This is a genomic window from Streptomyces indicus, from assembly GCF_900100315.1.
Lineage (GTDB): Bacteria > Actinomycetota > Actinomycetes > Streptomycetales > Streptomycetaceae > Streptomyces > Streptomyces indicus.
On sequence record NZ_FNFF01000014.1, the window covers coordinates 115,344 to 220,802 of the forward strand.

The 105,459-nt window shown below is 71.2% G+C and carries 94 protein-coding genes and 1 pseudogene (1 of these 95 cut by a window edge); 27 read left to right on the top strand and 68 right to left on the bottom strand.

The features are described from left to right. Positions 1-234 carry the beginning of an NYN domain-containing protein gene (locus tag BLT97_RS28075; RefSeq protein WP_093615065.1) on the bottom strand. Its footprint begins 663 nt before the window's first position, so only the first 234 of its 897 coding nucleotides appear in the window; its start codon is at positions 232-234; the stop codon falls past the left edge of the window. 175 nt (positions 235-409) lie between these two features. On the opposite strand from BLT97_RS28075, the gene BLT97_RS38045 reads away from it, so the two are divergent. Beyond that, positions 410-562, top strand: coding sequence for a hypothetical protein (locus tag BLT97_RS38045; RefSeq protein WP_093615067.1), 153 nt, complete (start codon positions 410-412; stop codon positions 560-562). A gap of 127 nt (positions 563-689) precedes the next feature. On the opposite strand, the gene BLT97_RS28085 is transcribed toward BLT97_RS38045, so the two are convergent. The 4 genes from BLT97_RS28085 to BLT97_RS28100 form a co-directional block, all read right to left on the bottom strand. Beyond that, on the bottom strand, positions 690-1,295 hold the full coding sequence (locus tag BLT97_RS28085) for a MarC family protein (protein ID WP_093615069.1): 606 nt from the start codon (positions 1,293-1,295) through the stop codon (positions 690-692). A gap of 98 nt (positions 1,296-1,393) precedes the next feature. Further along, complete coding sequence (locus tag BLT97_RS28090; RefSeq protein WP_093615071.1) at positions 1,394-2,257, bottom strand: PHP domain-containing protein; 864 nt, start codon at positions 2,255-2,257, stop codon at positions 1,394-1,396. 152 nt (positions 2,258-2,409) lie between these two features. Then, on the bottom strand, positions 2,410-3,051 hold the full coding sequence (locus BLT97_RS28095) for a DUF6758 family protein (protein ID WP_093615073.1): 642 nt from the start codon (positions 3,049-3,051) through the stop codon (positions 2,410-2,412). A gap of 129 nt (positions 3,052-3,180) precedes the next feature. Further along, positions 3,181-3,777, bottom strand: a complete 597-nt coding sequence (locus BLT97_RS28100; RefSeq protein ID WP_093615075.1) for a suppressor of fused domain protein — start codon at positions 3,775-3,777, stop codon at positions 3,181-3,183. A 553-nt stretch (positions 3,778-4,330) separates the two neighbouring features. Here BLT97_RS28100 and BLT97_RS28105 point away from each other — a divergent pair. Beyond that, positions 4,331-5,449: a magnesium and cobalt transport protein CorA gene (locus BLT97_RS28105; RefSeq protein ID WP_093615077.1), complete on the top strand. Its 1,119-nt coding sequence runs from the start codon at positions 4,331-4,333 to the stop codon at positions 5,447-5,449. Between the two features lie 92 nt (positions 5,450-5,541). Next, a complete protein-coding gene (locus BLT97_RS28110; protein ID WP_093615079.1) occupies positions 5,542-6,054 on the top strand; it encodes a hypothetical protein in 513 nt (170 codons plus the stop codon). Between the two features lie 58 nt (positions 6,055-6,112). Here BLT97_RS28110 and BLT97_RS28115 read toward each other — a convergent pair whose 3' ends face one another. Further along, positions 6,113-6,856, bottom strand: a complete 744-nt coding sequence (locus BLT97_RS28115; RefSeq protein ID WP_093615081.1) for a hypothetical protein — start codon at positions 6,854-6,856, stop codon at positions 6,113-6,115. A gap of 197 nt (positions 6,857-7,053) precedes the next feature. Between BLT97_RS28115 and BLT97_RS28120 the strand changes: the two genes are divergently transcribed. Genes BLT97_RS28120 through BLT97_RS28130 form a run of 3 tightly spaced genes read left to right on the top strand, consistent with a single transcriptional unit; the run spans position 7,054 to position 10,102 of the window. Continuing rightward, positions 7,054-8,331 carry a magnesium transporter MgtE N-terminal domain-containing protein gene (locus tag BLT97_RS28120; RefSeq protein ID WP_093615083.1) on the top strand — a complete coding sequence of 426 codons (1,278 nt, stop codon included), beginning with the start codon at positions 7,054-7,056 and terminating at the stop codon, positions 8,329-8,331. Next, a complete protein-coding gene (locus BLT97_RS28125; protein ID WP_093615085.1) occupies positions 8,324-8,911 on the top strand; it encodes a DUF1003 domain-containing protein in 588 nt (195 codons plus the stop codon). The genes BLT97_RS28120 and BLT97_RS28125 overlap by 8 nt, the downstream gene beginning before the upstream one ends. Before the next feature lie 42 nt (positions 8,912-8,953). Further along, a complete protein-coding gene (locus BLT97_RS28130; RefSeq protein ID WP_093615087.1) occupies positions 8,954-10,102 on the top strand; it encodes an Mrp/NBP35 family ATP-binding protein in 1,149 nt (382 codons plus the stop codon). Between the two features lie 132 nt (positions 10,103-10,234). Here the strand turns inward: BLT97_RS28130 and BLT97_RS28135 are convergent, their stop codons facing one another. The 5 genes from BLT97_RS28135 to sigE all read right to left on the bottom strand — a co-directional run bounded on the left by BLT97_RS28135 (position 10,235) and on the right by sigE (position 15,544). Beyond that, a complete protein-coding gene (locus BLT97_RS28135) occupies positions 10,235-10,858 on the bottom strand; it encodes a hypothetical protein (protein WP_093615089.1) in 624 nt (207 codons plus the stop codon). Between the two features lie 197 nt (positions 10,859-11,055). Further along, positions 11,056-11,493 carry a sec-independent translocase gene (locus BLT97_RS28140; RefSeq protein WP_093615091.1) on the bottom strand — a complete coding sequence of 146 codons (438 nt, stop codon included), beginning with the start codon at positions 11,491-11,493 and terminating at the stop codon, positions 11,056-11,058. 223 nt (positions 11,494-11,716) lie between these two features. Next, positions 11,717-13,615 carry a S1C family serine protease gene (locus BLT97_RS28145; RefSeq protein WP_093615093.1) on the bottom strand — a complete coding sequence of 633 codons (1,899 nt, stop codon included), beginning with the start codon at positions 13,613-13,615 and terminating at the stop codon, positions 11,717-11,719. A gap of 229 nt (positions 13,616-13,844) precedes the next feature. Beyond that, positions 13,845-14,771 (bottom strand): zf-HC2 domain-containing protein, encoded by a 927-nt coding sequence (locus BLT97_RS28150; RefSeq protein ID WP_093615095.1) that lies wholly within the window; start codon positions 14,769-14,771, stop codon positions 13,845-13,847. Beyond that, a complete protein-coding gene (gene sigE, locus BLT97_RS28155; RefSeq protein WP_176953912.1) occupies positions 14,768-15,544 on the bottom strand; it encodes an RNA polymerase sigma factor SigE in 777 nt (258 codons plus the stop codon). Before sigE ends, BLT97_RS28150 begins: the two co-directional genes overlap by 4 nt. Positions 15,545-15,818: 274 nt before the next feature. Here sigE and BLT97_RS28160 point away from each other — a divergent pair, with 274 nt between their 5' ends. Next, entirely contained in the window at positions 15,819-16,463 is a 645-nt protein-coding gene (locus tag BLT97_RS28160; RefSeq protein WP_093615097.1) for an O-methyltransferase, read from the top strand. A 120-nt stretch (positions 16,464-16,583) separates the two neighbouring features. On the opposite strand, the gene BLT97_RS28165 is transcribed toward BLT97_RS28160, so the two are convergent. Then, positions 16,584-16,751, bottom strand: coding sequence for a DUF3117 domain-containing protein (locus tag BLT97_RS28165; protein WP_003966491.1), 168 nt, complete (start codon positions 16,749-16,751; stop codon positions 16,584-16,586). A 366-nt stretch (positions 16,752-17,117) separates the two neighbouring features. Here BLT97_RS28165 and chcB point away from each other — a divergent pair, with 366 nt between their 5' ends. Next, positions 17,118-17,918 (top strand): 2-cyclohexenylcarbonyl CoA isomerase, encoded by an 801-nt coding sequence (chcB, locus tag BLT97_RS28170; protein ID WP_093615099.1) that lies wholly within the window; start codon positions 17,118-17,120, stop codon positions 17,916-17,918. Positions 17,919-17,994: 76 nt separating this feature from the next. Here the strand turns inward: chcB and BLT97_RS28175 are convergent, their stop codons facing one another. Both BLT97_RS28175 and BLT97_RS38675 read right to left on the bottom strand, forming a co-directional pair. After that, positions 17,995-18,576: a DNA-3-methyladenine glycosylase I gene (locus BLT97_RS28175; protein WP_093615101.1), complete on the bottom strand. Its 582-nt coding sequence runs from the start codon at positions 18,574-18,576 to the stop codon at positions 17,995-17,997. 149 nt (positions 18,577-18,725) lie between these two features. Further along, positions 18,726-19,154 (bottom strand): annotated as a pseudogene (locus BLT97_RS38675) (DivIVA domain-containing protein); the annotation flags it as partial. Positions 19,155-19,254: 100 nt separating this feature from the next. Between BLT97_RS38675 and folP the strand changes: the two are divergent. After that, positions 19,255-20,124, top strand: coding sequence for a dihydropteroate synthase (gene folP / locus BLT97_RS28185; protein WP_093615103.1), 870 nt, complete (start codon positions 19,255-19,257; stop codon positions 20,122-20,124). Positions 20,125-20,134: 10 nt separating this feature from the next. Here the strand turns inward: folP and BLT97_RS28190 are convergent, their stop codons facing one another. Continuing rightward, the gene (locus tag BLT97_RS28190; RefSeq protein ID WP_093615105.1) at positions 20,135-20,884 is read right to left on the bottom strand and encodes an LOG family protein; all 750 of its coding nucleotides are present in this window, start codon (positions 20,882-20,884) and stop codon (positions 20,135-20,137) included. 142 nt (positions 20,885-21,026) lie between these two features. Further along, complete coding sequence (gene dapE, locus BLT97_RS28195) at positions 21,027-22,154, bottom strand: succinyl-diaminopimelate desuccinylase (RefSeq protein WP_093615107.1); 1,128 nt, start codon at positions 22,152-22,154, stop codon at positions 21,027-21,029. A gap of 74 nt (positions 22,155-22,228) precedes the next feature. Here dapE and BLT97_RS28200 point away from each other — a divergent pair, with 74 nt between their 5' ends. After that, positions 22,229-23,161, top strand: coding sequence for a heavy metal transporter (locus BLT97_RS28200; RefSeq protein ID WP_245769581.1), 933 nt, complete (start codon positions 22,229-22,231; stop codon positions 23,159-23,161). Between the two features lie 416 nt (positions 23,162-23,577). After that, positions 23,578-24,093 carry an ATP-binding protein gene (locus tag BLT97_RS28205; protein ID WP_093615109.1) on the top strand — a complete coding sequence of 172 codons (516 nt, stop codon included), beginning with the start codon at positions 23,578-23,580 and terminating at the stop codon, positions 24,091-24,093. An 85-nt stretch (positions 24,094-24,178) separates the two neighbouring features. Here BLT97_RS28205 and BLT97_RS28210 read toward each other — a convergent pair whose 3' ends face one another. Continuing rightward, the gene (locus tag BLT97_RS28210; RefSeq protein ID WP_093615111.1) at positions 24,179-25,279 is read right to left on the bottom strand and encodes a bifunctional succinyldiaminopimelate transaminase/glutamate-prephenate aminotransferase; all 1,101 of its coding nucleotides are present in this window, start codon (positions 25,277-25,279) and stop codon (positions 24,179-24,181) included. 139 nt (positions 25,280-25,418) lie between these two features. Beyond that, positions 25,419-25,739, bottom strand: a complete 321-nt coding sequence (gene fdxA, locus BLT97_RS28215; protein WP_018089397.1) for a ferredoxin — start codon at positions 25,737-25,739, stop codon at positions 25,419-25,421. 140 nt (positions 25,740-25,879) lie between these two features. Between fdxA and BLT97_RS28220 the strand changes: the two genes are divergently transcribed. Together BLT97_RS28220 and BLT97_RS28225 are read left to right on the top strand one after the other, a co-directional pair. Continuing rightward, entirely contained in the window at positions 25,880-26,887 is a 1,008-nt protein-coding gene (locus BLT97_RS28220; RefSeq protein WP_093615113.1) for a GNAT family N-acetyltransferase, read from the top strand. Between the two features lie 3 nt (positions 26,888-26,890). Further along, a complete protein-coding gene (locus BLT97_RS28225; protein WP_093615115.1) occupies positions 26,891-27,718 on the top strand; it encodes a transglutaminase-like and tetratricopeptide repeat-containing protein in 828 nt (275 codons plus the stop codon). Positions 27,719-27,790: 72 nt separating this feature from the next. Here the strand turns inward: BLT97_RS28225 and BLT97_RS28230 are convergent, their stop codons facing one another. The 6 genes from BLT97_RS28230 to BLT97_RS28260 all read right to left on the bottom strand — a co-directional run bounded on the left by BLT97_RS28230 (position 27,791) and on the right by BLT97_RS28260 (position 33,871). Further along, positions 27,791-28,435, bottom strand: coding sequence for a response regulator transcription factor (locus BLT97_RS28230; RefSeq protein WP_093615117.1), 645 nt, complete (start codon positions 28,433-28,435; stop codon positions 27,791-27,793). A 13-nt stretch (positions 28,436-28,448) separates the two neighbouring features. Continuing rightward, complete coding sequence (locus tag BLT97_RS28235) at positions 28,449-29,738, bottom strand: sensor histidine kinase (RefSeq protein ID WP_093615119.1); 1,290 nt, start codon at positions 29,736-29,738, stop codon at positions 28,449-28,451. A 136-nt stretch (positions 29,739-29,874) separates the two neighbouring features. Further along, a complete protein-coding gene (locus tag BLT97_RS38050; RefSeq protein WP_176953913.1) occupies positions 29,875-32,007 on the bottom strand; it encodes a hypothetical protein in 2,133 nt (710 codons plus the stop codon). Between the two features lie 217 nt (positions 32,008-32,224). Next, positions 32,225-32,689, bottom strand: coding sequence for a DUF6113 family protein (locus BLT97_RS28250; protein ID WP_245769582.1), 465 nt, complete (start codon positions 32,687-32,689; stop codon positions 32,225-32,227). Continuing rightward, complete coding sequence (gene mshB / locus BLT97_RS28255) at positions 32,686-33,624, bottom strand: N-acetyl-1-D-myo-inositol-2-amino-2-deoxy-alpha-D-glucopyranoside deacetylase (protein ID WP_093615123.1); 939 nt, start codon at positions 33,622-33,624, stop codon at positions 32,686-32,688. Before mshB ends, BLT97_RS28250 begins: the two co-directional genes overlap by 4 nt. 52 nt (positions 33,625-33,676) lie before the next feature. Then, complete coding sequence (locus BLT97_RS28260) at positions 33,677-33,871, bottom strand: hypothetical protein (RefSeq protein WP_093615251.1); 195 nt, start codon at positions 33,869-33,871, stop codon at positions 33,677-33,679. Between the two features lie 213 nt (positions 33,872-34,084). Between BLT97_RS28260 and BLT97_RS28265 the strand changes: the two genes are divergently transcribed. Continuing rightward, positions 34,085-36,208: a S9 family peptidase gene (locus BLT97_RS28265; RefSeq protein WP_093615125.1), complete on the top strand. Its 2,124-nt coding sequence runs from the start codon at positions 34,085-34,087 to the stop codon at positions 36,206-36,208. Between the two features lie 39 nt (positions 36,209-36,247). Here the strand turns inward: BLT97_RS28265 and BLT97_RS28270 are convergent, their stop codons facing one another. The 14 genes from BLT97_RS28270 to BLT97_RS28335 form a co-directional block, all read right to left on the bottom strand. Continuing rightward, positions 36,248-37,267: a hypothetical protein gene (locus tag BLT97_RS28270; RefSeq protein ID WP_093615127.1), complete on the bottom strand. Its 1,020-nt coding sequence runs from the start codon at positions 37,265-37,267 to the stop codon at positions 36,248-36,250. Positions 37,268-37,475: 208 nt separating this feature from the next. After that, positions 37,476-38,558, bottom strand: coding sequence for an ABC transporter ATP-binding protein (locus BLT97_RS28275; RefSeq protein WP_093615129.1), 1,083 nt, complete (start codon positions 38,556-38,558; stop codon positions 37,476-37,478). A 149-nt stretch (positions 38,559-38,707) separates the two neighbouring features. Then, a complete protein-coding gene (locus BLT97_RS28280; RefSeq protein ID WP_093615131.1) occupies positions 38,708-39,766 on the bottom strand; it encodes an ABC transporter ATP-binding protein in 1,059 nt (352 codons plus the stop codon). 7 nt (positions 39,767-39,773) lie between these two features. Then, on the bottom strand, positions 39,774-40,763 hold the full coding sequence (locus tag BLT97_RS28285; RefSeq protein ID WP_093615133.1) for an ABC transporter permease: 990 nt from the start codon (positions 40,761-40,763) through the stop codon (positions 39,774-39,776). Next, complete coding sequence (locus tag BLT97_RS28290; RefSeq protein ID WP_093615135.1) at positions 40,756-41,679, bottom strand: ABC transporter permease; 924 nt, start codon at positions 41,677-41,679, stop codon at positions 40,756-40,758. Before BLT97_RS28290 ends, BLT97_RS28285 begins: the two co-directional genes overlap by 8 nt. A 63-nt stretch (positions 41,680-41,742) precedes the next feature. Next, a complete protein-coding gene (locus BLT97_RS28295; protein ID WP_093615137.1) occupies positions 41,743-43,365 on the bottom strand; it encodes a peptide ABC transporter substrate-binding protein in 1,623 nt (540 codons plus the stop codon). Positions 43,366-43,532: 167 nt separating this feature from the next. Next, positions 43,533-44,681, bottom strand: coding sequence for an ABC transporter ATP-binding protein (locus BLT97_RS28300; RefSeq protein WP_093615139.1), 1,149 nt, complete (start codon positions 44,679-44,681; stop codon positions 43,533-43,535). Beyond that, the gene (locus BLT97_RS28305; RefSeq protein ID WP_093615141.1) at positions 44,674-45,732 is read right to left on the bottom strand and encodes an ABC transporter ATP-binding protein; all 1,059 of its coding nucleotides are present in this window, start codon (positions 45,730-45,732) and stop codon (positions 44,674-44,676) included. The genes BLT97_RS28300 and BLT97_RS28305 overlap by 8 nt, the downstream gene beginning before the upstream one ends. 11 nt (positions 45,733-45,743) lie before the next feature. Continuing rightward, a complete protein-coding gene (locus BLT97_RS28310; protein ID WP_093615143.1) occupies positions 45,744-46,700 on the bottom strand; it encodes an ABC transporter permease in 957 nt (318 codons plus the stop codon). Continuing rightward, positions 46,693-47,622, bottom strand: a complete 930-nt coding sequence (locus BLT97_RS28315) for an ABC transporter permease (protein WP_093615145.1) — start codon at positions 47,620-47,622, stop codon at positions 46,693-46,695. Before BLT97_RS28315 ends, BLT97_RS28310 begins: the two co-directional genes overlap by 8 nt. Before the next feature lie 141 nt (positions 47,623-47,763). Further along, on the bottom strand, positions 47,764-49,389 hold the full coding sequence (locus BLT97_RS28320; RefSeq protein WP_093615147.1) for a peptide ABC transporter substrate-binding protein: 1,626 nt from the start codon (positions 49,387-49,389) through the stop codon (positions 47,764-47,766). 486 nt (positions 49,390-49,875) lie between these two features. Then, positions 49,876-51,783, bottom strand: a complete 1,908-nt coding sequence (gene typA, locus BLT97_RS28325; RefSeq protein WP_093615149.1) for a translational GTPase TypA — start codon at positions 51,781-51,783, stop codon at positions 49,876-49,878. A 194-nt stretch (positions 51,784-51,977) separates the two neighbouring features. Continuing rightward, entirely contained in the window at positions 51,978-52,637 is a 660-nt protein-coding gene (locus BLT97_RS28330) for a hypothetical protein (RefSeq protein WP_093615151.1), read from the bottom strand. A 254-nt stretch (positions 52,638-52,891) separates the two neighbouring features. Beyond that, a complete protein-coding gene (locus BLT97_RS28335; protein WP_093615153.1) occupies positions 52,892-55,069 on the bottom strand; it encodes an ABC transporter family substrate-binding protein in 2,178 nt (725 codons plus the stop codon). A 330-nt stretch (positions 55,070-55,399) separates the two neighbouring features. Here BLT97_RS28335 and BLT97_RS28340 point away from each other — a divergent pair, with 330 nt between their 5' ends. The 4 genes from BLT97_RS28340 to BLT97_RS28355 are packed head-to-tail and all read left to right on the top strand — an operon-like array spanning position 55,400 to position 59,330. Further along, positions 55,400-55,687, top strand: coding sequence for a hypothetical protein (locus BLT97_RS28340; RefSeq protein ID WP_093615155.1), 288 nt, complete (start codon positions 55,400-55,402; stop codon positions 55,685-55,687). Between the two features lie 46 nt (positions 55,688-55,733). After that, positions 55,734-56,558, top strand: a complete 825-nt coding sequence (locus tag BLT97_RS28345) for a hypothetical protein (RefSeq protein ID WP_093615157.1) — start codon at positions 55,734-55,736, stop codon at positions 56,556-56,558. A 16-nt stretch (positions 56,559-56,574) separates the two neighbouring features. Further along, complete coding sequence (locus tag BLT97_RS28350; protein ID WP_093615159.1) at positions 56,575-58,545, top strand: fumarate reductase/succinate dehydrogenase flavoprotein subunit; 1,971 nt, start codon at positions 56,575-56,577, stop codon at positions 58,543-58,545. Then, positions 58,542-59,330 (top strand): succinate dehydrogenase/fumarate reductase iron-sulfur subunit, encoded by a 789-nt coding sequence (locus BLT97_RS28355; RefSeq protein ID WP_093615161.1) that lies wholly within the window; start codon positions 58,542-58,544, stop codon positions 59,328-59,330. The genes BLT97_RS28350 and BLT97_RS28355 overlap by 4 nt, the downstream gene beginning before the upstream one ends. Positions 59,331-59,382: 52 nt before the next feature. Here the strand turns inward: BLT97_RS28355 and BLT97_RS28360 are convergent, their stop codons facing one another. Then, positions 59,383-59,886, bottom strand: coding sequence for a hypothetical protein (locus BLT97_RS28360; RefSeq protein ID WP_093615163.1), 504 nt, complete (start codon positions 59,884-59,886; stop codon positions 59,383-59,385). A gap of 240 nt (positions 59,887-60,126) precedes the next feature. Here BLT97_RS28360 and BLT97_RS28365 point away from each other — a divergent pair, with 240 nt between their 5' ends. Both BLT97_RS28365 and BLT97_RS28370 read left to right on the top strand, forming a co-directional pair. Next, a complete protein-coding gene (locus BLT97_RS28365; protein ID WP_425442773.1) occupies positions 60,127-62,238 on the top strand; it encodes a TPM domain-containing protein in 2,112 nt (703 codons plus the stop codon). 82 nt (positions 62,239-62,320) lie between these two features. Further along, the gene (locus BLT97_RS28370; RefSeq protein ID WP_093615165.1) at positions 62,321-63,034 is read left to right on the top strand and encodes a PspA/IM30 family protein; all 714 of its coding nucleotides are present in this window, start codon (positions 62,321-62,323) and stop codon (positions 63,032-63,034) included. 56 nt (positions 63,035-63,090) lie between these two features. Here the strand turns inward: BLT97_RS28370 and BLT97_RS28375 are convergent, their stop codons facing one another. The 10 genes from BLT97_RS28375 to BLT97_RS38055 form a co-directional block, all read right to left on the bottom strand. Next, complete coding sequence (locus BLT97_RS28375) at positions 63,091-63,507, bottom strand: hypothetical protein (protein WP_093615255.1); 417 nt, start codon at positions 63,505-63,507, stop codon at positions 63,091-63,093. Between the two features lie 123 nt (positions 63,508-63,630). After that, on the bottom strand, positions 63,631-66,231 hold the full coding sequence (locus BLT97_RS28380; protein ID WP_093615167.1) for a SpoIIE family protein phosphatase: 2,601 nt from the start codon (positions 66,229-66,231) through the stop codon (positions 63,631-63,633). 200 nt (positions 66,232-66,431) lie between these two features. Next, positions 66,432-66,839, bottom strand: a complete 408-nt coding sequence (locus BLT97_RS28385) for an ATP-binding protein (protein ID WP_245769589.1) — start codon at positions 66,837-66,839, stop codon at positions 66,432-66,434. A 200-nt stretch (positions 66,840-67,039) separates the two neighbouring features. Then, positions 67,040-67,438 carry a (deoxy)nucleoside triphosphate pyrophosphohydrolase gene (locus tag BLT97_RS28390; protein ID WP_093615171.1) on the bottom strand — a complete coding sequence of 133 codons (399 nt, stop codon included), beginning with the start codon at positions 67,436-67,438 and terminating at the stop codon, positions 67,040-67,042. Between the two features lie 40 nt (positions 67,439-67,478). After that, positions 67,479-67,658, bottom strand: coding sequence for a hypothetical protein (locus tag BLT97_RS28395; RefSeq protein ID WP_093615173.1), 180 nt, complete (start codon positions 67,656-67,658; stop codon positions 67,479-67,481). Between the two features lie 229 nt (positions 67,659-67,887). Then, positions 67,888-69,591, bottom strand: coding sequence for a purine-cytosine permease family protein (locus BLT97_RS28400; protein ID WP_093615175.1), 1,704 nt, complete (start codon positions 69,589-69,591; stop codon positions 67,888-67,890). 225 nt (positions 69,592-69,816) lie between these two features. Continuing rightward, positions 69,817-70,569, bottom strand: a complete 753-nt coding sequence (locus BLT97_RS28405) for a GntR family transcriptional regulator (protein ID WP_093615177.1) — start codon at positions 70,567-70,569, stop codon at positions 69,817-69,819. 243 nt (positions 70,570-70,812) lie between these two features. Next, a complete protein-coding gene (locus BLT97_RS28410; RefSeq protein ID WP_093615179.1) occupies positions 70,813-71,415 on the bottom strand; it encodes a DUF4822 domain-containing protein in 603 nt (200 codons plus the stop codon). 146 nt (positions 71,416-71,561) lie between these two features. Continuing rightward, on the bottom strand, positions 71,562-71,849 hold the full coding sequence (locus BLT97_RS38680) for a hypothetical protein (protein WP_245769583.1): 288 nt from the start codon (positions 71,847-71,849) through the stop codon (positions 71,562-71,564). 225 nt (positions 71,850-72,074) lie between these two features. Continuing rightward, positions 72,075-73,112: a DUF4190 domain-containing protein gene (locus BLT97_RS38055; RefSeq protein ID WP_176953915.1), complete on the bottom strand. Its 1,038-nt coding sequence runs from the start codon at positions 73,110-73,112 to the stop codon at positions 72,075-72,077. A gap of 379 nt (positions 73,113-73,491) precedes the next feature. Between BLT97_RS38055 and BLT97_RS28425 the strand changes: the two genes are divergently transcribed. Further along, on the top strand, positions 73,492-76,269 hold the full coding sequence (locus BLT97_RS28425) for a glycosyl hydrolase family 65 domain-containing protein (protein ID WP_245769584.1): 2,778 nt from the start codon (positions 73,492-73,494) through the stop codon (positions 76,267-76,269). A 178-nt stretch (positions 76,270-76,447) separates the two neighbouring features. On the opposite strand, the gene BLT97_RS28430 is transcribed toward BLT97_RS28425, so the two are convergent. After that, a complete protein-coding gene (locus BLT97_RS28430) occupies positions 76,448-76,912 on the bottom strand; it encodes a hypothetical protein (RefSeq protein ID WP_093615181.1) in 465 nt (154 codons plus the stop codon). Positions 76,913-77,109: 197 nt separating this feature from the next. Here BLT97_RS28430 and BLT97_RS28435 point away from each other — a divergent pair, with 197 nt between their 5' ends. Next, positions 77,110-78,615, top strand: a complete 1,506-nt coding sequence (locus BLT97_RS28435; protein ID WP_093615259.1) for a VWA domain-containing protein — start codon at positions 77,110-77,112, stop codon at positions 78,613-78,615. A gap of 75 nt (positions 78,616-78,690) precedes the next feature. Here BLT97_RS28435 and BLT97_RS28440 read toward each other — a convergent pair whose 3' ends face one another. Further along, the gene (locus BLT97_RS28440) at positions 78,691-79,269 is read right to left on the bottom strand and encodes an ATP-binding protein (protein ID WP_143041396.1); all 579 of its coding nucleotides are present in this window, start codon (positions 79,267-79,269) and stop codon (positions 78,691-78,693) included. A 189-nt stretch (positions 79,270-79,458) separates the two neighbouring features. On the opposite strand from BLT97_RS28440, the gene BLT97_RS28445 reads away from it, so the two are divergent. The 3 genes from BLT97_RS28445 to BLT97_RS28455 all read left to right on the top strand — a co-directional run bounded on the left by BLT97_RS28445 (position 79,459) and on the right by BLT97_RS28455 (position 81,817). Next, positions 79,459-79,713, top strand: a complete 255-nt coding sequence (locus tag BLT97_RS28445; protein WP_093615185.1) for a DUF397 domain-containing protein — start codon at positions 79,459-79,461, stop codon at positions 79,711-79,713. 245 nt (positions 79,714-79,958) lie between these two features. Continuing rightward, positions 79,959-80,885 carry a helix-turn-helix domain-containing protein gene (locus tag BLT97_RS28450; protein ID WP_093615187.1) on the top strand — a complete coding sequence of 309 codons (927 nt, stop codon included), beginning with the start codon at positions 79,959-79,961 and terminating at the stop codon, positions 80,883-80,885. Between the two features lie 107 nt (positions 80,886-80,992). Then, complete coding sequence (locus BLT97_RS28455; RefSeq protein WP_093615189.1) at positions 80,993-81,817, top strand: SAM-dependent methyltransferase; 825 nt, start codon at positions 80,993-80,995, stop codon at positions 81,815-81,817. Between the two features lie 21 nt (positions 81,818-81,838). Here BLT97_RS28455 and BLT97_RS28460 read toward each other — a convergent pair whose 3' ends face one another. From BLT97_RS28460 to BLT97_RS28510, 11 genes are all read right to left on the bottom strand, one after another. Beyond that, on the bottom strand, positions 81,839-82,258 hold the full coding sequence (locus BLT97_RS28460; protein ID WP_093615191.1) for a VOC family protein: 420 nt from the start codon (positions 82,256-82,258) through the stop codon (positions 81,839-81,841). 128 nt (positions 82,259-82,386) lie between these two features. Continuing rightward, entirely contained in the window at positions 82,387-82,761 is a 375-nt protein-coding gene (locus tag BLT97_RS28465; RefSeq protein WP_093615193.1) for a helix-turn-helix transcriptional regulator, read from the bottom strand. Between the two features lie 145 nt (positions 82,762-82,906). After that, the gene (locus BLT97_RS28470) at positions 82,907-85,852 is read right to left on the bottom strand and encodes a hypothetical protein (protein ID WP_093615195.1); all 2,946 of its coding nucleotides are present in this window, start codon (positions 85,850-85,852) and stop codon (positions 82,907-82,909) included. A gap of 2 nt (positions 85,853-85,854) precedes the next feature. Continuing rightward, positions 85,855-87,678 carry an HSP90 family protein gene (locus tag BLT97_RS28475; protein ID WP_093615197.1) on the bottom strand — a complete coding sequence of 608 codons (1,824 nt, stop codon included), beginning with the start codon at positions 87,676-87,678 and terminating at the stop codon, positions 85,855-85,857. A 127-nt stretch (positions 87,679-87,805) separates the two neighbouring features. Continuing rightward, entirely contained in the window at positions 87,806-88,786 is a 981-nt protein-coding gene (locus tag BLT97_RS28480; RefSeq protein WP_093615199.1) for a hypothetical protein, read from the bottom strand. Positions 88,787-88,996: 210 nt separating this feature from the next. Beyond that, positions 88,997-89,818, bottom strand: coding sequence for a siderophore-interacting protein (locus tag BLT97_RS28485; RefSeq protein WP_218137329.1), 822 nt, complete (start codon positions 89,816-89,818; stop codon positions 88,997-88,999). 118 nt (positions 89,819-89,936) lie between these two features. Then, positions 89,937-94,175, bottom strand: coding sequence for a S8 family serine peptidase (locus BLT97_RS28490; protein ID WP_176953916.1), 4,239 nt, complete (start codon positions 94,173-94,175; stop codon positions 89,937-89,939). Between the two features lie 109 nt (positions 94,176-94,284). Beyond that, complete coding sequence (locus tag BLT97_RS28495; protein ID WP_093615205.1) at positions 94,285-94,764, bottom strand: S26 family signal peptidase; 480 nt, start codon at positions 94,762-94,764, stop codon at positions 94,285-94,287. Then, positions 94,761-96,632, bottom strand: coding sequence for an ABC transporter ATP-binding protein (locus BLT97_RS28500; protein WP_093615207.1), 1,872 nt, complete (start codon positions 96,630-96,632; stop codon positions 94,761-94,763). The genes BLT97_RS28495 and BLT97_RS28500 overlap by 4 nt, the downstream gene beginning before the upstream one ends. Continuing rightward, a complete protein-coding gene (locus BLT97_RS28505; RefSeq protein ID WP_107407047.1) occupies positions 96,629-97,189 on the bottom strand; it encodes a TlpA family protein disulfide reductase in 561 nt (186 codons plus the stop codon). Before BLT97_RS28505 ends, BLT97_RS28500 begins: the two co-directional genes overlap by 4 nt. Continuing rightward, entirely contained in the window at positions 97,186-97,791 is a 606-nt protein-coding gene (locus BLT97_RS28510) for a MauE/DoxX family redox-associated membrane protein (RefSeq protein WP_093615209.1), read from the bottom strand. The genes BLT97_RS28505 and BLT97_RS28510 overlap by 4 nt, the downstream gene beginning before the upstream one ends. A gap of 11 nt (positions 97,792-97,802) precedes the next feature. Here BLT97_RS28510 and BLT97_RS38060 point away from each other — a divergent pair, with 11 nt between their 5' ends. Further along, on the top strand, positions 97,803-97,940 hold the full coding sequence (locus BLT97_RS38060; protein WP_176953917.1) for a hypothetical protein: 138 nt from the start codon (positions 97,803-97,805) through the stop codon (positions 97,938-97,940). Here the strand turns inward: BLT97_RS38060 and BLT97_RS28515 are convergent. Further along, positions 97,931-98,110: a hypothetical protein gene (locus BLT97_RS28515; RefSeq protein ID WP_093615211.1), complete on the bottom strand. Its 180-nt coding sequence runs from the start codon at positions 98,108-98,110 to the stop codon at positions 97,931-97,933. The genes BLT97_RS38060 and BLT97_RS28515 overlap by 10 nt on opposite strands. A 79-nt stretch (positions 98,111-98,189) precedes the next feature. Then, the gene (locus BLT97_RS28520) at positions 98,190-98,741 is read right to left on the bottom strand and encodes a redoxin domain-containing protein (RefSeq protein WP_176953918.1); all 552 of its coding nucleotides are present in this window, start codon (positions 98,739-98,741) and stop codon (positions 98,190-98,192) included. 119 nt (positions 98,742-98,860) lie between these two features. On the opposite strand from BLT97_RS28520, the gene BLT97_RS28525 reads away from it, so the two are divergent. Further along, positions 98,861-99,658 (top strand): AfsR/SARP family transcriptional regulator, encoded by a 798-nt coding sequence (locus BLT97_RS28525; protein ID WP_093615215.1) that lies wholly within the window; start codon positions 98,861-98,863, stop codon positions 99,656-99,658. 83 nt (positions 99,659-99,741) lie between these two features. Here BLT97_RS28525 and BLT97_RS28530 read toward each other — a convergent pair whose 3' ends face one another. From BLT97_RS28530 to BLT97_RS28545, 4 genes are all read right to left on the bottom strand, one after another. Beyond that, the gene (locus BLT97_RS28530; RefSeq protein ID WP_093615217.1) at positions 99,742-100,926 is read right to left on the bottom strand and encodes a CehA/McbA family metallohydrolase; all 1,185 of its coding nucleotides are present in this window, start codon (positions 100,924-100,926) and stop codon (positions 99,742-99,744) included. 246 nt (positions 100,927-101,172) lie between these two features. After that, positions 101,173-102,036 (bottom strand): immunity 49 family protein, encoded by an 864-nt coding sequence (locus tag BLT97_RS28535; RefSeq protein ID WP_093615219.1) that lies wholly within the window; start codon positions 102,034-102,036, stop codon positions 101,173-101,175. Next, the gene (locus BLT97_RS28540; RefSeq protein WP_093615221.1) at positions 102,033-104,843 is read right to left on the bottom strand and encodes a hypothetical protein; all 2,811 of its coding nucleotides are present in this window, start codon (positions 104,841-104,843) and stop codon (positions 102,033-102,035) included. Before BLT97_RS28540 ends, BLT97_RS28535 begins: the two co-directional genes overlap by 4 nt. A gap of 51 nt (positions 104,844-104,894) precedes the next feature. Continuing rightward, the gene (locus BLT97_RS28545; protein WP_093615223.1) at positions 104,895-105,305 is read right to left on the bottom strand and encodes a DUF6507 family protein; all 411 of its coding nucleotides are present in this window, start codon (positions 105,303-105,305) and stop codon (positions 104,895-104,897) included. Positions 105,306-105,459 lie beyond the last annotated feature (154 nt).

Sequence of the window (105,459 nt, forward strand, 5' to 3'; positions counted from 1 at the left end):
GATCGTGCGGGCCTTGTCGATCAGCGCGTCGATCAGGCCCTCGGCGTCGAGGTCGAAGGCCCGGCGGTCCTCCGTACCGGCGACGAGGCGGCCGGCCGCGGCGTAGAGATAGCCGGCGTCGACGAAGATCGCGTGGGTCGACGGGGTCTTGGCCACCTCGGCGAGCATGCGGTGCAGCAGCTCGTTGGTGCGGTCGATACGGGTCGACAGGCCGGCCAGCTCTTCTTCGTTCATAGGGCAGCCATTCTCCGCACGGTCACGCTCCGAACACAAGCGCTCCCGCTACTCGCAGGTAATTAGAGTAGGAAAAAATTTCCTTAGCGTAGGGAATGTTTGTACGGTGCAAGTCGTTGCACCCGTATGTAACCCAGTTCTCCTCAGGAGGATCACCAGACGAAGGGAGAAGCCTGTGCGCTTCGAGATCATGCGCCTGGACGATGTCGACGGAACCGCCGTGGACAGCACCGTCGTGGACGCCGCCTCCGTCAATCGGATCGTGCAGCAGGCCGCCGCAACCGGCCAGCGCATCTACATCCGCCCGGCCACCGGCACGGCTTCATAACACCGCCACCGCCCGTTTGATGACGTTCGCCGTCGCCGTATGACATTTGACGTTTGACGTACGAGGCCCCCGCGCAAGGAAGCGCGGGGGCCTTTCGCGTGCCTGTCGTGTGCCGTACGGCCGCGGGTCAGGAACCCTGGATGACCTGGGTGACCCCGTTGATGATCTGCTGCACGGCGATCGCCGAGAGCATCATGCCCGCCAGGCGGGTGACCAGGACGACGCCGCCGTCCTTGATCACACGGATGATCACCAGCGAGTAGCGCATGACGAGCCACAGCACGATGTGCATCGCGAGGATCGCGGTCCACACGGAGAACTGGCCCTTGAACCCCTCGGCGTCCTGCACCGCGAGGATCACGGAGACGATCGCGCCGGGGCCCGCGAGCAGCGGCATGCCGAGCGGTACGAGCGCGACGTTGACGTCCTTGGTCTGCTTGGGCTCGTCGGTCTTGCCGGTGAGCAGGTCGAGCGCGATGAGGAGCAGCAGCAGACCGCCGGCGATCATCAGCGCCGGAACGGACACATGCAGATAGTCGAGGATCTGGTGACCCACCAGACCGAACACGGTGATCACGCCGAAGGCCACGCAGACGGCCTGGAAGGCCATACGGCGCTGCACCTTGGCGGGGCGGCCCGCGGTCAGGGCGAGGAAGATCGGCGTGACCCCGGGCGGGTCCATGATCACGAACAGGGTGAGGAAGAGGGAGCCGAAGACGGCGACGTCGAACACAGGGGAGCCTTGCAGGTGTGGAGGGTGGAGCGGGTGGGCGCGCGCGGGTCGGGCCCGTCCGGCGGACGGGCCCGGGTGCCTGGCGGTTCAGGACACCTCTAGGCGCGGACTCCCCCGGTGCCGGGCACGGGGAACGCGCCCGTCGCACGGCGGATGATCTCCCCGTAGACCTCGGGGTCGGTGGTGTACTCGCCGAGCGAGCAGGTCTTGCGGCTGCCGTGGTAGTCGCTCGACCCGGTGGCCAGCAGCCCCAGGTCCGCGGCAAGCCCCTTGAGCCGGGCGCGGGTCTCCGGCTCATGATCCATGTGGTCGGCCTCGATACCGTCGAGCCCGGCCTCGGCGAGCTCGGCGATGGCCGACTCCGGCACGACCCTGCCGCGCTTGACCGCGAGCGGATGCGCGAACACGGTGACGCCGCCGGCCGCCTTGACCAGGCGGATCGCCTCGAACGGATCGAGCTCGTGCTTCGGCACGTAGGCCCGGCCTCCGTCGGCCAGCCAGTCGGGGGTGAAGGCGTCGGAGACAGTGGGCACGACGCCCAGCTCGACGAGCGCCTCGGCGATGTGCGGCCGCCCGATCGAGCCGTCCCCGGCGATACGGGCCACCTGCTCCCACTCCACCGGCACGCCCAGCTCCCGCAGCTTCCCGACCATAGCGCGGGCGCGCGGAACCCGGTCGTCACGGACCAGTTCGCGCTCGGCGAGGAGGGCGGGCTCCTGCGGGTCGAAGAGGTAGGCGAGGAGATGCAGCCCGGTCCCGTTCAGCCGGCAGGACAACTCCGCCCCGGGCACGAGGGTGAGCCCCTCGGGCACGGCACGCGCCGCCTCGGCATGCCCGCGCGTGGTGTCGTGATCGGTCAACGCCACCACGTCGAGCCCCTGCGCCCGCGCCTTGCGCACGAGTTCGGCCGGACTGTCGGTGCCGTCGGAAGCCGTGGAATGAGCGTGCAGATCGATACGCACGGGCACTCCTCTCGGCTTCTGCGGTGACATGACCCTTGCGGGACGGCGACGCTCCAGGATAGCGGGTTGTTTGGGGTGCTCGGGCGGCTTGCCCCTTACCGTTGCCGTGCTCGTGGGCAAGGGAAGCAAGGGGCGAAGCCCCCAAGCCCCCCTCAAGCCATAAGAATCCGAGGCGAAAGCGCCCCACAGGGGAGCAGCTCCACCTCCGCCCCCGCATCCCGAAGATCCGTCAGCACGAGCTCGTCGTACATCAACAGCCCCGACTGCTCGGGCCACACCACGGCCCACAACCACAGCCCCCGCGCCTCACCGGCGAACACCGCACGATCCGCAGGCGTCCCCTTCACATGCCACAGCGGCGTCGGCCGCCCCGCCGCATGCACCTTGGCCTGCGGCGGCCCGGACACATCCAGATTCGCGCCCGGATCCGGGCCGGGAATCCCCGCGTACCGCGCACCGAGCCCGATCCCGAGCTCCTCCGCCACCAGGATCAGCTCACCGCTGCCGCCGAGCGGCCCGGGCCCCGAGCACGCGACCGCCGTGGCACGCCCGCCGCTGCGGTCGTCCCCCGCGCACGCGACCCCGGTGAACAGCCAGCCGACCGGCAGCGGCCACGGCATCCACACCGGTACGTGGGAGCGGTGCACGACCACCGAGAGCGCCTCGACGCTCGGCGGCACCACGGGCTGCAGCGGGTGCACGGTGCCGTGCACATCGCACTGCCAGGCGTCGGCGAAGAGACCGGGAGCCCGCACCCGGCCACCGCACTTCGGGCAACTGGGTTCGCCCCTCATAGCGCTCCACAGTCCTACCCGCCCGCCCTCGCGTCAAGGACGATCACCCGTCCGGATGCCGTACGGCGACGGGGAGTTTCAGCCCGCCCCTCGGCCCGGCGCCACCACGGCCGCACCCGCACCCGCCCCTCAGTCCAGCGCCACACCCGCCCGCAGCGGATCCCGCAGATCCGTCCCGCGCGCCAGCCACCGCTCCTCCAGCGCCCCCGCGCCGTGCACCCGCTTCCACGCCGCCTCGTTGGGCGTCATCGGCAGCAGGGGCAGGAACCTGACCGGGTCCATCGGCTCGTCGAGCTCCAAGTCCTCGACCAGACCGCCCGGTTCACCGACCAGGACGGAGGTGAACGGGGCCCCGGGCCACAGCGGCTCCCCCGTGTCCAGCGAGGCGCCGGGCGCCACCACGACACCCTCGACCTGCGGCGAGGCCGCGAGGACGGCGAGCGGCCTGAGCACCTTGTCGGTGTCGGCACGCCCGCCCCGTACCGAAAGAACGAGCTCCGCGCGCGGGCCGCGCACCGGGTCCGCGAGGGCCGCCGTCGGATCCGTCATCGGCGCGGCCGACATGCCGAGCGTCGCGTAGCGGACCACCGGCCCGTCGCCGGAGGCGTCGGTGAAGCGCAGCACCTCGATGCGGTCCGTGCCGAGGAAGGTCACCGCCGCGCGCGCGTCCGGTTCGCCCAGCGTCATACGGAGCCGGGCTTCGACGAGAGCCAGTACATCTGCCATTCCGCGAGCATAGATCGGCCCCGTCCGGCAGCCGGAGGGAGCACCGCCGCAGCCCCCGGCACACCCCCACCCGTACGGAACCCGCCAAGAAAAAGCAAAGCAGGGCAAGGGACTTCAGTCGGCTGATAGGGTTGGCGGCTGGTCAGGGCAGCAGGTTGACGTCCACACTGGACGCAGCAGGAAATGGCCCCGGCAGACGGCTTTCCCCCACGGGGGCCCGGCGCGAGGAGGTGGGACTCATGGATCGAAGTCGACCGTGCAGTACCACCCGTTCTTCCGCCAGTTAGCACCTGCCTTTCACTCGGGGCTTTCCGTACCCCGCCCGCAGTCGGGCAAACTCCGGATCTCAGGCATGCGCACGACGGAAGAGCGTCTCGGCCCCGCACCATCCCGTGCTTGATCTGTCCCCGTGGTGAGAGTGCCGGCAGCGATGCACGGTGCCGCCCGCTTTGCGGATGTCCCGCCGTAGGACGAAGTCCGATCGGCGAAGAACGTCCCCATTCCGGGCTGTGCCACCGCCCGCACCGGCAGTCGCGCCTCCAAGGAGCCTGCCATGTCGATGATCCGTGACCTGCGTGCCGCCGTCCGCCCCCAGCTGCGCAAGAGCGCGAGCGGCCCGGCGTACGACACCACCCGCGACCCCTCGGCGGCCAGCGCCGTGGTCGACTGCGCCGTGTACCGCGACGGCCGCCGCATCAAGAGCGACGACGTCGAATGCCTGACGCCGCACGAGGCGATGCTCCAGGTCCGCCGGGACGGCGGCTTCGCCTGGATCGGCCTGCACGAGCCCACCGAGACCGAATTCGCCGGTATCGCCGCCGAGTTCGGCCTGCACCCGCTCGCCGTCGAGGACGCCGTGCACGCGCACCAGCGGCCGAAGCTGGAGCGCTACGACGACACGCTGTTCACGGTGTTCAAGACCATCCACTACGTGGAGCACGCCGAACTCACCGCCACCAGCGAGGTCGTGGAGACCGGCGAGGTCATGTGCTTCACCGGCAAGGACTTCTTCATCACCGTGCGGCACGGCGGCCAGGGCTCGCTGCGCGGCCTCAGGCACCGGCTGCAGGACGACCCGGAGCTGCTCGCCAAGGGGCCCTCGGCGGTGCTGCACTCCATCGCCGACCACGTGGTGGACGGCTACATCGCGGTCGCCGACGCCGTGCAGAACGACATCGACGAGGTCGAGAGCGAGGTCTTCTCGACGGACAGCAGGGGCCAGGCGCGCGGCAGCGACGCCGGGCGGATCTACCAGCTCAAGCGCGAGGTCCTGGAGTTCAAGCGGGCGGTCTCGCCGCTGCTGCGGCCGATGCAGCTGCTCAGCGAGCGGCCGATGCGGCTGATCGACCCGGACATCCAGAACTACTTCCGCGACGTGGCCGACCACCTCGCCCGCGTCCAGGAGCAGGTCGTCGGCTTCGACGAGCTGCTCAACTCGATCCTCCAGGCCAACCTCGCGCAGGCGACCGTCGCGCAGAACGAGGACATGCGCAAGATCACTTCGTGGGCGGCCATCATCGCCGTGCCGACGATGATCTGCGGGGTGTACGGGATGAACTTCGAGCACATGCCCGAGCTGGAGTGGCGGTACGGCTACCCGATGGTGATGGCCGGGATCGCGGGCATCTGCTTCGTGATCCACCGCACCCTGAAGCGGAACGGGTGGCTGTAGGACCACGGCTGCCCGCCGCACGCACGACTGCGTCCGCCGCCGAACGTACGGCTGCGGTACGGCCCTTCGCAGAGGTCCCCTACGCTGCACCCATGACTGATGCGCTGCTCGACGCCGCCCTCGCCGAGGAGGCCACGAAGAAGTCCGGCCTGATCTGGGTGCAGGGCACCGGGCCCGCCCGCGCGCTCTGGCACGTGTGGACGGAGGGCGCCGCCCATGTCGTGGGCGACGGGCCCGGCGAGCAGCCGCTGCCCGGACTCGCCGACGGGGGCAGCGCCCAGGTCACCGTGCGCAGCAAGGACAAGGGTGGCCGGATCGTCGCCTGGAACGCCGAGGTGGTGGAGCTCGCGCCGCGTTCGGAGGCCTGGGAGGCCGCCGTCGCCGAGCTCAAGGGCAAGCGGCTCAATGCGCCGGACAGCGAGCAGATGACGGAGCGGTGGGCGCGCGAGTGCCGGGTGCTGCGGCTGGAGTTCCGGGGCGCGGACCGCGCGCTGCCGGACGGGTCGCTCGCCGCCGCCCCGCTGCCGACCCCGCTCACGACGCGGCGGGAGATCCCGGCGGCGCTGCCCCGGCTGCTGTTCAAGAAGCGCAAGCGGGCCTCGTAGACCGGCCGCGCCCGCAGCCGGGCGAGCCTCGTAGACCGGCCGCTCACGACGCGGCGGGTCAGCCCTCCGACTTCGGCAGCTGCGAGCCGAAGTCCACGATCTCGTCCTTCGCCGGGGCCTCGATGCTGACGCTCCGGCCCCAGTCGCTGAGCCGCAGCGTGCCGGCGTCGCCCGCCCGCACCAGCCGCAGCGGATACGGCTCGCCTTCGAGGGCGACATCGATCGTGCCGCCCTCGCCGTTGTTGGAGGCGAGCTGGATGGTGCGCACCGAGCCGATCTCGGAGCGGTCGCCCTTGCTCAGCTTCCCGGGCAGGTCGAGCAGCAGGTCGAGCAGCTTGCCCTTGTCGGTGTAGGTGCGCAGCTGCTTGTACTTGGGGTCGTCCTCGGGGACCTTCACGTACTTCTGGGAGAGCTTCGAGGCCTTCGAGGGCTTGTCGCCCTCCTCCAGGAGCGCGGCGTCGGCCTGCATGTAGACGTCGTCGCCGACGCGCAGCAGCCGGAAGCTCACGCCGTCGTCGGTGATCTCGCCGGTGCCGCCGTCCGAGTTCAGCTTCATGTCGATCTTGTACGGCTGTCCCTTGACGACCAGATCGGCGTTGACGGTCACCGAGGCGACACTGTCGGCGGCCGCGCGGGACTGGCTGTGGATCTTCTCGGCGGAGAGCTTGCCCATCCCGTTGGTGCCCGCGTCCGGGTCCTCCGCGGAGCAGCCCACCAGGCCGGCGGTTCCGGCGAACAACCCCATGCTCAGAGCGCCGGCGACGGCGGTACGGCGGGCCCGAGCCAGGTGGTTCGCGGTCACGTGCGCAGCTGCCTCTCGTCGAAGGTTAATCGCCAGTACGGCAGGGTACCGGGGACGTCCCCGCTGCTTGCAGACAGCCTTGCGGACGCCCCACCAGGGCGTTTCCAAACCGGGCGTACTAGCCTGAAGGCCGTATCGCCCAAGAAGCGTCTTATCCGTGACAGACAGCCGCCGACCGGCCCCGAGGAGGAGACCGCATGGCGTCCGGCACCCCTCGGATCTTCGTCTCGCATCTGTCCGACACGGCCGTCTTCGATCCCAACGGCGACCAGGTCGGACGCGTGCGCGACCTGGTCGCGAACCTGCGCGTGGGCAACCGGCCGCCGACCCTGCTCGGCCTCGTCGTGGAGCTGTCCACGCGCCGCCGGATCTTCCTGCCCATGACCCGCGTCACCGGCATCCAGGCCGGCCAGGTCATCACGACGGGCGTGCTGAACGTACGGCGCTTCGAGCAGCGGCCCACCGAACGCCTGGTCCTCGGCGAGCTGCTCGACCGCCGCGTACGCCTGGTCGAATCCGGCGAGGAGGTCACCGTCCTCGACGTGTCGGTGCAGCAGCTGCCGGCCCGCCGCGACTGGGAGATCGACCGGGTCTACGTACGCAAGGGCAAGGCCGGAACGTTCCGGCGGGCCAAGGGCGAGACCCTGACCGTGGAGTGGTCGGCCGTCACCGGCTTCACCCTGGAGGAGCAGGGGCAGGGCGCGGAGTCGCTGCTCGCCACCTTCGAGCAGCTGCGCGCCGCCGACCTCGCCAACGTGCTGCACCACCTGTCCGCGAAGCGCCGTATCGAAGTGGCCGCCGCTCTCGACGACGACCGGCTCGCGGACGTGCTCGAGGAGCTGCCCGAGGACGACCAGATCGAGATCCTCGGCAAGCTCAAGGAGGAGCGCGCGGCCGACGTCCTGGAGGCGATGGACCCCGACGACGCGGCCGACCTGCTCGCCGAGCTGCCCGAGGAGGAGCAGGAGAAGCTGCTCGAACTGATGCAGCCCGAGGAGGCCGCGGATGTACGGCGGCTGATGGCGTACGAGGAGCGCACGGCCGGCGGTCTGATGACCACCGAGCCGATCGTGCTCCAGCCGGACGCGACCGTGGCGGACGCGCTGGCCCGGGTCCGCAACCCCGACCTCTCCCCCGCGCTCGCCGCGCAGGTCTACGTCTGCCGGCCGCCCGACCAGACCCCGACCGGCAAGTACCTGGGCACGATCCACTTCCAGCGGCTGCTGCGCGACCCTCCGTTCACGCTCGTCGGCACGATGCTCGACAAGGATCTGCAGACGCTCTCGCCGGACACCTCGCTGCCCGAGGTGACCAGCTTCTTCGCCACGTACGACATGGTGGCCGCACCCGTCGTGGACGACAGCGGCTCGCTGCTCGGCGCGGTCACGGTGGACGACGTGCTCGACCATCTGCTGCCGGACGACTGGCGCGAGACCGAGTTCCACGCGGCGGAGGTGAACCCCGTCCATGAGTGAGTACGGACTGACCGAGCGCGGCGAGGGCGCCACCAAGGACCGGGCGCTCGCGCGCGCCCGCGTCCGCCTCGACCAGCCGCGCGCGCCGCGGCGGCGGATGCTGCCCGAGGTGGATCCGGACGCCTTCGGCAGGCTCTCGGAGAAGATCGCGCGCTTCCTCGGCACCGGCACGTTCCTGGTGTGGATGACCGTCCTGATCCTCGCGTGGGTGATCTGGAACATCGTGGTCCCCAAGGACCTGCGCTTCGACGAGTACCCGTTCATCTTCTTGACCCTGATGCTCTCGCTGCAGGCCTCGTACGCCGCGCCTCTGATCCTGCTCGCGCAGAACCGGCAGGACGACCGCGACCGCGTCAACCTCGAACAGGACCGCAAGCAGAACGAGCGCTCCATCGCGGACACCGAGTACCTGACCCGCGAGATCGCCGCCCTGCGGATCGGCCTCGGCGAGGTGGCAACCCGCGACTGGATCCGGTCCGAACTCCAGGACCTGGTCAAGGAGATGGAGGAGCGCCGCGCGCTGGAGCGGGATGTATTCCCGGCCGCGGGCGAGGCGCGACGTGACGAAGACGACCGCTGAGGAGGCGTACGGACCGTCACCCGGTCGCCGTACCATTCCGTTATGGCTACCGACACGTATCCGACCGAGGAAGCCCTCCGCGAGGCGCTCTCGACGGTCAACGACCCCGAGATCAACCGGCCGATCACCGAGCTCGGCATGGTCAAATCGGTCGAGGTCTCCGACGGCGGTGCGGTGGCCGTCACGATCTACCTCACGGTCTCCGGCTGCCCGATGCGCGAGACCATCACATCCAATGTCACGGCCGCGCTGGAGCGCGTCGAGGGCGTGACCTCCGTCGAGGTCTCGCTCGACGTGATGAGCGACGAGCAGCGCAAGGAGCTGGCCGCCGCGCTGCGCGGCGGCACCGCCGAGCGCGAGGTCCCCTTCGCCAAGCCCGGCTCGCTGACCCGCGTGTACGCGGTGGCCTCCGGCAAGGGCGGCGTCGGCAAGTCCTCGGTGACGGTCAACCTCGCGGCCGCGATGGCCGCCGACGGCCTCAAGGTCGGTGTCGTGGACGCCGACATCTACGGCCACTCGGTGCCGCGCATGCTGGGCGCGGACGGCCGCCCCACCCAGGTCGAGAACATGATCATGCCGCCGTCGGCGAACGGCGTGAAGGTCATCTCCATCGGCATGTTCACGCCGGGCAACGCGCCGGTGGTGTGGCGCGGCCCGATGCTGCACCGCGCGCTCCAGCAGTTCCTCGCGGACGTCTTCTGGGGCGACCTCGACGTGCTGCTCCTGGACCTGCCGCCCGGCACCGGCGACATCGCGATCTCCGTGGCGCAGCTCGTGCCCAACGCCGAGATCCTCGTCGTCACCACCCCGCAGCAGGCCGCCGCCGAGGTGGCCGAGCGGGCCGGCTCGATCGCGGTGCAGACGCACCAGAAGATCGTCGGCGTGGTCGAGAACATGTCGGGCCTGCCCTGCCCGCACTGCGACGAGATGATCGACGTGTTCGGCACGGGCGGCGGCCAGCTGGTCGCCGACGGTCTGACGAAGACCACGGGCGCCACGGTGCCGGTGCTCGGCGCCATCCCGATCGACGTCCGCCTGCGCGAGGGCGGGGACGACGGCAAGCCGGTGGTCCTGTCGGACCCCGACTCCCCCGCCGGTGCGGCCCTGCGCGCCATCGCGGGCAAACTGGGCGGCCGCCAGCGCGGCCTGTCGGGCATGTCGCTCGGGATCACTCCGCGCAACAAGTTCTGACCGCTGTCGTACGCGGATGGGGCGCCCTTCACGGTGAAGGGCGCCCCATCCGCGTATCTGCGTGATGTGCGCGGCTGCCGGACGCGGCTCTCGTACGAGGCGATGCCTCAGCTCCCGTACGAGGTGCCGTCCTCAGCTCTCGTACGAGGCGATGTCCTTGACCATCGAGAAGCCGAGGCCGTACGCGCTCATGCCGCGGCCGTACGCGCCCAGGTGGACGCCCTGCTCGGTGGAGCCGGCGAGCACCCAGCCGAACTCGGACTCGCGGTAGTGGAAGGACTGCGGGACCCCGTCCACCGGCAGCGAGAGCGTGGACCAGTCGCTGCCGCCGAGGTCGTCGGCGAGCACCCACGCGGTCTCGGTCTGCTGGTCGAGCCAATCGTCGCGCAGGGTGTGGTCCATCTGCTGGGGCCAGGTGAAGCTCAGGAGCCCGACGCCGGCCAGCCAGGCCGCGGAGGAGACCGAGGTGGCCTCAAGGACACCCGTGCCGTCGGCGCTGCGGCGCACGGGGTTGGCCGCGACGGTCACCACGACCGCGAAGCGCTCGCGGTCGGCGCTCATGTCGGCGCGGACGGCGGGCTCGTCGCCGTGCCCGAGCGAGCCGTGCTCCACCGCGCCGTCCGCGGAGGTGCCGACCTGCATCAGCCAGCGCGGGCCCGTGAAGGCCTCGTCGAGCGCGTACCACGGGAACGGTGCGAGCAGATAGCCGTCGACCGTGCGCACCCCAGCCCGATTGGGCTGACTCGTCGTCTCCATCTACCGGCCGCCTCCTTGCTCCAGTTCGGTCCGGAGCGGCCCACCCCCCTCGGGCGTCCTGAGTCCGGACAACACCTGAGGAGAATAGCCATAGGGCTCGGTGAGGGCGGTTTTCGGCAGGGCAGTTCGGGGCGATTCCGGACGATTCTCCCGTAACGGGCATACGGGAGAATCGCGATGAAACCCTGCGCGTACCCCTACGTGGCGTCCGCGTCGAACGGCGGGCGGTCGTCCGGGGCCGGCTTCTTCTCCAGGTCCGGCCCCTTGGTGAGGCTGGGCTTGGCGGCGGGGGCGTCCGAGGAGCTCTCGCGGCCGTTCACCGCGTCCGCGACCTCGGCCATCTCCTTCTTCAGGTCGAAGCCGTTGCGGATCTCGTCGATGCCGAGGTCGTCGCCGTGCTGGTCGAGCTGCTTGCGGATGAACTTCTTCGGATTCAGGTCCTCGAATTCGAAGTCCTTGAACTCCGGACCCAGTTCGTCCCGGATGTCCTGCTTCGCGCTGTCGGAGAACGCGCGGATCTTCCGGATGAAGGCGGACACGTCCTGGATGAGCTTGGGCAGCTTGTCCGGGCCGAAGATGAGCACGGCGAGCACCACGAGCGCGATCAGCTCCATGCCGCCTATGTCGTTGAACACCTGTCGCTCCTTGCCCTGTCCGCATCCCGTTGGCACGTGGTCCGAAGACCGTCTTCCGGGCAGGTCTACGGTACCCGGCGATCCCGGCGACCGGTACGGTCCGGTCACCGGGATCGGCGCCCATCATCGGACGTTTCGGTGAACAGCTGCCGACGGCTCGTCGCGCCGGGCGTCCGGATGGGCTGTGGGGCGCGCCGGACGGACTGTGGGGCGCGCCGGCCGGTCAGTCGCCGGCCTCGCCCAGGGTCACGGAGATCGTGCGCTCCTTGCCGTCGCGCTCCACGGTCAACTCCAGGCGGTCGCCGGGCTCATGGGAGCGGATCTTCACGATCAGCTCCTCGCCCGCGTGGATCCGCTGTCCGTCCACCTCGGTGATCACGTCCCCGGGCTTGATGCCCGCGTCGGCGCCGGGGCCGCCGGGCTTGACCGCGGGCCCGCCCGTGGCGGTCTTCTCCGCGACCCGGGCACCGTCGCCGAGGTACTCGGTGTCGAGCGTGACCTCGATCACGGGGTGCGTGGCGCGGCCGTCGTTGATCAGCTGCTCGGCCACCCGCTTGCCCTGGTTGATGGGGATCGCGAAGCCGAGGCCGATGGAACCGGCCTGGCCGCCGTCCTCGCCGCCGCCGTCACCGGCCGAGCGGATCGCGCTGTTGATGCCGATCACGCGGGCCTTGGAGTCGACGAGCGGTCCGCCGGAGTTGCCGGGGTTGATGGGGGCGTCGGTCTGCAACGCGTTCACATACGAGACATCGCTGCCGTCGGCGTCACCGCCGGCAGTGATCGGGCGCTCCTTGGCGCTGATGATCCCGGACGTCACGGTGTTGGAGAGGTCGAAGGGGGCGCCGATCGCCACGACCGGGTCGCCGACCTGGACGTTGTCGGAGTTGCCGAGTGGCAGCGGCTTGAGGCCCTTGACCCCGCTGACCTTGACCACGGCGAGATCGTAACCGGCGTCGCTGCCCACGATCTTGGCGGTGGCGGTCTCGCCCCCGCTGAACGTCACGGAGATCTTCCCGTCCGAGCCGCCCGGGTCCACCACGTGGTTGTTGGTGAGGATGTGGCCCTTGCGGTCGAGGACGAACCCGGTGCCGGTGCCGGCTCCCCCGGCGCCGCTGACGTGCAGGGTGACCACGCTGGGGAGCGCACTCGCGGCGATGCCCGCCACGCTGTCGGGGGCGCGGTCCTTGGACTCCACGCCGGACTGGCCCAACTCGACGTCGGTCACGCCGCCGTTGCGCTCGATGTACGCGCCGATGCCGCCGCCGATCCCGCCGGTGACGAGGGAGAGCGCGATCGCCCCGAAGACGAGCAGCCCCTTGCGCGACTTCCGCTTCGGCGCCGCTACGGCTCCGTCGGTCTGGAGCAGCGGCTGCTGCGGCTGCGAGTGCGGCTGCTGGGTGCGCCAAGGGTCGTATGTGGCCCAGGGGTTGGGGGCGGCGGGGGCAGCGGGGGTACCTGGAGCGCCGGGGGCGGCTTGCTGCTGGCTGTGCGCGTGCGGCTGCGGTTGCGGTTGTGCCGGAGCCTGCGGCTGCGGCTGCGGCTGCGGCTGCGGCTGCGGCTGCGGCGGGATCGTCACGCCGTGCGGCTGCGTGGTGTGCGGGGCGGGCGCGGTCTGCGCCGGGGGTATCGGTGCACCGGGCTGCTGCCCCTGCGGCCCGTGCTGTCCCTGCGGATACGTCGCTCCCTGAGGCAGCGCGGTGCCCTGCGCCGGAGTGGCCACGGGGTGCTGCACCGGCGGCGCGGGCGCCCAAGGGCCCGGGCCACCGTAAGGCGGCGTGCTGTAGGGGTCCGGCTCGTGCAGCGGACTCGGCCGCTCGGCGGGGGCAGCATCGGCAGGTCCGGGCGCGTCCGGAGCTTCCGTCGCCTCCGGGCCGGCTGCCGCATCCCGTACGACATCGACGCGCTCATCACGTACGACATCGGCATGCTGATCCGAGCCGACCGTCTCCCCCGACACCTCGGCTGGGACACCACTCACCGCACCAGCAGGAGCCGGCGCGCTCAGTGGGTAGTCACCGTCCGCGGAGGGCGTCCTGTCCGTACCCCCCGGCGCAGGTTCGTCGGAACTCCGGGGCCGGCTCCACCACTTCGGCTTCGACCCGGTGGACTTCCCCTCGTCCATGCCTCTCCCCACGCAGCACTCGGCGTCTCGAACCCGTGCCCGCGGACACGGTCTTCCGTGAGGTCACGGCCGGGCGGTGCGACTCCGGCACGGGTGCGCACGCCATGGCGCGGCCCTCGGCCGGGATCCGCCCCGCCAGACGCAACCCTCTGAGGGGGATACCCACCTCCGGGAGGCGGCCCCCACCCGGGATTCAACCAGGTACCCCGGCAGGCGGGGAGCAGCAGGGTCAGCGGGCGGGCAGCGAGAGCCCCGCGGGGGGCGACGGGCTGGGCGTGCCGCTCGGACCAGGAGTCTCGGGACTCCGGGCGGCCGGTGGCAGGGGTGAGTACGGCAGGGTGGCGGCCACCGGACGTATCAGCGGGGTCAGCGTCACCGAGCGGTTCAGTATCGGTGAGGCGAGCGGGAGTCCGCGCTGCAGGCCCGGCGCGGACACCTCGGTCGCGGCCACCGGCGCAGGCAGCTTGCCGGGCGCCTGGGAGGCGGCGCTCTGCGCACCGCCGCGGCGCCGGTTGGAGTCGGCCGGGGTGGCCGCGCCCGCGCCCTGGGTGCGCATCGGCGAGGCATTGGCACCGCCGCGCGCTTCGGCACTGTCGGCGGGCACCCCGGTCGAGACGCCGCCGAGCGCGATCGCGGCCAGCGAGACGGCGCCGGCCGCGGCGAAAGCGAAGCGCCGGCTGCGCGAGGCCGCCGCACGCTCGGCACCGGAGCGGCCGACTTCATGGATACGGAAGCCGCCCGCGCGGTCGCCGCCGGGCAGCATGCCGCCGCGGCCGCCCGAGGGCGCGTAGGAGAACGTGTCGGCCCGCAGGCCGAAGCCCCGCTCGTCGCGCACCCCGAACACGCCCTCGGCGAGCGGGCGGCCGAAGGGGTCGCCCTTGTCCGCGGAACCGTCCGGTCCCCCTGACTCGGACAGGCCCTGGAGCCGCGCGAGGAAGCTCTCGGACGGCGGGGGCGGTGCGACCTCGGCGAAGAAGGTCTTCAGACGGCGCTGGGCATCGGCTTCGGCCTTGCACTTGGCGCACGTCGCGAGATGGGCGAGGACCCGCTCGCGGGAGTCATGGCCCAGCTCGCCGTCCACCAGGGCGGCGAGCCGGTCTCCCAGATGCTGCTCGGCGAGCTGCCTCTCGGCAGGGTTGAGCCGTGATCCACTCACGCGGTCGCGCCCCCTCCCCCCAGAGCCGGCGCACCGATCACCGCGAGCGAACGGCGCTCGGCGCGGGCCTCGGGAGACCGGTGTTGCAGGGCCTTGCGGAGCTGCGAGCGCCCGCGGTGGATCCGGCTGCGCACGGTGCCGAGCTTCACGCCGAGGGTCGCGGCGATCTCCTCGTACGACAGGCCTTCGATGTCGCACAGGACCACGGCGGCACGGAACTCGGGCGCGAGGGTATCGAGGGCCTGCTGGACGTCCGCGTCGAAGTGCGTGTCGTTGAAGATCTGCTGCGGGCCCGACTCGCGGCTGGGCAGCCGCTCGGCCGCGTCGTCCCCGAGCGCGTCGAAGCGGATGCGCTGGCGGCGGCGGACCATGTCCAGGAACAGGTTGGTGGTGATGCGGTGCAGCCAGCCCTCGAAGGTGCCGGGCGTGTACGTGGAGAGGGAGCGGAAGACGCGGACGAAGACCTCCTGGGTGAGGTCCTCGGCGTCGTGCTGGTTGCCCGTCAGACGGTAGGCGAGGCGGTAGACACGGCCACTGTGCGTGCTGACGATCTCCTCCCACGTGGGCGGAGTCCACGCCTGGGATTCCGCATCGGCGGCAAAGGTCGCGGTCTGTGCGGAAACGGCGGAGTGGTCAGCAGTGTCGGTCACGGATTTCGGCTCGCCCGCCGACCTGAGGAAGCGGCGCTTGATTCGCGCCATCGTTCCGGGGCCGCCGGTCGCAGCCGCACCTCCCCTGTCGGCTCTGGTGGTGTCCAGTGGAGCCCCTACCATAGCCACCTCGCCCGTTAGCTCAGGATAAGAGTCTTTACGAGAATTTGGGAATCGATCTGCGGCTCCGCCGCGTGGTCGCGGTCCGGCTGTCGACAGCCGTTCGCGCGCTTCGTCCCCCTGGTCCATTTCATTCCCCCCGTCCTGTGGCGCCGGAACGTCCCGAGGGGTCCCCTCGCCCCTGCACATCCCGTACAACGCCCGGTCCCATCAGCAGGTTCCCGGCCCAACGGATACAGTCACGCGCAGATAAGCACGGGGAGACAGGGAGAGGGTCATTACCGGCAACCGGCAGCCGAGTTCGGCATTCGCCGACGCCTTCGTCGCGGAGGACGAGGCGCTTCTCTGGGCGCGGCAGCGCGCCCGTGAGGCAGGGCTGCGCGCGGTGTCGCCCGCGACCGGGTCCGCGCTGCGGATGCTGGCCGCGACGGTGGCCGCCAAGGCCGTGGCCGAGATCGGCACGGGCACCGGGGTGTCCGGAATTCATCTCCTGGGCGGCATGCGGTCCGACGGCGTCCTGACGACGGTCGACCCGGAGCCGGAGCGCCAGCAGTTCGCGCGCACCGCGTTCCGCGCGGCCGGCTTCGCCAGCAACCGGGCCCGCTTCATTCCGGGCCGCGCCCTCGACGTGCTGCCCCGGCTCGCGGACGCCGGATACGACCTCGTCTTCTGTGACGGGGACCGCACGGAGTCCCTCGACTACCTAGCTGAATCGTTGCGCCTGCTCAGGCCGGGCGGCCTCGTCGTGTTCGAGGGTGTCTTCGCAGAGGGGCGCACGGTGGACTCGGGGCCCCAGCCCGTGGAGGTGCTGCGGCTGCGCGAGCTGCTGCGGACCGTGCGCGAGAGCGCGGAGCTGGTGCCGTCGGTGCTGCCGGTGGGCGACGGGCTGCTGTGCGCGGTCAAGCGGCCGCTCACCGTATGACCCCTCGGGTGTGACCTCGGATCGCAGGGGTACCCGGGCCCTCGGTGGAACCCCCGGAAAACACACTGCCCCGGCACTTGTTAGTGTGCCGGGGCAGTGGAAGAACGGGCGGACGATGCGTCAGCCGACGACCTTCTTCAGGGCGTCGCCGAGCGCATCGGCCTCATCGGGAGTCAGCTCGACGACAAGCCGACCGCCGCCTTCGAGCGGAACGCGCATGACGATGCCCCGCCCCTCCTTGGTCACCTCGAGCGGGCCGTCGCCCGTCCGCGGCTTCATGGCCGCCATGCTCGTTCCCCTTCCTGAAACCAGCTCACGCAGCCGGCGGCCCAGGCAGGGCACAGTGTCACCGGCATCGAACACATTGCTTCCCAGCCATTATCCCGCATCGCAGGACCCGATGACCAACATCAGTCGGCATCGCTTGCGCAACGCGCTTGAGCAAAACCACCCAATTCGGCGATGTGGCTGCGATACTGCTCGGCTTCGCGCCTCCCGGCAGACGTGAATTCTTTGACGCACGTCACACGCCGGTACCCATACCAGGGGTGATCCGTCTGAGCCATGCTGTCCCGTGACGCATGCGCTGTGACGATGCGTGCACGCATGCCTGTTCATACGTAACCGCAGACGGAACCGAGGGGACGGACCTCCATGGCCGACACCGTGCTGTACGAGGTGGGCGAGGGGCTCGCCACGATCACACTGAACCGTCCCGACGCCATGAACGCGATGAACACCGAGGCGAAGGTCGCCCTGCGGGACGCCGTGCAGGCGGCGGCCGCCGACCCCGCGGTGCGGGCGGTGCTCCTGACGGCGACCGGGCGCGCGTTCTGCGTGGGCCAGGACCTCAAGGAGCACGTCGGGTCCCTGACCGCCGACCGCGAGTCCGGCAGCGGGCAGACGATGAGCACGGTGCGCGAGCACTACAACCCGATCATGCGGGCGCTCACCGAGATGCCGAAGCCGGTGGTGGCGGGCGTGAACGGGGTGGCCGCGGGCGCCGGGTTCGGGTTCGCGCTGGCCGCGGACTACCGGGTGGTGGCGGAGACCGCCTCCTTCAACACCTCGTTCGCGGGGGTCGCGCTCACCGCCGACTCCGGCGTCTCGTGGACGCTGCCCCGCATCGTCGGACCCGGGCGCGCCGCCGACCTGCTGCTCTTCCCCCGTACGGTGAAGGCGCAGGAGGCGTACGAGCTCGGGATCGCGAACCGTCTCGTGCCGGCCGACCGGCTGGCCGAGGAGGCCGCCTCCGTGGCGCGCACCCTGGCGGCCGGGCCGACCGTGGCCTACGCGGCGCTCAAGGAGTCGCTGGCCTTCGCGGCCTCGCACTCGCTGGCCGAGACGCTGGAGAAGGAGGACGAGCTCCAGACCCGCGCCGGTGCCTCCGAGGACCACGCGATCGCGGTGCAGGCGTTCATCGCGAAGGAGAAGCCTCAGTACCTGGGGCGCTGAGACATAGAGAAGGGGCCGGGCGCGACCAGCGCGCCCGGCCCCTCTCCTCGCGTCCAGCGGCGGCGCGCCACCGCGTCTAGCTGCGGCGCGCCACGCAGTCCGCCAAGTGGTCGTCGACCAGCCCGCACGCCTGCATCAACGCGTACGCCGTGGTCGGTCCGACGAATCTCAGGCCCCGCTTCTTCAGGGCTTTGGACAGCGCCGTCGACTCGTCCGTGATCGCCGGGACGTCGGACAGGGCGCCGGGCGCCGGCCGTCCCGCGGGGTCCGGGGCGAAGGACCAGATGAACGCGTCCAGTTCGCCCGGGGACCAGTCCGCGAGCACCTTCGCGTTGGCCAGCGTGGCCTCGATCTTCGCGCGGTTGCGGATGATGCCCTGGTCCGCGAGCAGCCGCGCGGCGTCGGCTTCGGTGAAGGCCGCGACCTCGGCGATACGGAAGTCTGCGAAGGCCTTACGGAAGTTCTCCCGGCGGCGCAGGATCGTGATCCAGGACAGGCCCGACTGGAAGGCCTCCAGGCTGAGCCGCTCGTAGAGCGCGTCGTCGCCGTGGACCGGCCGGCCCCACTCCTCGTCGTGGTAGGCGATGTAGTCCTCGGTGGACAGGGCCCAGGGACAGCGCAGGGCGCCGTCGGGTCCCGCCAGGGCCGCGCCGCTCAATGCCTCGGTCCTTCCGGGGAGTCGGGCCCGCCGGCGCTCTCCGACGGCGGACGCCAGGGGTTGAACTCGTCGTCGGCCTCGTCGTTCTCGCCGTTCGTGTCGGACCTGACGCCGCCCGGCTCCTCGGGCGCGGTCCAGTCCGCGCCTGCGGGGTCATCGGGCGCGGTCCAGGACGCGTCGGCCGGCGCGGGTGCCTCGGGCTCCGCGGCGGGCTCGGCGACCACGGCCGCACTCTGCGTCGGATAACCCTTGTCGAACAGGCCGGGGCCCGAGGCGGCCGTGGCCTGGACGCCCGCGAGGGAGCGCTCCAGGTCGGCGATCCGGGCGTCGCGCTCGGCGAGTTCGGCGCCGAGGCGGGACAGCGCGTCGTCCACCTCGGCCATGCGGTAGCCCCGTACGGCCGTGGGCAGGCGCAGCGCCTCCACGTCGGCGCGGCCGAGCGGGCGGTCGGCGGGCAGCGGGTCGACGAGGTACTGCGGCGGGGCCTCGGACAGCACCCCGTCCTCGGAGCCGCCGAGCACGGCGAGCGTGACCGCGGCGACCACCACGACCAGCGCGATGAGCAGGAACCAGAACACGAGGACTCCCCGGCAGAAAACTTGTCCGGGTCCGATCGTGCCATGCGGGGCCGACAGTTAAGGTCGCAGGCGACTGAAGCGAGACCAAAGGAGACCGACGATGCCAAGCCCGCTGCGGCTCGGAGGGCGCGAGTTCGGCCTGTACGAACCGGTGATCATGGCGATCGTCAACCGGACGCCCGACTCCTTCTACGACCAGGGCGCCACCTTCCGCGACGAGCCCGCGCTCGCCCGCGTGGAGCAGGCCGTGGCCGACGGAGCCGAGATCATCGACATCGGCGGCGTGAAGGCCGGGCCCGGCGAGGAGGTCACCGCCGAGGAGGAGGCGCGGCGCACGGTCGGCTTCGTGGCCGAGGTCCGGCGCCGCTTCCCGGACGTGATCATCAGCGTGGACACCTGGCGGCACGAGGTCGGCGAGGCGGTCTGCGAGGCCGGCGCGGATCTGCTCAACGACGCCTGGGGTGGCGTGGATCCGAAGCTGGCCGAGGTCGCGGCCCGGTACAAGGTGGGCCTCGTCTGTACGCACGCGGGCGGAGCGCAGCCCCGGACCAGGCCGCACCGGATCGCGTACGAGGATGTGATGGCCGACATCCTGAAGGTGACCGTCGGGCTCGCGGAGCGGGCGGCCGAACTCGGGGTGCCGCGCGAGTCGATCCTCATCGACCCGGGGCACGACTTCGGCAAGAACACCCGGCACAGCCTGGAGGCCACGCGCCGGCTCGGCGAGATGACGGAGACCGGCTGGCCCGTGCTCGTCTCGCTGTCGAACAAGGACTTCGTCGGCGAGACCCTGGACAAGCCGGTCAAGGAGCGGGTGCTCGGCACGCTCGCCACGACCGCGGTGTCGGCGTGGCTGGGCGCGCAGGTGTACCGCGTGCACGAGGTGGCCGAGACCCGGCAGGTGCTCGACATGGTGGCGACGATCGCCGGCCACCGGGCCCCGGCGGTGGCCCGCCGGGGGCTGGCGTGAGGGCCGTCCGCTAGCGGGAGGTCTCCTTCGTCACGAGCGCGACGGCCTCTTCCACACTGTCCGTCACATGGAAGAGGAGCAGGTCCTTCTGCGAGGCCTTGCCCTGGGCGACCACCGTGTCGCGCAGCCAGTCGACCAGACCGCCCCAGTACTCCGTGCCGAAGAGCACGATGGGGAACCTGGTGACCTTCCGCGTCTGGACGAGGGTGAGCGCCTCGAAGAGTTCGTCGAGCGTGCCGAGTCCGCCCGGCAGCACCACGAAGCCCTGCGCGTACTTCACGAACATCATCTTGCGGACGAAGAAGTAGCGGAAGTTGACCCCGATGTCGACGTGCGGGTTGAGGCCCTGCTCGAACGGGAGCTCGATACCGAGGCCGACCGAGACGCCGCCCGCCTCGCGCGCGCCCTTGTTCGCGGCCTCCATCGCGCCCGGGCCGCCGCCGGTGATCACCGCGAAGCCGGCCTCGACGAGGGCGCGGCCGATCGCGACACCCGAGTCGTACTCCGGGGTGTCGGCCGGGGTTCTCGCCGAACCGAACACGCTGATGGCGCTGGGGAGTTCGGCGAGCGCGCCGAAGCCCTCGACGAACTCCGACTGGATCCGCATCACCCGCCAGGGATCGGTGTGCACCCACTCCGAGTCGCCCTCGGTGTCCAGCAGGCGCCGGTCGGTGGTGTCGGGCTTGATCTGATCCCGTCGCCGTACCACCGGACCGAGGTACTGCTCCTCCGGCGGACCCTGCGCTTCCGGACTGCCCATGACCTTCTCCTTCCGCTGTACGGCCGTGCGGTCGTGCCTGTTCAGCGTAGGTCGAAGGAGATGGCCGGGGGCGGAATTAACGGCGTGCTCGCGGTGTCAGAAAGGCACAGGAAGACGCAGGAAGGCACCGCGGTGGCGAGGGTCAGGACGTGAGCCAGGCGCGCAGCGCCTGCTCGCCCTCCAGGATCTTCGCCGTGTCCACGCGCTCGTCCACCTTGTGGGCGTAGATCGGGTTGCCCGGGCCGAAGTTGACCGCCGGGACGCCGAGGGCGCTGAAGCGGGCCACGTCCGTCCAGCCGAACTTGGGGCGCGGCTCACCGCCGACCACCTTCATGAAGGCCTCGGCCGTCGGGTGGGTGAGGCCGGGGCGGGCGCCGCCCGAGTGGTCGTCGACCACGAACTCGTCCACATCGCAGTCCGCGAAGAAGTCCCGTACGAACGCGAGCGCGTTCTCCATGTCGCGGTCCGGCGCATAGCGGAAGTTGACGACCAGGGTGGCCTCGTCCGGGATCACGTTGCCCGCGACGCCGCCCTCGACCCGGACCGCGTTGAGCCCCTCGTGGAACCGCAGCCCGTCGACCACCGGCTTGCGCGGCTCGTACGCGGCCAGCGCGGCCATGGCCTTGGAGGCGCGGTGGATGGCGTTGGAGCCCATCCAGGCGCGGGCCGAGTGCGCCCGCTCGCCCTTGAACTTCAGCAGGACGCGCAGGGTGCCCTGGCAGCCGCCCTCGACCAGGCCTTCCGTGCCTTCGAGCAGGATCGCGAAGTCGCCCGCGAGCCAGTCGGGGTGCGCCTCGGCGACCTTGCCCAGACCGTTCAGATGGGCGGCGACCTCTTCGTTGTCGTAGAAGACGAAGGTGAGGTCGCGGTTGGGCTCGGGGACGGTCCGCGCGATGCGCAGCTGGACCGCGACGCCGGCCTTCATGTCACTGGTGCCGCAGCCCCACAGGGTGCCGTCCGCGTCGAGCCGCGAGGGCACGTTGTCCGCGATCGGGACCGTGTCGATGTGGCCGGCCAGGATGACGCGCTCGCCGTGGCCGAGGTCGGTGCGCGCCACGATGTTGTTGCCGAAGCGGTCGACCGTGAGGTGCGGCAGGGCGCGCAGCGCCGTCTCGATCGCGTCCGCGAGCGGCTTCTCCTCGCCACTGGGCGAGGCGAAGTCGACGAGCTGCGCGGTGAGCTTCGCCGCGTCGAGGTCCAGGTCGAGCGAGCTCGGCTGGACATAGGTCTGAACGTTCTGCTGGGCGGGCGAGGTCTGCTGGTCGGCCATGGTGGCGAGCCTAACGCCCGCTTCGCAGCGCGACCGTGCCCGTCTGCCCCTCGGACTCCAGTACGGTGGTCGGCGTGCCTGGTCAGTCCCCCGCCGTCGCAGGCCGCGGCCGTCTCCTGAGGTTCGGCGCGGCCCTCGTCGTGCTGTGCGGGCTCGCGGGCTATCTGCTCGTCCAGTACGAGGGCGGCGGCAGGCCCGCGCCCCGCTGCACGGTGCTCGGAGCGGGCGGCGCCTCGTACGAGATGACGTACGAGCAGGCGCAGAACGCGGCGACGATCTCCGCCGTCGGCACCTCGCGCGGCATGCCCGAGCGCGCCGTCACCATCGCGCTCGCCACCGCGCTCCAGGAGTCGGGGCTGCGCAACATCGACTACGGCGACCGCGATTCGGTCGGGCTCTTCCAGCAGCGGCCCTCGCAGGGCTGGGGCACGGTCGAGCAGATCATGGACCCGGTGTACTCGGCCGGGAAGTTCTACGACGGCCTGAAGGATGTGCCCGGTTACTCGCGGCTGCCGCTGACGGTCGCCGCACAGAAGGTGCAGCGCAGCGGCTTCCCGCAGGCGTACGCGAAGCACGAGCCGGACGCCGCGCTCCTGTCGGCCACGCTCACCGGGCGGTCCGCCGCCACGCTGAAGTGCGAGGGTCCGGCGGCCGCGCAGGCCGGCGATCCGGCGAAGGTACGTGCCCTTCTGGAGCGGGACTTCGGGCGCGAGGTGCTTCCGCGCACCGAAACGGCGGGCGCGGAGGTCACCGACGACGCGAAGGCCGCCGAGCAGAAGCGGACCGTCAGCGTGCCGGTCGCCGCCCCCGCCTCCGGTGCCGACGCCGCGCGGCGCGGCTGGGAGCTGGCGCAGTGGGCGGTGGCACAGGCCTCGGAGCTGCGGCTCGAGCGGGTCGCCTACGACGGGCGCGAGTGGGTCGCGGGCGAGCACGACGGGGAGTGGCGCGAGACCGGCTCCGGCGAAGGCGCGGACGCGTCCCAGGTCCTGATCGTCACGGCTTCCTGACGCGGTCCGGCACCGCTTCCCGACGCCGTCCGGCACCGCACCCCGACCGCTCCTCCCTCACCTCGCGGCACCCTTCGCAGGCGCGAGACGTCAGCGGGCAGCCGTGCGGTCGTTCACCCGTCGGAGTTAGTCCGACGGCGTACGCGCGACCCGTAGGACCAGTTTTTCTACGTACTCTCCCTCAAGTCTCAAATCCCTTGGCAACAAAGGGAAGTGGCGCTTCCCTGACCCTGCGCGACGGGGCGATTTTGCCCGGATTTCGCCGCAGCCGATGATCGCACGCATTGCCAACTCTTTACGTTGCCGGACCGCAACCTTCCCGCGCTTCGAGCGGTAGTCACGGCGTCCGTACGCCGGAACCGCACCCCGGATCCGGCGGGGCACAACAGAGATCTTCCCCGTCCAAAAGGAGCATCATGTCCCTCCCCCTGACCCGTCGGATCGCCCGTGCCGCGCTGCTCACCGCAGCGGGAGCGGCCTCCGCGGTCGGTGCGGCCGGCTCCGCGAGCGCCGTCGACCTGCCGGCCACGCCCGACCTCGGCGGGCTGACCGCGCTGGACGGCGCCGGCCTCGGCGACACCATCGACAGTGCTGCTCAGAACGTCACGGGCCTCGCGGGCGATGCCGGTTCCAAGGCCGTCAAGAAGGCCGTGCCGACCGCGGGCAAGACCGTCGGCAAGGCCGGCAAGACGGCTACGCCCGCCGTGCAGAAGGCGGCCGGTGAGGTCGCGGGCAGCGCCGGCGAGGTGCTCGGCGAGAGCGCCAAGGCCGCGACCGAGGACGGTCTGCCGGTGGTCGGCAGCGGTCTGCCCACCGACGGTCTGACCAAGGGCGGTCTGCCGACGGACAGCCTGACCAAGGGCGGCCTGCCGGTGGCCGGCGGCGGTCTGCCCACCGACGGCCTGATGGGCGGCCTGCCGATCGGCGGCTGATCCCCCGGCGCACACGCGCGAAAGGGGCCCGGGATCAACTCCCGGGCCCCTTCGGCGTGTTCGGAGGGCGATCCTGTCGCCGGACTCAGCCCTTGGCGAGCCGCTCCACCGCCGCCGCGACCCGCTCGTCCGTGGCCGTGAACGCCACGCGGACGAAGCGGTCGCCGGCCGGACCGTAGAACTCACCGGGCGCGACGAGGATGCCGAGCGAGGCGAGGTACGCCACCGTCTCCCAGCAGTTCTCGTCGCGGGTCGCCCACAGGTAGAGGCTGGCCTCGCTGTGCTCGATACGGAAGCCGTGCGCGAGCAGCGCCTCCCGCAGGGCCTCGCGCCGTGCCGCGTACCGGGCGCGCTGCTCGGCCACGTGCGCGTCGTCGCCGAGCGCCACGGCGGCCGCAGCCTGCACGGGCGCGGCCGTCATCATCCCGCCGTGCTTGCGGATCTGGAGCAGGTCGTGGAGCAGGCCGCCGTCGCCCGCGAGGAACGCGAAGCGGTAACCGGCCAGGTTGGAGCGCTTGGAGAGCGAGTGCACGGCGATGAGGCCCTCGTACGAGCCGCCGCAGACCTCCGGGTGCAGCACGCTCACCGGCTCGGCCTCCCAGCCGAGTTCCAGGTAGCACTCGTCGGAGACCACGAGCACCCCGTGCTCGCGCGCCCAGGCCACGATCCGGATCAGCTCGTCCTTGGCGAGGACGCGACCGGTGGGGTTGGAGGGCGAGTTGAGCCACAGGAGCTTGAGGTGCGTGGGGTCGAGTTCCGTCGGGTCGTCGTACGCGACGTACTCCGCGCGGGCCAGGCGTGCGCCCACCTCGTACGTCGGGTACGCGAGCCGCGGGTACGCCACGACGTCGCCCGGGCCGAGGCCCAGCTGGGTGGGCAACCAGGCCACCAGCTCCTTGGAGCCGACGGTCGGCAGCACGTTGCGGTGGGTGAACCCGCGGGCGCCCAGGCGCCGTTCGCACCAGCCGACGAGCGCGTCGCGCAGCTCGGCCGTGCCCCAGACCGTCGGATAGCCCGGCGAGTCCGCCGCGGCCACGAGGGCTTTCTGGATCAGCTCGGGCACCGGGTCCACCGGGGTGCCGACCGACAGGTCGACGATGCCGTCCGCGTGCGCGGCGGCGGTGGCCTTGTACGGCTCGAGCTTGTCCCAGGGAAACACGGGCAGACGGTCGGAGACGGCGCTCACGGTGTGCTCACTTCCTCGTACGTACAGAAAACGCCTCGTACAGAAAACGCTTCGTACAAAAAACGCTTCGTACAGAAAACGCCTCGGTCCCGTACGGCGGTCGTGCAGCCGTACGGGACCGTGGAGCGTTGCCTGCCGACTACTGGTTCTGCGGCGGCAGCGCGGCGATGAACGGGTGGTCGCGCTCGATCAGGCCGAGCTTGCTGGCACCGCCCGGGGAGCCGAGCTCGTCGAAGAACTCGACGTTCGCCTTGTAGTAGTCCTTCCACTCCTCCGGAGTGTCGTCCTCGTAGAAGATCGCCTCGACCGGGCAGACCGGCTCGCAGGCGCCACAGTCGACGCACTCATCCGGGTGGATGTACAAGGACCGGGAGCCCTCGTAGATGCAGTCGACCGGGCACTCCTCGATGCACGCCTTGTCCTTGACGTCGACACAAGGCTGCGCGATGACGTAAGTCACGCTGTCGTTCCTCCTCGATAGGGCGCTGGCGGGCCTCTGTAGGCTCCGCCGCCTGGCGCGCGGGAGCGCGGCGTCGTCGATGCCCGCACCTAGTATCTCCGTTCCGGGGCATGATCCGAACAGGAGGGGCGGACTGAGCTGTGGAAATCATCGGTGGCGGACTTCTCGAAATCCGCATCAACCGCTCTGACGTGGGCAAACGGGTCTCCGTGCGCGCGCTGACCGAAGCCGGAACTGTCGGCGGGAAGTTCACCGACACGGTGGGGGTTCTCACATCCTGGAATGACGGTGTGCTGCTCGTCACACGCCGTGACGGCTCACCTGTCCGCATTCCGGAATCGCTGCTGGTCGCGGGCAAAGTCGTCCCCGCGGCTCCGGCCCGGCGGCGCGGACCCGCGGCCTCCTTCGAGGAGCTGGCGCGGGTGGCCGCGCGCAGCTGGCAGCCCGTCGAGAGCGGGACGCTCGGCGGCTGGGAGCTGCGGTTCGCGGACGGGTTCACGCGGCGGGCCAACTCGGTGCTCGCGCTCGGCGACCCCGGCATGCCGCTCGACGAGGCGCTGCCGCGCGTCCGGCAGTGGTACGCGGAGCGCGGGCTGCACGCGGACATCCAGACCGCCACCGGTGCCGAGGGCACGCAGGAGCTGCTGTGCGCGGCCCTGGAGGAGCACGGGTGGGCCCCGCACACCCCGGCGCAGGTGTGGACCGGGGCGCTCGCACCGGTGGGCGACCTCGACGCCGACGCCTCGCGCGTGCACCTCGCGCGCAGCTGCGACGAGGAGTGGCTGAGCCGCTATCAGCGGTTCGGGCAGGGGTCTCCGGCGGTGCTCAAGGTGCTGCACAACGGGCCTTCGGTGTGGTTCGCGTCGGTGCCCGCCGAGGGCGGCGGGGCGCCCGCGGCGATCGGGCGCTGCGTGGTGGACGGGCGGTGGGCCGGATTCATGGCGGTCGAGGTCGACCCCGCGTACCGGCGTCAGGGCCTGGCCACCGCCGTCATGACGGCGCTCGCGCGGCAGGCCCTGGACGAGGGGGCCTCGGCGGCCTGGCTCCAGGTGGAGTCGGGCAACACGGCCGCCCTGGCGATGTACGAGCGGATGGGCTTCGCGCCGCACCACCACTACCACTTCCACCGCGCCCCGGATCCGGCCTGAGCGATGAACACCCCCGACTGGCGTGCCCAGTTCGCCGAGGAGGCCAGGTCCGAGCGGCCGGACCTCGCGCTCCTGTGCCTGCTGATCGGCGCGGAGGCCGAGGGCGCGGCGGACTCCTCGGCGATCGACGCGGCGCAGGTCGAGCTGGACCGGCTCGCCGGCATGGTGCCGTACCGGCCGGGCGGGCCCGCCGCGTGGGCCCGTGCGGTCGGCGACCTGCTCGGTGAGCGCTGCGGGTTCCGCGGGGCGCCGGCGGACTACCAGCGCCTGGAGTCCTCGCTCCTGCACGAAGTGCTGCGCCGCAGGCGGGGGTTGCCGATCCTGCTTTCGGTGGTGTGGATGGAGGTGGCCCGCAGGGCCGGGGCGCCGGTGTACGGGGTCGCGCTGCCGGGGCACTTCACGGTCGGCTTCGGCGAGGTGGGCGAGGAGCCGCTGCTCGCCGACCCGTTCGACGGCGGACGGGTCCTGAGCACCACGGACGCCTCGCTGCTCGTGGCCGGGGCGACGGGAGCGCCGCTGGATCCGTCGATGCTGCGGCCCGCGTCCACGCTGGACATCGTGCTGCGGATCCTGAACAACATCCGCGCCTGGGCCGCGGCCCGCCCCGAGCAGTCCGGGGTGGCGCTGTGGGCGGTGGACCTGTCCCTGCTGCTGCCCTCGCACCCGGCACGGCTGCGCTACGAGCGGGCTCAACTGCTGGTGCAGCGCGGTGAGTTCGTACGGGGTGCGGAGGAGCTGGAGCAGTACGCGGAGATCCTGGACGGGGTCGAGCGGGGCGCCGCCGATCTCGTACGGGGCGAGGCGCGGGCGGCCCGGGCGCGGCTCAACTAGGCCGGACGGCTCCAGGAGTCGGGCCGCCGCACGCGTCGGGCCGGCACCGCACGTGCGCCCGCGGGGCTGCGGTCACAGCCAGCCCTTGTCGCGGGCGATCCGTACCGCCTCGGCGCGGTTGCGGGCCGCGAGCTTCTGGATGGCCGTGGACAGGTAGTTGCGGACCGTGCCCTGGGACAGGTGGAGGCGGGCGGCCAGTTCGGCGTTGGTGGCGCCGTCCGCCGCCTCGCGCAGCACGTCGCGCTCCCGGTCGGTGAGGGGGTCGGCGCCCTCCGCGAGTGCGGCTGCCGCGAGGGCCGGGTCGATGACCTTCTCGCCGGCGAGCACCTTGCGCACCGCCGCGGCGAGTTGGGCCGCGGGGGCGTCCTTGACCAGGAAGGCCGAGGCGCCCGACTCCATCGCGCGGCGCAGGTAGCCGGGGCGCCCGAAGGTCGTGAGGATCACCAGCTTCAGGTCCGGGAACTCGACGTGCAGCAGCGCCGCGGCCTCCAGGCCGGTGGCGCCCGGCATCTCGATGTCCAGGAGGGCCACGTCCGGCGTGTGCGCCCGCACCGCGTCCACGACCTCGTCGCCGCGCGCCACCTGGGCGACCACCTCGATGTCGGGCTCCAGACCGAGCAGCGCGGCGAGGGCCTCGCGGACCATCGACTGGTCCTCGGCGAGCAGGACCCGGATCGGTGCGGGGGCGGAGGGGGAGGTGGGGTTGGAGGTGGTCATGGGCGGGATCCTGTCATGTCCCGCCGTGCGTGGCCTGGTTCTCTTCCGCGGGTGGTGGTTCCCGGTCGTCCAGCGGTACGCGGGCCAGCAGGCGGAAGCCCTTGCGGACAGGCCCCGCGTCCAGCGTGCCGCCGACCGCGCGCAGGCGTTCCGCGAGGCCGGTCAGGCCGTTGCCCCGGGTTCCGTTCTCCCGGGTTCCGTTCTCCCGGGTTCCGTTGGCCGGGGTTCCATTGCCCAGGGTGCCGCCACTCGGCGTTCCGCCACCCCGGGTTCCGCTGGCGCCGCCCGTGCCGTCGTTCTCCACGACGAGCTCGCAGGACCTGCCGTCCAGGCCCTGGCGGACGACGAGGTCCACGGTGCAGCGGGACGCGTCCGCGTGGCGTACGACATTGGTGACCGCCTCGCGCAGCGCCCAGGCGAGGGCCTCCTCCGCGGCGGCCGGCAGGTCGGGCGCGGCGGCGGGCACCGTCGCCGTGATGCCGGCCGCGGTCAACGCCGTGCGCGCGCCCGCCAGTTCGCCCGGGAGCGTGGCGCGGCGGTAGCCCGTGACGGCCTCGCGCACGTCGGCCAGGGCCTGGCGGCTGACGCGCTCGATGTCGGCGACCTGCTCGGCGGCCTTCTCGGGGTGGCCGGGCAGCATCCGGCCCGCCAGCTCGCTCTTGAGCGTGATCAGCGACAGGGAGTGCCCGAGGAGGTCGTGCAGGTCCCGGGCCAGGCGCAGCCGTTCCTGGGTGGCGGCGAGTTCCGCGACCGTGGCGCGGGCCTCGCGCAGCTCGATCGTGGTGCGTACGAGCTGCCGTACGCCACACATCGCGAAGCCGATCATCAGCGTCAACAGGCCGAGGGACGCGACCACTTCGCCGACCGGCTCGGTGCGCCTGCCGACGAGGACCATCGTGACCGTGACCAGCGGGATCGCCCAGCGCGCGTGCCGGAAGGGCAGGACCGCGCCCGCCGCCACGGAGACGTAGACGAACAGACCGAGCCAGCTGTCCCCGAGGCCGTACGCGAGCGTCGCGCCGAGCCCGTACAGGAAGAGCAGCGAGAGGCCGGGGACGAGCCAGGAGCCGATACGGGAGGTGAAGCGGAAGACCAGGGAGAGGTACACACCGACGAAGGCGGCCAGACCCAGCCAGCCCAGGGCCGTGGCGGCGGCGGTGTGGCGGCCGTCGGCCAGGTCCTTGACCGGGGCGGCCAGGAAGACCAGCCAGATGCCGATCCACACCATCTTGGACAGGGCCACGCGGCGGCTCGTGGGCGGGCGGCCGATCGGGAGCTCGATGTCCTCGGTTCTCTCGCTCATGGAAAGGAATCATCGCCCGGCCCGCGCACGCCCCGGGCGACGGGTCCCGCGCACCTCAAGCAAACGCCGTGGACGCCCGGCACGACGGGTCGTGCCGGGCGTCCGGAGTCGGTTCGGGAACGTGAACCGGAAGGGATCAGCTGGGGTTCGTCTCGATGGTCACGATCCGCTCCGCCGCCGTCTTGCCGCGCAGCGCCTGACGCACCGCGCCGATCACGTCCTGCTCGGTGACGGCGGTCTTCTCTCCGGTGCCGCGCGTGATCATGACCCCGTCGAAGGTCGAGCCGTAGAGCTCCTTGAGCGCCGCGGGGTCGTACTTCTCGGTGAGCTGGCCGTCCGGCGTGGAGACCACCCGGACGAACTTGTAGATCGACTTCTCCGGCGAGAACTGGACGAACTCCCCGGACTCCGCCCGTACCGTGATCATCCCGGACATCGCCGGAGTGGCGAACTCCTTCATCATCCGGTCGACTTCGGCCTTGGTCACCTTGGGCTCGGCCGTGACCACCGGCAGTTCGACGGCCTCGCTCCGGCCCGTCTCGAGCTGTCGGCGGTACGCCGCCTCTATGGCCGCGACCGAGCCCTGCGGGTTGATCCGCTTGCCTTCCTTGCCGTACACCGGCGTGGCCTTGCCCGGGGACAGCGTGATCCCGCCCTCGCCCGAGGAGGTGGCACCCGAGATGCGCTCCAGGGCGTCCGTGAGCTTCTCCTCGTCGACCGGCAGCTCGGCCTCGACCACACGCTCGCCGCCGAACAGCGAACCGATCACGGACACCGGGTTGTAGTCGCTGCCGGCCGCCTCGCGCACCGTGGCCTGGGTGTCGAGCGAGAGGCCCGCCTGCTCGGGTTCGAGCGCGGCCTTCTTGCCGTCCACGGTGAGCTGCAACGGCTCGGTGGTGCGCTTGCCGAGTGCGGCGTCCAGCTTCTTGACGGCCTCGTCACGCGTGCCGCCGCCGATGTCCACGCCGAGCACCGTGGTGCCCTTGGGGACGTCGGAGTGGTTCATGAGCAGGCCCGCGCCGTACGCGATGCCGAACAGGCCGATGACTCCACCGGCCGCGAGGACCAGTTTGTTGCGGCCCTTCTTCGCGGGACGCGCGGTGGTAGCGGGCCGGGCCGGCTGCGGCGAGATCTGCACCGGCGCCGCGCCGTCACCGGCGGGCGGTCCCTGCGGTGCGAACGGGCTCGGAGGGGCGCCCTGCCCCGGCGGCACCACGGGGATGCCGCTGGTCAGAGTGTCGCCGGAGACCTGTCCGGGCGCGGGCGAAGGCGTCGGGCCGGGGGCCGGTGCGGGCTTCTGCGGGGTGAGGACGGCGGTGTCGTCGCTCATCCGCGGCGGCTCGGGGCCCTCCTGGAGGAAGGAGGGGCCGGGCTGCTGCACCGGGTCCGGCGTACGGCCGGCGGGGGCTGCGGGAGCGCCCTGCTGGCGGAAGGCGGCCGGCGGCGGCGCGCCCGCGCCGGTCGCGGGGCCGGTGGTGGGTCCGGCCGGTCCGGAAGGAGCCGGCGGCGGGGTCATCGGACCCGTGCCGTTCGGCCCGCCGAGCGGCCCGCTGCCGCCCGGACGCCCCGCGGGCCCGCGGCCGGGCGCGCCGGCCGGGCCCGAAGGCGAACTCGTGGGCGCGGTGGGGCCGGTGGCGCCGCCGCCGAGGTCGCTCAGCGCGCTCTTCGGCGGAGCGGGCCGCTGTCCGGGCTCCTGCTTGGCGCCGCCACGGTACGGAAGGTCGCCGCGCGGCGGCGTACCGCCCGCGGGCGTCCGGCCGCCGCCCGGCGCGGAGGCTCCGCCCTGGCCGGCCGAAGCACCCGAGGCGCCGGAAGCACCCGCAGCGGAGGACGCCGCCGCGGGCTTGCGCGGGGCGAACCAGTCGCTCGTCTTCTCCTCGCCCGCGCCCTTGCCGTCACCGGACGCGGCCGGCTCCTGCGGGGCGGGCTCGGGTGCGGGCGCCGCGTGCGCCTTGGGCACGCCGGGGATGTCCTGGCCCGCGGAGCCGCCCGCGCCGCCCCCGGAACCGCCCGCGTCCTCACCGACGGGCTTGCGCACGACGACGGGCGGGATGGGGCGCGAACCGGGGATGTTGATCCGGATGCGGGTGGTCAGCGTGGTCTGCGTCTCGGGCTCGTCGGCCGGCGGCTCGACCGGCTCCATGCGGTCGGCGTCCAGACCCGCGTCCGGTCCGCCGGCCGGGGTCCCGTACGGCGGCGTGCCCGAGGGGTAGGCGGCACCTCCGCGCCCCTGGGGCCCGGAGGACGGACTGTCAGTTTCTCGACTCAAGGCAGGTTCTCCCGATCGGCTTCACCGCTCGGCCTTCGTCTCGCAGAGCCTCTGTACGACGTGCTGAGACTGTGATGGGGCCCGGTTTTCCCGAGTCCCGTTCTGCAAACGACCGTGTGTGGACGGCCCGGCGGCGCGCACCACCATACTGGCCGCGCCCGGCACGCATCCTGTGACCGTCTTCAAACGCGGACGGCCAGGCGGTGTAAGTGGTACGTCACTTGGCAAGTCGGGCGGCAAGGCCGCCTGGTTGCGAGGGGGCGCCGAGCGTGGCACACATCACAGCAACTGCCATACCACCGAGGAGATAGAGGTACGAGCTCACCCCGGTGCCGAACACGAAGTCGCCCTCGGGCCGGGTGGTGGTGAGGAACAGGACGGTGAGCAGCCAGCCCGCGCAGGGCGCGTAGGCCCCGGCCCGTGCGCCGAGTGCCCGCGCACCGCCGTAGAACACCCCGGCCGCACCGAGCAGCGCGAGGAGCAACCCGGCCGGGAACCAGGCGGCTTGGAGCAGTGCGCCCGCGACCCCGGCCAGGACGCCGAGGATCACGAGGACCACGTAGACCAGGACGCGTACGCCCGTGGGGAGCGGCTTCACCGGCTCCTGCGCCGGCCGCTCCGGTCCGGAACGGTCCGCTTTGGGGCCACTTGTCGCCCGGGCCGGCTTCGGGGTGCTGCTCATGCCTGCTCCTCACGCTGTGCGCCGCTCATGCCCTGCTCCTCCTGCGGTGCGAGGCCGGCGAAGAGGTCGTCCTCGAGCTGCCCGGCGGCGGCCCCCGACTCCCCTCGCACCAACTCGTAGTACTCGTCGGCGAAGAGCGGCTGCGCCAGGTTGTTGGAGAGCGCGAACCAGGGCTCGACCACCTCGACCTGGGTGGCGTGGGCGCGCATCGCGGCGGCCTTGGCGGCGGCGTACGGCCCGGCCGCGATCTTCGTCGTGACGGCCGCGTCGTCCACCACGCCCGGTACGTCGCCGATCACCGCGGCCTCGGCCCAGGGCAGCCGGCCCAGCTCCCCGCGCAGCGCCGCGAAGCGCTCCTCGGCCACCGAGCGCGGCACCCGGTTGTAGTAGATCTTCGCGATGGTGTGCGCCTCGCCGAGGTCGCGGCGGAAGGCCCGCTCGGCCGCGAGGTCGGCGGCGCGCAGGGCGACGCGGTGGGCCTTGATGTGGTCGGGGTGGCCGTAGCCGCCGTTCTCGTCGTAGGTGACGAGCACCTGCGGGCGCACCTCGCGGATCACGGCGACCAGCTCGGCCGCGGCCTCGTCGAGGTCCGCCGACCAGAAGCCCGCCTCGTTGGTGGCCAGGCCCATCATCCCGGAGTCGCGGTAGCGGCCGGGGCCGCCGAGGAAGCGGTGGTCGGTGACGCCCAGCTCCTTCATGGCCCGGTCGAGCTCCCCGATGCGGTGCGGGCCCAGGGTGTTCTCGCGGTCGGGGGTCAGATGGGCGAGCTCGGCCGGGATGACCTCGCCCTCCTCGCCGAGCGTGCAGGTCACGAGCGTGACGTGGGCGCCCTCGGCCGCGTACCTGGCCATGGTGGTGCCGTTGTTGATCGACTCGTCGTCGGGGTGCGCGTGCACGAGGAGCAGGCGCCGACGGCGGGCGGGCTGTTCGGTCATGGGGCAAGCGTACGAGGCGCCCCGCGCGGGAGCCGAGACCCGGCCGCTCGGCTCAGAACTTGATGTCGCCCAGCATCGACGCGATGTTGGTGGTCACGTCGCTGATGGTGGGAGCCACCGACGAACTGGCGAGGTAGAAGCCGAGCAGCACGCAGACGATCGCGTGCATCGCGTTCAGACCGGACTTCTTGATGAAGATGACGACGAGGATCGCAAACAGCACCACCGCCGAGATCGAGAGTGCCACGCGGCCGGCCTCCAAGCATCAAGTCCTTTGACCCGTAAGGCTGTACGGGCTCCGCCAGGTTCCTACCACCCAGCGCTACGGATCATAACTTTCCGTACGAACGCATGGTTGGTGCATGGCAGCAAAGGGGGCGCACGCATTCCGGACGGCGGGCTGCACAAGAGGTCCGATCTCAAGGAGGCGCGGCGGCGTCGGGATCAGTAGCCTCGGGGGATGACCACCGGACAGCAGTCTTTCCCCCGACGGCATGCGCGTACACAGAGGTTCTCGCTGGGCACTCCGCGGGCGTTCACCGTGTCACCCGATGGAGAGCGCGTGATCTTCCTGAGGTCCCGTTCGGGTACGGATCGCGGAAATCTGCTGTGGGTCCTCGACGTCGAGGAGGGCGTGGAGCGGATCGCCGCGGATCCGGAGGTGCTGCTCGGGGGCGCCGAGGAGGAGTTGTCGCCCGCGGAGCGCGCGCGGCGCGAGCGCAGCCGGGAGTTCTCCTCGGGTGTGGTGGCGTATGCGACCGACGCCGCCGCCGAGTTGGCCTCGTTCGCCCTGTCCGGGCGTCTTTTCACCTGCGAGCTGCGCGCCGGGACCGCGCGTGAACTGCGGGTTCCCGGTGCGGTGATCGACCCGCGGCCCTCCCCGGACGGCCGGCTCGTCGCGTACGTCGCGCAGGGCGCGCTGCGCGTGGTGGGCGCCGAGGGCGAGGGCGACGTGGCGCTCGCCGAGCCCGAGGGCCCCGAAGTGACGTACGGACTCGCGGAGTTCATCGCCGCCGAGGAGATGCACCGCTACCGGGGCTTCTGGTGGTCGCCGGAGTCGGACCGGCTGCTCGTCGCCCGCGTGGACAACTCCCCGGTGCAGCGCTGGTGGATCGCCGACCCCGCGCACCCCGAGGCCGACCCGGTGCAGATCGGCTATCCGGCGGCCGGTACGCCCAACGCCGAGGTGCGGCTCTTCGTGCTCGGCCTCGACGGCTCGCGCACCGAGGTGAACTGGGACCACGACCGCTATCCGTATCTGGGCCGGGTGCACTGGTCGTCGGCCGGGGCGCCGCTGCTCCTCGTCCAGACCCGTGACCAGGGCGGACAGGTCTATCTCGCGGCGAACCCGGACGACGGCTCGACGCGGATGGTGCACGCGGACGAGGACGAGGCGTGGCTGGAGCTGTTCGCCGGTGCGCCCGCCTGGTCGCCGAGCGGACGGCTCGTGCGGATCGCGGACGAGGGGGGCGCACGGGTCCTCGCGGTGGGCGAACGGCCGCTGACCGGAGCGCAGTTGCAGGTCCGCTCGGTCCTGGACATCGGCGAGAGCGACGTCCTCGTCCAGGCGTCGGCGGGCGCCGAGGCCACCGCGCCCGAGACCGGTGAGGTGCATGTCTACCGGGTCAACGAGCTGGGCGTGGAACGGCTCTCGCAGGAGCCGGGCGTGCACTCCGCGGTCCGCTCGGGCCCGGTCACGGTGCTCGTCTCGGCCCGGCCCGGACACCCCGGCACGCAGGTGCAGGTGTTCAAGGACGGCAAGCAGAGGGCGGTCGTCGCGTCGTACGCGGAGCAGCCCGGCATCACCCCGCGCATGACCCTGACCGAAGCGGGCGAGCGGCGCATCCCGTGCGCCGTCCTGCTCCCCACCGGGTACGAGGAGGCGGACGGACCGCTGCCGGTGCTCCTCGATCCGTACGGCGGACCGCACCACGCGCGCGTGGTGGCCGCGCACGACGCGTATCTCACGTCCCAGTGGTTCGCCGACCAGGGCTTCGTCGTGGTGATCGCGGACAACCGGGGCACGCCGGGCCGCTCCCCCGCCTGGGAGAAGGCGGTCAAGGACAACCTGGCGGCCGTGGTCCTGGAGGACCAGGTGGACGCGCTGCACGCGCTGGCCGAGCGCTTCCCGCTCGACCTCGGCCGGGTCGCGATCCGCGGCTGGTCCTTCGGCGGCTATCTCGCGGGGCTCGCGGTGCTGCGGCGACCCGATGTCTTCCACGCGGGGATCGCGGGCGCCCCGGTCACCGACCAGCGCCTCTACGACACCCACTACACGGAGCGCTACCTCGGCGACCCGAACAAGCAGCCCGCCGTATACGCGGAGAATTCCCTGGTCACGGACGAGGGCCTGTCCGGCGCGGCGGAGCCCGCGCGGCCGCTGATGATCGTGCACGGCCTCGCGGACGACAACGTGGTGGTGGCGCACTCGCTGCGGCTCTCCTCGGCGCTGCTCGCGGCGGGCCGCCCGCACGAGGTGCTGCCGCTGTCGGGCGTCACGCACGCCACCCCGCAGGAGCAGGTCGCCGAGAATCTGCTGCTGCTCCAAGTGGACTTCCTGAAGCGGTCGTTGGGGCTGGACTGAGGGCTGCCGACACATTCCCGTCGTACGCCCCGGCGGCTGTCACCAGCCGGGCGGCGGCGAGGAGGGCGGCGGCGGCCCGTAGGTCCCGTCGGCGGGGTCCCAGCCGCCGTACGTCCCGTACGCCGGTTCGCCCCGGCCCTCGCGTCCGCGGAAGAGCACCAGCAGGGACACGGCGCCGGCCAGCGCGTAGAAGAGCTGGCTGAGCACGTCCAGCTGGACTTCCAGGGGCGCGTCGAACAGCCCGTCGAAGCGGTCGGTCTCCACGATCCAGCTGATCCCGGCCGCCCCGAACACGAGGTAGACGACAGCGGCCGTCATGCCCAACGCCCGGCTGAACGAGGCATGTTGCAGCGCCGAGACCGCCGCCACCAGGGCGAACAGCGCGGCCGCCCACACCAGCCAGCCCACCGGCGGATCGAGTGCGGAGGTCAACGAGGCGTCCCCGACGAGCAGTTCGCGGTACGGGCGCCAGCCGAGGTCGAGGGCGTGGTGCACCTGCCAGGCGCCGCTCACCGCGGCCGCCGCGCCGAGGAAGATGAAGGCCGTCGCGGCCGCGGCGTTCGTGGGCCGGGGCGGCTCGCGCTCGTCGTCGAAGGTGTAGGAGTACGTGGCGCTCTCCCCCACCGGGCGGCGGCCGAACGCGGCGAGCAGCAGCAGGATGAGGCCGAGCCCGACGGTGGCGGCGGCGCCCGCGAGCAGCCGGACGCGGATGTCGATGACGCGGAACCGTTCCTCCTCCATCAGGAGCCAGACGCTCGGCGCCCGCCCCGCGATCGCGAGCACACCCGCGGCCACGAGCGAGGAGGCGGCGGAGGGCGAGCGCACCGCGGTCACCGCGACGGCGGCGCCCACCAGGAAGAGGACGAGGTCCATCAGGCTGGAGTACAGGGCGAGTTGGACCTGGGGCGCCAGGCCCGTCCACAGCCGCCACAGGGGCTCCGCGCTCTCCGCCTCGTACAGGTCGCGCACGATCCATCCCGCGCTGATGAGTGCGATCAGCGCGGCGGTGAAGGATCCGGTGATCCGGGCTCCCCGGGTCAGCGTCTGCGGTTGCCCCATAAGCCGCGATACTCCCGCTGCGTGGGGAGTTGAACAAGAGGCCCGCCCTCACGGAAGCGGCCGGCCGGGACGACATGGCGCGTCCCGGCCGGCCTACGGCACCCGCACGGCCGTACACGGATCAGCGTGACCTGTTCGTGATTCGGCGTTGCGACAGTGAAGTTGCCTGCGTGTTAACGCAGTTGACGTCTCACTTGGTCCCGGAGCATCACGTTTCGTCCGTCTCCGGCACGACCTGCTTCTCCTCGGCGAAGTGGCAGGCCGAGGGGTGCGCGGCGGGACCGCCCTCCAGACGGAACACGGCCGGCACCGCCAGCTCCGGCACCTCCAGCTCGCACCGCTCCTGCGCCTTCCAGCAGCGGGTGCGGAAGCGGCAGCCGGAGGGCGGGTTGGCGGGCGAGGGCACGTCGCCGCTGAGGATGATGCGCTCGCGGTGCAGCCGCGCGTCGGGGTCGGGGACGGGCACGGCGGACAGCAGCGCCTGGGTGTAGGGGTGCGTGGGGTGCTCGTAGATCTGCCGGTCGCTGCCGATCTCGACGATCCGCCCGAGGTACATGACCCCGACGCGGTCGGAGATGTGCCGCACGATCGACAGGTCGTGCGCGATGAACACGTACGAGAGGCCGAACTCGTCCTGAAGCTTCTCCAGGAGGTTCACCACCTGCGCCTGCACGGAGACGTCGAGCGCGGAGACCGGCTCGTCGGCCACGATGATCTCGGGGCGCAGCGCCAGTCCGCGGGCGATGCCGATGCGCTGGCGCTGGCCGCCGGAGAACTGGTGCGGATAGCGGTTGATGTACTCGGGGTTGAGCCCGACCACGTCCAGCAGCTCCTGCACCTTCTGCCGCCGCGAACCCTTGGGCGCCACCTCGGGGTGGATCTCGTACGGCTCCCCGATGATGTCGCCGACCGTCATACGCGGGTTCAGCGACGTGTACGGGTCCTGGAACACCATCTGGATGTTGCGCCGCACCGCCTTGAGCGCCCGCGCGGACAGCTTGGTGATGTCCTCGCCCTTGTAGCGGATCTCCCCCGCGGTGGGCTGCTCCAGGTTCACGAGCAGCTTCGCCACGGTGGACTTGCCGCAGCCGGACTCGCCCACGATGCCGAGGGTCTCGCCCGCGCCGAGGTCGAAGTCCACGCCGTCCACGGCCTTGACCGCACCGATCTGCTTCTTGAAGAGAATCCCCTGAGTCAGCGGGAAGTGCTTGACCAGCCCGCGCACTTCGAGGATCGGCTCGGCGGTGGGCGTCGGATGCGCGTCGGCGATCTCCTTCGTGAGCTCAGGCATCGCGCAGCGTCTCCTTCCAGAAGTGGCAGGCACGGAGTCGCTCCGCGGGGGCAGGTGCCTGAGGGCGGGCGGCGCGGAAGCCGGGCGCGGTGACGGGCAGCCCAGCGAAAGGGCCCGCGGGCCGGGTGACGTGGGGAGAGGGCACGGCATCACGCATCGCGCAGCGTCTCCTTCCAGAAGTGGCAGGCACTTTGGCGGCCGGCGCCGTTGTCAGTGGGCGGCGATAGCCTGGAAAGGGCTTCGGCCCCCGGGCGGGAGGGGACTGTTCCCGGGCCCTCGTCGACCGTCACCTCCGCCAGCGGCGGCACCTCCGTGCGGCAGATGTCCTGAGCGCGCGGGCAGCGCGGGTTGAAGGCGCAGCCGGGCGGGATGGCCATGAGGTTGGGCGGCAGGCCCTTGATCGCGTAGAGCTCCTGGCCCTTCTGGTCAAGCCGCGGGATCGATTCGAGCAGGCCCTTGGTGTACGGGTGGGCCGGGGCCTTGTAGATGTCGTGGACGGGGGCGCGCTCGACGATGCGGCCCGCGTACATCACGGCGATCTTGTCGGCCACGTCCGCGACCACACCCAGGTCGTGCGTGATCAGGATCAGGCCCATGTTGAGCTCGCGCTGGAGCTCCGCGAGCAGGTCCATGACCTGGGCCTGGACCGTCACGTCCAGGGCGGTCGTGGGCTCGTCCGCGATGATCAGCGCCGGCTCCAGAGCCAGCGCCATCGCGATCATGATCCGCTGGCGCATACCGCCGGAGAACTGGTGCGGGTACTGCCCCACGCGCTCCTTCGCGGCGGGGATGCGGACCCGGTCCATCAGTTCGACGGCCTTGAGCTTCGCGTCCTTCTTGGACATCCCGCGGTGCACCACGAACATCTCGCCGAGCTGATCGCCCACGGTGAGCACGGGGTTGAGCGACGAGAGCGCGTCCTGGAAGATCATCGCCATCTCGGCGCCGCGCACCTTGCGCCGCTCGTCCTCCTTGAGCTTCAGGAGGTCCTTGCCCTGGAAGAGGATCTCGCCGCCGGTGATCTTCCCGGGCGGCATGTCGAGGATGCCCATGACGGCCTGCGCGGTGACCGACTTGCCGGACCCGGACTCGCCGAGCACGGCGAGGGTCTCGCCGGCGTCCACGGAGTACGTGACCCCGTTGACGGCCTTGGCCACCCCGTCGCGCGTACGGAACTCCACGTGCAGATCGCGTACTTCGAGCAGCATGCGACCATCACCTCAGCTTCGGGTCGAGGGCGTCGCGCACCGCGTCGCCGAGCATGATGAACGCGAGCACGGTGATGCTCAGGGCGCCGGCCGGCCACAGCAGCTGCGACGGGTAGTTGCGGATGACCTGCGAGGCGTTGGAGATGTCGATGCCCCAGGAGACGGTCGGCGGCCGCAGCCCCACGCCGAGGAACGACAGCGTGGCCTCCAGGGCGATGTACGTGCCGAGCGCGATGGTCGCGACCACGATCACGGGAGCGACGGCGTTGGGTGCGACGTGCCGAAGGAGCATCCGGGAGTTGGAGGCGCCGAGCGCCCGCGCCGCCTGCACGTAGTCGTTCTGCTTGGCGGTGATGACCGATCCCCGGGCGATACGGGAGATCTGTGGCCAGCCGAGCAGGACCATGAAGCCGACCACCGGCCAGATGGTGTCGGACACCACCACGGACAGGAAGACCAGACCGCCGAGGACCACCGGGATCGCGAAGAACACATCGGCCAGGCGCGAGAGCAGCCCGTCCCACCAGCCGCCGAAGAAGCCGGCGAGCCCGCCCATGAGCGAGCCGAGGATCGCGACGCCGAGGGTGGCGCAGATGCCCACGGCGATGGAGGCGCGGGCCCCGTACACCGTGCGCGTGTACACGTCGCATCCCTGCTGGTCGGTGCCGAACGGATGACCCGGTCCCGAGCCCTTGTTGGCCTGCGACAGCTGGCACGCGTTCGGGTCGCCGCTCGCGATCAGCGAGGGCCAGATCGCGATGAGCACCAGGAACACGATGAGCAGCGAGGAGATGATGAAGACCGGGTTGCGGCGCAGCTGCTGCCAGGCGTCGGTCCACAGGCTGCGGGCCTTCTCCTGCGGCCCGGTGCCGCCGGGACCGCCCGGGGTCTTCTCCAGCGTCTCGGCCTCGCTCATCGCGAGGTCCATCGCGCCGCCCGCTCCGGTCGGCGCGATCGCGTCCTTCGCGACTTGGTTGGGGTCGTAGGCCTCAGGCATAACGGATCCTCGGGTCCAGGACCGCATACAGCAGGTCGACAAGGAGGTTGGCCACCAGGAAGACGAGCACGAGGATCGTCACGAAGCCGACCACGGTCGGGGTGTTGCCGCGCAGGATGCCGTTGTAGAGCTGGTATCCCACGCCGTGGATGTTGAAGATGCGCTCGGTGACGATGGCGCCGCCCATGAGGGCGCCGATGTCCGCGCCGATGAAGGTGACCACGGGGATCAGCGAGTTGCGCAGCAGGTGCTTGGTGATCACCCGGCGCCTCGGCAGTCCCTTGGCCACGGCCGTGCGGACGTAGTCGGCGCGGGCGTTCTCGCCGATCGACGTACGCGTCAGGCGGGTCACGTACGCGAGGGAGACCAGCGCGAGGACGATGCCCGGCAGGATCAGTTCGTTGAGCGGGGCGTCGGAGGAGACCGTCGGACGCACCCAGCCGAGCTTCAGGCCGAACAGGAGCTGGAGCAGATAGCCGGAGACGAAGGTCGGGACCGAGATCACGATCAGCGTCAGGACGAGCAGCGAGGTGTCCAGGGGCCGGCCGCGCTTGAGGCCGCTGACCACACCGAGGGCGATGCCGACGATGATCTCGATGACGATCGCCACGAACGTGAGCTTCATCGTCACCGGGAACGCCGAGGCCATCAGCTCCGTGACCTTCTGCCCGTTGAACGCGGTGCCGAAGTCGCCCCGGAAGATGTTGCCCATGTAGTGCAGGTATTGCTGCCACAGGGGCTTGTCGAGGCCGAGGTCCTCGCGGATGCGCGCGGCCGTCGCCGGGTCGGGTGCCTTGTCGCCGAAGAGCGCGGCGACCGGATCGCCGAGCGCGTACACCATGACGAAGATCAGGAAGGTCGCTCCGATGAACACGGGGATCATCTGGAGCAGCCGCCGGATCACGTAGCGTCCCATGACAGCTCCGGGGGTCGGGGAAGGGGCCGCCCGTCAACGGGGCGGCCCCTGCGGGGAGTCGGGTCAGTTGACCTTGATCTGGTCGTAGACCGGGACGCTGAACTGGTTGAGGGTGACGTCGGAGACGTTCTCCGAGTAGCCGGCCGAGCCGTTCTGGTACCAGAGCGGGATCGCGGGCATCTGCTCGGCGAGGATCTTCTGGGCGTTCTGGAAGTCGGTGGTCGCCTTGGCCCGGTCGGTCTCGGCGTTCGCCTTGTCCACCAGGTCGTTGAAGGCCTTGTTGTCGAACTTGCCGTAGTTCGACGAGCCGTTCTTGTAGTACAGCGGCTCGAGGAAATTCTGGATCAGCGGGTAGTCCGCCTGCCAGCCCGAGCGGAAGGGGCCGGTGAACTTGTAGGCGCCGAGCTGGTTCTTGAAGTCCGCGAAGGTGCCGACCGGGTTGACCGTGCAGGTGCCCTTGCCGAGCGCGTTGTTGATGGAGTTGCAGACCGCGTCCATCCACACGCGGTGCGAGCCGGTGTCCACGTTCGAGGTGATCTGGACCTTGCCGCCGGGCAGTCCGCCGCCCTCGGCGACCAGCTTCTTCGCCTGCTCGGGGTCGTACGTGCAGGCGTCGCCGCACATGTCCTTGTAGCCGCCCTTCTCGCCCAGGGCGGGGGAGGTCCAGTCCACGGCGGGCGTGCGGGTCTCCTGGAAGATCTCCTTGGTGATCTCGTCCCGGTTGATCGCCATGGACAGGCCGCGGCGGACCTTCTCCATGCCGGCCTTCGACCAGTTCTTGTCGTACATCGGGAAGACGAGGGTCTGGATGATCAGCGCGGGCTGGTTGATGTAGCGGTCGCCCAGGTCGTTCTTGACGTTCTTGAGCTGCTGGGCCGGGACGTCGTCGACGAGGTCGAGGTTGCCGGCCATCAGGTCCGTGTAGGCGGTGTTGTTGTCCGTGTAGACCTTGAGGTCCACGCCGCCGTTCTGCGCCTTGTCCTCGCCCTTGTAGCCGTCCCAGGCGCGCAGCTTCATCTCGGAGCCCTTGGCGTAGGACTCGACGGTGTACGGGCCGTTGCCGATCGGCTTGGACAGCCAGCCGGCGTGGTCGTCGAAGAACACCTTGGGCAGCGGCGCGTAGGCCTGGTAGCCGAGGGTCTCGGGCCAGGTGGAGAACTTCTCCTTGAGCGCGACCGTGAAGGTCTTGTCGTCCTTCACGACCAGGCCGGACATCGTCTTGGCCTTGGCGGAACCCGACTCGGGGTGGACGTCCTCGTAGCCCTTGATGTCCGAGAAGAACGGCGCGTTGTTCTGCTTGTTGTCCACGTGCGCGCCGTAGTTCCAGGCGTCGACGAAGGACTTCGCGGTGACCTTCTCGCCGTTGCTGAAGGTCCAGCCGTCCTTGAGCGTGACCGTGAAGTTCTGCGAGTCGGTGGTCTCGATCTTCTCGGCGATCAGGTCCTTGGCCTCGCCGGTCTTCGGGTCGTACTTCTTCAGACCCCGGAAGAGCATGTCGAGGACCTTGCCGCCCTGGACCTCGTTGGTGTTGGCCGGCTCGACCGGGTTCTGCGGGTCACCCCACGAGGACCTGACGATCCCGGAGCCGTCACCGCTGCCGCCGCTGCCGCCGCCACCGCAGGCGGTCGCCGCGAGGGCTACGGTCACCGCGCACGCGGCCCACTTGGCGTGTGTGGCTCCACGCATGGAGTGCCTCCTTAACAGGCCTGAACTCAGTTACGGCCCAATACACCCCAAATGGGTACCTTTCGCACGTCGGAGGCGGCTTTCCGGGTGCACTCCCACCGGAACGCGGGAACCCCCGGACGCCCACTCAGGGCATCCGGGGGTTCCCGGTGTCGTACGAGAAGAACTCACGCCGCGTGCACGACGTCCTTCTCCTCGGCGAAGTGGCAGGCCGACTCGTGTGCGGCCGGGGTGTCCTTGCCGACGAACCGCTCGGGGATCGCCAGCAGCGGGACCTCCTCGGCGCAGCGGTCCTGCGCCTTCCAGCAGCGGGTGCGGAAGCGGCAGCCCGACGGCGGGTTGGCCGGCGAGGGCACGTCGCCGGTGAGGATGATGCGCTCGCGGCCCTCGCGGGACTCCGGGTCCGGCACCGGCACCGCGGAGAGCAGCGCCTGCGTGTACGGGTGGGTCGGGTGGTCGTAGATCTGCGTGTCCGTGCCGATCTCGGCCATCGCACCCAGGTACATCACGCCGACGCGGTCGGAGATGTGCCGCACGATGGACAGGTCGTGCGCGATGAAGATGTAGGAAAGGTTGAACTCGTCCTGCAGCTTCTCCATCAGGTTGATGACCTGCGCCTGCACCGACACGTCGAGCGCGGAGACCGGCTCGTCGCAGATGATGATCTCCGGGTTGAGCGCGAGGCCGCGGGCGATGCCGATGCGCTGGCGCTGGCCGCCGGAGAACTGGTGCGGGTAGCGGTTGATGTACTCGGGGTTGAGACCCACGACGTCCAGGAGCTCCTGGACCTTGCGCCGCCGGTCGCCCTTCGGGGCCACCTCGGGGTGGATGTCGAAGGGCTCGCCGATGATGTCGCCGACCGTCATACGCGGGTTCAGCGAGGTGTACGGGTCCTGGAACACCATCTGGATGTTGCGGCGCACCGCCTTGAGTGCGCGCCCCGAGAGCTTGGTGATGTCCTGGCCCTTGTAGAAGACCTCACCTGCGGTGGCGGTCTCCAGGGTCATGAGCAGCTTGGCGACGGTGGACTTGCCGCAGCCGGACTCGCCCACGATGCCGAGGGTCTCGCCCTGGTGCAGGTCGAAGCTGACACCGTCGACGGCCTTGACCGCGCCGATCTGCTTCTTGAAGAGGATGCCCTGGGTCAGCGGGAAGTGCTTGACCAGGTTGCGCACCTGCAGGATCGGCTCACCGCGCTCGACCGGCGCCTCGATGGCGGCGACCGCCTCCGACTCGGTGGCGGCGTCCACCGTCTCGACCTCGGAGACGTTCGGGGTGGCGTCCGCCGGCTCGTTGCTCTTGCTCAGCTCAGCCATGGATCGTCTCCTTCCAGAAGTGGCACGCGCTGCCGCGGCCGGGCAGCTCGCCGCCGTCCCGCTCGGTGACCGGGAACAGTGCCGGGATGTCCGTACGGCAGATGTCCTGGGCCATCGGGCAGCGCGGGTTGAAGGCGCAGCCGCTCGGGATGCGGGTCAGGTTGGGCGGCAGACCCTTGATCGCGTACAGCTCCTGGCCCTTCTGGTCCAGGCGCGGGATCGAGTCGAGCAGACCCTTGGTGTACGGGTGGGCCGGGCGCTTGTACAGCTCGTGCACGGGCGCGGTCTCGACGATGCGGCCCGCGTACATCACGGCGATCTTGTCCGCGACGTCGGCGACGACGCCGAGGTCGTGGGTGATCAGGATCAGACCCATGTTGTACTCGCGCTGCAGCTCCGCGAGCAGGTCCATGACCTGGGCCTGGACCGTCACGTCGAGCGCCGTGGTGGGCTCGTCCGCGATGATCAGGTCCGGCTCCAGAGCCAGGGCCATGGCGATCATGATGCGCTGGCGCATACCGCCGGAGAACTGGTGGGGGTAGTCGTCGACCCGCGCCTTGGCGGCGGGGATCTTGACCTTGTCCATCAGCTCGATGGCCTTGGCCTTGGCCTCCTTCTTGGAGAGGCCCTGGTGCACACGGAACATCTCGCCGAGCTGGTAGCCCACGGAGAGCACCGGGTTGAGCGAGGAGAGCGCGTCCTGGAAGATCATCGCGATCTTCCGGCCGCGGATCTTGCGCCGCTCGTCGGCGGACATCTTGAGCATGTCCTCGCCGCGGAAGAAGATCTCTCCCTTGGGGATACGGCCGGGCGGCATGTCGAGGATGCCCATGATCGCCTGGGCGGTCACGGACTTGCCGGAGCCCGATTCACCGAGGACCGCGAGGGTCTCGCCGGCGCTGACGGTGTAGTTCACACCGTTGACGGCCTTGGCGACGCCGTCGCGGGTGTGGAACTCCACGTGCAGGTCGCGGACTTCGAGCAGGGGGCCGCCGAAGTCGTCCGAGCCGCGGGGGGCCGGGACGCTTGACGTCTTGTCGATGGTGGTCACGTACGCCTCCCTCAGCGCAGCTTGGGGTCGAGGGCGTTGCGGACCGCATCGCCGAACATGAGGAACGAGAGCACCGTGACCGAGACCATGACGGACGGGACGATCAGGGTGAAGGGCGCGTTGCGCAGCTGCTCACGTCCGGCGGAGACGTCGCCACCCCAGGAGATCGTGGGTTCGGTCAGGCCGATGCCCAGGAAGGACAGGGTGGCCTCGGCGGCGATATAGCCACCGAGCGCGATGGTCGCGACGACGATGATGGGCGCGAGCGCGTTCGGCAGGATGTGCCGGAACAGGATCCGCGTCGTCGAGGCGCCCAGCGCCTTCGCCGCCATCACGTAGTCGGCCTGCTTGATCGTGATCACCGCACCGCGGGCGACACGGGCGATCTGGGTCCAGCCCAGGAACGCCAGAGCCAGGATCACGACCCACACCGAGCGCTTCTCGAAGGTGTTCAGGACGACCAGGGCGCCCAGCAGGAACGGGATACCGAGGAAGACGTCGGTCACGCGCGACAGGATCGAGTCGATCCAGCCGCCGAAGTAACCGGCGATCATGCCGATGAACGTGCCGAGCACGGTGACGCACAGGGTCACGCCGACACCGACGGTGATCGAGGCGCGGGCGCCGTAGATGACACGTGCGTAGATCGAGCGTCCCTGGCCGTCGTAGCCCAGCCACTCCGGGGAGAAGAAGTGTCCCCACTGCGGCTTCTGCAGGTAGTGCTTGGCCAGGTCGGCCTGGCGCGGCGAGGCGCTGGTGAAGAGCCCCGGCCAGATGGCTATGACCAGGAGCAGCAGGATCAGCACCGACGAGATGATGAACAGCGGCTGACGGCGCAGGTCGTGCCAGGCGTCGGACCACAGGCTGCGCGCCTTGGCCGGAGCGGGACCGGCGTCCGTGGCGACTGCGGCGGCCGGGATCGGCTCGCCCGTCGCGGTCGTGACCTTTTCGGCGGTCTTGTCAGGCATACCGGATCCTCGGGTCCAGGACCGCGTAAAGCAGGTCGACGATCAAGCTGGCGGCGAGGTAGATGAGCACCATCAGCGAGGCGATGCCCACGACCGTGGCGCCCTCGCGGCGGATGAGCGCCTGGTAGATCTCGTTACCGACGCCGCCCACGTTGAAGATGCCCTCGGTCACGATGGCACCGGTCATGAGGTTGCCGATCTCGATGCCGAGGAAGGTGACCACGGGGATCAGCGAGTTGCGCATGAGGTGCACACCGATGATGCGGCGGCGGGGCAGACCCTTGGCCACGGCGGTGCGCATGTAGTCCGCGCGCAGGTTCTCCGCGATCGACGTGCGGGTCAACCGGGCCACGTATGCGAGGGACAGGGATGCCAACACGATGGCCGGCAGCAGAAGTTGAGTGATGTCCGTGTCGTCCTGGACCGTCGGCTTGACGATCGGCCACTGGAACGCGAGCAGCCACTGCAGAAGGAAGCCCAGCACGAAGGAAGGCATGGACACGAGGATCAGGGTCAGCGTGAGCAGACCGCGGTCCCGGAGCGTGTCGGGGCGCAGACCGGCGATGATGCCGAGGCCGATACCGACGATCGAGACAAAGGCGAACGCGAAGATCGTCAGCCGGATCGTCACCGGGAAGACGCGTGCGATGACATCCGCGATGGGCTGCTGGCTGGCGATCTGGGTCCCGAAGTCGCCCTGCACCAGCCCGGAAAGGTAGTTCCAGTACTGCTGCAGGATCGGCAGGTCGAGGCCGAGCTCTTTTCTCTTGCTCGCGACCACCGACGGGTCGTACGCCTGGTCACCCATCATGGCCCGGACAGGGTCACCGGGCAGGGCGTACATCATGAGGAAGATGATCAGTGTTGACCCGATGAACACTGGGATCATCTGGAGCAGTCGTCGTGCGACATAGCGCCCCATTGGTGCCTCCGTGAGGGGTTACTGCAGCTGTGGGGGCCGCCTCCCCCGAATCGAATCGGGCGAAGCGGCCCCGCACAACCCCCACCGCCACCTGAGTTGCGGCGGGTTTACGGCCGAGTGGGAAGAGGCCCTAAGGCTCTGTTACTTGGTGGTGACGCCCCACACCTCGAGGTCACCGTGGAAGTCGACCTTGACGTTGTCGACAGCCTCGCTGTGACCACCGTTGATGCGGTAGTACCAGAGCGGGATGGCCGGCATGTGCTCGACCAGCTTCTTCTCGACCTCCTGGAAGGCCTTCACCGACTCGTCGAGGGACTTGGCCTGGTCGGCCTTGTTCATCGCCTCGTCGATCTCCTTGTTGGAGAAGCGGCCGTTGTTGGCCTCGGCGGTGGTGTGGTACAGCTCCTTCATGAAGTTGGCGTTGACCGGGTAGTCGGCGACCCAGCCACCGCGGTACATGCCCTTCACCTGGTCGTTGTCACGGGCCTCGAGGTCCGTGGCGAAGTCAGGCTTCGGGTCGCCGGTGCACTCGACGCCGGTCGCGTTGCGGATCGACTCGCAGACCGCGGTCACCCACTCCTTGTGTCCACCATCGGCGTTGTACTGGATGGTGAACTTGTTGCCCGGAACGCCGCCGCCCTCTTCGACGAGCTGCTTGGCCTTCTTCGGGTCGTACTTGAACACGTCCGTGCCCAGGTCCTGGTTGCCCTTGACGCCCGGCGGCACGAAGCCGACGGCCGGCGTACGGGTGTTGTTCAGGACGGTCTTGGTGATCGTCTCGCGGTCGATCGCCATGGACAGACCCTGGAGAACCTTGGGGTCGATGTCCTTGAACGTCTTCGAGTAGAACGCCGGGGTCAGCGTCTGGATGGCCGCGTAGGGCTGCTCGATGGCGCGGTCACCGAGGTCCTGCTTGTACTTCGGCAGGTCCGTCGGGCCGACCTGGCGGATCATGTCCAGGTTGCCGGAGAGGACCTCCTTGTAGGCGGCCTCGACGGTGTTGTAGTGCTTGAACTGGACGCCCTTGTTCTGCGCCTTGTTCGGACCCTGGTACTCGTCCCAGGCCTTGACCTGGATGAGCTTCTTGTGGGTCCACTTCTCGAAGGTGTACGGACCGTTGCCGATCGGCTTCTGGCCGAACGCCTTCGGGTCGTCGTAGAAGACCTTGGGCAGCGGGGCCCACGTGGCGTAACCGAGCTTGTAGTTGAAGTACGGCACGGCGTTCTTCAGCTCGATGGTGAAGGTGTGGTCGTCGACGACCTTGAGGCCGGACATGGCCTCGGCCTTCGGGTCACCCTTCTCCGGGTGGACATCGTCGTAGCCCTTGATGTCCTGGAACCAGAAGGCGTTCTGCTGGTTGTTCTTGATGTTGGCGTACCAGTTCCACGCGTCGACGTACGACTTCGCCGTGACGTCCTCGCCGTTGTGGAACTTCCAGCCCTTCTTGAGCTTGACCGTCCAGGTCTTCGAGTCCTTGGTGTCGACCGACTCGGCGTTCGTGTAGACGATGTTGCCGTCCGCGTCGAAGTCCAGCAGCTGCGTGAACAGGGACTGGATGACATACGAGCCGTTGGACTCGTTGGTGTCGGCCGGGATCAGCGGCTTCTGGGGCTCGCCGACGTCGATGGAGACGTAGCCCGCGGGCTTGCCGGCGGCGCTGCCCTTGTCCTTGCTGTCGCCTTCATCGCTGCCACCGCCACAGGCGGTCGCACCCAGCGCCACCGCGGTGGCTATCGCGACCCACTTGGCGCTCTTGGCACCACGCATGGGTTCCTCCTCATGAGTCCACTTGTTCACTACAAGAGGGGGTACGCGAGATCCCGCCGACACCCCTGACGGCGGAGACCAAGTACCCCAGTGTGCTCGTGAGTCGGCGCTCCCCACAGCGCGTGACCCATTGACCCGAGCTCTACGCGCTCAACTATTAGCCATGGGCTACGAGCCGACCACACTCTTTTGGTCTCGGTTCGATCACACCTGTCGCCTACTTCTTCCGAAATACGGACAAACCGATCCGAGATAGATGCTCGCGAAACGGACTCGTTACACATCTATCGGTCAGGAGCGTCCGGATTCCGGACAGGTCGGCCGGGAAAACCAGTTGCGGGTCGACACGCGTAGCGTCGGGTGCCGCACGGAGAGTGGCGAGCGTGCCCGGGGACGCGAACGGCCCGACTCTACGCCCAACAGGGCGCGGAGCCGGGCCGGTTCGGCCAGCCTTGGATCAGCCTTGGATCAGCTGTGGCGGACGCCTCAGGCGTGCTTGGCGCGCGAGGCCGTGCGGGCGCGTGCCGTCTTGTCCAGGACCACCTTGCGGATGCGGACGGCCTCCGGGGTGACCTCGACGCACTCGTCGTCGCGGCAGAACTCCAGGGACTGCTCCAGGGAGAGCTTGCGCGGCGGGACGATCGCCTCGAAGGAGTCGGCCGAGGCCGAGCGCATGTTGGTGAGCTTCTTCTCCTTGGTGATGTTCACGTCCATGTCGTCGGCGCGCGAGTTCTCGCCCACGATCATGCCCTCGTACACCTCGGTGCCGGGCTCGGTGAACAGGACGCCGCGCTCCTGGAGGTTGGTCATCGCGAACGCGGTCACGGCGCCGGCGCGGTCGGCCACGAGCGAACCGTTGTTACGGGTCGCCAGGGTGCCGAACCACGGCTCCATGCCCTCGTGGATGGAGTGCGCGATACCGGTGCCGCGGGTCTGCGTCAGGAACTCCGTACGGAAGCCGATGAGGCCGCGCGACGGGACGACGAACTCCAGGCGGACCCAGCCCGACCCGTGGTTGGACATGTTGTCCATACGGCCCTTGCGGACACCCATGAGCTGCGTGACGGCACCCATGTGCTCCTCGGGCACGTCGATCGTCATGCGCTCGACCGGCTCGTGCACCTTGCCGTCGATCACCTGCGTGACCACCTGCGGCTTGCCGATGGTCAGCTCGAAGCCCTCGCGGCGCATCTGCTCGACCAGGATGGCGAGCGCCAGCTCACCGCGGCCCTGCACCTCCCAGGCGTCCGGGCGGTCGGTGTCCAGGACGCGGAGGCTGACGTTACCGATCAGCTCGCGGTCGAGGCGGTCCTTGACCTGGCGGGCGGTGACCTTGCGGTCCTTGACCGCGGACTTGGCGTCCGCGCCCTTGCCCGTACCGCCGCGGCCGACCAGCGGGGAGGTGTTGGTGCCGATGGTCATCGAGATCGCCGGCTCGTCCACCGTGATCAGCGGCAGCGCGATCGGGTTCTCCGGGTCGGCCAGGGTCTCGCCGATCATGATGTCGGGGATACCGGCGACGGCGCAGATGTCGCCCGGGCCCGCCATCTCGGCCGGCTTGCGGGTGAGCGCCTCGGTCATCATCAGCTCGGTGATGCGCACGTTCTGGACCGTGCCGTCGCGCTTGATCCACGCCACGGTCTGGCCCTTGCGCAGCTCGCCCTGCTCGACGCGGAGCAGCGCGATACGGCCGAGGAAGTTGTCGGCGTCGAGGTTGGTGACGTGCGCCTGGAGCGGGGCGCTCTCGTCGTACTCCGGAGCCGGGACGTGCTCCAGGATCGTCGAGAAGAACGGCTCGAGGCTGTCGCTGTCGGCCGGGACGGTGCCGTCCTCCGGCTTGGTCAGCGAGGCGATGCCGTCACGGCCGCAGGCGTAGACGATCGGGAACTCGATCTGGTCCTCGTCGGCGTCCAGGTCGAGGAAGAGGTCGTACGTCTCGTTGACGACCTCGTCGATCCGGGAGTCCGGGCGGTCCGTCTTGTTGATGCAGAGGATCACGGGCAGCCGCTGCTGGAGCGCCTTGCGCAGCACGAAGCGGGTCTGCGGGAGCGGGCCCTCGGAGGCGTCCACGAGCAGGACCACCGCGTCGACCATCGACAGACCGCGCTCGACCTCACCACCGAAGTCGGCGTGGCCGGGGGTGTCGATGATGTTGATGGTGATGACGTCGCCGCCATCCTTGGGGTGGTACTTGACGGCCGTGTTCTTGGCCAGGATCGTGATGCCCTTCTCACGCTCCAGGTCGTTCGAGTCCATCATGCGGTCGTCGAGGGACTCGGCGGCGTGCGCGGCGAAGGAGCCGGCCTGCTTGAGCATGGCGTCGACGATGGTCGTCTTGCCGTGGTCGACGTGGGCGACGATGGCGACGTTTCGGATGTCGTGGCGCGTGGGCACGTGCGGTGCTTCTCCCGGGACAGATGGAACTAGCGAGCGGCTGCGCGTATCGCATCGGTACGCCGATGTACGCCTGTGCCGCGCCGGGCTGGACACGCCACGGCCTTACCCCATCCTACGTTGAGCGGCGGGGGGCGGCCTGCGCGGGTGCCGTGAGCTGCGCTGACCTGCGGCTTTACGGTGCCCGCGACCGGCTACGCGTCCTCGGGCTCCTCGACGGCCGCGGAGCCCGGCGGGCAGGAAGCCCGGGCGGCCTCGCGTGCGACGCGGCCGTCCACCGCCTCGCCGCAGTCCAGGACGCCCACCCCGTCGACCGACCAGCTGGTCGCGTGACCGGTGGTCGGTGCGTCCCCGGAGCGGCAGACATGCCGGAAGTCGCCCTCGACGATCCGTGTGCTCGTGTACACGACCAGGTCCCCGGGGCCGTCCACGGACGTGACGTTGCTGTCCACATCGGCGGGTGCGCGACCCACGTCGGTGAAGGCCAGATCCTGCGGCCGGTCCTCCGCCTCGGCCTGACCCACCTTCCGGGCCAACGAGAAGAGGGCGGCGCGGCCGTCGATCACGGGCCGCTCTGCGGTCACGTCGGTCTTCGGGCGGCGCACCACCTTCACCGGTTGCGTGAGCTTCCCGCCCTCGGGCCCGATCTCCTGCACCTCGGCGACGCCGGTCAGCACATCACGCTCGCGGACGTCGGACCACGTGTACGTGCCGCCCTCGCAGCGCTTCTCGGGTGCCGCGGACTTCGAGTGCGCCGGCTTGTCGGCCCGGTCCGTGCCGGAGTCCCCGGTGCAGGCCGTCGCACCCGCGCCGAGCGTGAGCAGCGCGGCACCGATCGGAATGAAGCGCTTCATGGACGTACCCCCGTATACACACGGTGTCTGGTCGCACACCGGTCGCGAGGATTCTGGCCTGTGCACAGGCGGCGTATGCCAGATTTGATCAACTTCTGAGGAAAGAGAGCGCGCCGAGGGTGTGGGAGGGCGCAGGAATGACACGGGTCAATGAGTCGAAACGAACCTTGCCCGCCGGCGGAACCGGCGAGCAAGGGACTTGAGGTACTTCTGAGCTAGGTGATCTTCACCTTCACACCAGGCTCACGCGAGGCTCACTCCTTCGGGACCCCCGCCGACTTCAGGAAGCCGATGTCCTCGTACGAGGGCGACTCGAAGCCGAAGGCGCCGGTGTTCGCGAGGCCCTGGCGGACCGCCACCAGCTCCGGGCGCTGGTAGAGCGGGATCGAGCCGGCCGCGGCCCAGATCCGGGCGTCGGCCTTCTTGACCAGGTCGCGCGCCTTGCCCTCGTCGAGCTCGGCGAGCGCCTGGTCGAAAAGCTGGTCGATGTGGTCGGTGCCGACCCGCGTGTAGTTCTGCTCGACGTTCAGCGAACCGTCGGCGGCCGGCTCCGGCTTGGCGAAGATCGGCCGGGCGTCGGTGGCCGGGTAGGCCGAGCCGGGCCAGGAGTACAGCGCCATGTCGTACTGGCCGGACGCGATGTGGTCCTTGAAGTAGCTGTCGTCGGGGACCTTGGTGATCTCGGTGCGGATGCCGATCTTCTGGAGCATGCGCTGGATCCGCTCGCCCACCGCGCGCAGCGGCTCCGAGCCCGGCCCGGACGGCAGGACGAACTTCAGGGTGAGCGCCTGGCCGTCCTTGGCCAGCGGCCCGCCCACCGGCTTCGGGGCCGCGGTGCCCTTGGGCGCGTACGCACCCTGGGCGCCGCCGCGGTGCGCCTCCTTCTTGGTGCGCTCCTCCTCGCGCTTGGCCTGCGCCTCGGGCTGGTTGTCGGCGCGCACCTCGAAGCGCTCGTCGGCGCGCGGCTTGCCGTCCTCCTGGCCGACGATGTACGTGCCGTCCTCGTCGGACCCGGAGGACTTCTTCTTCGCCTTCTCGCCCTTGCTGCCCGCGGTCTTGACCGGGCCGCCGGCAACCCAGCCCGCGTCCGCGAGCAGCGCGCGCGCCTCGGCGGTGTCCTGGTCGCCGAGCGCGCCGCTGTTGTCGGAGTACGCCTCCTGGCCGGCCAGCGCGATGTGGCTGCCGACGGGCTCCGCCGGCAGGCCGAGCGGCTTGAGGACGAGCCCCGCCAGCTCCTTGCGGTCGAGCGCGCGGGCCACGGCGCGGCGTACGCGCTCGTCGGCGAGCGGGCCGCCGGAACCGTTCAACGCCAGCTGCGTGTAAGCCGGTTCGAGGGACTTGCGGACCGTGACGCCGCGCAGGCCCTGCTGTTCCTTCGCGTACTTCCTGATCGCCTTGTGGGTCTTCGCGATGGCCTCGGTCTCGGCCTCGGCCCGCTCCTCGTTCTCCGGGTCGTTGGCGATCGCCCAGGACCGCAGCGCCTTGGCCGGGGTCAGCTGGGCGCCCGGGCCGTGCGCGAGCGGACCTCCGGCGCCCTTGTCGCGGGCGGCGAGGGCGATCCGCTCGGCGTCGTCCGGGGTGACCTCGGCGATGTCCACGCGGCCCGCGGCCAGCGCCGCGGCGCGCTCGTCGCGCGGCACCGACTTGAGGACGAGCTGCTCCAGCTTCGCGGGCCGGCCCCACCAGCGCGGGTTGCGGGTCAGGGTGAGCTCGCCGGCCTCGCGGTCGATCTCGGAGATACGGAACGGACCGGCCGTGACCTTGAGCTTCTTGCGGGCGCCGTCGTTGAAGGAGTCGGGGGTGCCCATGACCTCCTTCGGGTACAGCGGCGAGAACAGCGAGCGCCAGTCGGTGTACGGCTTGGCGAAGGTGACCCGCACCTCCAGGTTGTTGGCGCCCTTCTCGATCTTCTCGATGCGGTCGTAGCCCGCGTTGCGCGCCGTCCAGAACGCCGAGTCCTCACCGGACAGGGCGCGCCACTGCGCGGCGAAGTCGGCGGCGCCGATCTCGCGGCCGTCGCTCCACACCGCCTGCTGGTTCAGCTTGTACAGGACGACCTGCTTGGGCTCGCGCTCGACGATCTCGGCGCTCTCCAGGTAGTCCGCGTTGCGCACCGGGCGGCCGCGCTCGTCGGTCTCGTACATCGACGGCAGTACGGCGCCGGCGACGCGCGCGGTCGTCGTACCGGCGTCCGCCTGGAAGGAGTTGAAGGTGTCGGGCAGCCCGTCCACGGCCCAGGCCGCCTTGCCCCCGTCGGCGACCAGGTCACGGGCGGCGGCCGCGATGTCCTGCCCCGCGGCGGGGGCCGCCGCGTCCTCGGAGGAGCCGCACGCGGCGAGCGAGGGCAGGGCGAGCACGCCCGCGACGAGGTAGGCAGCCGCCCGCACTGCGGGGCGGACGCCGGGGCGAACGGCGGGATCGCGTGGGGGCATGGCTGGAACCTCCGGGGGCTGGCCCGGCCACCGCTGCTTCCCGTGAGGGGCCGGGATCGTTCACGTACGGGGTAATTTGAGTGCTGATCACACGGATACGTGCCCACTGAAAGGGATCGCCGTGAGGCGGCGCGGCCGACACGTCGGCGGGCGGCGCCAACCCCACCCGTGCGGCCCAATCCGGCCCCCGGGCGCCCCTCCTCGGCCCCCTCGCGCCCTCGTACGGGGGAATCCGCGCAGATCCCTTCACAATCCGGGATGTGACGCGCGACACTCGCAGGCGCACGATCCATTGGGATCCGCCGCGACAAGCGGAGTGGAGGGCAACTCATGTCCCTGCACGATGATTTGACGGCCGTTCAGCGCTGTCTCGACGATCTGGTGCGCTCGGTCGGCAGGCTGGAGCAGCACGTCGGGGCGAGCCTGGACATCCGCCGGGTGCGTACGGACGCCGACCACCTGCGCGACAGCGTCGCCCTGCTCAAGGAAGCCGCGCCGACGCTGCGCCCGAAGGCGCGGCCCGAGATGGTCGGCATCCCCGACGCGCCCTACGACAGCTCGCTGTGGACCGATGCCGACGACGAGGGCCTGGGCGCCCGCGACCGCCGCGCTCCCTGACCCCGGTTCCGGCTGCCGAAGAGAGCCGTAACGACTGGAGACCCCGTTGGCCACTGGTACAGACCCCCAAATCCATAGCGAGGGCGGGGTGCGCGGCGCGGGCCGTGCCGCCATCGCCGCCCCGCATCTGCGGACCGACCGCTGGTGGCTGCAGCCCGCCGTGACCTTCGCGGGGCTGCTCGCCTTCATCGTGTACTCGACGTGGCGGGCCTTCGCCAACGCGGACTACTACGCGGCGCCCTACGTCTCGCCGTTCTACTCGCCCTGCCTCGCGGAGAACTGCGCGCCGATGAAGGGCGGCCCGAACTGGGAGATCTTCGGCAGCTGGTGGGGCCTGTCGCCCGCGCTGCTCATCCTGATCTTCCCGCTGGGCTTCCGGCTGACCTGCTACTACTACCGCAAGGCCTACTACCGGGGCTTCTGGGCCTCTCCCCCGGCCTGCGCGGTGGCCGAGCCGCACAAGACGTACACGGGCGAGACCCGCTTCCCGCTGATCCTCCAGAACATGCACCGCTACTTCTTCTACGCGGCGGTGCCGGTGGCGGGCATCCTCACGTACGACACGGTGCTCGCGTTCCGCGACGAGGACTACGAGTGGGGCCACATGGGTCTCGGCACGCTCGTCTTCCTGGTCAACATCGTGCTGATCTGGGCGTACACCCTGTCCTGCCACTCGTGCCGGCACATCGTCGGGGGCAAGCTCAAGCACTTCTCCAAGCACCCTGTGCGCTACCGGATGTGGCAGTGGATCGGGAAGCTGAATGCCCGTCACATGCTGCTCGCCTGGGCCTCGTTGATCAGCGTGGCGCTGGCGGACTTCTACGTCTATCTCGTCGCCAGCGGTGTCTTCGACGATCCGAGGTTGTTCTGATGGCGGGGTGCGTGCGATGACCACAGTGGAGCGGCAGCAGTGGGACGTCGTCGTCGTGGGGGCCGGCGGGGCCGGTCTGCGGGCGGCGATCGAGGCGCGCGAGCAGGGCGCGCGTACGGCGGTGATCTGCAAGTCCCTGTTCGGCAAGGCCCATACGGTGATGGCCGAGGGCGGGATCGCCGCCTCGATGGGCAATGTGAACGACGGCGACAACTGGCAGGTGCACTTCCGCGACACCATGCGCGGGGGCAAGTTCCTCAACCAGTGGCGGATGGCCGAGCTGCACGCGCAGGAGGCGCCGGACCGGGTCTGGGAGCTGGAGACCTGGGGCGCGCTCTTCGACCGCACGAAGGACGGGCGGATCTCGCAGCGCAACTTCGGCGGGCACGAGTACCCGCGGCTCGCGCACGTCGGCGACCGCACGGGCCTGGAGCTGATCCGCACGCTCCAGCAGAAGATCGTGTCGCTCCAGCAGGAGGACTTCAAGCAACTCGGGGACTACGAAGCCGGGTTGAAGGTGTTCCAGGAGTGCACGGTCACACGGATCCTGAAGGACGACGTGGACGGGAAGGTGGCCGGGGTCTTCTGCTACGAGCGGGAGTCCGGGCGCTTCTTCGTGATCGAGGCGCCGACCGTGATCCTCGCGACCGGCGGCATCGGCAAGTCCTTCAAAGTGACGTCCAACTCGTGGGAGTACACGGGCGACGGGCACGCGCTCGCGCTGCTCGCCGGGGCGCCGCTGCTCAACATGGAGTTCGTGCAGTTCCACCCCACCGGGATGGTCTGGCCGCCGTCGGTGAAGGGGATCCTCGTCACCGAGTCCGTGCGCGGTGACGGCGGGGTGCTCAGGAACTCCGAGGGCAAGCGGTTCATGTTCGACTACATCCCGGATGTCTTCAAGGAGAAGTACGCGGAGTCCGAGGAGGAGGGCGACCGCTGGTACGAGGACCCGGACCGCAACCGCCGCCCGCCCGAGCTGCTGCCGCGCGACGAGGTGGCCCGGGCCATCAACTCCGAGGTGAAGGCGGGGCGCGGCTCGCCGCACGGCGGCGTGTTCCTCGACGTGTCCTCCCGGATGCCCGCCGATGTGATCCGGCGCCGGCTGCCGTCCATGTACCACCAGTTCAAGGAGCTGGCGGACGTGGACATCACGGCCGAGGCGATGGAGGTCGGGCCCACCTGCCACTACGTGATGGGCGGCATCGCGGTCGAGTCCGACACCGCGGCCGCGCTCGGGGTGCCAGGGCTGTACGCGGCCGGTGAGGTCGCGGGCGGGATGCACGGCTCGAACCGGCTCGGCGGGAACTCGCTCTCCGACCTGCTGGTCTTCGGCCGCCGCGCCGGGCTGCACGCGGCGCAGTATGCCGCCTCCGTGGCGGAGAACCGGCCGGTGGTCGAGGAGGCGCAGATCGACCTCGCGGCCGCCGAGGCGCTGCGGCCCTTCTCGGCCGAGGGACCGGACGAGTCCCTGGTCGAGGGCGGTCCGGTGCCGGCCGGCGGGCGGCCCGCGGAGAACCCGTACACCCTGCACCAGGAGCTCCAGCAGACGATGAACGACCTCGTGGGGATCATCCGCCGCGAGGAGGAGATGTCCCAGGCCCTGAAGAAGCTCGCCGACCTGCGGGTGCGGGCGCGGCGGGCCGGGGTCGAGGGGCACCGGCAGTTCAACCCGGGCTGGCATCTCGCGCTCGACCTGCGGAACATGCTCCTGGTCAGCGAGTGCATCGCGCGCTCGGCCCTGGAGCGCACGGAGTCCCGGGGCGGGCACACCCGCGAGGACTTCCCCGGTATGGACCGCGCCTGGCGCCGGGTCAATCTGCTGTGCCAACTCGCCGATCCCACCGGCGGGTTGGCGGCCACGGATCCGGTACGGGGCCAGATCCGCCTCGTCCGCAAGGAGACCGAACCGATCCGCCCTGACCTGCTGGCTCTCTTCGAGAAGGAAGAGCTGGTCAAGTACCTCGCCGAAGAGGAGCTCTTTGAATGAGCACGGCTGCTTCCACCGCTTACGAAGCCCACTTCAAGGTCTGGCGCGGCGACACCGACGGCGGGGGTCTGGAGGACTTCGAGGTCGAGGTCAACGACGGTGAGGTCGTGCTCGACATCATCCACCGGCTCCAGGCCACGCAGGCGCCCGATCTCGCCGTGCGCTGGAACTGCAAGGCCGGCAAGTGCGGGTCCTGTTCGGCGGAGATCAACGGGCGGCCGCGGCTGATGTGCATGACGCGGATGTCCACGTTCTCGCGCGAGGAGACCATCACCGTGACGCCGTTGCGGGCGTTCCCGGTGGTGCGTGATCTCGTGACGGACGTCGGGTTCAACTACACCAAGGCCCGCGAGGTCCCCTCCTTCGTACCGCCGCAGGGGCTCGGGCCCGGTGAGTACCGGATGATGCAGGAGGACGTGGACCGCTCGCAGGAGTTCCGCAAGTGCATCGAGTGCTTCCTGTGCCAGGACACCTGCCATGTGGTGCGCGACCACGAGGAGAACAAGGGCGCCTTCGCGGGCCCGCGCTTCCTGATGCGGGTCGCCGAGCTCGACATGCATCCGCTCGACGAGGCCGCCGAGCAGGGGCTCGACCGCAAGCGGACCGCGCAGGACGAGCACGGGCTCGGCTACTGCAACATCACCAAGTGCTGCACCGAGGTCTGCCCCGAGGGCATCAAGATCACGGACAATGCGCTGATCCCGCTCAAGGAGCGGGCGGTGGACCGGAAGTACGACCCGTTGGTGTGGCTGGGGAACAAGATCCGGCGGCGTACGGAGTCCTGAACGCGCTCGGGCCCCGGTCACCGGAGTGACCGGGGCCCGGATGCGTCGCGGGTCAGGAGGCCAGCTTGTTCTGGCAGTTGACCAGGCGGGTCTTCGCGGTCCTCAGGAGCTTGTGGGTCTTCGCGCGGTCCGCGGCGAGCTCCTCGTCGGGCTCGAACGCACGCCACGCGTTGTAGGCCGCGCGCTCCTTGTCCCGGGCCTTCGCCAGGTCCTTGCGCAGGTCCTCGCGCTGCTCCAGCAGCTTCGCGTACTCCGCGCTCTCCGGCTCGGCGTAGTGGAGCTCCTCCTCGACATCGCCGATCGTGTCCATGATCCAGTCGGCTTCGCCGGTGGCCTCGGACATCACGTCGTACAGCTCGTCGGACTTCGCCTGCTCCGCCGCGAACTTCGCGTCGAGCTCGTCGGCCTTCTCCTGGTGGCGGTTGACCGTCTTCTGATAGGCGTTGCAGTTCTTGGGCTTCGGGGCCGCGTCCGCGTGGGCGAGCGAGGCGGGCAGGACGAGGGCGAGGAAGGACGCGGCGACGACGGCCGCGCGGATGCCGTGGCGGTGGGCCATGGGGGAAGAACACCTCGGGGTGCTGGGGGGCGGGGTCGCGGCCATCCATGCCACCCGCCGTGTCCGGCCACACGGGCGATGGCTGCGCGTCACACGTATGTCAGACGCGAGGTCCCCGTGGGACGCGAGGCCCGGTCCCCGTGGGACGCGAGGCCCGGCCCCTGTCGGGCGCGAGGCCCGGCCCCCGTCGGACGCAAGGCCCGGTCGCGACCCCGCATAACGGGACATACGCTCACGTATGTGACGCCAACCCGCGATCGCTCGCTGCCCCACATAGCCGCGCGGGCGCTGCTCGCCGCCCTGTTCGTGGTGGCGCTGCCCCTGCTGCTCGCCGGGCCCGTACGGGCCGAGGGCCCGATCACGCTGTCCAGGAACGGGCAGATCACCGACAAGGTGGGCGCGCTCGGCGACCGCGGGGGTGAGGTGACCCAGGCGCTCGACCGGCTCTACGACGACCGCGGGGTGCAGCTGTTCGTCGCGTACGTGCGGGACTTCTCCGGGCAGAGCGCGAAGAGCTGGGCGAACAGCACCGCCGAGCGCAACGGGCTCGGCCTCGACGACATCCTGCTCGCGGTGGCCACGCACGACCGGCAGTACGCGTACTCGGTCGACCAGGACTCAAGGCTGAGCGAGGCCCAGCTCCAGGAAGTGGCCTCGAAGGCGATCGAGCCGGCGCTGCGGCAGAACGACTGGGCGGGGGCCGCGATCGGCGCCGCGGACGGCTACAACGCGGTCATCGCAGGTCAGCCCGTGCCCACCCCCGCCATCACACCGGGCGACCCGGACCCGGGTGCCGCCGAGGAGCACGGGCCCGCGACCGGGGACTACGTGCTGCCGGTGGTCGCGGTCGGCAGCGCGGGGGCGCTCGCGGCGTACGCGTACGCACGGAGCAAGCGGAAGAAGAACGGCGGCGCCGCGTCCGGAGGTGCGGCGGGCTGGGGGCAGGGCGGTGGCGGGCCTGCGCCCACGCCGCTGCCGGAGCTGGACAAGCGGGCACGGCTGCTGCTCGTGGAGACCGATGACGCCGTGCGCACCTCCACGGAGGAACTCGGCTTCGCCGCCGCCCAGTTCGGCGAGGACGCCGTCAAGCGCTTCCAGGACTCGGTGACGTACGCGAAGAGCGAGCTGACCGCGGCCTTCAAGCTGCGCCAGCAGCTGGACGACGCGTTCCCCGAGGACGACGCGACCAAGCGGCGGATGCTGAACGAGATCGTCTCGCGCTGCACCGAGGCGAACCGGCGGCTCGACGCCGAGACTGCCGACTTCGACCGGCTGCGCGCCCTGGAGCAGAACGCACCGGAGGCGCTGACGCTGGCCGAGGGGAAGTTCCGCGAGGTCAGCGCGCGCACGACGGCGGCCGGCGGGACGTACACGACGCTCACGACGCGCTATGCGGACTCCGCCGCCGCGCCCGTGAGCGGGCACATCGAGGAGGCCAAGAAGCGGCTGCTCTTCGCCACCGAGAACCTCAACCAGGCCCGCCAGTCCCTGGACGCGGGCGAGAAGGGCCCCGCGGCCGTGCATCTGCGGGCCGCCGAAGGCGCCGTGGACCAGGCGAGCACGCTCGTGGACGGGGTGGAGCGGCTCGCGGCCGAGCTCTCCCAGGCGGAGGCCAAGCTGCCCGGTGCGCTGACCGAGACCGAGACCGATCTTGCCGATGCGCGCGGGCTGCTCAAGGGCACGGCGGACGGGACCTCGACGGCCGACCTCCAGGGGCGGATCGCGCGGGCCGAGTCGGTGCTCCAGGACGTGCGGGGTGCGACGGCCGGCGGGCGGTACGACCCGATCGACGCGCTGCGGCGGATCGAGGAGGCCGACGCCGCGCTCGACGAGGCGCTGGCCGGGGCGCGCGAGCGCGAGGTGGCCGACCGGCGGGCGCGCGGGCTGCTCGACCAGACGCTGCTCACGGCGCGCAGCGCGGTCAGCGCGGCCGCCGACTACATCACCACGCACCGCGGCGGCGTGGGCAGCGAGGCACGGACCCGGCTCGCGGAGGCCCAGCGGCATCTCGCCCAGGCCGAAGCGCTCGCGGCCACCGACGCCTCGGGTGCGCTGGCGCGGGCGCAGCAGGCGGACTCGATGGCGCGCGAGGCGCAGCAGCTGGCCGAGCGCGACGTGCGCTCCTTCGACCCGTACGGCGGACAGCTCGGCGGGCGTCCCCGTTCGGGCGGGACGGGCGGCGCGGTGCTCGGCGGGATCATCCTCGGCGAGGTGCTGGGCGGGCTGGGGCGCGGGATGGGCGGCGGCTTCGGGGGCGGGTACGGCGGCCGCGGCGGCGGGGGCTTCGGCGGTCCGGGGAGCTTCGGCGGGGGCGGGACGCGGGGGCGGATGGGTGGTGGAGGGCGCTTCTGACCAAGGCTCGGGCGTACGGCGGTCCGTGGGGCCTGTCGTACGCGGTCCGTAACTCACGTACGCGTAAAGGAAGTTCACCGCGATGACGAAGCAGACCATCCTGGGCCGTGTCGCCCAGCTCGCGAAGGCCAACATCAACGCGCTGCTCGACCAGGCCGAGGATCCGCAGAAGATGCTCGACCAGCTGATCCGCGACTACACCAACAACATCCGCGAGGCGGAGGAGGCGGTGTCGACCACGATCGGCAATCTGCGGCTCCTCGAGGCCGACCACAAGGAGGACGTGGACGCGGCCGGCGAGTGGGGCGGCAAGGCGCTCGCGGCCAGCAAGAAGGCCGACCAGCTGCGCTCCGGCGGGGATGCGGCCGGCGCGGACAAGTTTGACGCGCTCGCGAAGGTGGCGCTCGGGCGGCAGTTGCAGTCCGAGAAGGAGGCGAAGGACGCCGAGCCGACCATCGCCGCGCAGACCGAGGTGGTCGAGAAGCTGAAGTCGGGCCTGGACCAGATGAAGCTCAAGCTGAGCGAACTCCAGTCCAAGCGCGACCAGTTGGTGGCACGCGCCAAGACGGCCCAGGCGCAGAACCAGATGATGGACGCGGCCCAGAACATCAACGTACTCGACCCGACGAGCGAGCTGTCGCGCTTCGAGGAGAAGGTACGCCGGGAGGAGGCCCGCGCCCTCGGCAAGCAGGAGCTCGCGGAGTCCTCCCTGGACGCCCAGTTCGAGCAGCTCGACTCGATGGGCGACCAGGCGGAGATCGAGGCGCGGCTTGCGGCGATGAAGGCTACGTCCTGAGCGGACCGGCCGGTGATCGCACGTCCCGGCCGGTGATCGCACGTCCCGGCGGCCGGTCAGGTGTCCGAGCGCCGGCCCAGGACGCTGTGCAGCACGAGGCCTGCGTGGGCGTCGTCGGCGCCCGGCCCGCGGCGCGTCAGCTCCACGAGCCGCGCCCGGAGGCCGGCCGCCGGCTCCCCCAGCACGATGGCGCTGAGCACCAGTTCGAGCATGACGCAGTCGTAGGCGTCGTCGGTGCACCGGTAGATCTCGGCGTCCCGTTCCACCAGGGCGGCGGTGATCCGCCGCCCGCCGTCCCCGGTCGGCGTGAAGGTCGCCTCGTAGACCCCGTAACCGGTCCAGCTGCGGTGGAGGAAGACGGTCCCGCCCTCGCAGAAGACGTTCCACTTCTCGTCCATGTCCCGCGCGGCGTAACCGCGCCGGATCCGCTCCCAGTCCTCCTCCGACCAGAGACGCTGCGGCAGCTGTGACAGCGGCTGCGGAACGGATATCGGCTTCAGGCGACGGAAGGCGGACCGCGTCACGGGGGCATCGGCAGACATGGAGGCATCGTATGGACGAGGTCGAGCCCGGTGTGAGCAGGCCCCGGTCACCGGTCAGAACATGCTCAACAGCGCATCCACCGAAGGCTCCGACGGGGACTCCCCGTCCGGCAGCGGCAGTTCGAACCACACCGTTTTGCCGCGCGGGGTGCGGCGGGCCCCCCAGGACGCGCTGAGCAGGCCGACCAGTTGCAGGCCGCGGCCGCCCTCGTCGGTGTCGCGCGCCCTGCGGCGGCGCGGCTGGACGAGCCCCGCGTCCCAGACCTCGCACACCAGGGTGCGGTCGAGCAACAGGCGGAGCCGGATCTCGCCCTCTCCGTAGCGCAGCGCGTTCGTGACCAGTTCGCTGACCAGGAGTTCTGTCGTGTCGACGAGGGCGTCCAGGTCCCACGAGGCCAGCTGGGCGCGGGCCAGTTCGCGGGCGCGGCCCACCGAGCGGGCCTCGCGCGGCAGGGTCCAGTCGCCGACGGCCTCGCGGGGCAGGCCCTGGACGCGGGCCATGAGCAGCGCGATGTCGTCCTCGCCGTGGCGGGTGTCGAGGGTGCCCAGTACGTGGTCGCAGACGTCCTCGAGGGGGCGGGCCGGGTCGGTGAGGGCCGAGCGGAAGGCGCGCAGGCCCTCGTCGAGCGGGTGGTCGCGGGACTCGACCAGGCCGTCGGTGTAGAGCGCGAGCAACGCCCCTTCCGGGAGCTGGACTTCGACCTCCTCGAAGGGTTCGCCGCCGACGCCGAGCGGCATGCCCGGGGGCACGTCGAGCATCAGGGCCTCCTCGCCCGGCTCGACGAGGACGGGCGGCAGATGGCCGGCGTTGGCGAAGGTGCAGCGGCGGGTGACCGGGTCGTACACCGCGTAGACGCAGGTCGCGAGGTAGACCTCGGAGGGGTCGATGTCGCGGCCCTGGAGCGCGCGCCGGGTGGACTGCGGCGAGTGCGGGTGCTGGCCCCACGGGGTGGGTGAGCCGAGGCCGCGGGCGATCTCGTCGAGGGCGGCGAGCACCTCGGCCGGTTCGAGGTCGAGCAGCGCCAACGTCCGTACGGCCGTACGGAGTTCACCCATCGCCACGGCGGCGCGCAGGCCGCGGCCCATCACGTCGCCGACGACGAGGGCCGTGCGGTGGCCCGGCAGCTCGATCACGTCGAACCAGTCGCCGCCGACCTCGGTGGCCGCGTTGCCCGGCAGGTAGCGGCAGGCGATGTCGAGGCCCGCGGCCTCGGGGTCGCCGGGCGGGAGCAGGGAGCGCTGGAGGATCAGGGCGCGTTCGTGCTCGCGGCGGTACAGGCGCGCATTGTCGATACAGACCGCGGCGCGGGCGGCGAGCTCGACGGCCAGGGTGCGGTCGCGCTCCGAGAAGGGCTCGCTGCCCATGGTGCGCGAGAAGCGGACCAGGCCCACGACGGTGTCGTGCGCGACCATCGGCACGGCGAGCGTGGAGCGCACCATGCCGCCTTCCGTGCGCGGGATGGTGACGGGCCGTGCGGTGCGCAGGGCGTCGGCGCAGGGCGAGTTGAAGGCGTAGCGGTGCAGGGAGCCGACGGCGACGGGCTCGCCGCAGTCGTCCAGCGGGCCGTCCGACACCGCGCTGGAGAAGGCGACCCGGCGCAGCTCGGCGCTGCCGTCCGCCAGGCCGGGCGGGGTCTCGTCCCCGTCGAGGAGCCCCTGGTAGAGGTCGACGGAGGCGAAGTCGCAGAACACGGGGACGGTCACGTCGAGCAGTTCGCGTGCGGTGGTCTCCAAGTCCAGGGAGTTGCCGATCCGGGACCCGGCTTCGTTCAGGAGCGCGAGGTTGCGGCGGGACTGGGCGGCCTCGCGGGCGGCGGCGTGGCGGCGGGTGACATCGGTGCCGAGGCCGGCGACGCCGATGGGGCGGCCCGTGCCGCTGTGGACGCGGTAGAGGTTGATGGACCAGTGGCGGCGGTCGCTGGACCCGGGCGCGGGGCCCACGATCTGCATGTCGGTGACGGATTCGCCGGTCTCCAGGACCCGCTTGAGCGCGGCGGCCATCCGGTCGGCCTCGCCGCGCGGCAGGTAGTCGTGGACGGTGCGGCCGCGGTGGTCGTCGGCGCTGCCGCCGAAGACGGAGGCGAAGCGCTTGTTGGCACGCTGCACGCGTAGATCCGTGCCGAACAGCAGGAATCCGAAAGGCGATTGGCCGAAAATGGCCTGCGAGGCGGCGAGGTCGGTCTCGATCCGCCGCAAGGCGCGCACATCGACGACGATGCAGACCGCGCCCCGCTCCCCCTGCTCGGTCTCGGTGGGCATCACATAGACCTCGGCCACCCCGTCGAGCGAGCCGTCCTCGGCCATACGGAACGGGACGATGCCCGTCCACTCCTTGCCGTCGAGGATCTCGGCCACTCTGCGGTGGCCCACGTCGCGCAGGCCCGCGGGCACGAAGGCGTCGATCGGGTCCTTGCCCACCGCTTCGGCGGCCGTGACGTGGAAGAGCTGCTCGGCGCGGAGCGACCACTGGTCGATCCGGCCGTCGGCGCCGAGGGAGAAGGAGGCGACCTTGATGTAGTCGTAGATGGAACCCGGCGGGCTCGCCTGCCACAGGATGTCGGCTGCGCCCCGCGCGGCGGTCGGCTCCCGCCCGTCCTCGCGCCCGTGCCCCTCGGGCTGCTCGGGCTCAGACGCCCCGGCTGGTATCTCGCTCACGCGACCGTCCCCTCCAGCTCGCCGTCATGGACCGGACCTCTCGACGGCTTGCCCGCAGTATCCAGCACTACGGCCGCACGCAACACTGCGTTCACAGCTCCCTCGCGATACGACCGTTTCTGGCCAGGTCCACGCCGCGTCGCAGGGAGATCGGCTCTAGTTCACCTTCTAACCAAGCGGAGGGTGCCTCTAACCCCGGACTAGACGGGAAGCGTCAGCTCGAACCACACCGTCTTGCCCGCATGTCCCTGCCGCGTCCCCCAGCGGCTGGCCGAGCAGGCGACAAGCTGCAGGCCACGGCCCCCTTCGTCGTCGAGGCTCGCCTTCCGCTCCAGGGGCGGGTCCGGCAGCGGGTCGGAGACCTCGACCCGGAGTACGCCGGGTGCGTCCACGGGGCGCACGAGGCGGACGCCGATCGGGCCCGACGCGTACCGCAAGGAATTGGTCACGAGCTCGCTGACGAGGAGCACCGTGACATCACCGAGCGTCGTGAGGCCCCAGTGCGCCAGCTGCTTGCGGACGACGGCGCGTGCGGTGCGGACGGCGGTGGGATCGGCGGGGAAGGTCCACTCGGCGCGGTCGCCTTCGGTCTCGATCACGCCGATCACTTCCCGGAGCGAGGACCCGGATCCTCTGTCCGGTTTCATGGGGTTAATCAGCACATACCCGATATCACGGGGCGCCTACCGCCCACGTCGGCGCACTGTGGCACAAACGGCGTAGGAGGGTGCGCGCCAGCTGGGGTTTCGCCTCACGAGCCCCCCATTTCGGGGGTGGACCAGCAGGGGGACGCGCGCCGCTTCCGCTGCTACGGATGGGGGCGCCGGGCCGCCTCCAGGACCGCGGGACGGTCCTGATCCAGCCAGTCGACCGCGTCCAGCTCGCCGGGGCCCAGCCAGCGCAGGGCGTCGTGGTCCTCCAGCGGGGCGGGCTCGCCGCGCAGCAGCTTCGCGGACCAGACCTGGAGGACGTATCCGGGGCGGCCCAGCGGCCACTCACCGGGGATGCGCTCGACGGCTTCGGCCTCGATGCCGAGCTCCTCGCGCAGTTCTCGTACGAGCGCCTCCTCGGGGCGCTCACCCTCCTCGACCTTGCCGCCGGGGAGCTCCCAGCGGCCCGCGAGCTCCGGCGGGGCGCTGCGCCGCGCCGCGAGCATGCGCCCCTCGTGCCACAGGGCGGCGCCGACCACCACGATCCGTTCGTTCATGCGCCGGAGCCTACGGGGCCGTGCAGGCCGGGCGAGATCGTCAGCCCGCGCGGCGGTCCAGGCGCTCGACCCAGTAGAGCTGCTTGTGGCCGCGCTCCTCCAGGCCGGCGACGACCTTCTCGGCTTCCGCCCTGGTCGCGTACCTGCCGACGCGGTAGCGGTTGCCGTTGTCGTCCTGCCGTATGACATGCCAAGGAAGCGTGGGAGTGCTGTCGTTCACCGCTCACCCGCCCCTCCGTTTGGCGCGCGCCGCTCGGCGCTCCGCGAGGAAAACGCTGTCCGCATATGCCTGAGCCTACGCCCGACCTTCACTCTGCGGAGCGGGTATGGCACAAAGAGGTAGCGAATCGGCCACGGTCGGGGCGGTCCGCGGGGCGGGCGGAGGTCGGGCGGAGGGCAGTCCGAGGGGGCGCATCCCCCCGAATGCGCCCCCTCAACTGCCGCTCCCGTCAGACCTGTTCGGCCTGCGCACGGACCGTCGGCAGCGGCATCAGGACCGGCTCCCCCGTCGGCGCCTTGCGGCAGACGTCGCCGCAGTCCGCGTCGAGCGAGCAGCAGAGCGAGCAGATGGGGCCGTTCTGCACGGGGCAGTCGGCGATGTCGGGGAGCTCGTAGGCCGTCTCGCAGACCGTGCAGTCGTGGGTGGCGGTCTCGTCCTCGACCTCGACCTCCGGGCCGTTCACCGGGTTCGGGCGGGCCAGGTAGTACTTGCCCTTGGTGGCCCAGGCGATCAACGGGCAGAGGACCAGGGCGAGTCCGGCGGCGATGAAGGTGGAGAAGGCTTCCGCGTACGTGCCGAAGAGGCCGAAGAAGGCGAGGATGGAGACGGTCGAGGCGATCACCATCGCACCGAAGCCCGCGGGGTTCACGGCGTACAGGTACGCGCGCTTGAACTCGATGTACTTGGGGCTCCAGCCCATCCGCTTGTTGATGACCAGGTCGGCGGCGACGGCGGTGATCCAGGCGATGCCGACGTTGGAGTAGAAGCCGAGCAGCTTGTTGAGCGCGGCGAACATGTTGAGTTCCATCAGCGTCAGCGCGATGGCCAGGTTGAGGAAGATGTACCAGACCCGGCCCGGGTGCTTGTGCGTGACGCGGGAGAAGAAGTTCGACCAGCTCAGCGAGCCGCTGTAGGCGTTGGTGACGTTGATCTTGATCTGCGAGACGATCACGAAGACGGCGGCCGCGGGCAGGGCCACGCTGCCGAGCCAGGGCTTGAGGGCCTCGATCTGCGGGGCGATCGGTTCGAGCGCGTGCGTCTTCCCCACGGCTGCGAGGGCGACGAACGCCAGGAAAGCACCGCCGAGTTGCTTGGCCGCGCCGATGATGACCCAGCCGGGTCCGGCCGCGAGAACGGCCAGATTCCATCGCCTCTTGTTCCGCTCGGTCTTCTTCGGCATGAAGCGCAAGTAGTCGGCCTGCTCGCCGATCTGGGCGATCAGGGAGAGGGCGACGCCGGTGCCGAGTCCGTAGCCGATCCAGTCGAAGCCGGAGCCCGCGCCTTCCGTACCGCCGAAGGAGCCGAACGCGCCCCAGGCGTCCGGGGCTTCGAAGGCGAGGATGACGAACGGCAGGATCATGCCGATGATCCAGACCGGCTGGGTCCAGGCCTGCACCTTGGCGAGCGCGCCCATGCCGCGGAAGACGATCGGGATCACGATCAGCGTGGTGACCAAGTAGCCGATCTCCACCGGGAGTCCGACGGCCTGGTGCATGGCCTGGGCCATGATCGAGCCTTCGAGGGCGAAGAAGATGAAGGTGAACGAGGCGTAGATGAGCGAGGTCAGCGTCGAGCCGAAGTAGCCGAAGCCGGCGCCGCGGGTCACCAGGTCCATGTCCAGGCCGTACTTGGCGCAGGCCTTGGCGATGGGCACGCCGGTGATGAAGATGATCACGGCCGCGGTGAGGATCGAGGCGAAACCGCTCGTGAAGCCGTACGTGAAGACGATCGAGGCGCCGATGGCGAAGTCGGCGAGGTAGGCGATACCGCCGAGCGCGGTGCCCGCGACCATCGAGGGCGACCAGCGCCGGAAGGAGTGCGGGGCGTAGCGCAGCGAGTAGTCCTCGCGGGACTCGTCGGCGGCGAGCTTGGCGTAACTCCGCTGCGGAGGCGGCGGGTTGACCTCTTCGGTGCGAGTGACCGTGTCCGTCATGCTGGCTCCTTCACGCTTTCACCGACCGGGGTGCGGGTTCGGTCGGTGAAAGTAGGAGCCGGACATGACGATCCGTAGCGGTATACCATTAACCCGGTGTTACGCGGCCGGGCGCGGCGTTAACTCCGGGTCACGGCGGCGGACGGGGCGCTCCGAGTATCGGGCACGGCGGCGGACAGGCACCCGCACCCGCTCACGGGCACTCCAACTGCCCGCCGCCTTCGGTCACTTCACGGGCAGGTGGTACGCCACGCGGTAGCGGTCGGCCGGGATCACCACGTCCGCCGTCTCGACCGGGCGGCCCGACGCGTAGTACGTGCGCTCGATGACCAGGACGACATGGCCGGGCACACCGCCGAGCAGATGCAGCTCCTCGGCGAGGCCGGGGCGGGCGCCCACTTCCTCCGCCACGTTGTCCACGATGACGTCGATGGCCGCCATCCGCTCGACCACGCCGCAGCCGCCGAGCGGCCCCTCCTCGGGCAGCATCACCGGGGTGCGGCCGGTGATGGCCAGCGGCTCGTACGACGTGGAGAGCATCATCGCCTCGCCGGCGTCCCGGAAGACATACGAGGTGCGCATCACGCGGTCGCCGGGCTCGATCGCGAGGCGGCGGGCGATGTCGGCGTCGGCCTGGGCCTGTTCGCTGCGGGACTCCCAGGTCCCGCGCGCGCCGCTCTCGGCCTGCTCCTGACGGAACGGCGACAGTCCGCCGCGGTGCCGGTAGGCCGCGCGCGAGACCCGGCGCGGCACGGGCCGCTCGCGCACATACGTGCCCGAGCCCGAGCGGCCCTCGACGAGGCCCTCGGCCATCAGGACCTTGCGCGCCTCCAGCGCGACGGTGTCGGAGACCCCGTACTCCTCGCGGATGCGGGCCTGGGAGGGGAGCCGGGTGTGCGGCGCCAGGGTGCCGCTCACGATCTGCTTCCGGAGATCGTCCGCTACGCGCAGATACGCGGGCTGCTCACCGAACGTCACTGGCCACTCCCATCAGGTTGACAGACAGCAACAGCCTGGCAACCCTGGGTTGTTGACCGCAACCAAAGGCCAGAGAATCACTCGAAGTGATGACGATCTTCGTCAATCCCTTGTGCACCGGGCGGGGTTGCGCCTCGAGTGCGGTGCCTCCTGAGGCGAGCGGTCCCGCACTCGACTGCGTGTCGAGTGCGGGGCCGCCCGGGCTCGGCGTGTCGCGCGGCGCTCAGCCTCAGCGGATCACGCTCAGCGGGCGTTGCCGTTGTTGAAGTGGTACTCGCCGTTGCCGCCGCCCTGGTTGCCGTTGGCGCCCGGGCCGCGGCCGTCGGTGCCGGGCTCCACGTGGTTGGTCTTGGTGTGCACGATGTCGTAGTACACGGAGGTGTCGCCGGCGTTCGGGAAGACGCGGTAGGTGAACACGTTCTTGTCGAGCTGCGTGATCGGAACGGTGCGCTGGAAGAGCACGTTGCCGTTCGCGTCCTTCGCGTTGATCCAGCGCTCGGAGCCGTCGGGGGTGACGGTCCAGTCGCCGTGCATCTTCGGGCTGTCGTCGAGGTTGTACATGGTGTACGTGCCGTCGGCGTCGAAGTACGCCCAGCCCACGAAGTTCGCCACGGCCGGGTTGTCGAGGGCGACGCGGTTGCCGTCCTGGTCGACGGCGCCGGTGGTCTTCCACGGGGTCGAGGCGAGCAGGTCGGAGGGCGTCGCGTCCTTCAGCGACGCGGCGGCGGGCGCCGACGCGGCGGGCGCGTCGGCGGCCAGGGCCGAGACGGGCACCAGCGCGGACACGGCGATGGCGATCGCGGAGGCGGTGAGGGCGGAACGGCGGGAGATGCGGGTGATGTTCATGCCCTCGACGCTATGGGCGGCACCGGGGCGACCGTGTCATCCGATCGGCTACTGATGGGGTCCCTGGACGGTGGATTCGCCCAGGTCCTTTCGCGCGGCCGGACCGCGCCACCGCCGCGCGGACTGCTCCGGGCCGGCTTCTGGGCCTACCCGGCCCCGGCCCCGGGCTCGCCGGCGAGGCAGGCGTGGCAGAGGCATCGGTCCGGGTGCGGACTGTACGGCGCCGTCTCGGCGCGGTACTGGCGCGCATACCGCTCCAGCGTCGCGGAGACCTCCGCCGCGTAGTCCGCGCCGAATCCGCCTTCGCGTCCTGCCTCACGCAGCCGCTCCACGACGCGCGGGGTGTGCACGAGCTTCGGCCGGAAGCTGTGGAGGTGGCGCGTCGCCGTGTCGATGACGAGCCACCGACCCGTGTGCCGCTCACGTCCGGCCACCGTGACCCGATCCTCCCGGACCCCAGTACGCGTCGGCCACGTACACCTTCGCCCCGCCCCTGAAGCACTTCGTCCCCGGGCGCAGTTCCTGGCCCCCGACTCCGCATCGACGCCAGGCCACGACGTTCGCCGCCACCAACCAGACCGGCTCATACGGTGAGATAACGGACTCGTTCACCCGCCCCGCCCTCCCCGTCCGCGCTCGACCGACCGAAGAGACAGGCCCTAGACCTCCGCACCCTCACCCGGTGCGGGCGCCTCCTCGCCCGGTGCAGGGGCCTCGGACTCCGTGCCGCCGGAGCCGGAGCCGCCCGAGTCGCCGGATCCGCCCGAGCCGCCCGCGTCACGCAGCGAACCCGTCGTCTTGCCGCCGTTCTCCTTGCCCAGGATGCAGGTGACCTCGCGGTCGCCGAGCCGCCAGCTCTGCTGCGTCGGGCTGTAGAAGAAGATGAAGGTGTCCTCGGGGGTGGCGTCGATGTCCCCGACGTAGTCCTCCACCATCGCCCCGCACTTGTCGTTGGCGAGGTCGTCGATCTTGCGCTGGCCGGGGAACTCGGAGTGGTCGAGCTCGAACGAGCCGAAGGCCTCGCCGTCGTGCGGCTCGGAGCAGGGCACGACGTCGAGTTCGTACGTCAGGCCTTCGAGCTCACCGCCGGGCGCGTTGAAGCACTCCCCCTTGTCGGGCGAGGCGATCTGCTCCTTCTGCGCGTCCTTGACGCCGTCCCTGAACCCGTCCCAGAAGTCGCCGGCCGCCCCGCTCACGAAGAAGAGGACGGTGAGGGCCAGGGTCACCGCGTTGACCACGATGCCCGAGATCGCGAGGCCCCGGCCTGACTGGCCGCTGCGCTTCGTCTGCCGCAGGGCGACGAGACCGAAGACCAGGCCGAGCGGAAGGAAGCAGAGCACGCAGGTGACGAGCGCGGCGATGGCGAGACCGCTGGTCTTCGGCGCGCTCGGGTAGGGCTGCCAGCCGTTGCCGTATCCCGGGTACGGACCTTGGGGCTGCTGGCCGTACGGCGCCTGCGGGTTCTGGCCGTACGACTGCTGCGGATTCTGCGGATTCTGGCCGTACGGGGTCTGCGGGTTCTGGTGGTACGGGGCCTGCGGAGGCTGTCCGTACGGGGCCTGCGCGCCTTGGCCGTACGGCTGCTGCGGGGGAACCTGACCCTGCGGCTGCTGCTGGGGGATCTGACCCTGCGGCTGCTGCGGGCTCTGCTGGGGCGGGCCATACGGGTTGTCCTGGGGCGGCGGAGGTATGGCCACGGGCTGCGGTCTCCTGATCGGCGGTGGGCGAGCCGCGCCGCCCGGCAGGTGCCGCGGCGGCCGCGGGCGGGCTGCTGCCCGAAATCGTACGGCTTTGCGGACGGGGCCCCGACGCCTTGTCCGGCGTTCGTCCGGCGGGGGTGCGGACGGTCGGGGCGCGGAGCGCCGAATAACGGTGAGACCGGCACGCGCTGCCTGCGGTCGGTCACCGCGCGCCGCCGGGTGTGCCCGGCCCCGCCGCCGAACGTCGTCGGCCCGCGCCGCCGTGCGTGGGACCCCCGCGCGGCGCAGCGGCGAGGCGGGCGGGGCGGTTCCTAGGGTCGGCCGGGTGAGCACTTCGCGCAGCCGTCGCCTCCCCGCCGCAAGCAGCCGCCTCCGTATGCCGATCGCGAGCAGCCACCTCCGTATGCCGATCGCGAGCAGCCGCCGAACGGTCTTCGCACGCAGCCGCCCTACGGTCCTCGCAGGCAGCCGCCGAACGGTCCTCGCACGCAGCCGCCGCCTCGTCCGCGCCGCGGGCCCGCGCACCGGCGGACTTCTCACCGCGCTCGCCCTCCTCGCCGGGACGCTGGCCGGTGCCGGCAGCGCCGGGGCGCGGCCCTGGCCCGCCGATCCCTCGGACCGGACCGCGCCCGGCGGGAGTTGTGCGCCCTCGCCCGGCTGGACGCCGACGGCCACCGATCCGCGGGCCACCGGGCCCGCGCACGCCTACGTGGGCAACGGGGCGCTCGGCGTGCGGGTGCCGCCGCGCGGGCACGGGTACGCGGTGTCGGACACCAAGACCGGCTGGCCGCTGTTCACACCGCGCTACGACGGCGCGTTCGCCGCCGGGCTCTACGCGGTCGACCCGGAGTCCGGGCGGCAGGCGCTCGCCGCGCTGCCCACCTGGACCACCCTCGACTTCGCCGTTGGCAAGGAGACCTACGGCGCGAAGGGCACGGCGGCCGGCACGTCCGCGTACCGCCAGACGCTTTTCCTGCGCTGCGGGTTCGTACGGACCTCGCTCACCTGGACCGCCGCCGACGGCCGCCGCACCGACCTCGTCTACGACGTGCTCGCCGACCGCAACGCCCCGCAGGGCGGCGCGGTACGGCTGCGGATCACCCCGCACTGGAACGGCGAGGCGACCGTGGTCGACCGGATCGACGGCCGGGGTGCGCGGCGGCTCGCGCACGAGGGCGGCCGGGCGAGCGGACGCGCCACGGTCGACGTGGCCTTCCGCGCCCAGGGCACCGGGACGCGCGGTGCGGTGGCCTCGACGCTGCGGGCGCCGGGGAAGGTACGGCAGGGCGGCGCGGCACGGGAGTTGAGCGCGGCGCAGTCCGCGACGTTCCCGGTGCGCTCCGGGCGGAGCTACGAGGTGGTGAAGTTCGTCGGGGTCGGCGGTGAGCGGACCACGGCCGCGTCGCGGCGTGCGGCGATCCGCTTCTCGCAGCATGCGGCGCTGCGCGGCTGGCCCGCGCTGTTCGCCGCGCACACCGCGGCCTGGCGCGGCCTGTGGTCCTCGCGGATCGAGGTGCCGGGCCGCGAGGATCTGCAACTGTGGCTGCGTTCGGCGCAGTACGGCCTGTACGCGGCGCTGCGCCGCGGCGGCCGCGACAGCATCGCGCCCACCGGCCTGACCAGCGACAACTATGCGGGCCTTGTCTTCTGGGACGCGGAGACCTGGATGTTCCCGCCGCTGCTCGCCACGCGTCCCGAACTCGCCCGCCCCGTCCTGGACTACCGCTTCGCGACCATGGGCGGCGCCCGCGACAACGCGCGCAGGCTCGGCTACAAGGGCCTGTTCTTCCCGTGGACCAGCGGCGCGGACGGCGGACTCTGGTCGGAGTGCCACAGCTGGCGCCCGCCGCACTGCCTCACGCAGGTGCACCTCCAGTCGGACATCGCGCTCGCCGCCTGGCAGTACTGGCTCGCGACCGGCGACCGCGGCTGGCTGAAGGAGCGCGGCGCACCGCTGCTGCGCGGGATCGCGGAGTTCTGGGCCGACAAGGCGGAGCGGAACACGGACGGCTCGTACTCGATCCGCGACACCGCCGGGCCCGACGAGTACAGCAACGGCGTGGACGACGCGGTCTTCACGAACGCGGGCGCGGCGACCTCGCTGCGGCACGCCGCCGAGGCGGTCGAAATCCTCGGCGGGCGCCCCGATCCGGCCTGGCGGCGGATCGGGGACCGGCTGCGGATCCCGTACGACGCCCGGCGGAAGATCTTCTGGCAGTACGACGGCTTCGAGCGCCTGCGGAACCCGCGGATCAAGCAGGCCGACACCGTCCTCCTCATGTACCCGCTGGAGTGGCCCATGCCGGAAGGGGCCGCCGCGGCGACGCTCGACCACTACGCGGCGCTCACCGATCCCGACGGACCGGCGATGACGGACTCGGTGCACGCGGTCGACGCGGCCGCGATCGGAGAGCCCGGCTGCTCCGCGTACACGTATCTCCAGCGCTCCATCCGGCCCTTCGTGCGCGGCCCCTTCGCCCTCTTCTCCGAGGCGCGCGGCGAGAAGGCGGGCGCCCACGACCCGCTCGCCGGCTCCCCCGCCCAGGACTTCCTCACCGGCAAGGGCGGCTTCCTCCAGGTCTTCACGCACGGCCTGACGGGGTTGCGGCTGCGTCCGGACGCGGTGCGCCTCGATCCGACGCTGCCGCCCCAACTCTCCTCCGGCGTACGGCTGTACGGGCTGTCGTGGCGCGGCCGTACGTACGACGTGAACGTCGGGCCGCGCGAGACGACAGTGCGGCTGACCTCCGGTGAGCCGTTCACGATCGAGTCACCGCAGGGCTCGTTCCGGGTGACGGCCGCCGATCCGGCCGTCCTCAAGACCCGCCGCCCGGACCTGGCACCGGGCGGCTCACTCGCCCGCTGCCGCCCGGCCTCGGCGAGCTCGGAGGAGCCGGGGCTCTACGCGGCGGCCGCGGTGGACGGGAGCACGGCGACAGCGTGGAGGCCCGAACGCGCCGGGGCCTGGCTGCGCGTGGACCTCGGGCGCACGCGACCGGTCAACTCGGTCTCGGCGGACGGGAGTCACCGGGTCCAGACCTCGACGGACGGCAAGCGCTGGGAGCCGTTCACCAAGGGTGAGCCGGTGCGGTGGGTGCGGATCGTGCAGACGGGTGCGGGGCCGGAGGCGGTCACCGAGCTGAAGGTCGACTGACCCCGTGACCGCCGCCTCCGTGCGGGCCGAGCTCAGTTGGACGGACCGGCCGGGCAGCGGCCGGCCTCTTCGCTGCTCACCACGGGGCGCATCTGTGGTACGGCCCACGAGGCGCATCTGTGGCTCGTCACCCGCTACAGCCTCACGCGACAACCCGCCCGATTGGACCGGTGTGCCTTCAATCCCCGGTAGTCCCCCAAAAGCAGAGCTCAAATGCGTGGCCGTCACTGTGGTAGGCAACCGTGCAGCAGCCGGATCCGCGGCCGAACGGCGGGAACCACCCATCCCCTGAACGCTTGACCGCCTGCCGGATGAGCTCCCGCGATGGCCGGCCGGTGCCGAACAGCTCGAGGACTTCCGGGCCCTCGACCATCCGCACGTCGCCGGCGTCTTCCGTGTCCGGCTCGCACCGCACGACACGCCTGACGTCAAGTGCCGAATGCGCGGGCTCTTCCTCCAGCCGGCCGCTGTCGTCCAGATCAGCCAGTGTCTCGACGCCTTCCGCCCGGTAGTAGTCGGCGTCCCGGGCGAAGACGGCCTGCCGCAGGCGATCGAGCGCGGCCTGCTCATCCATGTCGAAGGGCGTGAAGTACACCCACTTACTCGCTCCCACACAGGTGACCGTACCGATGATGTACGGCACCGGCGGAGGGCAGCCTGCACTTGCTCCCTGAACTGCACCTGGTGGCACCCGCACCGGGCGCCGTTGCGTGCGGAACCACTGGAATCACGCTGAGCCGGGCGGCGGGCAGCGGAGGCGCCGGCCGCCACCGGCGCCGACGGCGGAGGCACTGGTCGGCGCCCGTGACGGTCGGCAGACTGGGGCAGGTGACGACATCGCTGCGCAAAGGCGCCAATCTTCCCGTGACCGCCGCCTCCGTGCGGGCCGAGCTCAGTTGGGCGGACCGGCCCGGCGGTCCGGACGCCGATGTCTCGGCGCTGCTGCTCACCGCGGCCGGGCGGGTGCGCGACGATCTCGACTTCGTCTTCTACAACCAGCCCGAGCACGCCTCGGGCGCCGTGCGGTATCTGGGCACGCGGCGGCAGTCCGGCACGGTCGCCAACTCCGTCGAGGTGCAGCTGACGCGCCTGGAAGCGGAGATCGAGCGGGTGGTCCTCACCGCGTCGGCCGACGGCGGCACCTTCGGGCAGCTCGCCGGACTCACGCTGCGGCTGCTCGACGCCGGTACGGGCGCGGAGGTCGCGCGGTTCGAGACGGAGGCCGGGAGCGAGACCGCGTTCATCGGGGGCGAGCTGTATCTGCGCGCCGGGCAGTGGAAGTTCCGGGCCGTGGGGCAGGGGTACGCCTCCGGGCTCGCGGGTCTGGCCACGGATTTCGGGATCACAGTGGATGAGGAGGAGGGGGCGGGGGCCGGTGCGGGTTCCGGTGCCGCTGCCGGTGCGGGTGCGGGTCCGGCGGGTGCGGGCCCAGGTCCGGCGGGTGCGGGTGCGGCGTCTGTCGCAACGCCCGCTCCTCCCCCGCCGCCTCCCGCCCCGACAGCTCCGCCCGCTCCTCCCGTCGCCCCCGCTCCCCCCGTGGCCCCCGCGCCCGCCCTCGCGGCGACACCTCCGCCTCCCCTCCGTATGACGAAAGGGGAGGAGAACCTTCCCGTCGACATGCGCAAGCGGCTCAGCCTGCGCAAGGAGAAGGTGGCCGTCAGTCTCGCCAAGCACGGGGCGGCCGGGGTGCGGGCGCGGGTGGTCCTCGTGCTCGACGCGTCCGGCTCCATGGCCGGGCTCTACCAGCGCGGCACGGTCGCGGGTGTCGTGGAGCGGATGGCCGCGGTCGCCGCGCAGCTGGACGACGACGGGGCGATGCAGGCGTGGACCTTCGCCTCGAACCCGGCCAGGCTGCCGGACCTGTGGCTCGGCGAGCTGCCCCGCTGGCTCCAACTCCACGTGCGGGTGGGCGAGATCAGCCTGCTGCGGCCGAAGAAGCGCAAGCGCGGACTGCTCGACGAGCAGGTGGACATGCGCCTGGTCGGCATCCAGAACGAGGAGCAGAAGGTGATCGCCGAGGTCCGCGCGTACGTCCGCGCGAACCCCGCGGCCGATCCGACCCTCGTGCTGTTCTTCTCGGACGGCGGGGTCTACCGCAACGCGCAGATCGAGAAGGAGCTGCGGGAGGCCGTGGAGGAGCCGGTGTTCTGGCAGTTCGTGGGGCTCGGGCGGGCCTCGTACGGCGTCCTCGAACGCTTCGACACGCTGCCGGGCCGGCGCGTGGACAACGTCGGCTTCTTCGCCGTGGACGACATCGACAAGGTCGCGGACGAGGAGCTGTACGACCGGCTGCTCTCGGAGTTCCCGCAGTGGATCAGGGCGGCGAGGGCGGCCGGGATTCTCTGAACTCGGGGCAGAGCAAGCCGAGTTACGGCGAGCGAGGCTCGCGCGGTACGCGGGGTCACCGCGAGGCGCGCGGGCCTAGCGCCAAGTGCGCTCCGGGCGCAGCAGACCGTCCGCCTTCGCCGAGGCCGGTGCCGTGACCAGGCGCGGGTGTGCGTGGCCCGTGTAGACCTCCGTCAGGAGCAGCAGCCGCCGGACCGTGGAAGGTGCCGGGCCCGCGCCGGTGCGGGTCAAGGCCGTCCATACGCCCTTGCCCCACGGGCCCGGCACCGTCCAGCCCCAGGCGTCGCTCGCCGCCTCGACCATCCGCAGGCCGTGGCCCGCCGCCGGGCGCGGCAGGCCCGTGCCGGGGTCGAAGACCGCACACAGGAGGTCGGGGCCGTCGGCGAGCACGGTGACGACCAGCGGGTGCGGAAAGGGTTCTTCATTGACGCCGGCCAGGCCGTGTTCGAGCGCATTGGCCACCAGTTCGCCGACGGCGGTGTGCACCCGCGGGGCGAGCGCCGTGCGCCGCCACCGCTCGAGGGTGGCGTCCACGAAGGCCCACGCGGCCTTCTCCGCCCCGAAGTCCGCGGGCAGCGACACGGTGGCCGCATCGGCGCCGGCCACCGCTGCGGGAAGCAGCAGTTCCTCCGGGCGGCTTGGCGCAGTCGTCACCTGAACTCCCTTGAGCGGAAAGGACCTTGGTCGGCAGGTCATCTGCGGACATGGTGGGGTGTCCCCCCGTGCCACTGCAAGCACATCGGCAAGAACATCTGCAAGAACGCCTGCAAGTACGCCAGTGCTTACGCTTGCACGTACATCCGCACATACACGTCACGTACCGCTCCAGGGGGAGAGATCCGTATGCGCTCACCACACGCTTCTGCCGGGGACTATGACAACGGCATGTCCGCGGCGGCCCTGCACGGCGTCCGGTGGCGCAAGAGCGGCCGGTCGAACGCGAACGGGGAGTGCGTCGAAGTCGCCGAGCTGGCCGACGGACAGATCGCCGTGCGCAACTCCCGCTTCCCGGACGGGCCCGCGCTGGTCTACACGAGAGCGGAGATCGCGGCGTTCGTCGCGGGCGCCAAGGACGGGGACTTCGACGACCTGACGTAGCGTCATCGCGGGCCGGTGGGCCGTCACTTGGTGTAGCGCCATGGCCCGCGCCGGGTCTTCTGCGTACGGCGTGGTTACCGCACGTAAGCGCCCAACTGAGTCCGTATGAGCTTTAGTTCGGAACGCTGTACACATCGCGCGCGCCGGTGCGACACTGAGCCGCCGGGCGGCCTTTGGCCACCGGTCGTACCAGAACACCGACAGTCTCGCCGGCGCACGGCGTACACAGCGGGGAGCGAAGCAGCATGACAGGCTCTCGGGCAGAGGGTGCTCCTGAGCTGGAGGGGGCACCCGGGCTCCGTTCGACACCTGCGCAGCGGCACGGCGGTCCCACCGTGCTGCGGATCGTGCTCGGCACCCAGTTGCGCCGGCTGCGCGAGGCGCGCGGCATCACGCCCACCGAGGCGGGGGACGCCATCCGGGCCTCGCACGCGAAGATCAGCCGTGTGGAGCTGGGGCGCGTCGCCCAGAAGGAACGCGACGTCGCGGACCTCCTGACGCTCTACGGCGTCCTCGACCCCGACGAGCGCGCGGAGTACCTGGAGCTGGCGCGGCGCGCGGGCACGCCCGGCTGGTGGCAGAAGTACAGCGACGTCATGCCCAGTTGGCTGGAGACCATCCTCGGCCTGGAGGAGGCGGCCTCCGTCATACGGAGCTACCAGGTGCAGTTCGTGCCGGGGCTGCTCCAGACCGCCGACTACGCGCGGTCGGTGGTGAGCCTCGGCGAGGCCCGCGGCTCGGTGCGCGAGATCGAGCGCAAGGTCGAACTGCGGCTGCGCAGACAGCAGTTGCTGACCCGGCCCGAGGCGCCGAAGCTCTGGTTCGTGGTGGACGAGGCCGCGCTGCGGCGTCCGATGGGCAGCGGTCTGACGATGCGCACCCAGCTGCGGCGCCTCATCGAAGTGGCCCAACTGCCGCATGTGACCTTGCAGGTGGCGCCGTTCGGCGCGGGCGGGCTCGCCGCGGCGGGCGGCCCCATAACGATCCTCCGTTTCGACGAGCCCGACCTGCCGGACATCGTCTATCTGGAGCAGCTCACGAGCGCCCTCTACCTCGACAAACGGTCCGATGTCGAGAACTACATGATGGTCATGGACCAGGTCTGCTCGGCGGCCTCGACCACCGAGCGCAGCGTGCAGTTCCTGGAGGAGCTGCTCGACTCGTACTACTAGGACGCGTACCAGCGGGACGCGCGCTCGGGCCCGTCCTTCTCCCAGGCCGTACTACAGGGCCGTAAAAGCCGAACTCATATCCTGCACGTCCCCTCAGGAGATGCCCCGTGACCGCTCACGTCCCGACCGAGCCCGGCGGCCAGCCCGGGCCGGCCATCGACATCACCGTCCCCTGCTCGCCCCGCATCTGGAATTACTGGCTGGGCGGCAAGGACAACTACGAGGTCGACCGCGCGGTCGGCGACCAGTTCTTCGAGATCTACCCGGCGATCGTGCCGATCGCCAAGCACTCCCGCGGCTTCCTGAGCCGGGCGGTGACGTATCTCGCGGGTGAGGCCGGGGTGCGCCAGTTCCTCGACATCGGCACCGGGCTGCCCACGCACGACAACACGCACCAGATCGCCCAGCGCACGGCCCCGGACGCGCACATCGTGTACGTGGACAACGACCCGGTGGTGCTCGCGCACGCCCGCGCGCTGCTCACCTCGAGCCCCGAGGGCGCGACGCACTACATCGACGCGGACCTGCACGACCCGGAGCTGATCCTGGAGCGCGCGGCCAAGCTGCTCGACTTCGAGCGCCCGGTCGCGCTGTGCATGCTGAACATCCTCGGCCACATCGAGGACACCGCCGAGGCCACCGACATCGTCCGCCGCCTGATGGCCGGGCTGCCCTCGGGCAGCTACCTCGTCACGGCGGACGGTACCAACGTCGTGACGGGCGAGGCCTTCGAGCGCGCCATCGCCGTCTGGAACCAGGTCGGCCGCCCCACCTACCACCTGCGCAACCCCGAGCAGATCAAGGGCTTCTTCGAGGGCCTGGAACTCCTGGAGCCCGGGGTGGTCTCCTGCTCGCGCTGGCGCCCGGCGGAGAACCCGTTCGGGGAGCCGGCGGAGGTCGACGAGTTCTGCGCGGTGGGGCGCAAGCCGTAGGCGCGCGCGGGCGCCGCGAACTCAGGCGGCGTCGGGACGCTGGGCGAAGCGCAGAAGGTTGCCGGCGGGGTCGCGGAACGCGCAGTCGCGCACCCCGTACGGCATGTCCATCGGCTCCTGGATGACCTCGGCACCCGAGGCGGCGAGCTTCTCGAAGGTGGCGTCGCAGTCCTCGGTCGAGAAGATCACCCCGCGCAGCATGCCCTTGGCCATCAGCTCCGCCATGGCCTGTCGGTCGTCGGGCGAGGCGTTGGGGTCGGCGAGCGGGGGCTCGAGGACGACCTCCACGTCGGGCTGCGTGGGCGAGGAGAGCGTCACCCAGCGCATGCCCTCGAAGCCCACGTCGTTCTTGACCTCGAGACCGAGCGCGTCACGGTAGAAGGCGAGCGCCTTGTCGTGGTCGTCGACGGCGATGAAGCACTGCTTCAGCTTGATGTCCATGGCCTTAAGGTAAGGCCGCCCCTGACCGGTCCGCTTCTCCATTCGTGACCGGTTACGCAGGCCCGCTCATGACCGATTGCCCAGGCCAATGGGCGGCCGGTTGCTCAGGCCCATGGGCGACCGGTTCCTCAGGCCCCCGGCCTGTCGGGCTTGGCGTTGCGCAGCGGCCGCGAGTAGATCATCGCGACGCAGGCCGGGATCTCCGCGACCTCCTCGTGGTCCCGGGCCCGGTACGCGCTCGGCGACTCCCCCACCAGCTCCGTGAACCGCGTGCTGAACGAGCCGAGCGAGGTACACCCCACCGCGAAGCAGACATCGGTCACGGACATGTCCCCGCGCCGCAGCAGCGCCTTCGCCCGCTCGATCCGACGCGTCATGAGATAGCTGTACGGCGTCTCCCCGAAGGCGGCCCGGAAACTCCGCGAGAAGTGCCCGGCCGACATGTGCGCATGCCGCGCGAGCCGCTCCACGTCCAGCGGCTCGGCGTAGTCGCGGTCCATCATGTCGCGGGCGCGCCGGAGCCGTACGAGATCGTCGAGGGGGACTTTTCCTGCCACGCGGCCAGGATCCCACGAAGGGGAACATGGCGCGTCGGCTCGGACGGGCCCTGCTCCGGTGAGCAGGGCCCGTTCCGGGGCGTGGCCGGCGTCACTCGTCCCGCAGCTGGGCCGCCAGTTCCGTGAGCGGGGTCGTCGCGTCCGGGCGGCCGATGGCGGTCAGCCGGCCCACGGCCGCGTCGATACGGGCCAGGGCCGGTCCGGTGCGCTCCAGGTAGATGCCCTCCACCACGCCCGCGAGGCGGACGCATTCGGTCCACTCGCCGATGCGCTCATCCCCCGAGCCGACCTCTCCCAGCAGGGTGAGGGTCTGGGTGAGGGCGGTGAGGGATTCCTCGTAGGCGCCCGCGTAGGCGTTCACGCGGCCGTGTTCGTAGGCCAGTGCAGTCTCCAGGGAGCGGCCCTGCGGGACGAAGCCGGCGCGGGCCGCGGCGGCTGCGAGGCGTTCGGCCTCGGCGAGCAGGGCTCGGGCCGGGCGCAGGCCCTCCTCGCCCTGCTGCTGGGCCTGGAGGCGGGCGACCTCGCGCAGGTGGTTGCTGAGCTGTTCGTAGCGGGCGGACTCGGGGGATGTGGCGTGGGCGGCGAGTGCCTGGTCGAGGGCCTCGCGCGCGGGGCCGAACTCGCCTGCCTCCGCGAGGAGTACGGCCGTCTCGCCGGCGATCATCGCGTGGCTGCCGGGGTCGTCGGACCAGTCGGCCGACTCCGCGGCGAGCGCGGCGAACTCCGTGGTGGCCGCCTTGAGGTCGCCGCCCGCGTGCAGGGCGCGGGCGCGGGTGAGGCGGAGTTGCGCGGTGAGCCGGTCGTCGAGCTCGCCGCCTGCGATGTCGGGTTCCGCGAGGACGGAGTCCAGCAGGGCGATGGCGTCCTCGACGCGGTCCAGGTCGATGCTGAGCTGGGCGGCGTTGCTGTAGGCGCAGAAGCCGTCGACGCGGTCGCCTTGGCGCAGATGCATCTCGGCGCCCCGGGTCAGGTGCCGCAGCGCCTCGTCGAGGAGCCCCAGGTGCAGACAGGCCTCGCCCAGGTCGCTGTGCAGCCGGCCGCGGTCCATGCGGGCCGCGGGCCACTCGTTGGCGAGCCGTACGGCCTCGGTCAGGTCGGTGTGCGCGGCCTCGGCGTCGCGCATCCCGAGGTGCACCCGGCCGCGCAGGCCGAGGGTGCGCGGCAGATGCCAGGCCGGGCCCCCGGCCCTCAACCGGTCGAGCAGGGAGTCGAGTTGGGCACGGGCGGCGGGCAGGTCGCCGGACATGGCGTGCACGGAGGCACGGAGCAGTCCGGCTCCGGAGATCTGCCCCTTGAGCGCGTGCCGGGTGGCGAACTCGTGCAGCAGGTCGAGCTCCGCGAAGGCCGCGGGGACGTCCTCCTGGCTGCGGGTGAACTGGAGCCGCAGTCCGCGGGCCGCCGCGCGCACCCGCAGCAGGGCGGCCTCCTCGTGGGGGGTGAGCTGCGCGGCAGCGGGACCGGGCGCCGAAGCCTCTTCGTGCAGGCGGCAGATGGCGGCGTGTGCGGCGGCCACCGCCTCGGCCTTGGCCGTCTCGTCCCCGTCGGCGGCCTCCGCCGCGGCGAGCAGGGCACGGGCCCGGGCGAGGACGGCCTGCCCGGTGCGTCCCGCGTCCTCGTAGAGTCCTGCGGCCTCCTCGGCCAGGGCGGCCGCGGTCGCGTTGTCTTCCTTGCGCTCGGCCAGACCCGCCTCGTGTTCGAGGAGTTCCGCGCGCAGCCGTACGAGCGGACCGACGGCCGGGTCGTCCGGGTGCCGGTAGTCCGGGGCCGTGGCCAGCGCGTGCAGGCGCTCCCAGGCGGTGTCCGCTTCCGGGTGGCCTTCCTCGTCCAACTCGCGTGCGCGGATGATGAGTTCGGCGAGGGTCTCGGGATGTGACTCGGGTGCGCTGACAACGGGTGCGGGCTGGGCCGTGGTCATCTCGTCGAGCGCGCGCGGCCGCAGCGTCAGCTCCAGTGCGTCGAGCAGGGGCGCGCGCTCCAGGCGGGTGCGGCGGTGGGTGCTCACCGAGGCGGTGCCGTTGCGTGCGTCGAAGCGGGCGGCGAGCTCGTCGGCGCGGGTGCGGATCTCCGTACGCAGCGAGGCGACCGTCCAGGAGCGGCCCGCGTATCCGGCGGTCGCGAGGCCGCCGTGGCCGAGGGCCTCGACGCGCTGGAGCAGCACCTCCACTCCGGTGAGGAAGGCGAGCTGGTCGGCCGGCGAGTCCACCTCCTCGAACAGGCTCCGGTTCTCGGCGAGGAGTTCGAGGCCGCGCGCCTCGTTGCCGGTCAGGGCGCAGAACTCCAGGTGGCGGCCCACCTCGGGCGCCATCGAGGGGTTGCGGCGGCAGGCCCGGTAGCCGGCGAGGTGCAGCTCGCGGGCCCGGTCCGCGGCGCCCGTACGCAGCAGCGGGAGCAGCGCGTACGAGATGGAGCGGGCCGGCTCCTCCTGGCAGGAGTCCTGGCCGGACAGGACCGGCTCCCAGATGCCGAGGGCCCGCGGGTCGTCGCCCCTGCCCACGTGGAAGAGGGCGCGCTCGCAGATCTCGCAGGCCTCGCAGTCGCTGTAACGGCTGCGGACCCGGCCCGCCCACAACTCGTAGGCGAGCGCGGTGTCCTCGCCGAGGTGGTCGGCGAGCTGGTAGGCCTGTCCGTAGTACGGCTGGAGGTCGATGTCCGCCTTCACGTACCGGTCGCGCATCTCGCCCAGCCACTGGCGCAGGGTCGCGAGCGGGATCTCGGGCAGGGCGAGCAGCGCGTTCGCCACCCACTTGAAGCGCCAGAACAGCTGGTGGCGCATGCGCTCGTCGAAGGCGTCGGGCTGCTCGTCGTAGAGGTTGAGGAGGCGGGCGAAGACGACGGGCGACTTCCGCGGCTCGGCGCCGTAGGTGTACGCCTCCTGGAGTTCGAGGAGCGCGTCGATGAGGAGCGCCGGGTCGTCGAACTGCTCGGCCGCGTCGGCGAGTTCCTCGGCCGTGACGGTGCGCGTGCGGCCGTAGGGGCGCTGGTCGTTCTCGTGCAGCGCCTCGTAGAGCGCCTCTATGGACTGGGGTGCGGTCGTCATCGTCAGCTGTCCTTGCGCAGAGCGTGGGCGAGCAGGTCGAGGAAGGAGCGGTTGATCAGGCTCGATTCGGAAGGCCTGAGCGGGCGCCGGGACAGCAGCGCGGCCTGCCCGTAGAGGGCTTCGGCGCTGGTGCGGGCGAGCTCGGGCTCCTCGATGGCCACGGCCGTACGGACCAGGGGGTTGAGCTGGTTGAGGATGAGCTGGGCGCGCGGCACCTCCTGGCGCAGGTGTCCGAGGATGCCGCCCCACAGGCCGCCCTCCTGCTCGCGGGCGAGCTGGGAGCGGGTGCGCTCGTGCCGTGCCTCGCGGCTGTCGACGAGCAGGGCCGGGGCGGAGGCGGGCTGGAAGGCGCGCAGCGCGACATCGCAGTCGAAGACGGCGAGGGCGTCGCGGGCGCGCGCGAGGTAGGCCGCGGCGGCCAGTTCGGTCTCGCGGTCGACGGGGTCGAGGTGCGCGGTGAGCGTGGCCGGGTCGAGGTCGGCCACCGCGACCTCGGGCCGGACCTCGGGGAGCCGGTGCACGAGTTCGCGGTCGTAGGTGTAGCCGCCGTTGACCACGCCGAGTCCGGCCGCGGAGGCGATGGCGGCGACCTGCCGGAACTCCTCCACGCTCGACGTGACGAGCACGGTGCGGTGGGTGCGCGCGAACTCGTCGAGCGTGGCGTGCCCGTCGGTGGTCTCGAACGGCAGCCAGGGAAGCAGCATCCGCAGGATCTCGTCGTCGTGCACGGCGAGGGACTTCACGGCCAGGTGGTGGACCTGGAGGAAGCGGCCGAGGAGATCGGGGTCGCTGGCGGCGGCCCGCGCGATCCAGTCGCGGAGGCGGTCGGCGAGCGCGTCGCGTACGGCGGCGAGGGTGTCGTCCTCGTACAGCGCTTCGCGCGAGGCCGTGGGCCGCAGGGACTCGGCGTCGACCACGCAGCGCACGAAGAACGCCCAGTCGGGCAGGATCTCCGGGGCCTGCTCGGACAGGAGCATGCCCTTCACGTGCACGCGGTGGCCGTGCCGGCGGCCGCTGGGCACGGCCTCGGGCAGGATGCAGGCGATGCCCCTCAACCCGACGGCGGGCAGGTCGAGTTCGATGGTGTCGAGCGGCTTGAAACCGAAGACCTCTTCGCCGTACGCGGCCAGGGCGCGGTGGCGGGCGCCGGGGGTCGGGTGGGTGAGCGACCAGGGTGCAGGCTCGGGGTTGACGGGCTCGGGGCCGCCGGTGCCGTCGGTGAAGGTGACGGGGTGGCGCAGGAGCGAGCCGAAGTGGCGGGCCAGGGCGTGCACCCGCTCGGGGCGGGTCCACTCGGCGGCGTCCGCGCGGGGCGTCAGGGTGACGGTGGTGCCGGGCTGCGGGCGTGCGGAGGCGGGCAGCGTACGGACGGTGTAGCTGCCGTCGCCGCGGCCGCGCCACTCGACGGCGGGCGCGTCGGGCGTACGGGCGCTGCGGCTGACGACGTGGATCTCGTCGGCGACCAGGAAGCAGGAGAGCAGGCCGATGCCGAACTGGCCGATGAAGTCGGCCCGTTGCTCGGCGATCTTCTCGGCGCGCTTGCTGGAGCGGCCGATGGTGGCGAGGAAGGTGTGCACGTCGGCCTCGGTGAGTCCGACGCCGTCGTCCTCGACGCGTACGAGCGCGCCGTCCGCGTACAGCCGGATGCCGAACTGCCCCTGGGGTTCCAGGGCGTGGCGCGCGGTGAGCGCGTCCACGGCGTTCTGCATCAGTTCGCGCAGGTAGACGCGCGGGCTGGAGTAGAGGTGGTGGGACAGCAGGTCGACGAGGCCGCGCAGGTCGACCTGGAAGGTGCGGTCGGTGCCGGTGTTCTCGGGCAGGGTCATCGGGCAGTCCGTGGGTCGGTGAGGTGACCGGCGGCGGATGGCGGCACGCCGGGGGCACGGGGGTACGGGGTTGCGCCGGATCGGGGTCCGGGAGCGGAACCGGAGAGCAGGCGGCGGTGGAAGCCGCTCAGAAGGCCTTGCGGAAGCGGGCGTACGCCTTCTGCGGGTCCGCCATGAACGTCCACGGCCACTCGGTGTACACACCGTCCAGCTCGCGGAAGACGTTCGAGGCCTTGCTGCTGCCGGCAAGGGCGAGGGCCATGGCAAACATGTTGTAGTCGCCGTGCCAGCCGAGCCGGCGCTCGTACGCGTGGTGCAGGATGCTGCGCTCGGCCGCCTCCCGCAGCTCGGTGCGGATCCTGGGGTCCTGGAGGCAGTCGCTGTTGTCGGACTCGACCCACAGCTCCACGTACGCCATCGCGATCGCGCAGCCGAGCCGGTGGCCGTCGGGCGCCGTCGCGAAGGCCTTGCGGGCGAACTCCAGGGCCTGGCCCGGCTCGCCGCCCCAGCGGGGCTGGAGCTGGGAGATCCACTCCAGGTGGATGTCCGTGTTCAGCGGGTCGCGGCGCAGGCCGGCGTCGAGCCGGGCCTCCTTGACGCTGTCGGGCACGGACATGCCGCGCGCGGAGGTGAGCAGATGGCGCCACGGGGTGATCCAGTCGGGCCGCAGCTCCGCCGCTTCGAGCAGGTGGTCCTCGGCGATGCGCAGCCGCTCGTAGAAGGTCTGCCACTGCTCGCGCGAGACGTCCTTGGCGCGGGCGGAGGTCCGGGCCTCCCAGCCCCAATGGACGTGTCGCGCACCGGAGATGAGCAGCGCGGTGGCGCGGTGCTCCTTGTCCTCGTCGGCGGCCCGTACGATCCACTCCTCCACCCCGCCGACCACGGCCAGTTCGCCGAGGACGGCCTGGTCGTGGCCGAGGTCGAAGGGTGCGAGCGCCGCCTTGACGGCCTCCCAGTCCCCCGCGTCCGCGGCCTCCACGGCGGCCAGCACCCGTGCGTCGCCGAGCGCCCGGAGCGTGGACACCCCGTGCTTCCCCTTGCGGGGCGCGAGGACGTGCGCCTCCCCCGCCGGTCTGTCCTCACCCCTGCCGAACAACTTCCCCAACATGCCGCGCCCTCCCCAGGTACCGCGTGATCGTCCGCGCAGCATAAGGGGGAGGTACGACAGTTCGTCCACGGGGTTGCCGCGGAATGTTCACGCGGGAAGTACGGAGGTCAGCGCCGGTGTTCCGCCCTGCCTCCCGTCGGAGCCCGCGCCGGTGTTCCGCCCCGCCCCGTCGGAGCCCGCGCCCGTGTCCGGCGCCGCACCGTGCCGGATTCAGCGCCAGTACCCGGTGAACGTCACCGCGTCCTTCGTGAAGCCGCGCTCCCCCACGAGATGGCGCCGCGTCTGCGTCGCGAGCCGGCGCCCGCCCGCCACCCACGCGTACCCCGGTCCGTCCGGCAGCGCGGCCGACTGCACCGCCGCGAGCGCCCCTTCGCCCGAAGGCGCGCCGTCCTTGCGGATCACCCACTCCACGGTGGCGTGCGCGGGCACGCCCAGCTCCTGGACGTCCTCCTCGTGCGGGACCTCGATGTACGCGCGGACCGGGCGGCCGTCGTCGGCCGAGGCGATGATGCCCGCGATCGCCGGGAGCGCGGTCTCGTCCCCGACGAGCAGGTGCCAGCGGGCCGTTGACGGCGGCAGGAAGGTGATGCCCTCGTCGAGGATGCCCACCTCGTCGCTCTCCTCGCCGTCGCGCGCCCACGCGGACGCGGGCCCGAGGCCGCCCTCGGCGTCCGCGTGCAGCGCGAAGTCCACGTCGATCTCGGGACCTTCGCCGTGCAGGCCCTCGGTGCGGTGGGCTCGCACGGTGTAGTTGCGGCCGACCGGGCGGGTGTCCTTGGACATCAGCATGTACTCGGCCACCCAGAGCCCGCCCGTGCGCTTGGGCAGCCGGAGTCCGCGCTCCACCGGAAGGAAGAGCCGGAACCACTGGTCGTATCCCATGGGCGTGAAGCGCTTCAGGGCCTCGCCGCCGAGGGTGACGCGGACGAAGGACGGGCTGATCCGCTTGCGCGCGACCCCTCGTACGACGAGGAACTCCCGCTCCTGCGGCTTGAGATACTTCCCGCCCTTGGCCATCGCGCCACCCCTCACCTCGTAAAGTTAGGTAACCCTAACAAGGGTGGAGAGCCGTCGGAAGCCCCGTAAGGCACCCGCGGTGAAGGGGCCGGACCCTCCCAAGTCCGGCCCCTTCACCCGCGCCGGGCGGAGCTCAGCCGCCCAGCGTCAGGCGCTGCACACCGCCCTCGTACGTGCCGACGTACAGCGCCTTGCCCGAGGGGTCGGCCGCCATCGCCCGCACGTCCGTGTTCTGCATGCCGCGCGCCACGCTCTGCCATGTGCGGCCGCCGTCCTCGGACTTGAGGACACCGCGGCTGCCGATCGGGAAGCCCCACTCCCAGCGGCTGCTCGTCCCGGCGTAGTAGGTGCCGTCGATCTCGACGACATCCGACACCAGCATGCGCAGTCCGCCCGAGTCACCGGTACGGAAGGTCTTTCCGCCGTCGGTCGAGTAGCGCAGTTCCTGGCCGCCCGCGACGATCCGCCTGCCGTCGAGGTGGAGGGCCGTGGTCTCGCGGTCGTCCGCCTTGGTCAGGGTCTTGCCGCCGTCGTCGGAGTACCACAGGCCGAGTGTGCCGCCGAGCCACAGCCGGTCCGAACCGGGCTGTTGGGCAAGGGACTTGAAGTACAGCTCGTGGTTGTGCGAGCGCCACTTGGCGCCGCCGTCCGTCGTGACGTACACGCCGCCGTCCGCCCGGTTGACGTAGCCGACCGTCACCTTGTCCGGGTCGTCCGGGTCGATGAGCAGCGTCGTGAGCGTGCCGTCGAGCCTGCCGCGGTCCGCCCAGGTCACGCCGCCGTCGGTGCTCTTCTGCACGGTGGAGCCGCCGAACTGGCTGGAGAGCACCCGCCAGACGACGGACGAATCCTTGGCGTACGACTCGACGAGCCCGATCGACGCACCGGTCGAGCCCTCGAACTCACCGCGCCCCCACTCGGGACCGGCCGCCGGCAGCCCGGTGCGGTACAGCCCGCTGTCGCTGCCCGCGACCAGGGAACCGTCCGCGTAGGCGAGCGAGTTGACCGTGACGCCCTGGACGCCGGTACGGGTGTACGTGCCGTCGGAGGCGCCGCGCAGGATGCCGGCGCTGCTGCCGACGGTGTGCGAGCCGTCGGCCCAGCGGTCGAAGTCGGTGAACACCGCGCTGCGGTTGGGCTTGTCCTTGCTGGTCCAGGTGCGGCCCGCGTCCTTGCTGAAGTGCAGCTTGCCGCCGTCCTCGTGCAGGATCTCGGCCCCGGACAGGGTCACCGTGCCGTTGGGGCGGTGGCCGGTGGCGTGCCAGTCGCGGCCGCCGTTCTCGCTGGCGTACAGGCCCGCGCCGCTGCTGCCCTGCACCTGGACGGTGAGCAGCTTCTCGTTGGCGTCGTAGCCGAAGAGCACCTGGTGGGAGGCGGCCGCGTACACCTTCTCAGCCGGCTTCGGGCTGCCGGTGACCCAGCCGCGGACGACCCAGATGTCCTTGCCGTGCCAGCCGTACAGGTCGTCGCCGCCGATCTGCACCGAGGTGATGTAGTCGGTGGGGAAGCCGAGTTCCTGGACCTGCCAGGTCCTGCCCTTGTCCCGGCTGAGCATGTACTGGCCGGTCTCCGCGGACGCGAGCAGCACCTTCTGGTCGGGGTCGGTCGTCAGGTCGGTGTACGGGGCGTCCGGCGCACTGGACTTCTGCCAGGTGAGGCCGTTGTCCCGGGTCTCCATGATCAGACCGCCGTTGCCGACCGGCGGGTGGTCGGAGCGGACCGCCGCCCACCAGTGCGCTGCGTCGTCCTTGTCGACCACGATGACCGGGGGACGCTTGGCGCCGTCGAACGGCAGCCGGGTGCGCTGCTTCCAGGTCTTCCCCCGGTCGGTGGTGACCCAGGCGCCGCCCCTGACGCCGGTGGAGACCACGGCCTGGTCCGGGGCGGTGGGCGCGAGGGTCAGCTGCCCGCCCGCGCTGTTCGGGCCGATCGGTGCCCAGTTGGTGCTGTGCTCGCCGGCCGGGGTGACCTCGAAGGCGCCCTCGCCGTACGTCTTGGTGCCCTGGACCGTGCGGCCCTCGACGCTCAGGTCGTACGTGCCGGGGGCCAGCTTCGTGAACTGCGCCTGATACGCGTTGGCGGCGAGACGTTCGAGCTTCACCTCGTAGGGCCGGCCGCGGCGCGGGTCGACGGTGAGCGTCGGGGCGTCCGCGAAGGCTTCCTGGGAGTAGGCGTAGACCGTGGCCGTACCGTCCGACGGGTCGGGGGTGGCCTCGACGACCACCGGGGTCGCGGTGAGCTGGTACGGGACGGTCAGGTCCGGGCCGCGGTCCGGTTCGACGGTGATGCGGCCGGTGATGTCCTGGTACGCGGCGGGCCGGTCGGCCTCCACTTCGACGGTGACCTTCTTGCTGCCGCCGGCCGGGATACGGACGGACGAGGGCGACACATCGGCCGACTCGTCTCCCTTCACACGGGCGTTGAGGGTGCGCTTCGAGGAGTTGTGGAGCGTGACCGTACGGCGCTCCTCGACCTCGTCGTCCTCGGTGATGTCCGGGTGGCCGAAGGCGAGGGTGGCCGGGGACGCGGTGAGCGTGGCGTCGGCGGCGGCCGCCGTGTCCAGGCGGCCCGCGCCCTGCGCGGTGACCGGGGCGTCGGCGAGCGGCTGCGCGCTGCCGGTGAGCTCGTCGCGCAGCTGGGCCGCGGACTTCTCCGGGTGCAGCTGGCGCAGGAGCGCGGCCGAGCCGGCGACGAGCGGGGTCGCCATCGACGTACCGGAAAGGCGGTAGTAGCCAGAGGAGATGAGGCTCTTCGGGACCGTGGAGCGGATCTCCACACCCGGCGCGACGATCTCCGGCTCCAGGCCGAGACGCGGACTCGGGCCGCGCGAGGAGAACGAGGCGATCCGGTCGCTGGAGTCGGTGGAGCTGATGGTGATCTCGGCGTCCGTGCCGGCCAGTGCGGCCAGTTCGTAGCCGGTCAGGCGGTCCACGCCGAGGATCGGCAGCCGGTCCATGCGCCAGTGGTCGGTGCCGAGGGTGCCGCTGGTGGGCGCCGCGTTCAGCTCGCCCTTGCGGGGCTCCACCTCGCCGGGCTCCACGGTCCGTGCCCGGCCGTTGTCGTCGGCGGCCGGGCCGCCGCCGTCCGAGGACACGCCGCCGATCACGGCGAGGGCGCCGCGCTTCTCGGCCTCCTCGTAGACGGCCAACTCGTCCGGGTAGAAGCCGTCTTCCTCGGTCCGGCCGGGCGGGCTGGCGTAGAGCACCACCTTGCCCTTGACGTCGCCGACGCGCTCCCAGTCCTCGGGCATGCCCCAGCCGAGGTCGACGACGGGCCCGGTGGCCGGTTCGTCCGGGCCGTAGGCGGTCAGGAGACCCGGGTACGTCTGGATCTCGTCCTTGCCGAGCGCGGCCCGCGGCACCCGCGTACCGGAGGTGGAGGCACCGACGGTCAGCACACCGTCCGCCGAACCGGGCGAGCCGATCGCGTACTGGGCGCCGTCGTTGCCGGCGGCGGCCACCACGAGGATGCCCGCCTCGACGGCGGCCGTGGCGGCCAGGCCGACCGGGTCGGTGCCGTCGATGCCCGCGCCGGTGGCGCCGATGCTCAGGTTGATGATGTCGGCGCGGTGCGGGTTGGCCGGGTCGGCGGCGGCCTCGATGGCGGCGATGATGTCGGACATGTCGCCGTAGCCGTCGGCGTTCATCGCCTTGTACGCCGTCAGCTTCGCGTCGGGGGCCGCACCCGTGACGCCGCCCTCGGCCGCGGGCTTCGCGGCCACGATGCCGCCCACGTGCGTGCCGTGCCCGTTGTCGTCCATCGGGTCGGCGTCGTCGTTCACGAAGTCGTACCCGCCGACGACCTTGCAGTCCGCGCCGAGGCAGCCGCCGAGGTCCGGGTGGGAGTAGTCCACACCGGAGTCGATCACGGCGACGGTGACGCCCTTGCCGGTGACCTTCCGCCCCTCGGCGTCCTCGCGCTGCCAGACGCCGGTGTTGCCGACGAGCCGGTTGGCGTCGGCCATGGTGACCTTCATCCGGGTGTCGGGCACCACGGACTTGACCCCGGGCAGCTTCTTCAGCGCCTCGGCGTCGTCGGCGTCCACGGTCATCGCCACGGCGTTGACCAGGAGCCCCAGCTTGCGGACGGACTTCGCCTCGACGCCCGCGCTCTTGGCGCGGCCGAGGAAGTCCTTCTGCTGCTCGGCGATATCGGCCTTCTCGGCCTTCACCTCGGCAGCGGTCGCGTCCTCGGCGGCGCCCGCGGGCGCCTGGAGCGCCGAGGCGCCGTCGAGCACGACGATGACCTTCTGCTTCCCGGCAGGCGTCCCGGCGGCGGACGGCGCTGCGGCGGCGGTCGTCGACGGGACCGATGTGAGCAGCCCGCCGAGCACCGCGGCCGACAGGCCTATGTGCACAGTTCTTCGATTCACGTACCCCATGGGTCAGCACACTCGCCCCGAACCCCTGGCCGCTACAACGGCCTGGCCTGACCCACCCGTGCCGGTGGCACCGTTGGGCCAGCCGTGACGAAGAGGCTGCTCAGCGCGACGGCGGACCGGTCTCGGCGCCCTCGGGCGCGGCGGCCCGCAGCCTGAGCAGGACCGTCCCGACCACCTGGTCCTCGGGGCAGTAGCCCCACTGCTTCGAGTCCATCGAGCCGGGCTGCTCGCCGAGGAGCACGAGCATGCGCGGCGGCACGCGCGGCCCCGTGCAGCGGTGGGCCCACTCGGGCACCGGGTCGCCCGCGACGGCCACTACGTGCTTCACGTACCAGGACCGGGGTGCGGCCCCGGCGGGCGGCCGCCAGCCGTGCTCGGGGTGGGGTGCGGTCACGACGGCCATACGGCCGGCGGCGATACGGCTCCGCCCGCGCAGCACCAGGACGCGGTCGCCCGGCATGAGGGTGGGCGACATGCTGTAGCCGCGGACGGTCACGGCGACGAGGCGCCCGCGGGCCAGAAGGACGGCGAGGGGCAGGGCGAGCAGCGGCAGTCCGCCGGCGAGCAGGGCGGCGGTCACCGCAGGCTCCCTTCAGCGGGCTGCTCCACGTATCCCTCCGCCTGCGTCCGGAACAGCTCGGCGTAGGCACCGCCGAGGAGCATCAACTCCTCGTGCGTGCCTGCCTCTTGAACGACCCCGCCGGCGATCACGACGATCCGGTCGGCGGCGCGCGCGGTGCCCATGCGGTGCGAGACGAGGATGCTGGTGGCGCCCTGCCGGAGCGCGGTGAGCCGGTCGTGGATGTGGCGCTCGGCGACCGCGTCGAGGCCGGTGCCGGGCTCGTCGAGGATCATCAGGTCGCGCTCGGAGCGCATCAACGCCCGTGCCAGCGCCAGCCGTTGCCACTGGCCGCCCGACAACTGCACTCCGCTGGCGCTCTCTTCGGTGTCATCGGGGAAGAACATCCGGCTGAGCATGGTGTCGTAGCCCTGCGGGAGGCGGGCGAGCGCCGCGTGGATGTCCGCGTCCCGGGCGGCCGCGTGGATACGGGGCAGGTCGTCGCGTGCCGCGAGGTCGCCGAGGCCGATGTTCTCGGCGGCGGTGAGGTCGTACTCCATGGGGTCCTGGAAGACGACGCTGATCCGCCGGCGCAGCTCGTCCGCGGCCAGGTCCCTGAGGTCGGTGCCGTCCCAGTGGATGCTGCCGCGCTGCGGGTCGTACAGGCGGCAGAGCAGTTTGACGAGGGTGCTCTTGCCGGCGCCGTTGAGTCCGACGACGGCCAGGCTCGTGCCGTGCGGGACGGTCAGGTCGAGCCCGCGCAGGATCCAGGGGCCGTCGTCGGTGTAGCGGAACCAGACGTCCCTGAATTCGATGCCCTGCCGCAGCGGGGACACCTCGACAGGGGCGGCGGGCGCGGGCAGGTCGTCCTCGACCTGCGTCACGTACAGGAAGTGGCCGAACAGCAGGGCGGTCTGGTGGCCCTGGGCGATGCAGCCGACGAGGCTGATCAGGGAGGTCTGCACCCCGGCGAGCGCGGCGACGAGCAGCGAGACGTCACCGGCGGTCAGGTGTCCGGTCGCGGCCCGGTGCACGCCCCAGACGAGCGCCCCCGTCGAGACGGCCGCGCCGAGGGCGGCGAGCGCCGTCTCGTGGCGGACGAGGCGCCGGTCGAGCAGCTCCTCCTGCCGGTTGATGCCGTCCAGGTCCGCGCGCAGCCGCTGGGCGAAGTAGGAGCCCAGGCCGTAGAGGCGGATCTCCTTGGCGGCCTGGGTGTCGGTGAGCAGTCCCCGGTAGAAGATCTGGCGGCGCGCGAGGTTGCTGGTGCGCCAGAACAGGTCCGCGCGGTGGCGGCTGTTGGCCAGCTGGGCGAAGAGGGCGGGCACCGCCGCGGCCACCACGATCACGGCCAGGACGGGGCTGATGAGGAGCACGCTGCCGAGGAAGCCCGCCATGGTGAGGAGTCCCTGGGCGCCCTGGAGCGCCGCGGTGACGAGGCGTTCGGCTCCCTGCGCGCTCTGGATGGCGAGCTGGAGCCGGTCGTGGAAGGCGGGCTGTTCGAGGCGGGCCAGACCGCCGAGCCGGTTGACGGCCTCGAGGAGTTCGCTCTGGGCGCGGGTGGCGGTGGCGCGCCGGATGCGGGCGTCGGCATACGAGCCCACGGCCGCGCTGGTGGCGAGCAGCACCGTGAGCACACCGATGCCCGCGGCGGCCCAGGTGAGGGCGGCGGCCGTGGCGTCCGGCGAAGTCAGGCTGTCCACCACGTACTTGAGCAGCCAGGACGCGGCGATCGGGGCCGCGCCCACGACGAGCACCGTGGCTACGCGGGTGGCGAGCGCCCCCGGGCAGGCGCGCAGCGTCAGGGCGAAGACGGCGGCGAGGCCGCGCAGGAGGGTGGTGGGGCGGGGCTTCGGTTCCGGGGGGTGCGGGTCGTGCACGGCGCGGCTCATGTGGTGACGAGGTCGAGTGCGGTGAGCGAACCGTTGCCGATGCCCGTCTCGACGACGGTGCCGTCGGCGTCGAGCAGGACGAACGACGGGTGGTGGCGTACGCCGAAGGTCCCGGCGAGCGGGCCGTCCGGCGGCTCGACGGCGGTCAGCTCCGTGAAGGCGGACACCGCTTCGAGCAGCGGACCGGCGCCCTCCGCAGCCCCGTTGACGACGGCGACGACCCGCGCGCCCTCCGGCGCGTGCGCCTCGGCCCACCGCTGCACGGCAGGCAGGCTCTCGCGCGTGGGCCCGCAGTCGGGACGCAGGAAGTACAGGAGGGCGGGGTGACCGGCCAGTTCAGCCGCGGTGAGGTCACCACCGGGCGCGGGCACGGTGAACTCCGGTGCACGGTCGCCTTCTTGTACGGCGAGGGCGGGCGGCCCGTCCGGCGCGGCGACGGGAGCCGGGGCCGGAGTGGCCACGGCGGTCCGCCAGCGTCGTACGACCGCGGCCGTGAGCAGGGCGTTCGCGAGGGTGATCGCGGCGAGCAGGGCGAGACCGACGAGGGCGTGGCTCACGGGGTGGGCGTCCTTTCGGCGGGCGTGGGGTGGGGAGGGGCGGAGAGGCCGGAGTCGGCTGAGGCGGAGAGGCCGGGGCGGGGCGGCGCGGAGAGGAAGGCGGCCAGGTCGTCGGTGAAGACGGCGAATACGGCGAGGTAGGCGGCCGCGGCGGCCGCGAGCGCAACTGCCGCCATATCGGCGGGAGTTGAGGTTCCGTGCGTGAGCGCGATCGCCCCGCCGAGCAGAGCGAGCCCGGTGAGGACCGCGTTGCGGGCCACGTGCCAGGGCCCCATCGGCACCGCGGTCCTGCTGCCGAAGCAGGGGCAGGCGGCGGAGGTGCCGTGGCGCAGCGCGGTCACCGCGACCGCACAGAACCCGGCGCACAGGACGGCCGCGAGGCCCAGGCCGGCGAGCACGGTCGCGGGCACCACGAGCAGGACGGCGGCGGCGAGTTCGGCCGCCGGCACGAGGACCGCGAGGGCCGGCCGGGCGGCGGCCGGCAGGAAGGGGAAGCCGTCGAGCGCCGCGGCGAACCGGCGGCGGTCACGGAGCTTGGCGAGGCCGGCCACGGCGAGCACGCAGATCAGGGTGAGCCGGCAGACGAGCAGCAGATCGGACATGGGTGACTCCCGTGACTGCGGGGGTGGTGGCCGGGGGCGGCGCGCGTACGGGGCGGGGCGGGCGGGCGCGGGCGAGCGCGCAGGCCGCCCGGCGGCGCGAGTGCGGGGCGGGCCGCAAGCAGCCCGCCCCGCAGCCGTATCAGCAGTAGCTCCAGCTGCCGCAGCTCACGCCGCACCGGGCCGTGTAGCAACAACGGCGGCACCGCTGGGCGCTGGTGCTCCACTCGGTCCAGCAGTCCGGCGGGCAGCCCGCCTCGGCCTCGGCCTTCGGCAGGATCCGCTCGATCAGCCGGCCGGCGCCGGCCTTGAGTGTGCGCATGGATCTCCTCTTCCTGTGGTGGGGATGGGGCGATGGTGGTGCTCCTCGGTGCGGCCGCGGTCCGCGTCCGCACCGGGGTTCAGGAGGCCGCCGGAACCGGTTCGCGGTCGGCGGCGGAGGGGGCGGAGGCGTCGAAGGGGGCCGTCACGACGCCGTCCCGGTAGCGCAGGATCGTGGGGAACGCCGGCACCCGCAGCGCCTTGAACAGGGGCGCCGCCTCGGGCGGCAGCACGATCTCGTCCGCCGTGCCCACGAGCAGGGCGGCCAGCTCGCTCTCCCCCGCCTCGTCCCCCATGACCAGCGCGACGGCCCGGCCGCCCGCCGCGCGCGCGGACTCGGCCTGGGCGGCGAAGTCCGGGAGGCTGTCCGTGCAGGACGGGCAGTCGTGCGAGAAGACGCCGAGGAGCAGTTCCCCGGAGCGCAGGCCGTCCCGGTTCAGGGTCCGGCCGCTGACCGCCGTGGCGCTGAACTCCGGGAGCTCGTCCCCGGGTTGGGGCCCCTGCCCCGCGAACCCGTCCCGGCGGCGTACGGCTTCGAGCTCCTGCCAGCGGCGCAGGATCACGACGAGCAGGACGGTGTTGAGCGCGGCGACGACGCCGACGAGCACAAGTCCGGCGATGACGAAAGGCAAGGTCCGACCTCCTGGCGCGGATGGGCGCAGATGCAGGAGGGATCAGTGTGAAAGGTGGTGCCTGTCGGGAGAATGACAAGATCTTGCCAGGAACATGACGACGTGACCATGATGCGGACATGCTTGCCACGGGGTCGTCTTTCCGGGTTCTGGGCAACGTCGAGTGGACCGTCGACGGACGCCCCGCAGCCATCGGCCGCCGCCGCGAACGCCGGCTGCTCGGCCTGCTCCTGGTGGAGCTGGGCCGCCCGCTCCCGATGGACCGGCTCACCGACCTGCTGTCGGACGAGGACGAGCGTCCGCGCCCGCGAGCCGATCTCTATGTGGACGTCTGCCGATTACGGGCCAGCCTGCGCCGGGGCGGCTGCGACGAGTCCGTACGGCTGTTGCGCAGCGGCTCCACGTACTCCCTGACCGGCGATCCGCACCGCGTGGATCTGCACCGCTTCACCGGCCTCCTGGCCCGGGCCCAGCGGGCCACGGACCCGCAGGAGGTCTCCCGGCTCGCCTCTCTGGCGCTGACCGAGTGGCGAGGCGCCGTCCTCGAGGACGTGGCCTCGTCCCGGATCCGCCAGGGCGTGGGCGCGGCCTACGACGAACTGCATCTGACGGCCCAACTCCTCCACGTGGCCGCCGAGTTCGAGCTCGGCAACTACTGGCCGCTGGCCGCGGAACTGGCCCGCCTCACCGAGGCCCACCCCGAGCACGAGAAGCTCCTGGCCTTCCGCGCGGCCACCCTCTACGCCAGCGGCCGGCGCGCGGACGCGTTACAGGTCCTGGCCTCGGCACGGGCGCGCATGACGGCCCACCTGGGCCTCGACCTGCCCCGCGAGCTGCGGGACCTCCAGGACACGATCCTGCGGGACGGTCCGGTGAATCCGCGGATGTTCCGCAGGGGGGCGCTGGGGTCCGTATGAACGGGGCCGTATGAACGGAGCCGTATGAACGGACCCCGGCCCTGAGCCGCGAACAGCTCAGGGCCGGAGCGCCTGCCTGGACATCAGGGCCTGAGCCACCAAGGGCTCGTATACGCGACGGCGAAGTCGTTGCACGCGTGACCGGCCGGACCCGGCGTGCCGTTGGCCGCCGACGGGTCGGAGATCCGCAGCACCACCCAGTCCCCGTCGGCGGCGTCCAGCGGCACGGTGAGGTCGGCCACCGCACCGCTCACGGTGTCCACCACCTCGACGACCGTGGGCACCTGCGTGCCGGGGCGCAGGACCTGCACCCGCAGCGGCTTGCCCGCCCACTCGGGGCCGCGGTCGATGTCGACGAGGAAGCGCACGTCCCCCGAGGCGATCGGCAGCGCGCCGCCCATCCGTACGCCGTCGGCCGTGGCGTCCACGCGCAGCCCGGACACCCGGGTCGCGAACGACCTGCGGGCCCGCATCGCCTCGAACACCCCGGCGCGGGTGTTCTCGGTGACCCACAGACCGCTGCGGCCCTTGCCCTCGTGGAATCCCCACGTGGTCCCGTGCTCGTCGGTGACGCCCGTGAGTCCGGGCCGCCAGCCGGAGTTGAGGCACACGACCAGCGGCGAGGGCCGCCCGGCGGACCATCCCTCGAAGAGGTAGTCGTCGGTACGGTTGAACATCTCGAGCCCGACCATCTGCTCCAGGACCGCCGGGCGGAACGCGAACTCGTTGAACCGCCCCGGCTCGCGCCCGGGATGGTTGAAGCTCGCGAGCCCGGCCGGCCGCGCGGCCAGCCAGTTGTAGAGGTTGCCGGGCCCGGGCGCCTTCAGGAGGTCGGCGAAGTCCCCCGTGTTCCAGACGTTGATGTGCCCTTCGAGCGGGCTCGACCACTCGAACCCGCGCAACGCGGTGAACTGCCCGGGGTCGTTGGCGGCGTCGGCGAGCTGCGCCTGGGTGTTCCACTCCCCCGAGCTCAGCCCGTCGATCGCGAACAGCGTCGCGTGATCCGTGAGCGCCGCGACATCGAGCCCGGCCTCGCGCATCGACCCGAACGCGGCCTGCGCCGAGCCGTCCCCGTCGGACATGACGGTGTGGTTGTGCATATCGGCATGCACGAGCGTCGTCCCCTGCGTGAGCCGCGAACTCCGCGAGGCGGCGAACTGCGGCACCGCCGACCCGGCCTGCACGGTCTGCGCGGCACGCGCGGTTCCGGGGACGGCGGCGAGCATGAGGAGCCCGCCGGCGGAGGAGAGCAGCGCCCGTCTGCCCATGCCGTGCGGGGAGTCGGGGTGGTGGTGGTCGGCTTCGTGGTCGTGGGAGTGAGGGTGACCGGCTTCGCGATCGTGGGAGTGAGGGTGACCGGCTTCGCGATCGTGGGAGTGAGGGTGATGGTGCCCGTGGTCGCGCGCGGAAGCGTGAGGGGTATCCATGAGGCGGAAGCTAGCGCGGACATGCCAAACCTGACACCGCCGGAAGCAGTCGGATCGGCGAACAATCCGCCTCCCGCGGGCCGGCCCTTACGTCGGGTACTCCCCGAGCCAGCTGTGCTGAAGAAGATGCTTGGGCAGGTACTCGGATTCGACGTCGAGGGGGAAGTCCCCGTCGAACGCCCAGGAGGCGATGGCGAGGGGGCCGAGGGCGATCGCGCCGTCGATGTCCTGACGACGGTCGTCGGTGAGGGTCCAATAGGCGCGATGGAGCTTGAGCGCCTCCTCCAGCGCGGGCGCGAAACCCTCCGTATCCCTGCGTACGAGGTGGTAGAAGAGGTTGATCGGCGGATAGAGCACGCCCTGCAACAGGTCCTGGGGAGCGATCGTCACACGCGACGGGTCCGATGCCTCGATGGTGGCAGTCAGCTTTTCCGCGAGTCCCTCCCTGCGCAGCCAGTACGTCTGAAGGGTGTCGATCCAGCGGTAATTGAACTCATCGGTCTCGCCGGGCACGGCTCGCATGTTCCCGATGGGCACCTGGCAGAGCTCGGTCATGCGGTCCGGTTCGCGGCAGATCGCAGCGAGGTAGAACGCGGTGAGCCAGTTGCCGGCGTGGGCGAAGGTGCGGTTGCCGAGCGCTTCGAGCGTGTACGTCCTCTGGTTGATGCGGCGCTCCAACGTCCCTTCCGTGGCGTTGGTGAGCGCGAACATCGTGGTGCCCAGCTGCATCGCGTTCACCGTGGCGTCCCACGTCTCGGCCTTCGCGGCGACGGGGTCGACCACCGAGCGCGCCGACAGGATCAGCGTGCTCGTCCCAAACGCGGAGTCGATGCTCTCGGGATGCTCCCGCAACTGGTCGACATCCTCCGCGAGCGAGATCTCCAAATCCTTGGCGAGCTCACCGGGTTCCGGGCCTCCGGACAGATCGTGCCGGTGGATGCGTGCGGTCACGGAAGCGTCCCCTTGCTGATGTCGAAGCGTCGGTACTGATATCCAGTGTAGGTGCCGGAGTTTCGCTCTCCTCGGACAGCGACGTACTCCAGCTTTCCGGAGTCGAGAGCGGCCTTGAGGTCGCGCGCGAGAGAAATCTCGCCGCGCTTTCTCATAGCACGCAAAATATCCATGAAGTATTCACGACTGCCCTGCGAAACACGCTGCCCATTCGGAAGCCGCCGACTCCCCAGATCCGCATCCGGGCTCCCCTTGGCCTCGATGACCACCACCCGGCCGTCGTCATGCTTCCACACCTGGTCGAACTGGTCGTTCCCGTTCGCCGGTCCGTCCAGCTCCTGTTTCACGAAGTCCGGGTGGTGCTCCGCCATGTAGCCGTGCTCGGCAACCGTCTCGCCGAAGTCCTCCGACTTCTGGGCCATCTGCGTATGGGCCTCTTTGTACGAGCCCCTGGCCTCACCGGCCAGTCCCGCCGATTCGTGCGTCCCGACCGCTTCATGGTGCGCCGCCGAACTGGCCTTCCAGTCGGCCATCATGTTGCCCCATTGCACAGCGAGGTGGCGCGCCTTGGCCGCCGCGTCGAGAATCTTCAATTTGGCCTTGCCGGCCGCACTGTCGGCACCGGAACGCAGATAGCTTTCGTCAAGGTAGTGCGGCTTCGGCGGGGCAGGAACATCATGTGCCCGCACCCAGGGCCCACCATCCGTCAACTGCACAAGCTGTGGCGGCGCGTAACCACTCTCATCATGGATGCCCAGGTCCTTGCGCGTCCCGTTCGAACGGTAATGGTCCTCGAAATAGCCCGGTTCGGTATTGGCGCGGTAGACCTGAATATCCTCGATCTGACGTCGGGTGAGCGAACCGGGCTCTCCGTACGGATTACTCCCGTCCCGCATGAACTCCGGCCGCTCCAACGGCGAAGGCCGCCCCGGAACACCGCCGTCCGCCCCGCCCCGGACGCCATCGTCACCGGCACCCGCGGCGTTGTCTCCGCTTCCCGCAGCGTCGCCGCCGGCACCCGCCGGATGGGGGCCGTCCCCGCCCAAGCCATCGAGCGAACCGCCAAGTCCGCCGCCCCCAGGGCCACTCCCGCGTCCGCCGCCGGCGGGCTCCGGGCCGCCGCCCGAGCCGCGGGCGAGGTCGTCTCCGCTGCCGCCGAGGTCGCGAGCACCGCCGGCGGCCGCGCCGTCCGCGGCTCCCGCCGCCGGTCCGGCACCGCGGCCACCTCCGGCGGGTTCCAGGTCCATCCGGGGTCCGAGACCGTCGTCCGCACGCCCCACCGGGCCCAGACCGTCATCCGCACGCCCACCGGATCCGCTCACGACGTCGTCGACCCGGGCGCCGACCAGGACCGGCTGTTCGGCGCGGGCCGCGGCGGCGGCCGGGGTGTCGACGATGTCGAGCGGCGCCTCGTCCACGCGGGAGATCACGTTGAGCCGGCCGTCGACGATGTCGCCGTTCCTCAGCAGGAAACCCTGGGCGCCGTCCGCCAGCGGCACCGGCACCGCGTCCCCGGGCACGGCCGGCACCTCGTCGGGAACGGAGATACGGCCGTCACCGAGCTCGACCGCACCGCGCGGAACCGGGGCGCCTTCCGGCAGCCGGAACGTCCCGTCGTCCAGCAGCCGTGCCCCGTCGGGCAGTTGGACCGCGTTCGCGGGAAGCGGCGGCAGTTCGACACGGCCCGCACCGCGCAGTGTCGCGAGTACGTCGCCGATCTTGACTCCGGTGTAGGCGCCGGCTTTGAAGATGTAGGTCATCGGGTCGACGATCCGGCCCGCCTTGCCGGCCGCGGAGATCGCCTTGGAGATGGCGCCGGCCTTGCCCGCCCCGGACACACCCGCTCCGGCACCGGCAGTGAACACGGTGGTCAGCACATTGAAGGTGGTGGCCCCTGCGGCCCGCGCCGGATTCGACCCCCACTGGTCCCACGCCACCAGCGCCTTGCCGGTCTCCTTCATCGCGGTGCGTGAATCGCGGATCCAGGAAGGCAGCTTGTCCTCGGGCGCGAGCCAGAAGGCCGCACCGAACGGGGACGCGGTGATGACGATGCCGGTGGCCAACTTGGCCAGCCCGGTCCAGGCCTGCTTCATCGCGTCCCAGCCGTCGAAGCCGACCAGCGTGCCCAGGCCCTTGATGGTGCCCCACACCCCGTCCACCACCAGGCCCTTGCCGAAGTCCCAGGCATGTTCGTGGATGTGATACCAGGGCGTGGACTCCTCGACCGGATCGCCCCAGGGCAGATCCTTGGCACCGTTGAGGTCCTCGGCACGGAATCCGTACTGGTTCTTGTCCTTGGAACCGTCGGTGACCTTCAGCGGGGTGCCGCCGACCAGCGCCACGATCTTGTTGTGACAGGTTCGTTCGGCGGCCTGGAAGTCGGCGAACGCCTGATTGACCGCCTCACGACGGGCGTTGTTCTCCTCGACCAGATCACCGTCCTCACGCCACTTGTCGTCATCGGCGATCGAGGTGCGGAACGCCTCGGCCTCGGCCCGCAGTTGCTTGAACCGGTCGACGATCGGGCGGATCTCGGTGGCATACGCCGACAGCGCCGCCCCGATCGTGGCCAGATCGTCCTCGAACACCCCGCCCGCGGTGGCCACCAGCGCGGTGGAGGCGAACAGGCGGTCCGCCTCCGGCGCGGCGTAATACGAAGACAGCCCCTGGAACGTCGAATCGACCTTCGATGCCGCATCGGCGATCGACGTGCCGTCCGAGACGATCGCGGAAGCGTCCTTCTCCAACTGCTCCAGATTTCCGGTGAACTCCGGGATCTCCTCCGGATTCAGCGCCGTCTCGCTCACAGCCCCGTCCCCGCCTTCCCGCTCACGTCCCCGTCCCCCTCGTCCGGATGCTCACTTCCCCGCCCCGGGGAGATCGATCTTCGGCGCCTGAAGCGCCTTGGCCTGCGCGTCCGCGGCCATGTCCAAGTCGCCCTGCACGTAGGCGTTGGTGGCCTCCGCCGCCCCGGTCATCGAGTTGCCGGTGCGCTCGGCCATGGACTGCAGTTTCTTCTGCCGCTCCTCCATGTACGAGGACAATGCGGCGGCCACCGGACCCACCGGATTGCGCGGCTGCCCGGGAGCCACCGGCCCGATCATGGGCCCGTTGTACTGCCCGCCCGGCACCGCCGTCCCAGCCGACGCCGCCGCACTGGACAAGTCGTCGACCATCGCCTTGGCCGCGTCCGCGAGATCCTTCGCGGCCTCACCCGTCATGGTCAGCTGACCGCGCACACCCAGCGGCTTGATATCCCACTTCGACACCGAGACCCCCGTCTGTTCCGCCTGTCCTGCCTGCCTCAGCCTCTGCTTCTGCTTCTGCTTCTGCCTCAGCCGATGCTGTCGACGGCGGCCTTGGCGCGCGACAGGGTCTGCTGTGCGGTGCCGTCGTTCTTCTCCAGCGTGGTCTTCAGGAGCT

Excerpts from the sequence above, each read along its gene's own strand:
- BLT97_RS28095 (WP_093615073.1), bottom strand. The coding sequence starts at position 3,051 with ATGAGGGGCGAACCCAGTTGCCCGAAGTGCGGTGGCCGGGTGCGGGCT.
- BLT97_RS28100 (WP_093615075.1), bottom strand. The coding sequence starts at position 3,777 with ATGGCAGATGTACTGGCTCTCGTCGAAGCCCGGCTCCGTATGACGCTG.
- BLT97_RS28105 (WP_093615077.1), top strand. The coding sequence starts at position 4,331 with ATGTCGATGATCCGTGACCTGCGTGCCGCCGTCCGCCCCCAGCTGCGC.
- BLT97_RS28110 (WP_093615079.1), top strand. The coding sequence starts at position 5,542 with ATGACTGATGCGCTGCTCGACGCCGCCCTCGCCGAGGAGGCCACGAAG.
- BLT97_RS28120 (WP_093615083.1), top strand. The coding sequence starts at position 7,054 with ATGGCGTCCGGCACCCCTCGGATCTTCGTCTCGCATCTGTCCGACACG.
- BLT97_RS28125 (WP_093615085.1), top strand. The coding sequence starts at position 8,324 with ATGAGTGAGTACGGACTGACCGAGCGCGGCGAGGGCGCCACCAAGGAC.
- BLT97_RS28130 (WP_093615087.1), top strand. The coding sequence starts at position 8,954 with ATGGCTACCGACACGTATCCGACCGAGGAAGCCCTCCGCGAGGCGCTC.
- BLT97_RS28135 (WP_093615089.1), bottom strand. The coding sequence starts at position 10,858 with ATGGAGACGACGAGTCAGCCCAATCGGGCTGGGGTGCGCACGGTCGAC.
- BLT97_RS28145 (WP_093615093.1), bottom strand. The coding sequence starts at position 13,615 with ATGGACGAGGGGAAGTCCACCGGGTCGAAGCCGAAGTGGTGGAGCCGG.
- sigE (WP_176953912.1), bottom strand. The coding sequence starts at position 15,544 with ATGGTAGGGGCTCCACTGGACACCACCAGAGCCGACAGGGGAGGTGCG.
- BLT97_RS28165 (WP_003966491.1), bottom strand. The coding sequence starts at position 16,751 with ATGGCGGCCATGAAGCCGCGGACGGGCGACGGCCCGCTCGAGGTGACC.
- chcB (WP_093615099.1), top strand. The coding sequence starts at position 17,118 with ATGGCCGACACCGTGCTGTACGAGGTGGGCGAGGGGCTCGCCACGATC.
- folP (WP_093615103.1), top strand. The coding sequence starts at position 19,255 with ATGCCAAGCCCGCTGCGGCTCGGAGGGCGCGAGTTCGGCCTGTACGAA.
- BLT97_RS28190 (WP_093615105.1), bottom strand. The coding sequence starts at position 20,884 with ATGGGCAGTCCGGAAGCGCAGGGTCCGCCGGAGGAGCAGTACCTCGGT.
- dapE (WP_093615107.1), bottom strand. The coding sequence starts at position 22,154 with ATGGCCGACCAGCAGACCTCGCCCGCCCAGCAGAACGTTCAGACCTAT.
- BLT97_RS28205 (WP_093615109.1), top strand. The coding sequence starts at position 23,578 with ATGTCCCTCCCCCTGACCCGTCGGATCGCCCGTGCCGCGCTGCTCACC.
- BLT97_RS28225 (WP_093615115.1), top strand. The coding sequence starts at position 26,891 with ATGAACACCCCCGACTGGCGTGCCCAGTTCGCCGAGGAGGCCAGGTCC.
- BLT97_RS28230 (WP_093615117.1), bottom strand. The coding sequence starts at position 28,435 with ATGACCACCTCCAACCCCACCTCCCCCTCCGCCCCCGCACCGATCCGG.
- BLT97_RS28235 (WP_093615119.1), bottom strand. The coding sequence starts at position 29,738 with ATGAGCGAGAGAACCGAGGACATCGAGCTCCCGATCGGCCGCCCGCCC.
- BLT97_RS28250 (WP_245769582.1), bottom strand. The coding sequence starts at position 32,689 with ATGAGCAGCACCCCGAAGCCGGCCCGGGCGACAAGTGGCCCCAAAGCG.
- mshB (WP_093615123.1), bottom strand. The coding sequence starts at position 33,624 with ATGACCGAACAGCCCGCCCGCCGTCGGCGCCTGCTCCTCGTGCACGCG.
- BLT97_RS28265 (WP_093615125.1), top strand. The coding sequence starts at position 34,085 with ATGACCACCGGACAGCAGTCTTTCCCCCGACGGCATGCGCGTACACAG.
- BLT97_RS28270 (WP_093615127.1), bottom strand. The coding sequence starts at position 37,267 with ATGGGGCAACCGCAGACGCTGACCCGGGGAGCCCGGATCACCGGATCC.
- BLT97_RS28275 (WP_093615129.1), bottom strand. The coding sequence starts at position 38,558 with ATGCCTGAGCTCACGAAGGAGATCGCCGACGCGCATCCGACGCCCACC.
- BLT97_RS28280 (WP_093615131.1), bottom strand. The coding sequence starts at position 39,766 with ATGCTGCTCGAAGTACGCGATCTGCACGTGGAGTTCCGTACGCGCGAC.
- BLT97_RS28285 (WP_093615133.1), bottom strand. The coding sequence starts at position 40,763 with ATGCCTGAGGCCTACGACCCCAACCAAGTCGCGAAGGACGCGATCGCG.
- BLT97_RS28290 (WP_093615135.1), bottom strand. The coding sequence starts at position 41,679 with ATGGGACGCTACGTGATCCGGCGGCTGCTCCAGATGATCCCCGTGTTC.
- BLT97_RS28295 (WP_093615137.1), bottom strand. The coding sequence starts at position 43,365 with ATGCGTGGAGCCACACACGCCAAGTGGGCCGCGTGCGCGGTGACCGTA.
- BLT97_RS28300 (WP_093615139.1), bottom strand. The coding sequence starts at position 44,681 with ATGGCTGAGCTGAGCAAGAGCAACGAGCCGGCGGACGCCACCCCGAAC.
- BLT97_RS28310 (WP_093615143.1), bottom strand. The coding sequence starts at position 46,700 with ATGCCTGACAAGACCGCCGAAAAGGTCACGACCGCGACGGGCGAGCCG.
- BLT97_RS28315 (WP_093615145.1), bottom strand. The coding sequence starts at position 47,622 with ATGGGGCGCTATGTCGCACGACGACTGCTCCAGATGATCCCAGTGTTC.
- BLT97_RS28320 (WP_093615147.1), bottom strand. The coding sequence starts at position 49,389 with ATGCGTGGTGCCAAGAGCGCCAAGTGGGTCGCGATAGCCACCGCGGTG.
- BLT97_RS28330 (WP_093615151.1), bottom strand. The coding sequence starts at position 52,637 with ATGAAGCGCTTCATTCCGATCGGTGCCGCGCTGCTCACGCTCGGCGCG.
- BLT97_RS28335 (WP_093615153.1), bottom strand. The coding sequence starts at position 55,069 with ATGCCCCCACGCGATCCCGCCGTTCGCCCCGGCGTCCGCCCCGCAGTG.
- BLT97_RS28340 (WP_093615155.1), top strand. The coding sequence starts at position 55,400 with ATGTCCCTGCACGATGATTTGACGGCCGTTCAGCGCTGTCTCGACGAT.
- BLT97_RS28350 (WP_093615159.1), top strand. The coding sequence starts at position 56,575 with ATGACCACAGTGGAGCGGCAGCAGTGGGACGTCGTCGTCGTGGGGGCC.
- BLT97_RS28355 (WP_093615161.1), top strand. The coding sequence starts at position 58,542 with ATGAGCACGGCTGCTTCCACCGCTTACGAAGCCCACTTCAAGGTCTGG.
- BLT97_RS28360 (WP_093615163.1), bottom strand. The coding sequence starts at position 59,886 with ATGGCCCACCGCCACGGCATCCGCGCGGCCGTCGTCGCCGCGTCCTTC.
- BLT97_RS28370 (WP_093615165.1), top strand. The coding sequence starts at position 62,321 with ATGACGAAGCAGACCATCCTGGGCCGTGTCGCCCAGCTCGCGAAGGCC.
- BLT97_RS28390 (WP_093615171.1), bottom strand. The coding sequence starts at position 67,438 with ATGAACGAACGGATCGTGGTGGTCGGCGCCGCCCTGTGGCACGAGGGG.
- BLT97_RS28400 (WP_093615175.1), bottom strand. The coding sequence starts at position 69,591 with ATGACGGACACGGTCACTCGCACCGAAGAGGTCAACCCGCCGCCTCCG.
- BLT97_RS28410 (WP_093615179.1), bottom strand. The coding sequence starts at position 71,415 with ATGAACATCACCCGCATCTCCCGCCGTTCCGCCCTCACCGCCTCCGCG.
- BLT97_RS28425 (WP_245769584.1), top strand. The coding sequence starts at position 73,492 with ATGCCGATCGCGAGCAGCCACCTCCGTATGCCGATCGCGAGCAGCCGC.
- BLT97_RS28445 (WP_093615185.1), top strand. The coding sequence starts at position 79,459 with ATGCGCTCACCACACGCTTCTGCCGGGGACTATGACAACGGCATGTCC.
- BLT97_RS28450 (WP_093615187.1), top strand. The coding sequence starts at position 79,959 with ATGACAGGCTCTCGGGCAGAGGGTGCTCCTGAGCTGGAGGGGGCACCC.
- BLT97_RS28460 (WP_093615191.1), bottom strand. The coding sequence starts at position 82,258 with ATGGACATCAAGCTGAAGCAGTGCTTCATCGCCGTCGACGACCACGAC.
- BLT97_RS28465 (WP_093615193.1), bottom strand. The coding sequence starts at position 82,761 with ATGATGGACCGCGACTACGCCGAGCCGCTGGACGTGGAGCGGCTCGCG.
- BLT97_RS28470 (WP_093615195.1), bottom strand. The coding sequence starts at position 85,852 with ATGACGACCGCACCCCAGTCCATAGAGGCGCTCTACGAGGCGCTGCAC.
- BLT97_RS28475 (WP_093615197.1), bottom strand. The coding sequence starts at position 87,678 with ATGACCCTGCCCGAGAACACCGGCACCGACCGCACCTTCCAGGTCGAC.
- BLT97_RS28480 (WP_093615199.1), bottom strand. The coding sequence starts at position 88,786 with ATGTTGGGGAAGTTGTTCGGCAGGGGTGAGGACAGACCGGCGGGGGAG.
- BLT97_RS28500 (WP_093615207.1), bottom strand. The coding sequence starts at position 96,632 with ATGAGCCGCGCCGTGCACGACCCGCACCCCCCGGAACCGAAGCCCCGC.
- BLT97_RS28510 (WP_093615209.1), bottom strand. The coding sequence starts at position 97,791 with ATGTCCGATCTGCTGCTCGTCTGCCGGCTCACCCTGATCTGCGTGCTC.
- BLT97_RS28515 (WP_093615211.1), bottom strand. The coding sequence starts at position 98,110 with ATGCGCACACTCAAGGCCGGCGCCGGCCGGCTGATCGAGCGGATCCTG.
- BLT97_RS28525 (WP_093615215.1), top strand. The coding sequence starts at position 98,861 with ATGCTTGCCACGGGGTCGTCTTTCCGGGTTCTGGGCAACGTCGAGTGG.
- BLT97_RS28530 (WP_093615217.1), bottom strand. The coding sequence starts at position 100,926 with ATGGGCAGACGGGCGCTGCTCTCCTCCGCCGGCGGGCTCCTCATGCTC.